The sequence below is a fragment of the Cupriavidus oxalaticus genome, assembly GCF_038900635.1.
Classification (GTDB): domain Bacteria; phylum Pseudomonadota; class Gammaproteobacteria; order Burkholderiales; family Burkholderiaceae; genus Cupriavidus; species Cupriavidus oxalaticus_B.
In genome coordinates, this window is record NZ_JAYMRX010000024.1 from 1 (window position 1) to 115343 (window position 115343).

The window sequence follows — 115343 nt, forward strand, 5'->3', positions numbered from 1 at the left end:
ACGCGCTTGCGCGTGCGGCGATTGCTCAGGTCCAGGCCAAGGTCAGTTTGTTTCATGCGCCCATTGTCGCTGGAAACATTCTTCATGCGTACCCGAAGTCGCATGAGTTTTGAACACCATCCTTAGCGGGAAAGGAACTGGAAAAATTCGGCTACACGCTGTCCGTGCCGACTCTTTCGAGCAGGGAATGATTCCAGTGGCAACGCAAACGCAACGACAACGCTTGCCCCGCAGCTTCTATCTCCTACTTTTAGGTCAGATGGTTTCCCGCGTCGGCGCCCAAGTGACGCTCATCGCCCTACCTCTGACCGCGATCCAACTACACCGAGCAGGATCCCTCGAGACAGGCTTCTTGCTTGCATGTGGACGTGCCCCGTACCTTCTGCTAGGCCCTCTTGCCGGCGTCATCGCCGATCGGTTTTCACATCGAATCCTTCTGATTACGGCAAATTGGATAATGGCGCTAACGTTGGCCACAGTACCGGTATCTGCTTTGCTAATCGGATACATCGGCATGCCCCATCTCTACACAGTTGCTACACTGATGGGCGGGCTTACGGTGATTGCCGACGTGGCCTTCTTGGCATGTGTGCCAACTGTCGTGCCGCCCCAACAACTTGTACAGGCTCAGAGCTGGCTAGAACTAGGACAATCGGCGGCATTGGTACTTGGTCCGCCGCTCGCAGGCTGGCTGATCTACTCGTTTTCGGCCCCTATCGCGATACTGGCAGATGCGGCGTCGTTCCTTCTGGTGACGGCGCTGCTCCCATACGTGATAATAGCGCCGACATCAAGCGCGTCGATGGCAAGTGACTACAATCCTGACGACGCTAGCAGCATCCTTGAACGCGTTCTCTCGGAAGCGGCAGAGGGCGCGCTATTCGTGTTACGTACCCCCAAACTCCGCGCAGTCACCTTTGCTACCGGTACTCTCATATTTTGGTACAGCGCCTACTCCGCCGTCTTTCTGCTGTATCTAACCGAGGGCTTAGGGCTGAACGCCACAACGATCGGGACCGTCTCAGGCATCGCTGCAATCGGTGGTGTTATTGGTACTTTGCTTGCACGTCCTTTTGCTCGAACGTTGGGCTTGGGTCGCGTGTTAATAGCAGCGCTCCTCACCAGTGCCGTTGGCGCAACGCTAACCCCGCTGCTCGAAGTGCCAGGATGGCTTTCATTGGGACTGTCGCAATTTGTATTGTGGATCGGCAAACAGGTCTACAGCGTCCATCAGGTACCAATCCGCTACGCCTTGGCTCCACCGCAACTGCACGGACGTGTAAACGCAAGCATCCGGACCATAGTGTGGGGCCTTGCTCCGGTCGGAGCCGTGTTAGGCGGCGCCTGTGGAGCATGGCTCGGCGCCCGCGCGACGCTACTGCTTAGCGGAGCCCTCATTGCCGGAGCCGCTGGGTGGATCTGGGCATCCCCTCTGCGATCCATGCGTACACCGCAGTTCGTGGAGGCAGACACTTAAGAATGGCTACCTCCATTATCTTCTCGCGGACAACACAGGCCCCATCATGAAGCTCACCGACATGCTATCGGTCATCCTATCTCCGGGCCACCTCACCGTTTGGCGGGCCAGCGCACCGCATGTGTCCGATCCCCATTGGACAGCCGACGCTCGGCGGCCTTCCTACGTTCAGGAAGCCCACATCACGTATGCACTTGAGACAGCTGGCAACGGTCCCATGCAGCCGTCTTGGCTCGCCTGCAGATTCGATCTTCCGGGTGAATTCAATGCAGTTGCTTTCACCGAAGCGTTGCGCGGCTGGGTAACCCGCCACGAAGCCCTCCGTAGCCAGTTCATCGTGGCCCCTTCCGCTCCGCCTGGCGAACGATTTCTTCGCACGACACTACCAGCCGATGCCGTGAGAATCCGCCGCAGTGCGGCTGCGGACTTCACAGATGGCCGCAAATTGGCACGATATCTGGAGAACCTGTTCGACAGAGAGGTTCTCGCTATCGGCTGGCCTGGCTATCTTTTGGCCACAGTGAGCCGCCCGCAAGCAACCACCGTATATGTCGCCGCAGATCACACCCTAATGGACTGCTACTCCATTTTCCATACTACCTATGAGATTCAACAACTGTATGCGTCAGCACACGCTTCCACACGGAGCACGGCTGCGTCCATTCTTCCCGAACAGCCGCCAAGCTACCTGGATTTCGCAGAGGCCGAGCGGACCGCCTCCGGTGCGTTGAACGCTGAACACGAATCTATAGCGCGCTGGCGGTCCTTTATCAGCGAGAGCGGCGGCCAGATGCCTCAGTTCCCTGTATCGGTAAGCGAGGCGACCGGAAGCCCCGCCGCTCAGCCAAGCGGATACACAGAACTTTTCAACGCATCTGACGCACTCTCCTTCGGTCGAGTCTGCCGCACAGTTGAGGGCAACTCGTTTGCTGGGTTGCTCGCCTGCCTTGCCAAAGTGGGCCAAGAATTCTGCAGTTCGAACGTATTCCGTACCATGGTACCCGTCAATACACAGACTGAGCGATTCCAATTTTCCATAGGATGGTATGTTGGTATGGGGCCCGTAGCCTTCCCCATCAAGCGAACGGACTCTTTCGCTGAGGTGGTGCGTTCGGCCGTTGCAGGCCTAGACGGCTTGAGGGATCTCGCGCGAATTCCGCTGCCCCGTGTGGCCGAACTCCTCGGCCAGCCCCTGCGCGACCCTTTCATGGTGTCGTACATGGACCTTCGCCATACGCCTGGTGCAAGCAATTGGAACACCTGGGGAACTACCGTATTCCGTAGCCGCTGCACTGATCCTGATGAGGTGTTCTTTTGGTTCATACGTACTCATGATGGCTTCCACGTCAGTTATCGACACCCCGCCACCGAATTGGCAGGCATTGCCGTCCCACACTACGTGGAACGCACAAAAGCAATACTTAGGTCTGTCGCGAGCAACGGCGACTGGCCCGCGCTAACATCCCTTCTCAAAAACGACAGAATTGCACATGACGGACATCAAACACATTGCGGCGACTGCATCTCGTGATCACACAAGCTTCGATGTTGTTATCGTAGGCTCAGGCGCTTCAGGCTCAATTGCTGCGCGAACACTCGCCGAAAAAGGTTTCCACGTTGCCCTACTCGAATATGGTGCCTTGGTATCCCCAGGCGCGCTATACGCCCCCAACCAAGCAACCTATAGTAAGGCACGAACATCTCCACACGGTCGCGCCGATGGAAATCCATGGACAGCATGTGCCGTGGGTGGGGGAATGCAGTTTTACAACGCGATCATGTTCAGATACCGTCAAGCAGATCTCTCGGCATCTCAATACCTGAGGACTGACATGGAGATAGATTGGCCCATTTCACTTCGGGATCTCGAACCTTTTTATTCCGAAATCGAAAGTCTCTTAGAGATTAGCGGTACGTATGGATTTCAGCCCTATCCAGCAAGCCAACGAGGTCTACTGATATCCAATGCGATGCAAGAACTTGGCATCACACCAAAGCGTGTTCCCCTAGCGATCCGGCCACCCAAAACCACCAATGGATGTATTGAATGCTCCTCTTGCAATCACGTAGTCTGCCCTACGGATGCAAAGGCCAACATCCTAGCTAGGAATGTTTTGGACGATTCCGCTCTCCCAGGATCGATTTCGGTGCTGTACGGATGCTTTGTCAATTCGATTGAGCTCCGAAGCGACTGCCACGCAGAAGCCCTTGAGTGCTATGTGCCGCTCTCCTCGCAGCGGATTCGTATCCCCGTTAAAACTGTCATTGTGTGTGCAAACGCAATTCAGTCGGCGGCTCTAATGCTTCGCTCAAAGAGCCGCCATGCACCGACAGGCATCGGAAATGATTCTGACCTCGTAGGGCGCGGTCTCTCATTCAAGATAAGCGGGTACTCCGTTGGCTACGTGAAGAATTCAGCCGCGCTTCCTGCCCATTGGGGCCCGCATGCAACCGTGTATACGGACGACTTCTACGAGCACCCTGGCGTGCCATGCAGATTTGGGGGTTTAATCTACGAGGCAAATTTGGATTCGCCAGGGGACAACATCGGTCTCGTGCGTCTACACTACATCGCTGGGGAAGAACCATGGTCACACAACCGTGTAATGCTTGACGGGGCCATCGACCCACACGGCGTTCCTTACATCCGTATAGCGTATAAAAACTCGGAAAATGATAGGGCACGAATCAGCTTTCTCGCCAACCGGGCTGAAGACACACTCCGCCGCTTAGGCGCATCCTGTATCGAACGAATGCCTTTCTCGCGAGGCAAAGGCAGTTCACATCTACACGGCACAATGCGTGCGGGTTCTTTTCCAAAGACATCAGTCGTGGATCACTACGGCAAGATTCACGGACTAACAAACATCTATGTTATGGATGGCTCCGTTATGAATTTCGCCGGAAACAGCAATCCCACGCATACTATCATGGCCAACGCAAAGCGAATGGCTTTGTCACTCGCCGAAAAGGAAAACTAAATGTCATGTTCTGGATCAACTGGTCATTTGGCTGAATGGGAGCGTGAAACCCGCTCTTCCATCATATTTAAATCCGCCTGGGGCCCGATGGCGCAGGATATCGACGGCAAGATCTATCTTGACATGTCATCCTGCAGCGGCGCCTCACCCTTGGGTAGTAATAACCCTGAATTTAAGGCGAGACTCTCTCAAGCTATGGAGAGCGATACCGACGTTCTTCCATCCCCAGTAAGCGCGCAGCGCCAGATGCTAGCTGCAAGAATCTCAAAGAGATTCGCAACTACACCTAGGGTCTTCTTCTTGAGGACCGGATCTTGTGCAACGGAGGCAGCTGTCCGCATCGCACGACGTCGAACCGGTCAACCAATTATCCTAACAGCCGGTTTTCACGGTTGGCATGACATCTTCCAACAGTACCCGTGGTCGGACGATTCTCCAGCCAAAGACCATTACATCCAGGACTTTCAGTATGACTTAGATATCTTGCAGAAGAAGTTGAGTCAGAACATAGGCAAAGTCGCCGGAATTGTGGTCACACCAGAGCCGTCAGTCTTTCCTCCGGAGTTACTCCACCAAATCGCTAGGATGGCTATACTTCATGGAGCGCTTTTGATCGTTGACGAGGTGCTTTGCGGACTTCGTTACGCCGACGGTGGTTACTGCCAAGCACACCAAGTCCCGGCCGACCTGATCACCTTGTCCAAAGGACTCGCACAGGGAATTGGCCTTTCTGCGGTTATTGGTACGGCCGATGCCATGTCCGGGGCGGATGGTGTTTATCTTGGCAACACCTACTTACGTGAAAATCGAGCCTTCGTAGCCGCTAATCTAACGCAGAAAATTTTCGAAGAAGATAATATTGTAGCTCGCTTGGCGGATAGCGGCGCAGTGCTCAAGAGATTGTTCCACGAGTCATTCGCTAGCTTCGGAATACCCGCGCGTGTCTTAGGAAGCGACGCCATGTTCGATATTGTCATGCCATCGCAAAGACATGGAAGGGCATTTGTCCGACGGTGCCTTCAATACGGTATATACACAGGCTATCCGGCAACTTACATGAGCAATGTTTCCATGGGCAACACATTCTTCAGCGCTTTACAAGAGGCGCTGAAGGGTGCGCTCGCGGACTACCGCAAAGACGAAGATATGACCGCGCAGGTAACGGACAGATCCATGATCGAATACTGTTGGCGGGCGTTTCGCGCGACAGCGAACACTTGTCTCTCCAACAAGACTTATTGGGCGCAATAATGAAAGGCTGGTACCGAGATACACACGGTCATGGATTGCCGCTCGAACTCGCCGCCAAGCGCACAATCGCCGAATAACTTGCATCGCGAGAGTTGCAGGGACGTCCTATTACTTTCACAAATGGCCGTAGCGGCCTAGCTGCGGCTATCACCGACATCACTTGAAAGGCTAAATTAGAGGCCGATTTGGTGTCCTGTTCGGTCCGAGCAGGCGCACCAAAACTAATATCATTCGGCGCAAGACCCAGTGCCCTTATATTCAAAGACTCCGCCTAAGTTTAGTCAACGACAAACTTGGTGGTCTACTTAGGAGTACCAAGTGAATTGTACTTGCAACCTCCTTCAATTCCTCCATCGTCTTATATCCGCTCACCCGAAATGCGTAATCTGTGGGAGACTCATACATTTTGCGCGTATCTGCGAATCTAGACTCGTCAGCAGTTATCGTGTTCATGAACACGGTGTAGACTGGGTACTTGGCCGCTCCCAGAAAAGCTCTCCGCGTTTCCGTTGTGGGACAAACAAAATCCACAATGCAATGGTCGTTCGCACCGTAGTTTAGCGTCAGATTGGCGATTTCGGCCATACGGCGCGCGTGCTCGATTCGGTGCACCAAACTAAACGTCAAGTCGCGATTTATATTTTCCCGAACAAAATCCGCATTAACCCAACTGGCTGTCGGCATTAGATCCAAAAGCATTCGAGCAAGTGTAGTCTTGCCAGATCCCGGAAGGCCTTGAATCATGACGATAGCCCGCTCTCTTTGTTTCATGTTCCACTTGCTCATGATTGATGGCAGCGTCAACGAATGCGGCAATGAATTTCAAGCACTTCAATGAATTCTTGAACCACGGTTGATCGATCTACGTTCCCCTCTTGCTCCGTCGCATTGAGCCACAGCGCGGCTTTCTTAATTTTGCTGGAACGCGGACAACTTGTACAATTCATTGTTTCGATGCCATTTATCCAAATATCAGATGTCTTTTGCTTTCCCCGTAGCAGATTACTTGTGCGGCGTTGCGTCGTGTAAGGTAAAGTAGCAAGGCCAAACGGCACGAGGCCCGCCAAGTCCTCCGTAGATGCTTTCACTTCTGAAGTCGCCCCAAAGTGCATCTTCGCAGACGAAGGTAAATCTTTGGACGTTACCGGAAAAGATGGGTCGAATTCAACGCCCTTTGAGTTGATCAGCAAGGAACAGAAGCCTACTCGGCATCTATGATACATATTGCACAGCCGTCGGATTGAGGATCCCTGTACCGATTGCACCTGCCCTTTCGGAAAAAATACCTAAAAAGCTCTATTTGCGACAATGTGCGGTACATCAAACTGCCCCGCACTAAAAGCTCGCTGGGAAAGCCTGGCACACTCCTTGCTGCATCACATCATTTGTAAGCCTAATCTCGCGTGCGCCGCTGCGTTGTCACCCGTTGCCAACCTGAGTCCAAAAGCAGGGGTCTGAAGGACAGACTTCTGCACAATGGGGTCGGCGTAGAGGTTCTTTCTGATGGCACTAACTCAAAGCGCTATATCTATGACCCTACGAATCTCCAAGACACTGATGGTCGTTGCCATCGCCCTCTTTACCTCTTTGGTCGCGTTTAACAACATAACCGACTACTTTACGAATTTGGCCTTTATTCGTCATGTCCTTTTAATGGACACGATCTTTCCAAGCAGCAGAAACATGTATCGAGCTATCAGTTCGCCAATTTTGCATCATGTTGCCTATGTGTGCATTATCACACTAGAGACTGTAACCGCGGTTCTGTGCTGGATGGGTGGCAATCGCTTGTGGTCTGCCCGACATGACTCCCACATGGCCTTTCAGCGCGCGAAAGGTTTTACCATCGCCGGGCTGACGCTGGGTTTTTTGACATGGCAGGTTGCGTTCATGTCGATCGGAGGGGAATGGTTTGGCATGTGGATGTCTAAACAGTGGAATGGGATGCCAGATGCGTTCCGATTTTTTATCACGATCCTGTCCGTGCTGATCTTTGTGAGCCAGGACAATGATGCTTTGGATAAGCACGAGAGACCCGGCCTTTAGGCAGAAGCTTATCGACATGGGCTGCACTCATGCCTGCAGCAACACTACTTGACGCTCTTAAAATCTGTTGCGAAATTAAATTTAAATGACGGGCTTTTGAACGGTTAACGAAACCGCGCCCATCATCACATGACAGTTGAGCGTTGCTTTGCGTCATGGCACGGAAGAAGGTCAACAACGAATTGTGAAAGGCGGTGTAACTGCTGCTTCCGACGGTGGAACGCTCGCCGCAAGGTGGTCGCCCGAGAGTGGATGACCGAGCAGCACTGGACGGCATCCTATGTATTGCAAAAGGGGATTGCATGGGAAAACTTGCCGCAGGAACTGGGGCCTTGGCGAAAGAACAGCGTAGGAAGGAAGCTCCCAGTCCAGCTTACGCGTCTCGCGCGCGATCAGTGCTGAGCAGTTTCGGCGGAGAATTCATAGACAGCGCTCTTGCCATTGCTACCGAGATAGACATTCCAGTGCTCCTGGACAGGGCGACGTTGTTGTAGAGCGGAATCGCGTACCCGTCACAGGGTCCAGTCGCCCGATGTCGGCTTGACGTTACCGCACCCATTCGAGTGGAGCTGGTGCCTTATATCCGGCCTGGAGCGCCACTGTTGCCTTGCGAGCCTCAATGAACGCTGCTTAGAACCAACCGTCCTCAATCTCTCGCCACGGGCTTGCAAGCCGCTTGGTTGCGGCAGGCGTAGGCTCCCACGCTCTTACCTGATTCGCCATTTCTGTTTCTTCGCTGTGCAGCCTTGAAGGGTGGATTATGAGCTGGTGAAAGGGGGCGATGCCCCCAGCTCAGGCCGGGAGCAACTCACATGCCCGGGATCGTATTGGCGCCCATGGGCCAGTAATGCCCAAGCTGTTCGGCAATCTTGTTGGCCAGTGCCACCAGCGCCGCTGCAGCATGGGCAGTGCCCATGCCGGCGGATATTTGGTGCGCGTGAGCATCGTTCGTCCTGCGTTGACCACCGGTCGTCGCAGGTAAGCGTTGCCGCACGCTTGCCGATGTGCCCAAGCCGTACATGACCGCCCGTGCCGGTCTGTGCCGGAACCAGCCCCAGGCTTGCAGCGAAGGCCCTGCCTGTGCGGGAGGCTGGGCAGAGCCCAAGGCAGTAGCGGTAATAGGCTCCACGCCGGGAATCTGGTCCACAATCTGCGCGGCCGGATCAGACCTTAGCCACTCCTGTAGGTCACGCGCAACCAGTTGGATCTTCTGTCCGTCGAATTCGCGCAGCGCACGGAGTTGCTGCTCCAGCGCCGCGTCAGCAAGGGCGGTACGACGCGAGCGAACTAGGGCCCAGCGCTCGCAAAAATCTCGGCCCGGAAGGCCAGCCGCCCCGCGCGGAAGTGCAGGCCATATTCACCCAGCAGCCCCGGCATTTGGTTGCCCTGCCGGGTACGCGTACTCTCCTCGACCTCAAGTGCTGGATCGAGTTTTCACTCTGGCACAGCGATGCCGCCGGTCAAGCGAGAGCCCCTTTTGCCTTCTAGGCTGTGGCTTGGCGGTAGATGGGCGGTGCTCATTCCAACTCCCCCTCATCCGACCCGATTTTGAAGAACCCTGCTGCGCACTATCGAAGCATCCGTCGCCTCGATATCCTTTTTTTCCTCACCGGGAAAATGAATAGCTCGAAGACAAGACTAGCTAGCCGCAACGGCTAATGTTTGTCATGATAATGAAAAATTCCTATCGGCTTGTCGCGATTGGTCTAATGACTGCTTTGGACCCGGAGAATGGAACAGGCTTACAGCTAATGTAGCACGAATGCTTAGCCGGAATATCTGGCTCGTTTTGAATAGGTCTATGCCTACCGCGCATTGGGCTTGGGCCCGTCGTGAAGCTAGTCGTGTCACCACTGATTTCCTTATACATCTGTACGCCACATCTCAAAATCCCCCTTCCCCAGCCATTGACTGATGTATCCTCCCAGTGCCTTCAGAAGGGTATCAGAGCACATGCCAGCGGAACCGGCTAATGCAGGGCAAAGCACGAGCTGCGTGCCTGTGTCGTCGTAGATATGAAGTATTCGGGCCTGGTCCGCCGGCTTCAGAGTGTGCTCTTTATATGAAAGGCCGCGCATACCGAAGGCATGCACATAATCACCTTCATGAGGATCGCCTAGACACACCACGACCTTCGGCTGCTCGCGCCGACGTAACGCCTCGATGAAGCGAAAGCGTCCTCCATCACGGCAAAGAGACATATAAGCGACTTTCGAAATGAGTTCAGGTTGCATGCCAAAGCGTCGCCTCCAGCTCTGGCCATCGTCTGTACGAATTGGAAGAGGGAATAGGCTAAGCATGAATTCCCAGCCCTGCGGTCGGTACAGAAGATCTGAAAGATATTTCTTGCAGTCACCACCATCTTCGTGGCCAAACAGCACCATTTGACGAGCGGCTGACATAATACGAGCGATGCGCTGATGTGTCTGCCACCGGACTATCTCCGTTGCATGCCGAGCTCGAAATGCGGAGTCCCAAGCTGGACATTCAAGCTTCGGCATCAGAGGCGAGACTAGCGATATGCAATTCCTGATCGGCGAATAATTGCAAAACCAAACTGCAGCGGACGGGTTTCCTCCTTCCATGCCAACAAAAGACGCAAAATAGCTGTCTAATTGCTGGCGAGTAAAAGCATTTGTGGTCATGATTGAGCTTCGTAATGGCCCTGTCAGAATCTACCATCAGCCTAAAAGTGGAAAAAGACCGTGATACCTCAGCGATCAACCAAAAAATTCGATAATTTTTTTCGTTTATCTCATCCTCATTCCCTATGTATAGGCCAATTTGCTACTGCGCGTTTGCGCTGACTGTCTTAGCCGGCGTCCCTGCCTTAGTCGAAACCCAGACACTTTTGGTCTCGAGGAACTCGCGCACAGCTTCGATACCGTTCTCACGGCCGATTCCGGATTGCTTCATGCCACCGAAAGGGAGGTTGAAGCTCATCGCGCGATAGGTGTTAATCCACACTGTGCCGACCCTGAGCGCCTTTGATACACGAAGCGCCTTGGAGATATCAGCTGTCCATACTCCTGCTGCGAGCCCGTAAATGACATCATTGGCTATCCTCACTGCGTCAGCTTCGTCATCGAAGCCCATGACCGACAGCACGGGGCCGAACACCTCTTCTTGCGCGATGCGCATGTCGCTCTTTACGTCGACAAAAACCGTGGGCTGCACAAACTGCCCACCAGAGAGATCCCCTATGGCCTCGCCCCCTATTACACAGCGAGCGCCTTCTGACTTGGCGATGTCGATGTACCGCAAAACCTTTTTATACTGCTCCGGTGTTGCGAGAGGACCGATGCTATTCTCCGGTGCGTTTGGATCACCGACTCGCGCCAATGCAACCATTCTGACAAGTTGATCGACGAAAAGGTCCTTGATGCTATTCTGCACCAGCAAGCGGGACCCTGCCACACACGCTTGACCGGTCGCTGCAAAGATCCCCGACACAGCTCCACTTACTGCCTGTGCGAAGTCGCAGTCCTCGAACACAATATTGGGCGACTTACCACCTAATTCCATTGAAACCCGTTTCATAGATTTTGCAGCAGCCGCGTAGACCTTTGCCCCGGTGGCATCCGATCCAGTAAAACTCACCTTAGCGACGTCAGGGTGTTCCACCAACGCAGCCCCAGTCTCCGGACCAAAGCCAGTGACAACGTTAAATACTCCACTCGGGAAGCCGGCGTGCTGGGTCAACTCCATGAACTCCAGTGTGCTCGCCGAAGCGAACTCTGATGGCTTCAGGACCACGGTGCAGCCTGCTGCCAAGGCGGGCGCGCATTTCATCGCTACGAAAAGCAAAGGTGAGTTCCAGGCCGTCAAGGCAGCGACTACGCCAACTGGCTCGTGGGTGGTAAAAGCAAAGGCATCGGACCTGTCCAAAGGAACGACAGTGCCTTCTATCTTGTCAGCTAGGCCGCTGAAGTACCACCACCACTCCGACTGCGAGCGAAGCTGGTTGAGCACCTCAGTCATCACCTTGCCATTGTCCCGTACCTCAGTTTCTGCCAGGCGCTGGGCTTTATCAAGGACCAGATCACCCAGACGTCGCATTAGTTTGCCGCGCGCCGTGGCTGTCATCATCGCCCAAGGTCCCGCCTTCAGGGCACGCGAAGCTGCCGCCACCGCGATATCAACATCTTCCTTTGTACCTCTAGGGATGCGTGCCCAAGCCTCGCCGGTGTACGGGTTGACCGTATCGAACCACTCCAGTCTTACTGGATCGACATAACGGCCGTCAATGAACAACTTATAGCGTTTCATTTGAATCTGAATTCCCCTTATCTAATGAGCATTGATTCGGTATTGCATTTCATTCATTTGCCAGCGCCTTGCTATGGTCCCCAGCACCGCAAGTGCGTCGACTCAATCCTTGCACTTGCTCGCTTACATGCGTCAAGCACATCACCCCGACGCGGAGGATCGGCATCGATTGTCGCTTATAACCTCGCTTCCATCCTTAATGGTGTTCTGGTCGGTCCCGGCAGGAACGTGTTAAACAATGCCCCCTCCTGTCTGCAAAGGCTTTAGGAATCAACACCTCCAACGCCGAACGGCTTGGCAAAGCATGGGGCAATCTTAACCCTTTGAGGTAGCTACGTGAAATCACCGTGTGATCCGAAGGATCGTTCCAGTTCCCGACTCAGTCACAAAAGATTGACGGCGCCTCCGCCACCGCTGTCGGAAAAAATGTGACATTTGTCGTGGTCGCTCCAGTTCAAGGACCCGCTGATCGCGGTCGAGCGAGCCAAGACCCAGATTCGAGCGCGGGTCGAGCATCCGTTCCATGTCGTTAGAACTTGTTTGGACATCGCAAGGTTCGCTACATGGGTCTGGTCAAGAACACGACGCAGTTGTTCAGCCTGTTTGGTCTGGCGAATCTGGTGTACGCCAGGAAACTGTTAGTGGCCTCAGAGGGCAGCAATCCGTCTTGAGCAAGAAAAGCCACGGCTTGTACAACATCAACCGCAAACCTCATTGATCAGCGATTCCCTTGCAAGATGGTTGCTCCAATTTTTACGTAGGTTGCTTTGCTACCTCGCTCCATAGCTTAGTTTCTTCGCTCATGAAGGTGAGCACGAAATTTGCGATAGATAGCCTCCAGCCATCGCGCCACCATCTTCCTACCTAAAAAAAAGCGTCATTTTGTTGACACGGCAAGCTCTTTCCGCATGTAATGGCGACAATTTTATTCAGTTTAGGGTACCGCCTTTACGAGGTCAACAGCTGCATCTCTCTTTAGCCAACGATGCCACGCAAGCCACAAACCACATCAATTTCTGACGAAAATTCGGCGCCCGGAGGTGCCTCAAGTGTGGACCGTGCTTTGTCCTTGCTTGACGTGTTCACACCAGAATCTGCTTCGCTTTCACTGACTGAGATAGCGAAACAGACAAGGCTTTATAAAAGCACTGTACTGAGGTTGCTAGCATCCTTGCAACACAAGGGCTATGTTCAACGTAAAACAGATGGCAGCTACTGCCTCGGCCCACAGATCGCGCGTAATTATGCAATTTACGCGGCGTCATTTTCGCTCGAAGAAATCGTTATGCCGGCGTTGCGTGAACTCACAGAACAAACCAAGGAGAGCGCTGCATTTTATGTACGACAAAAGGAGTTCCGTCTCTGCCTCTATCGCGTTGACTCCCCACAGCTGGTTCGAGATCACATACGGGCGGGTGAGATCCTCCCTATTGATCGCGGAGCTGGCGGCCGCATACTGCTGGCCTATTCCGGTGAGCAAGGGGAAATCTACGATCAGATTCGTAAAGATGGCATTGCTATGCTAGTCGGAGATCGCGTACCGGAGCTCAGCGGCATATCAGCTCCTGTTTTCAATGCTGAAAAGGAACTCGCTGGCGCCGTCACACTTACAATGCCCACATCTCGCTATTCGGAAATCTTTGCGAAACCTGTACGCGATGCGGCAATGAGAATCTCATCGAGATTGGGCGTCACCGGATTTAACGAATGATGGCGCTGAGGCCTCACATTTTTTGAGCAAATGCACGGGCATGCGAAGCAACCCGTAACCTCTGGGTGTAGCCGATCAGACGCTTCGGCCCCAATACTGAACGTGACCATCACCCATGGAACTGTAGGATCATTGTACTGTCATTCGTGCGGAAGCACGCGCGAGATCCAGGCGTTCCTGGACGAAAGCTACGGAACCGATATCTCCCCGGAGTTCAGAACTCGGTCACGGGTATTGTCATGGCCTTTGCAATCGCGTGGCGGAGCCGCCCCCGCTCGACGCCGCATACCCGGTCGGTTCTTCGGCGTGTTGCTCGCGCTATGTATGTTTCAAGCATTCCGTTCTTGCGGGGCGATCTGAGCAACTGCCCTCGGGCACGATTGACGTTGCCTTGACGACCAATGCTCAACGCCTCGCTCTGGACATTTCGCCCAGGGATTTGGAAAGCGCGCTGAGCGAGAAGCGTGAAAATAAAATTGGCCACGTCAGCGATAATGAAGGCAAGTCATCGACTCGGATTCGATAGATGTATCGGCGTACAACTTTCCAACAATAGATCTAACGTGAAGGGATCTTGGCAACCGGTATTGCCAATCGCGTAACGCATCTCGTCTTCAATGGGAAGTCATACCTTTCGGGCGCCACGGAGACTGCAGTATTTGAGAAGGCAATCATTCAAGCCGCTGAAGACGGCCCCGACACGGAGGAAGCTCTCATGCAGGGGCATGCGGCATCGATGGAATGCCGCCGTATGCTACGGGTCACTTCGTCAGCCCAAGCGCAGTGGCTTTACTGAAGATCGGGATTCGCGAGCTGCTTAGATTTCGCCACTCAGCCATAGGGACGCCCCGAAGAGCGTCGATCTCTTACGACTGCGGCGCCGTCCGTGCAACGGAGACGCATAGCGACGTATCGAGCTGTAAGCGCAACTCAGTACCGGAGGCCCCCGAAATGACATGGCGGTAAAAGTCATACGATGGGTGCTGAAATCCACAATAGTTACTTTGTCGGGCGGCGCAGGACATACGTGAAACCAAAGTCTTCCGACATTCGGCGGCGCGTTGGTATTTGTGCAATGTTCAAGGATTTGTTGCAGAACCGATGACCGAATCTGGGGAGGAACCCTCGCTTGACAGAAGCCGAGCCAGCTTGTGCAGGGAAAGCCGAATAGGTTTACTATAGAGGACGATAGAAGACCAAATAGCCCCAGTGTTGGACCGCCAAACTTGGCGAGACCGATTTGCAACGTAGGGCAGAAGGACGCGATCCCTAGGTCCGTATAATGACGGCCATGATTGATACCTCCTCCTCTTCCACCCGGTCGCCTGTGGACCCTACAGGCGCGATTTCAGCGCGCGTGCGCATCGAGCGCGAATCGCGAGGCTGGTCAATGGGCGAGCTCGCTGAGCGCGCCGGCGTGTCAAAGGCCATGATCAGCAAGATCGAGCGTGGTGAAGCGAGTCCGACCGCAACAGTCCTAGGTCGGCTTTCCGGAGCCTTTGGCCTGCAGCTCTCGATGTTGCTGGCACTGGCCGAACAGTCTGGCGATCGCCTTTGCCGTGCCGCCGATCAGCCAGTCTGGACCGATCCCGAGACTGGCTATACCCGACGCGCGGTGTCGCCGCGCAATGGTGGCATGCTGGAACTCGTGGAAATCATGCTCCCAGCCAATGTTCGGATTTCTTACCCGTCATCGGCCTTCATCTTCCAGCACCAACAGATCTGGGTACAGCGAGGGACCCTAGTGTTTCAGGAAGGTGAACTGGTACATGAGCTAGAAGTCGGCGACTGTCTGCAACTCGGCCCTCCCGCACCATGCACCTTCATCAATCCTAGCAACGACCCCTGCATCTATCTCGTTGCGTTGGTCAAGCGCTAGGGTAGCCGGTTGAAAGGACGCATGCTTCCACTGCAGCGCTCATCGCAGCTCGGGCATAGCGCCGTGTGTGCACGCCTGCGATCTCCAATGTTTACGCTCGACAACAAGACAGCCGTTCCAATATGAGATCCCAATGCTGGCGCTTGTTGGCAATGAGCGGAAGTGTCAAATGGCGTCGCAAGCCAACGGGCGTAAAGAAGACTTCCGAGGCTTCGGGTCAATGCGCCCAGAACCCCCGTGAAATGCCCCATGGGTACCGGCCGCTCAAGTGGCACGGCCCTCTGAGCCCATCAAGGGATATCGAGGTCGCTGAAATTCCTTCCAGCATCTCGAACTTCAGATCGCTGACCACGCGGTAACTATATTGATCGGGCGTTAAGGAGCGATTCACAAAGGTTTACACATATCCGAGCCGCGCGTTCGAAGGGTTTCCCACGGGGCTGCTGCCGCAGCCCCTGTCAGCGGGAACTGCGGCCCAACGACAGGAAGCCTATGATTCCCAAAAATGGCCCTGGCAAAAGCATCCAGGACGTTTTCATGCCCAGGTCCCCTTGTAACGTGGATACGAGGGTAATGGAAGCCACCGTCAGCGTAAATCCAATCGAGTTCTGAATGGCGAGTGCACCGCCGACCAAGGGCAGAGGGCATGTCCTGGCAGCTAGCGCTGAAAACTGCGGGGAATCCGCGACGACTGCCGCTCCCCAGATCAAGAAAAAGACCAACAGCCAACCCCGTGACAGCGCGTCTGCCGCGAACGGCAAGAGGAAGCAGCACACTCCTGAAATCGCGAGAGCGCTGAGCGCGACGCGGGCACTATCTACCCAACGGGTCAGCACGCCGCCGAACACGCATCCAATGGCGCCAACCCCAATGATGGCGAAGGCCAGCGCTGAGATTCCCTGTGTTTCGAAAAGCGACGGCAGGGACGAGCGTGCAACGAGCATGGGTAGTATTGTCCAGAACGCATAAAGCTCCCACATGTGCCCGAAATAGCCTAACGAAATCGCTCGGAACTGGGGATCGCGAAACGCGTGCAATGGATTGCCCGGATTCGGTCCGCCCGGGCGGCGCATAGGCAAGTGCGGTCCGTTGCCCAAGTAGATAACCATGACTGCCGCAATGCCTGCCAACACCGAAGAGCCAACCATGACGTACTGCCACGGCCATTGTGCCGCCACAATGCGCAAGCCATGCGGCAGCGCGGCCCCTAAGGTCAGCATGCCCACCAGCAATGCAAGCGCTGCCCCTGCTCTATCGGGGGCCCAGCTAATAATCAGCTTCATCCCAATCGGATAGACGCCAGCGAGACATACGCCCACAGCAAACCTAAGTGCGATTGCCGCGGAGAAATCCCCTGACAAACACGAGAACCACGCGTTGAAAGCAGCACCAAGCAGTGCCGAAAGGCAAAAAATTCTGCTCGCGGAGAACCGGTCCGCGAGTCCGAATACGGCGAATACCAGGGTGCCCAGTATGAAGCCGCTCTGAACTGCCGCCGTGAGCATGCCAATGTTTGCAGCCGTCAGACCCCACGTTCTGGCAAGAACGTCGGCCGCGCTGTTGGCGCTGAACCAAAGCGAGGTTCCAAACAATTGCGCGGTGGCTATTGTCAATACAGGGTCGAGACGAAGCCATCCCGACTTCAAAGCAACATTTGAAGATTGAGCCATATTCTGGGAATGCATTCTGCTGCTGGCAGCGGACTTCATTCGCGGAATCAGCCAGCGCAGCACCTTTGATCGGCGAGCGGAAACGACGGAGCATCGCGTATGCGCTACTGTTTCCATGCACCATCCGGGTCAGCACGATGGTCGATGTTGAGCTGCATGAAGACCAGATCCAGCCACTTGCCGAACTTCGTGCCAACCTCCTTCATCAAGCCGACCTGCTCGAAGCCCAGTTTCTCATGCAGACGGATCGAGCTCGCGTTACCTGCTTCGATCGCGCCAACCATGATGTGTTTGCCGAGTTCGCCCGCACGCTCGATAAGAGCTTTCATCAGCGAGCCGGCAATACCCTTGCCACGCTGGTCGTTTCGCACGTACACCGAGTGCTCCACGGTATGGCGGTAGCCATCAAATGCCCGCCAATCCCCAAATGACGCATAGCCGACCACAACGCTAGTTGTGTCCAGCGCCACCAGAACCGGGAAGCCGACCTGGCGCCGTGCGGACAGCCAGTCCAAGCGATTGGCCACATCGACAAGGACTTCATTCCAGATTGCCGTCGTGTTCTCCACAGCATCGTTGTAGATTGCACATACCGCTTCCATGTCTTCCGACGTGGCATCTCGAATCGTTACTTCGATCATCATGTCCCTCTTCAATATGGTCAAAACTCTCCACGCTGCCTGATTGGCGGCGGCATTGGATCCCTATGCGGTGGCCGAAGTCAGGCGCTCGCCTGCTCTTCCAGCAGCCAGATGCCGTGCTGCTCTACAGACATGCATCCACCCACGCGCTCTAGGCAGCCGACTGCCCGAACACACGCGTCTGCCACCTCTTCGCCCTTCTCTATCAAGTGTTTAGCGAAGAGCCTGTGTAAGGGCTCTTCGGCGCGAAAATTGTGCGGCGTCAACACCATTGAAAACACCGGCGTGTCTGTTTCGAATTGCACGCGCATCAGCGCCTCCACGACGGCTTGCGCCACGAACTCATGCCGATAGATACCCCCGTCAACAACGAGCGCACTTCCGATAACCGCCACATAGCCCCCCGCGCCGCAAACCGTTTGGCGAACAACGGAATTTCGAATGGCCCGGGTACTTCGAAGAAGTCTACGGCATTGGTGTCCACGCCGAGTTCTACCATGCGGCGCAGGAATCCCTCGCGTGCATGCTCCAGCAGGGTTTTGTGCCACTCCGTCTGAATGAACGCCACACGGGTCGTGGGGGAAAAAATGTCTGTCTTCATAACAATCTCCTGGCGGAGGGATCGCCTCCGCCCATATCACCCCGGTGTTATTGGGAAAGCGGAGCCGTCAGACCCGGGCGCTCGCTTCGCCGCGTCAGCAAGGTTACGATGATCAATGTCGCGATGTTCAGTACCAGTGCGACAACGCCCGACATTCACGTCCTTCAGAGCATCCGGCAGAAATGGGAAGAGCGAAGCCACCGACTGCTTAGTCAGAGACACCCACGCAACCGTCGCCTCTCCCACGGCAATGCTAGTCATTGCCGCGACCGGCGTCACCGGATTATTCCGTTGCAAACTCATCACAAGGACCGGGAACAATTGGGTGACGAACGCGTAAGCCATCAGCAGGAGTGCGACGATTGTCTTCCCGCCCTGGAGCGCGAAGAAGAGCCCGACTGCCATGATGCACGGTGCCATGCACTTACTCAGCTTTACGATCTCGGCGCTGCTGGCAGACGGGCGCAACGGACGATAGACGTTATTGGCCAGCATGGTTGACGACGTCATCAGAATCATGGACCCCGGCACTAGCGCTGTCAGAACGCCTGCCGCCCCGATGACACCGACAAACCATGGGTCGAAGGTTTGCAGAGAAATCTTCAATAGTGCGAGATCGATGTCGCTTCCTTTGAGCCCGGGAATCTGCAGAACTGCAGTAAATCCGACGAAGAAGATAACAGGAGCATCAACTGATAGATCGGCAGAACGTAGGCATTCTTGCGTAACACGACGTCGCTATTTGCTGTGTAGGTCGCCATGAACATGTGTGGCCACATGTAGAAGCCCAGCGCCGAAAGCAGAACGGTCGAAACCAGCCACACTGGGCTCTCACCGGACTCGCGCAGGGCAAGAAAACCTGGCTTTGCTGCCTCGATGTCCGCAAACATCTGCCCCACGCCGCCGTGGTAGTGGAACGGCAGATAGAGGCCGAGGAACACGGCGACAAACATGACCAGCATGTCCTTGACCACCGACGTCCACGCGGACCCGTGTACGCCGGAGATTGCCACGTACAAGGCCACCACAAAGGCACCGATCCACATGCCGTGGCTGGAGTCGATGGCGCCATACGATGCAACGCTCACGATAATGCCAAGCCCCTTGAACTGCAACACCAGGTATGGCATCAGTGCCACAATGCCGACAACGGCGATCAGGATGCCCAGCGGCCGGCTGTCATATTTCGACGCGAAGAAGTCGGATTGAGAGATCAGGTTCTTCGCTTTGGCATAGCGCCAGATCGGCGGTAACAGCCAGTACGACAGGACAAAGCAAAGGCTTCCATAGCCCAGCATGTAGTAGGCCGGGCCACCGTGGCCATACGCGTATCCACTCGCCCCAAGAAAGACGAACGTCGTGTAGATTTCGCCGGCCATCAACAGGAACACGATTGCCGTGCCGAAACCCCGGCCGCCCACCGCCCATTCCTCCAGGCTCATGTTTTTTCCTCGCCTGGCCAGCAGACCGAGCGCGAGTGCCAGGGCAATGGCCCCAAAAATGAAGATCAGGGCGCTATTCATACATGCTCCTCAGCCGCGGTCCCGCGATCGTCGTGTGCCATACTATCGCGGTGAAAGATGATTGCCATCACAACTGACGTGAGTACGAGATTGAGGGACAGCCAGCCCAGCAGAAAGGGCATACCGAGAATCTGGGGGTAACGCGGTTCAGAAAGAATGGGCCTGTCAGCACGCCTGCGGCGGGTAGCAAGGCTAGTAAATGGATGGGGCGCATCTCCATCTCCTTTGGTGGCAATAAACTTCCTACCCCGCTCAAGTTGGTGACCGACGGTACCAACTTGAACGGACCGGATTGAGCGGGACGTTGTCGTGCTTTTTGGAGTTGGCGAGCTCCTTGATGGATCGCATCTTTCACCATCTCGTCAAGGCAGGCAAGTCGCCGCTCATTTGCGACAGGTCCGATATCGCTGCTCGGCTCCAGCGCATGCCCCACCCGTATTGGCACCGTACCGAGCGAATGCTTCGACAAACTTGTCGTAGTCCTTGCGATGAACGAAGATGCGCGTAGGAGCAACGCATATCTGGCCGGCGTTGTTCAATTTCCCCTTTACGCAGGCGAGGGCTGCCGAGTCGGGATCCACATCATCGCAAACGATGACCGGCGCGTGACCGCCCAACTCCAGAATCGCCGGCTTCATGTGTTGGGCTGTCAGGCCGGCCAGGTGTTTGCCGACAGGCGTGGAGCCAGTAAACGTAACGGCACGGACGACCTGGCTTGCGATCAGGTACGACGAGATCATTCCCGGATCTCCAAATACGAGGTTCAGCACACCATCAGGAAGTTTGGCATCGTGGTAGGCCTGGGCCAACATCACGGCTCCCGCAGGCGTTTCCTCAGCGGCCTTGAGAATGATCGAACATCCGGCAGCGAGTGCACCACGCACCTTGCGTGAGGGAGAACTCATTGGGAAATTCCACGGCGTGAATGCAGCAATCACGCCGATGGGTTCGCGGATCACTGTATGCCGCATGGGCGGCTCTGCGGGGATCACACGTCCGTAGAGCCGCTTGCCTTCGTTCGCATCCCATGTCATCAAGTCACAACCACGCAGCACCTCGGCGCGCGCCTGCGCCAGGGTCTTGCCTTGCTCCAGGGCAATCGCGGTCGCAATGGTCTTCGACTTGTTCGCGAATCAAGGCAATCGCCTTCAGCATAATCTTTTTGGCGCGCCGTGCGTGCGACGTGCGACGTGCGACGTGCGAAGCCAGATCTTCAGACCATCAGCCGCGGCCGATAAGGCATCGTCAAGGTCTGCAGTAGTAGCGCTTGGCACCGTGCCGATGGTGGTTTCGTGCGATGGGTTGATAACGGGCCGACCAGGTGCGCTGCGCCACTTGTCGCCGATCAGCATTCGAATTTCCGGATAGGAAGTCATGTGCATTGCCTGCTGGAGATAAGGGAAAGATCGAAGTCATTCAGTCGCCTGCGATGGGTACCCCCGTGAAACCTGGAGCGCACACGGCGCATCGCGAGGGACGAGCGCGTCCGACACAGGCGCGTAGCGCCCATGTGCGACCTGACGTCTCGGGGTTTTGGAGCTGGACCTAGGCGGCTACGGCGACTTTCACAGCCGGCGCTTCGACACTATGGAAGTTGCGCCCAAAGTAGATCAAGGCGTCGCGGTCATTGCGCGTCCGCACGGCTTTGATCTCGCAGAGAAACATGGTGTGCGTGCCAACGTCCATCATGGATGCGACTTCGCAGTCCAGAGCACTGACGGTGCCGGCAATCACGGGGGCACCGGTCACCAGCAGATCCCATTCCACATCGGCAAAACGCTCCTCGACTGAGACGCTCTTGCTCGAGAACCGGATGGCCGCGTCTTGCTGATCCGCTGCGAGAACATTGACGCAAAGGCAGCCGTTCTCACGCACTACATCGTTGTTCTTGCTTCCACGATTGATACAGACAAGCAGAGTCGGGGGCTCGTCCGTGACGCCGCACACTGCCGATACTGTGCAGCCGGCCAGTCCGCCTTCGCCGTTACTCGTGATGATGTTGACCGCAGCCCCCAGCCCGGCCATGGCTTCTCGGAACGATGTTTTGTCTACCATAATGTTCCCCTTAGCTTGGGCCTCATAGTTTGTGAAGGACGTGCTGCGCGGATTACCGTACAGCGGCGCGTGCCTTGGCTGCGGCATGGGTAGCCGGCAGGCGCGCATGACCGAACAGCTTTTCGCGATACGTACCCTCGCGATAGGCGGTCTTGTATACGCCGCGCCCCTGCAGGATCGGTACCAGCAGATCGATGACGTCGTCGAGGCATTCCGGAGCCACCGTGCGCGACAGGTTGAAGCCTGCTACACCGGTTTCGGTGGCCCACTCGACCATCAGGTCTGCGATCTGTTCGGCAGAACCGACCCACGGTGCCTGGCGGCTGCCCAGCGGCATCTGTTCGAGCAGCTTGCGCAACGTCCATTGCGCCCCTGCGCTACGAGTCACGGCTTCCACGTTGGAAACGATCGCCTGGCTCTTGGTTACATCGATGGGCTCGTCGAGGTCGTGGCGCGAAAAATCGATGCCAAGCGAACTGGCTGCGTGTGCGAGTGCGCCTTCCGAACTGGCATATCGCTTGTATTCCTCGTACTTCTCCTGCGCTTCCTTTTCGGTGCGACCAATGATCACCGTCGCTCCCAGGAATGCCTTGACATCGTCCGCGCTGCGGCCAAAGGCCACAGCCTTCGCGCGGATGTCGTCGACGATAGATTTGACGCCCTCCTTCTTCTGGCCATTCACGAAGACACATTCGGCGTGCGTCGCTGCAAACTGCCTGCCGCGCGTCGAGGAGCCCGCCTGGTAGAGCACCGGTGTCCGTTGCGGCGACGGAGCGCACAGGTGCATTGCGTTCACCTTGTATTGACGACCGTGATGGTGGATCACGCGGACCTTTGACGGGTCCGCATAGATGTCTTTGGCCTTGTCGTTGATGACCGCGTCGTCGTCCCAGCTTCCTTCCCAGAGCTTGTACACCAACTCCAGGTACTCGTCGGCCAGGTCGTAACGGCCATCGTGTGCTACCTGCCCGTCGAGGCCTATGGCTCGCGCCGCGCTGTCCAGATAACCAGTCACGATGTTCCAACCGATGCGCCCACCTGTCAGATGGTCAAGCGTCGACATGCGGCGAGCAAACAGGAATGGCTGCTCGTACGTGAGGTTGGCCGTTACGCCGAACCCGAGATTGCGGGTGACCGCGGCCATTGCCGGAATCACCAACATCGGGTCGTTCACCGGCACCTGTACGGCATTTCGAACAGCCGCGTCCGGGTTACCACCAAACACGTCATAGACGCCAACAACATCGGCGAAGAAGATGCCATCGAACAGCCCACGCTCGAGTTTTTTCGCGTAGTCCACCCAGTATTGCACTTCGCTGTACCGGCTCGATTCATCGCGGGGATGGGTCCACAGTCCCTGCTGGATATGACCCACGCAGTTCATGTCAAATGCGTTCAGGCGGATTTCACGACTCATTTTTACTCCTAGTTGTCGAGAGAGGGTCCGAAGGAAGCTACCCATCCATTCTGTTTACTATAGTCGACAGATGAACACGAAAGAAGACCTTTTGGGTTGAGGTAAACCCCTAGATGGCTTGTGTAACCCTCGGTTCTAGCTTTGCGCGCAATGACGAGATTAGCTAGGTAGGCATATACCGTTTTGGTGCAAATGGTCACGAAGAATGCCGGATTTCTTTTGCTAGCCCCGGTGTGTGTCAAGGTAGTTGTCGCGTCCGCCGTTATGCTGCTTTCCGGTGCTCGCTAGCTTCCTGCTCAGTTCGTTCGGGGTTCAAGAAGACCACTGGATCCAGCTTCCAATTGCGGATCCCTCGCGACCAGCGCTGCGGATGTCGGGCGCGAGCTGCCTGATATAGCATCGTGCGTCGCGCCAGTAGGGGCGGCGCTTCGCCGCTGTGCCGCTGGTGCGTGACGTACTTCAGGCCACTGTGGCGATGCTCCTCGTTGTACCAGCACACAAACCGGCACACCCAATCGCGCGCCTGCTGCAGCGTGTCGAACGGCCGATCCGGCCACAGCGGGCAGTATTCGGCTGTGCGGAACAGCGCTTCCGCGCAAGCGTTGTCATTGCTCACACGTGGACGACTGTATGAGGGCTGCACGCCCAGGTAACCCATCATCGCCAGCATCGTCCCTCCTTTCATGACGCTGCCGTTGTCCGAATGCAGCACCAGCACCAGCGGCCGGCCGGCGGTCCTCTCGCGCAAACAGCCCAGCGACAGCAGTTCGCTGGCATGGTTGGCCGATTCGCTCTCGTGCACCTCGTTGACTACCAGCTTGCGGCTGTAGATGTCCTGGATCATGTACCAGTAGAAGAACCGACCTTTCACCGTCGTGGGCATCCACGTGATATCCCAGCACCACACCTGGTTGGGGCCACGCGAGGGCCTGGCGCGCGCCGCTCTTTACCGCTTCATCGATCAACGCAATGGCTTCGCGCGATCCGAGACGTTGATCAGTCCTCCTCGTCCCTTCCCCAGATCGCCTCGGCTTCTTTTCTTAGCATCAGCAGCGCTGCAGTTTCCGCCAGCGCGGCGTCCGGGGCACATTCAGCACCACTCGGTTCGAACAACGGAAGATCGCGCACGCGCCGCCCCGCGGTCTCATGGACCTGCCGGCACTTCAAGCCGCATTCCTCGCAGTACATGACCTCGTTAACCGGCTTCAGGTACAGCGCCAGCGTACGGCTTTCCCCTTCAGGCCAAACTTACCCGAACCAGCATCCTGCCCCTCATGTACCCTCTTAACGGCCATTAGGATACGGCATGTGGCAATTCAGCCCCCCGGAATTCTTCGAAGAACCCAAAGAAAAGCGCCCGACGAGACGTCGGGCGCTATAAGGGACGCATTGTCGGAGGATACATACAACCGACTCGGGTGCACCAAACTAGGCGCAACCCCGATGAACATACTAATCGCAGCCCACAAAAAGTATTATCAGATCTTCTCGAATTTCCCCTAAGGATTTTCTGATATGTCACGAGCCCGCAAGTCAACAATATGAGTGCGAACCTATCTAGTCCATCCAGCTCTACTTGTCACAGGTGGAAACACATACCAGGCACCGTCGCAGTGCCGGAAGAACATGATCGACAGCGTACCAGTAGCGCGGTTGCACTCCACACAAACAAAACGGCTGCGGCAGTCTCGCAGGCGGCCCGTACCGATAACGCGGGGCGGGTCCCCTACGGACGGTGCAAGCCATTTGTCAACCATTGAACGTAACGACTTCTCTGCTCCCATGCTTCCTCCATTGACGGATAGTTGATGGAAATCTCGAACGCATTCTGTGCTTTCGTAACGCCACTACAGGCGAGAGCACGATCCAACCGCCGACCTTTGGAGCGATGAATTGCCCCAGGTTCGTCCGATTGCATTTAACGGACGTCCCTAATATCCACGACGACATACTCCGACCGACATTTCCCACATGAATTAGGCAGCACACTGAGATCCATCGTGACAAACGGCAAAATTTCCGAGTTAACCTATTGATGCATCCCATGGATTGAACGCATGACCTCAAGAGGCAAACGGGCACACAACCGTTTCCTAGTTCGGCGTTTGCAGAGAAATCACTCCGCGAAATCCACCCCATTGCGCCACATGCGTTAACCTAGACATAAGGTCGCGCGTTAGCCGCGCCGCACTTTGCCATGATTTCTGTATAACCCGGGCAGCTACCGGTCGGACTATTCATTTTCGAACTGCCAGCCCCAATAGAGACACATCAAGCCGATCAATATGAGAGCACCTCCGCCGGCCATGGGCGAGAATCGCGGACAGGAAAAACGCCCGACGTGAACCCCAGCCGCACCAAGCGAAGCGTTGGTGGGAAAAAAAACGATTTGGAGTGAATTGTGCGATCTCAATTAGCATAATATCCGCTACCCGCAGCCACAGGCATCAGAACTTATCGAATTTTAAGTAAGGATTTCCTTATATTCCATCCACTACAAGATGAAAATATTATCGATATTACGGTAATTTCCCAGGCAACCGAGCCGGCGGATCCCAGCTAAGGTCATTCACTCCCTCTAGTGGCGAGCACACCTAAACAACAGATGTGCATCAGGCGCCCAGTTGTTTGAGACGGAATCACGCATCAGATGGGTCCGGTGACTCGTGACACTGGATTAACAGCCCGGCATATCCGCGCCACGGACACGAGGGACAACTTTATCGCTGGTATGGTCTGATGGTGGATACTACGGATCGAAGCAGTCTCCGGGCACAATTCGTTGTCCCAAGGAAAATTTCATCGCTTTTGCGGACCGCGACTCAGCGTGATACTGACCGTCTCGTCAAGCATTGATGATCGATGTCCCCATACACTCGCCGACCTCATCTTCAACGGACTGTAAGGAAAACCAAGTACCAAGCATCGCGCGCCTCAATCTGTACCTGTACAGGTACTGCCGTCTTCAAAATCAACTCGACCGCCGCGAGAAGTTCACCCATACTGGCAACGCATACTACGTTGGACAAGCGAGGTCGTATCACTCACCCGACTGCTGCTAGTAAGACCCAAGACCTAAAGATACCGATGGTTGGCACTAACGCAGCCTTGCGCTCGAGCGATAAAACAAAGCGCTACCGGGGCATTACGATACAACCCCTCTAGCTGATGCAGTCGCTGAAAGGCAATCGATGCCAGGGATAACCTGTCCTCCGCAGCAGCTCTCCGAATCGGCGCCCAGAAGCAACGCTGCGTCGGGTGGAGATACTCCCCCTCCGAATAGCCGTCCCTGTCCAAAGTTACAACCAAGTCCCCTCAGGAATATCGGCTTGCATTTGATTCTCCACCCCTTTCGCTACTACATCGACTCCGAGGCTTTTTCCCCACGCCGGCAATGGACGATACGAGTGAGGTTCCCTCTGTTTTCGCGTTCCATAGGTCACGGGTTATGCAGCCGTATCTTTCGCCGGCTGAGCAGTGAGCCAGTCCTGCAGGAGCTGGGCCTGCGATTACGTAGCCGAGCGACGAATGACGACCACTGCGGTTATAGAACACTTCGATGTATTCGAACAAGTCCGCAGCGGCCTCACGCTGCATCCGGTACCGCGTGGAATGAACTCGTTCGTTCTTCAAACGCTGGAATTCCTGGCTCGCGTACTGGCTGCCACGGTACCCGTGATACAGCGCGCCGGGAGCAGGCCTGCGGCGGAACCACGCCAACGCCAACGCATCCGTCACAAGGTTCGCCGCCATGGGCGGCTTGATGGACCAGCCTACGACTTCCCGATTGAACAGATCCAGCACGACCGCCAGATACAGCCATCCCTCTTCGGTCCAGATGTAGTGATGTCCGAGCTGAACACCTGGTTCGGCGCGGCCGGTGGCCGTGCAAACCTGTCCACCTCCAATACCTTCAGAAATAGCCACAGCTTCGCGATGCAGGTACACCCCCAGTCCAGCGTCGAGGCCGAACATCAATGGTCTCCACTCAGCGCTTCGATCATTGCCTTTACGAGCCCAACGTCTCGCTCGCTGCATTCGAACTCGAGCGATTCACCGTTGGACAGCTTTACGCTCACATAGCGCCAGCGGTTGCGCTTGCTGCGGTGTCGGGATAGCCAGTCGTTGAGGCCGCTTTGTGGCAAGGCACCACAAGTGTCTGGATTGAACGGGAGTCCATAACCCGCTGGACAACCGGCACGAATGTCTACAACGGACCTTGCGGCTACGCTGAATCTCGGTACTCCCGAGTCCATTTGCGCAACTGGTTAGCGTTGATGCGGGCCCTTGAGCGCGGTGCCAGAAACTGATGCTCCCAATTAAAGACTAAACTCAATTAGACGCCGCTTGGCCGCTGCCTCGTAGTCACGGGTCCCATTGGACCGCCCCCCTGCAGCGGAATTGGTCCATCTCCTCTTGGATCATGTTGCGTTCGCAATATCTTTGCGGACGAAAGCCTGCCAACGTTCAAGCCTCAATACCAGATGTCGTCAATTGAGCGTTTACAAAATCTCTGACAGCGAGCGTGGCGGGTCTCGTTTTTCTACCGCGACCAGCATGCGGAAATCTTTTCGTGTAGTTCTTATGCCAAGAACCCTGCGCCTTGATTTCCATTCCTTGTGTTGTCCGCATTCTCAACTGGCGCGCGTGGGCACGAATCGGTGCAAATCAACAGGGAATAGGTTGCCGTACTTTAGAGCCTCATGAATGAACGGTGTTGGGACAGCGCTTACAGAAGCCTCAGCTTCCGGCGGATGATCCAGCCGCTGCTTTTACGCAAGCGTATAGGGCCAAGTCGATCCTGATGGCTGACAGCTCTTGATTCCTATTCCGGACAAGCGGCGCAAGAGTTACGTGCTAAGCTAAGCAACGGTGGCCGCCTTGCCCCCCTTGTAGACCCGCCCAGCAGCGTATGACGACCTCTTGAAGCCAACACAGGGCGAGCCCTGAGTTTTAGCTTAGCGCAAGCGCTGACCCGAGCATCGCCGAGCAGTCGGACCTGATGACACCGCGCGTCGCAATACTAACGAGACGGCGGCGCGGCGAAAATCAGTAACCTTTGATGAATATCAATTCCTTTTTAACCTCGCCCGGTAATACTTGGCAACGCCGATTTTTCTTGATACTTTCCCGACATATATTTAACTTTTCGTGTGCTTTGTAATAACGAGAAGGATGCATTATGAGAAATTTCGCGTTGCTCATCTTTTCTTTTCTAATCGGGGGCTGCGCCACCGTTCCGAGCCTGCGCGTTTTCAGTGCGCCCGAACATGCCTGTAACAACGACCCCGCGCTATGTCGGATGGTAGTGACGGCGGAGCAGGTTTGCGCTCTGGGCGAGAACAACATGGATTCGCGCAAGCCGGATTCGATCGTAATGCGCTTCGACCTGACCGCGGACCCGGCGATGGACAATGCCGTGTCGTCGTGGTACCGGGGTACGGACAACTTCACTTATAAAACCGCATACGACATGACCCAAGCCCGGGGGCCGCTGGGCAGCCAGGGGCCGCTAGGAGCTTTTGGACCACTCAGTTATATCGGACCATTGAGGCTGCGCGGACAAAGCACCCAACCAACCGCTCCTGACAAATCCTACTACAACAACTGGTGCCCTGTACCCGACTCCGAAGATGACGACAAGTGCGTCTATGGTTCACATGGTCCCTTGGGTTCATCTTATTCCGCTGGCTTAGGTTGTCCCCTAGGATTTGGTTGCTCCATAGACTTAGATTTTCCGGCAGATGTGCGAGCACCACTAAACCCTACGGGATACTTCAAGGATATGTATCATCTTCAGGAAAAGAACACTTGGTGGGGCAACTATACGCACAACCTGGATTCGGCCGGCGTCTGGGGCATTCAAGGGCCACTCGGGCCCACGGGGGCACTCGGCGCCCTCGGGCCCTTGGGGCCGCTTGGCATCTCGGTACAAGCCGGCATGACCACGACCTCTGACGGCGTGTACAAAGTAGGTTCTGAAACCGTCCGGCAAACTCAGCCAGTGCGCTACAGCCATGACGCCACCGTCTTCAGGACATACGAGCTGTTCGAGATGTATTCCAAATCGTATGCGCAGACTATGGGCACCAGCTGTCCCGTCTGCGAAGTTAATGACACCTCTTTTGGCGTTGACTCGAGCAAACAGGGGGTGGCGGTCAGCGGGGACGAGTATCTTTTTACCGCCAACCACGACCAGTTCGTGTCGATCAACGTTGTGCCGATCAACGCCTTTAACGATTATGGTCTGGAGCTTTACCTGTTCAAGGACGGGGGCGAAAACTATACCTTGCTGGCAAGCTCGAAGTCAAACGGGGGTATCAATTTATCATTCTGGTGGCCATACTGGAAGATTGGCGATGGCCTGATGGACTTTATCGTGATGCGCGTCAAACCGGGGGAAATGTTCAGGATCAGGGTTATTCAGCAGCAATTGCAGGAGCCATCTTTCCCTGGTTACTATTTGTTCACGACCGGTTCCGGGCTGGCCGAGACAACCAACGGCTTGACCAACATGAACCCGGATATCTGGGGTCCAAGACTCCAACAGGATGGGACCAAGCGCTTCAACATCAGCGGCGCACATCAGCAGTGGGAGGCGTGGGAAGGTGTGGGAGAAGGCCGTTGAAGGAATGACAGCAACCAGATCCCGCTGACGTCGCCAAATCCTTTCGCCGCCCGAGGAAAGGCGTAAAAACAGAAATCGTGAGACTGCATTGCGCTGACATGAAGGTCGGCGCGCGTTCCGCCATCGCCGGATCCGACAAAGCTACCAAGCCTGTCAGACATTTTTGTGTTTAGGGCATATCATGCCACGCAAAACTAAGACGAGCCAAGCCGCAGACCGTGAGCCCCCGACCATCTCCGATGACCTGATTGCCCATTCGTCAAGGGTCCGATGACCGCCGAGGCGGTGCAGGACGCCTCCTCGGCGTTCAGGACGGCCCTGATCGATCGGGCCCCTCGGCGCCGAGCTCGGTCATCACCTGGGCTACCCAGCTGGTGCCGAGCGCCGGTGCATCTCGGCCAAGCAGCGCAAGGCAAGGGCGCCAAGACGGTTCTGACCGAAGATGGCCACTGCGGGTCGACATCCCACGCGACCGCGGACGCCAGCTTCGCTTCGCTCCGATCCTGATCCCCAAGCACGAGCGGCACTTCACCGGGTTCGACAACAAGATCATCGCCATATACGTCCGGGGCATGACAGTGCGCTAGATCCAGACGTTGCTGGCCGAGCAGTACGGCACCGAGGTCTCGCCCTAGTTCATCAACTCGGTGACCGATGCGGCCATGAAGGCATGTACCCGGTGGTGTTCTTCGACGCGCTGCGGGTAATGTCCGCACCGTTCGATGAGATGGGCGGCAAGCACAGCGTGAATCTCGTTCTTGAGCCGCGTCCGCTGCCGCACGGTGGCCTTAAGGGCATGAAACAGGCCTTGAATGCGGTGTTTCCGAATACGACGCTGCAGACCTGCATCGTGCATCTGGATCCGGAACAGCCTGGAGTACGCCGGCTGGAAGGAGCGCCGGGCCGTAGCAGCGGCTCAAGCCTGTGTACACCGCACCCACCGTCGAAGCCGCGCCCTTCGAGCAAGGGAAATGGGGTATGGACTATCCTCCGATCGCCGCGTCGTTGCGTCGCGCCTGAGATCAGGAGATCCCGTTCTTTACGTTCCCGTCGGCGATCCGCCGGATCATCTACACAACAAACGAAAGTATCCAACGCAGCGCAGTTGCGCAAGATCGTCAAGACACTGGGCCACTTCCCCAGCCATAACGCGGCCACCAAGCTGCTATGGCTGGCCCTGCGCAACATCATCAGGAAGTGCGGCAGTTCAACGCACGACTGGAAGGCTGCCATGAACCAGTCTGCGATCCTCTACGAAGAACGCTTCACTCATACGCATCGTTGAGATAATGCCGGCTCACCGGTCAAGCTGACGGTGAGCCTTTAACTGCCCTGCACATAAAACGACTGCCAGCCCCGAAGATCTCCCCTATCCGGTTCTCGGACAGACGATGGTGCGCCCGGAACGTGGATTGCTCACTTGACACCGCCCCGCTATGGGGGTCAAACATCGCCCATCGGAGAACCATAATATGGCGCTGGGACACCACGGCTCATCAAAAGTCATTCAGATTCAACCACTAGTGAACGCCGTGTCCCCTCATCTGAATATGCGAACTGCGCAGAGCAAAGATGCTGACACCCTTCAGGGATTCCCAAAGATTGAGCAGAAGACAGCACTAAACACGTCGAACGGTATGCACGCATGTTCCGACGGGGCGGCAGCATTTGCCACCACCCCGATTAGCATAGCTATCACCACACCGTTACACAGTACCCACTTCATTTTGGACATTATCGCTCCTTTCCGAAAAGTTACCAGGTTTTAAGTCCTGCGACGCACTGCACAGTCGGCAGGCAAGCATGGACCGCACGCTCTGTGCGCGACTTGTGTCCAAGCATCTACCAGGCCATGTGGGCCTCAACCGCTCTCCGCCCCAAAGGGCACAGGCAATAACGCATTAGCGGGAAATTGCATCGCGCACCTGCGTCAGCTATCCAACAATGAACGTTTGATTTCTTTCACTCTGACAACATCGAAGCGCTCAAGGCCCCGCTGCTGGAGCGCGATGCCCGCATCGGGCATCTGCAGTACATGGTCGAACCGCAGAAGGCAGCGACGGCAACGGACAAGGCGGAGATCGAGCATCTCAAGTTGCTGATTGCAAAGCTGCGCCGCATGCAGTTCAGCCGTCGCTCGGAGGAGCCGGACCGCCAGATTGAACAGCTCGAACTGCGCCTGGAAGAACTCAGGGCCGACGAAGGTTGCGCCAACGCTTTGTGACCGAATCGGCCAGCATCCCAACGGCACGCCCCTCTCGCAGTATGGCTGGATTGAAGCCGGCGCCACGGTCAGCGAGACTTACCGGGTCGCATCGAGATTGCCCGCAAGGCCCAGGGTGTGGCGCTCTGTGACGCACCGGGCGGACCAAAGCCTCTGCGCCTGCTATTTCTCCAGAGACCACGCCTTTTGCAGCATATTGCCGACATGCTCGACGGCAGCTATCCGCGGTACGCCCGGACCCGCGCAAGGCTCGCGGAACGGCGCAACCGATATGGCCGGGCACGGTACTGACCCCCGCCTGCTGGCAGTGTCCGCCTCAGTGAGGCGGCAGGGGTGTGGGTGATGCCAAATCCAGTATATAACAGCGAGCATGGAACAAATGGACTCACTCTGGCTCACGAATCCCACCTTGGCCTACCGAGACTGGCAAGCGCGGGAGGCCACCGGCGTGGATCGCCGGCCATTCTCGGCGCGCTCGATTGTCCAGCACCAGGCGATGTTCGAGCACTTTCGCAGGCACCTGTTGGCGCGCGGCGCCAGCATCCTCTCGTTCGGCGCCGATGATATCGACGCGTTCTGGCAAACGACCGATGCGCGGTCCTACGCCCAGGCTACCCGGGTGCGGTACGTCAAGCTGCTGGACCGCCTGTGCCGGCATCTGGTCTTCTCCGGTGTCCGACACGACAACCCGGCGGCCGCGCTGCTTGCTGCCGAGCGATGGCCCGATCGCGAGCCGACGCCGCAGTACCTGGACGCGGCCCAGGATGCGCGCCTGCAGGCCTTCCTGCAGGCGCCTGGCGTGGATCTAGCCAGTCAGCGCGGCCGCGCGATCGTAGCAATCTTCCTGGCCACCGGCATCACAGCGTCAGAAGCCCGTGCCGCACGACTGGTAGATCTGCAACTCGACGCGAGCCCGCCCTATCTGTTCGTGCCGGCGCATGGACCTCGGGAGGCCCGCACCGTGCACCTGCAGGAATTCGCCGTGCCGCTCCTGCGCGTCTGGCTCGCCCGGCGTACGACACAGCCCATCGACAGCGACCTGCTTTTCACACTGACGCCGGAAGGCCGACCCATCACGGATATGAGCTTTGGGCGGATCGTGTCCGCTGCGCTGGAAGCAATCGGATTTGCTGGCGCTGAGCCGAGCCCGCGCACGCTGCGCAATACGTTCTGCCGGCGCCTGCTGCTCGCAGGCCTGCCGCGCGAGATCGTCAGTCGCATGCTGGGGCTGGCCAGCCACCGCACGTGCGACCGCATTGCGGCAACCATAGAATCCGAAGACGGAGACCAACCATGACCATCCCGCTGGAAGCCGCTAAAGCCATCTATAGGCACGCAGTCGACCCCAGAGCCAGCGACGGCGAAGGGGAGGCGTGGTGGGTGCCGTCGCTGACGAGGCAAATCAGGTCGTCAGCGCCAAGGACGCCGCCACGGCAGCGGCCGTTATTGCCTGGTGGCATCACGATTGGAGCCAGGTGGCAGACAGCCCAAGGGCCCCTCGTTAGACAGGGGCACGCCCCAATGGGGGCTGTGCCCCCATGGGTTGGTAGAAAAAACGATTAGAGTTCGACGAGATGCGCCACGAAGCTGCAGTCCTCCTGCGACCCGGCAATGCGCTGCCCTTCCGGGCAAGTCGCAAAGTCCGCGACATGGGCCTCGATTTCGTCGGCGATCTGGCGAAGCCGGTGCGTCGCCACGGCCGGACCATGGGCACCGCGGAATTCCGGCGCCTGAAGCGAAATGCTAACGAGCATTTCCATTCGCACTCCCGGATATGGCCAGTTGCGGGCACTGCTTGCGCAATGCCTTCTGGTTGGTGTCGATATACGTGCGCACGCCGTCCATCATGATGGCCAACTGGTGGTTCAAACAGGCCGCGTCCTTTGACACCTCGACCTCTTTCGCAGACTCGAAGGCCGCCAGTACCTTCTCCCGCGCAACATCAGCGCCCATCCAGGCCATCACGCGGATAAACGTGTGCACCTTCTTGCCGCGCGGTAGCAACTTGGCGGCTTCGGCCGCCGGAATCATGATCTTTTCCATCGTCTGCTGAATTCCAAAAGAAATGCCCTCCGAAGAGGGCGATGCATGGGGCGGTACCGCTCAGAGCCAGGCCGAACGGACGAGATTCATGACGCTGCGTGTCCTGCGAAGCTTGCGCACATGGGAGGCAAGCCACAGCATCGAGATCAGGGTAATCGCAAGACCACATCCAAGCAACTGCGGTCGCAGAAGACCGCTATCCGAAGCGGTGACGACAAAGAAGAGCGCGACGAACAACACGGCAACGATCGCGAGGACCGCACCGCCAGACGCGCGAGACTGAACAACCATGGCAAGACTCCTGTTGAACGGAAGCCTTGCCCATAGGGACAAGGCCCCTATGGGTGAAGAAAAAGCTGTGCCGGCAGAGCCGGCAAGGTCGATGCGTCAAAGACGCGGTAAGCACGGCAATTCTAGCGCCCAAACTCCCGCGCTTCAAAAGAAAAATGCCCGCCCCCTTTTCGGGGAGCGGGCATAGGCAAAGATGGAACGTGGGCGCGACTACTGGGCAGCCAGCGCAACGACATCGATGACACCATCTGCGTCGTCGACGAGGTCTGGCGTCTGGGAAATGAAGAACTCGCGCTCGTAACCCCCGACCCGCAGCACTTCGCGCTTCATCTTCATGAAGGCGCGCTTACGCTCCGGATCCAGCGGCCCGTCTGCCTCGTCGGTGAAAAGCGTCTGGAAGGCATGCTGCGCGTGCTGCGCCCGGTAAAGCGCAATACCCCGGGTCAGGCATTCGTTGATCCACACCTTCTGCCCTCCACTGATCACGCCAAACTCCTTCGAGCTGTCGTTCTCAGCGTCGAGCACGGCGATGGAGAACCCCTCCCTGGCTTCGCCGCTGGCAAGCAGCGTCTGCGTCTGGATCGCGATGGTGAATCGCGGTCCGTAGCAGGCGAGCAGCAGATCGTTGACGATGCGGGTAATGGCTGGTCCGGCGTCATCGATCGACAGCGCGATCACGCCGTCGTTGCCAAGGCCCTTGCCGAGGAGCTTCCACAGCGCAATCTCGTCGGACAGGCGTTGAACCTGCGCTTCAAGATTGGGCAGACCAGCGAGCTCGCGCTCGATGCGGTCGCGATCGGTGGCCAGGGCACTCTGACGACGGATCAGTGTTTCGATCCTGCCGTCGGCTGCACTCACCGCCTCGCGAACACCCACGATGCGCCGATCCAAGTCAGCGATCAAGGCCGTCACGTCCGTGATAGCCAACGCATCCACCTCCCGCTGCACTGCGGCGAGTTGGGATTCAACATCCTGGATATCCCGGGCATGCCGGCTGCTCCGTTCAGTCTCCTCCCTCGTCACCGCGGCCAGATCGCAGCGGGCCTTCTCAAGAGCGGCCGTAGCACTGTCAAGCAAAGGGCGCTGAGCCGCCAGAGCGGTCAGGCGCTGCAGTTCCTGGTTGTCCCGCGTGATATCGCGCTGCAGCACCGCCACCGCTTCCCGTGCCGCCGGCAACCGCTGCAAGCTGACCTCCATCGGCTTCAGGGCTTCCTGCTTCTCCCTGTAGCTGGTGCGCAGCTTTGTCACGACGACGGCCTGTTCCTCGTACTGTCCCTTGGCCTCGCGGGCCTGGGCCAGCAACGGGCATTGGCTGTGCATCGCATGGCCGGTGCAAGGAACCGTATCCATAACATCGGTCTGGGCCTTGAGCGTTCGCGCCAGCTTCGCTGCCACCGAGCCTCGCTGTTCCATCTCGCGAAGCTCTGCTGCCAGTGTCGCATGCCGCGTCGCCACGGCTTCGACCTCGGCAAGCTCCCGCTGCCTGTCGGCAAGCTGTGCGTAGCGCTGGCCAAGGTCCAGCTGGACCGTATCACGTCGTGCAGCCGCTGCGGTGATCGCCTCGGATTGGGAAAGGGTTGCCTCACTGGCGGTGGCGGCCTGCTCAAGTTCCCGCCGGCGCGCGGCAGCCTTGGCCGCCGCCGCACGATCATCCGCAGCCAGCTGCTGGCTACGTGCCCCGAGTTCCCGCTTGCGCTGATGCAACTCGCGCAACCGGGCCTCGGTACCGGCTGAGGCTGCCTGCTTGGCCGCCAGCGTGGCACGCTCCTGCTCCAGCTTACTGCCGCAGCTCAACTGCTCCGCGCGCAGCGCCCGGGCCGATTCGAGAGCCTGGTCAAGCTCGCGAACCTCAGCAGTCATCGACACTGCGGTGTCGCGCTTGCCGGACAGCACAAGCACGTCCCGCTGCAGGGTATCGAGCGACCGGCTCAACGCCTTCGCCACATCGCCCGCCTTCGCCGACAACTCGCGCAGGTGATCGATGCCGAGCAACTCCGCTAGCAACCGCTTGATCTCGGTCGGCTGGTAGCTCGCCAAAGGACGTCGGTTCTGTGGAGAAAAGACGCTGGTGAAGAAGGCTTCGGCGGAGCCGAGCACCGAGTCAAGGCACCGGCCGTAGGTGTCGGCCTTGCCGTCGGATACGGTTCCGTCTGGCAGCTGCACGGGATTCCAGGCGCCGACGGCATCCTTCTCGAACAAGTAGTACTCCGCCTTACGGCTCTTGCCCGGGTTGCGGAATGCAAACGCCGACCGATAGACCTTGCCACCATGCTCCCACTCTAGATCCTTCTCAGCGCGGGGGGCGCAAAGGTGGTCCCAGTACGAGAATGCATCGGCCGACATCTTGCTGGCATGGCTTGGCATGATGGGATAGGGATGCAGGTTGTCCATGATCGTCGTCTTGCCGGCGCCGTTCGGGCCAACAATCGCGATCAGGCCGCCAGGCAGATCCGTCAGATCCACCGTCACGCTATCGCGATGCATGCCATCGCGGATGCCGTGAAAGCCCGCAAGGGTCAGTTTGAGTGGGCGCATTCGGCCACCTCCGCACCAGTAAAGGAATGCAGGTAGTCGGCCGGCACTTCCATCGCTTCGCCCTCGAACACGGGCAGCTCAGGAACTTCCGGCATGTCCTGCTCCGGCTGGCCAGCAATGGCGCGTTCGACAGAACGCACCGCGGCAGAGAACTGGCTTGCGGCCATCTCGAGCAGCGCCTTCCAGTCATCCAGGCCGGTAATGGCCTTCAGCTCCAGGGCGCTCCACTGCCCGGCAAAGCCGTTCGAGAACGACCAGATCAGGTCCTGCATCTCCTTGGACGGTGCAACGGAAAACCAGGTGTTTCCACCATCGGTGGCAATCGCCATCACGAGCATGTGTCCGCGCTTGGCGATCACCGCTCCGCGATCGCGGCCAAAGGGCTCGTACAGCATGCACTGCGTGAAGCCGTGCTGGTCACACAGGCGTTTCGCCAGTTCGGTGCGTGCCAGGGCAGCCTCGGCGACATGGACCCACGAAGGGCCAGCGTGGTAAAGAATCATCTTGCACTCCAGTGTGGGCGGAGCGCGCCCCTGACGGGTAGCACCCGCCAGGGTAAGAAGGAATTGGATACTGCTGGGTCGATGCGTCAATGACGCGGGTGAAACCGGGTTTCGACAGCCCATGCGGCTGTCGGAACATGGCTTGCGCATGCTCTAAGGGTTAGGCGGGTTGCCCCGCGAACAGGTCATCGGTAAGCCAATCCGTGCTGGGCGGCTCGGGCGACGGCGCCTGGGCGACCGGCGTCAGGCTGTCAGGCTCGCCGCGGTCGACAACGACAGGGGTCTCGAGGACGCCTTGCGTTGCCTCGGCCGGGACAGCCCGCAGCTGCGCCAGCACGCCGTCTGCGATCGCTTGCGCATCGAGCGTCTCCAGCATAGCCAGGCGGTCTGCCAACGGGCCCGTATCAATGCCGGTGAGCTCACCCCACCGGGCCAGCTTACCGGGCAGGCTCGCGGCGCGGCTGATGCCTTCGGCACGGCTGCGCACTGCCGGCAGTACCCGCGCCTCGACCTTGAGCTGAGCGCTTCGGGCAAAGAGTGCCTGGATAGCATCGCGGTCGACCAGCTGGCGATGCTCTTCGTTGACGGTCCAACGAACCCGCACGAACTTGTCAGCAGCTTGCGCAGCAACTTCGGCAAGCTTGGCCATGTCCGGCGGGCCGTCGAAGTCCACGCACAGCGTCTCGCGTGCCGGCGTGGCCACCAACGACGCGCTGGCGCGGCCCGGAGAGACCTGCCATTGCAGATAGCCCTTCTCACCGATCTCGCCATAGTGGAATCGCCCGATGGAGCCAGGATACGCCACTACCCTGCCCTCCCGCGCCCATTGCTGGGCACGGTGGATATGGCCGAGCATAAAAGCATCACATTCGGCGTCGAACAGCGCGCCGATGGTGAACTCGTGGTCAAAGCCGGCCATCGGCACGCCGTGCTCCGTCTGGCAGCCATTGACCGTGCCGTGCGACACACCGACCGTCGGCACGCCATGGGAGCGCCACTGTCGATTGACGGCGCCCGCGGCGGCCAGGTAGTCAGCCAGATAGTCACCAACCGCCGTCGCCGCACCGGCAACGCCCACCGCTGCAGCCAGGACCGCCTTGTTGACGGTCGGCACGCAGGTGAACACCACGGCCGGCTTGCCATACTGCACCATGACCGCTTCAATCTCAGCGCCGTTAAAGACCGGGCCTTCCGACGGTACGAATTGGCCTGCGCAGAGCGCGACTTGATGAATGCGATCGGCAACATAGACCGGATGCTGCGCCCCAATCAGGCGGAACAGATCCAGCGTGCCTTGCGGTTCATGGCTGAATGTGCCCTGGAGCATCAAGACCGGCATATGGGCCGAGAGATGATGGATCCGCCGCGCGAGAGCCGAGAGGGCCGGCGTATGCGCGTCCAGGCGGTGATCGGTAGAGTCTCCCGACACCACCCCCACCTGACAGCGCGATGCAATCGCATCGTCGACCGCAAAGCCGAAGCAGCGGTCCGCCTCGGCCAGGTGGCTGGGCGAGTAATGCAGATCTGAGAAGTGTCCCAGACGCAGGCAATCGCCTTCGTTGAGCATGCTACCTCCTGAGAGAATTGGCTGTGCCGGCAAGGCCTCAGCGCGTGGAAAAGAAAAAGGACGCCACAAGGGCGTCCGTAAGGTGAGCCAGTCGGGGGGCTGGCTCAGGGGGCAATCTCAGCCGCAATGGCTTTAACCTGCTCTCGATATGCAACCGGGTTGTTCTCCAGCGCAACGCGCATGTCGTGAATAACCTGCCGGACTGCGGCGGGCCGCTTGGTCCAGCCAACGCCAAAGCTCGCCTGCAGAAATTCGCGCAGGTCCTTGCGATCGGGTTCCTTATCGAAGCCCAACCGCGTGGCCAACTCGTTGAACGCTGCGGCCAGGTCCTCGGCATCCGATGTCTCGGCACCTTGCACCGGCTGCACGCCCGACAGCGATTTTTCGGCATCCAAAGGAGGGAAACCGGGCGACTGATCCAGCAGCGTCTGCGGCGTGTTCTCGAGCGCCGTGACCGCCTGCTGCGCGGCTTCGACGTGCGAGAGCCGCGGGCGATCCGAGCCGTCAAGGAGACCGGCCAGGTCCAGATCGGCATCGAGCGTGATGAGCCATTGCATCTGGCGCACCGGCTTGCCGAGCTCAGGATCGATCCGGCTGATCTCGACCTCCTGCTTGCTTACGAAGAACTCGACGCCGACCAGACGTCCGCGCGCCAGCGCAACCGTCTGCATGGCAGCGTGGGCCTTCTGGAGCACGTAAATTGAGGTGGTCGGCATCTGGATCAAACCAAGACCCCGGGTCGCCGGCACCGCAAAGTAGAACGCCGCGGACAGGTTGCAAACGCCCTGCTGATACTGTGGGCAGCTGTGCGGGTCGCAGCGCCCGTCGGGGATGGCATCGTCCTGCCGGAGAATGATCGGGCGGCCGCCCCACACGCGTTTCGCGCGGCTTGCGCGCGCCTCGCGCTGCACCGGCGCATACGTCTTGCAGTAGCGCAAACCGTCCGGGCCGTACTCCGAAAAGAACTGCTTGCCGCTGGCGGTGTAAGTCACCAGCTCGTTGGGCATGTTGCGCAGCCAGTCGTCGAAGGCGAACACCACCGGGAAGCGCCACAGCTTGCGGCCATTGCCGTCGCCGCGGTCTTCGCCGTAGCGCTGCAGGATGTCGTCGGCCACTGCCGGGTTGGTGAAGTCCGACCCACGGCAGGTAAACCACGGTACGTTCTTCGGCACAAGCGCATTGCGCAACTGGGTTCTGCGCTCGATCTCCAGCCCGATGGCTTCATAGGAGTGGCCCTGCGCCACCATGGCGTCATGGATGCGCACGGCTTCGGGATTCTCCCGGGCCTTGCGGGTCAGGACCTTGATGCCCGGCCGGATCTTGCCGATGATCGGCGGGCGCATCGGCCGCTCTTCTAGCAGGCTTCTGGGTCCGTCGAAGCCACCGTAGGTGATGGGTGCATGCATACGTTCAATCTCCTTTCAGAGAGAAAGCGAACGACGCTCGCCCGGATGGACGCAGCATGCTCCCGAAGGCGCAAGGCTGTGTCTGCCCCGCGCTGGGTCGTTACGGTGTTGAGGAAGGCCGCTCGCGCGGCTTCCGGAAGACTGGCGACATGTGCCGCCTCACAGAGGTTGCGCCAGGCCGCCGGCATGTCCTTGTACATCGGACGGCGGCGCTCCAGCGTCGCCGCGATCACGGCGCAAATCTCGGAATCCTGATGCATGGCAGACTCTCCCGAAACGGTCTCTCACAAACGACAAAAGCCCGCGTCCCGGGTACGCCGGAAAGCGAGCTTTGCTAGAGAGACCTGGATGCCACGCCCCTTCCGGGGGCGTGGCACTCAGGGAGCAACGCACAAAGGCGCGCCGCTCATGCGGAGGACGTAAAGTCGTCCTCGTGCAGCATGGTCACGCTGCACAACAACCCATTTCGCGAACCCACAGGTTCGGCCGCAGGTTCACGGATCGGCTCGACGTCAGCCGTTCTGCCTAGGAGGGGCCTGGAGAGAGACGCCACATGGTCCCAGGCTCGAACGGTGTCCAGCGTGCGCTCATGAAGAGGCACAGCCAAAGGCGCGTATTACGAGCTGATGAGGGAAGTGCTCGGCGAAAACACTTATCACAAGGAATATCCACACCGGTAGCCAACCGGTCGGCGCGTGCGCAAATTGCACGACTTGAAGCAGAAGATGGACTCTCAGGGAGTCAGGGTCGATGCGTCAGTGACGCGAGGTGTGAGTGAATTGTGGCACATCACAGGCCGCGGTAAAGGTAGAAAGCTCGCGAATTTGGTGTCTCTTTCTCCGAGCGTGCCAAGCGCAATGTATCTCAAAATTCCAGCTGAGAGAGATTCCACAGCATGGACCATGGCCGAACTTTTCCGTCCTCTTCCCGATGGCGACTCGCGACCCATACCGCCAGTTCCATCATTAGATCCGCCTCCAGACAGCGCGGCTTCGAACACAGGCCCAAAGCCAATTCGGCGCATGCTAAGCGAGGGACGCGTTGCAAAGATTGTTCCGCAAACGGACAGCGGCACGGAGGTGTCGTATTGCACCGACTTCGTGCGTAACTTCCTCCGCAGCGACTACAACTTTTGCACCGCCAAGTTCTCGGTGGCCAGCAAAGGAAAGATCCTCGCGCTCGACGACGCCTTTCGGCAGGCGCAGGAATGGATGGATGCGAGGCTGCAGTGGATCGAATCCAAGCCCCGGCGCCATCTCAGCTTGAAATTCCACCATCGGCAGATCGTTGTAACGCACTCCCTGGCAGGCCGGCTCATTCGCCTGCTGAACCAGCACGACAGGCTCCTCCATCGCACGCTCGGCGCATACATCGCGCAATCCATCTCCGATGCGGAAAAAGATGCTGCAGTCGTCGGCGCGGCCAAGCACATTCGTGCGATTCATCACCTCTGCATTCCTGACAACGATCAGTTCGGACCAGACGGCCGACTGATCGAGAAAGCCTGAAACCCGCTCCAGAGACCGATATGGACATCAAGGAAATCGAGCGTCTGCACGCACAGTACGCAGCCCCTCCCGTCACCATTGAGATGGAAGCCTCTGGGACAACCAGGCTTGACGCACTGTCTGCAGCGCAACCGAGCCAGCCGCCGTCCCAAGGCGGTCACTCAATCGTGGCGCGCATCAGGCCCATCCACTGGCAATGTCTGGGGATTCTGGCCATTGCCGTGCTGGCATTCGGCGGAGGTCGCTGGCTCGCGTCCAATGAAGCGCACAAGGCTCCGGCGAAGACTGCCGCTGCACAACCAGAAGCCACCGGCTCGCCGCCCATGGACGGCGGCCACGAATGGCCCGCGTCACAGCCGTCCGTGTCGCAGCCACTGGTTGCGCTCGGGCCTGCAACGATTGCACCGCCCGCAGCGCCCGAGACCCACTCCGGCGCATCCGCGAGCACGCCAGCTCCGGCGCAGAGCCATGCCAAACCTCAATCGCCCAAGGTCCAGGCGCCGAAGCAGCCTGCCTCCGTCCCGACGCCCGCACGTCAGCCGGTAGCCAGCCCCGCCCCCAGTAACCCGGCGCCGCCCGTGGCCGGCCGTGGCAACGAAATCAAACTGTTCTGATCCCGTCATGAATGCCCAGCGAAACTTCAGTTTGATCCAGGCTGGTCTCAGCATCCACGGACACGTCAGCTCCGATCACGGCGTCAGTTGTTTCGGTCTGGTCGATGGCGATCTCCGTTCGTCCCGAGGCCTCGTCCATATCGGCGCAGAAGGGTTGGTCCGCGGAACCGTCGAAGGCGACCATGTGCTCATCGACGGCACCGTAGAGGGCGACGTTGCTGCCCGGGTGTCGCTCCATATCAATGGCCGCGTGAAGGGCCGGATCGCCTATGCCGGCACGATCCGGCTTGGAAGCTCCGCGGCTCTGGAAGGCACAATCGTGCGAATTCCCGCCCTCACCTTCGGCGACAGCACCGGACCGACGATCGAAGAGGCCGTCTCGCCGGCAACCGAAGGTGACACCACGGCGAAAGCGTGAGCATGCTCAAGGCATTTTTCCGGAAAGCTAGCATATAGACATCGTCTTTCTGCCAAAGCAGAAGAAAAAAAGGGCCCGGCGCTGGATAGCGTCGGGCCCTTTCTTATGCCTGGTCTGGCGATTCTCGCATGCTCACCATCTCTTCTATGGTGAAAAGGTTTCTTACGGTAATCCACGCTCCACGGTAGCCACGCTCATCAATGAAAGCGACGAGCGGCACGCGGCCATCGATGATGCACCGAAACTGCCTCGCTCCGCGCACGGCATCTTCGATCGAATATCTTCGACCGTGTCGCAGTTCAAGCTCGACATTGCCCTGCGACAACCGGATGCCCGGCGCAATGGCTGGTTCGGGCGATGCGACAATCGCAAGCCAGTCATCAAAGGACTGCTGCGTGTTCTCATTGCGGACATCAGCAAACCACTGGTCCACACGCTTCGCGATTCCCTGCCGCGGCAGGTGGTCGACGTCCATCACAAGAAGTTGGGGTTCCAAAGCTCGCTCCTCTGGAGCCCCATGCCGGCAGCACCTGCTCTGCCTCTGGCAACGGCCTGGCCAATGGCCATCCATTTCTGCCAAGTGAGTGATCCGGCGCATTGTTGCGGATCGAGCAAAGTTTTCTGACATGGGGATCCAAAAAGAAAAAGCCCCGGGCACGCCGGGGCTTGAGCCTGCTACGAGCACTTCAGCACCTACCATCGGCACTTATATGGTTCGCTTGAGGCTAGATTTAGAAATGGACAGCGATTGACGGTCACAAGGCTGTCGGGAAAATGACGGAGGACGAAGTGAGCTGCCGATCTAAGTAATCACCTCGACACACTCGCCGAACCGCGGTGGAGCAATGCGATCCAAGGGCGTGACCGATGCCCAAAGGACGGGATATGCCGGGGCCGCGAGCGGGAATTCGCCGTCAAGGTCCGTCAGGTAGACAAGGAATGCCGGTGCAATGCCTTCCTGCTCGAGCCATGCGAATGGCGGCCGGAAACTGGTGCCCCCGCCGCCCTTCAGCGGAGCAAGGTCGACCACATCGTCTCGATCAAACACCTGGACCTGGGTGACCCGGGTATCGCAGTCGATCACGATGAGCCGGGCCGGCTGCAGTTGCTGGTGCACCGCAGTAATTTCCGTCGCGAACTGCCGCTGCGTTTCGTCGAAGACGGAGCCGCTGGAGTCGCGCACGAACACCGCGTCTCCCACCACCTCGGAATGCAAGGAGGGCAGGTAGAGGCCCAGGTGCGCATAGCGGCGATTGGGCACCTTCCAGGTGTAGTCAGCATGGGCAGCCTCGGCGGCGAAACGGTGCAGCACAGCCCGCCAGTCCACCGACGGCCGCAGCGCGGCTTCCACCAGGTGCAGGAGATCGCCAGGCAAGGCGCCGCGCATCTTGGCCGCTTTCGCGGCCTGACTCACGGCGACCCGCCATTCGCTTTCGACGGCCGGCTTGTCGATGCCCGTGTACTGGCGGACCTCGCCGCATCCGTTCGGCTCTGGCGGCGACGGCTCGCCGTCGGACGGCTGCGGCGCCGCGCCTGCTGCACCGCCGGCGGATGGCTCCGGCTGCTGCGAGGATTCCTCCTGTCGCAGCATCGCGTAGATTTCCTCCGCCGACTTGCCAAGGTAGCGGCCATCGAGCAGGACCCCTTGTGGCAGTTTGAACTGCGCATTGAGGACCAGCGGATTGACCGCATAGTCGCAGGCCTGGTTCCACCGATGCTGCTCACGTGCACCCATGCGCCAGCAGTGCCCGTTGGCCACATGCAGTACCTCATGGGCCAGGACGCCGCGAAGCTCCAGGTCATCCAGCTTGTCGAGATATGCAGGGTTGTAGCCCAGGCTCACGCCGTCGACCCACATCGACTCGCAGGTCGGGTCTTCGACGATCGCCAAACGCAGGGCAAGCGCGCCGAAGAACGGCTGCGACAGCACCAGCGCCGCACGCTGCTTCACGATTCGATCATGCATGGCAACCTCAAGCGGCTAGCAGATGCAGCATCGGCATGTCGCCACCCTCGCGCGTCAGCGTGGGCGGCGGCCCGCCCATGAAAGCAGCCATCTGCGCCTCGATCTCCATCGCGCGCTCGGCCACGTTCAGGCGCAGCAGCGGGTCATCCTTGAGCTGCGCCCCGGTATAGCAGGCCAGCTGTTCCTGGGTCTTGGCGAGGATCTCCGTCAGGACCGGATCGTCGGAGAAGTTCAGTCGCGGCAATAGCGCACTGAGCTCGCGCACCTTGTCGGCAACGTCAAGCCGCACGTTGCCTTCCCCATACAGGCGGTTGGCAAAGTGCTGCACCGCTTCGTAAAGACGGCTGACCAGGTCGTTGTTCGCGGTTTTCACCGCACCCAAGACTTTGGCATCCATCTCTTCGCGAATGCCGTGCAGGACGTCCGGGGGCAAATCTATGCCGAACTGACTGGCATCGGGGAACGGCAGCACGGAGAAGCGCACGCCGAACTTGCGGCGCAGCTCGGCCTCGGTCGGATAATCCGCCTCGTCAAAGAGCCCATTGAGCGCAACACGGGCTTCGTCCTTGAGCCGCGGATAGTCGGCAAGAAACTGAGCCGTCGCCGCGTCGAACTGATCGCCCAGGGCCCGCAGCTTCTCGGCGACGTCCATGTAGACGGCCGTGGGAAGCAGGCGCACGCCGAGCTGATCATAATCCAGCGAATGGCTATCGAAGAGCGCGCGGGCGCGGTTGCCGATGGCGCATACTTCCTTGTACGACGTCGCGCCATCGGTCAGCAGCCGCTTGTTGAAGCGGCCAATGTCCTTGGCTTCGTGCTTGGCCTCGACCTCTTGCGTTGCACGGGTGTCGAACCGGCGCGCGCGCCAGACCGAGATATTGAGCGTCGCGAGCATGACGCGGGACGTCAGGTTGGTAATGTTCATGATGGATTCCTCAGAGGGAGTCACCGCGCGAAGGCGGCAGGAAATGAAAACGGCCGGCCCGGGGGAACCCGGGGCCGGCCAGCAGATGTGTTGAAGCAGGAAAGCGACCTACTGGCCGCGGATGTGGGCGCCAATGGGGCCGCCCTGCGCCACGATGAACGCTGGGGTACTGGCGATCGATGCATCGCGCTCCACGGCGTCACGGACCAGCAGCACGGCAAATTCACCGAGCCCGGCTTCGTGCAGCCGATTCGCGTAAACCATCACGCGATCGAAATTGTTGGCATTGGCCAGGCGCGCCAGCGCCGTGACAATGCCATATTGCACAGCCACGTCCGTCGGAATCGGCGCCGTTGACGGCGCAGCGAGGACGCCGTCTGGCGAAGGCATCTGGCGAAAGAGACGCTTGAACGCCACAAACTCTGTCGCAGCGCCCTGCCCCACCGCGCCGGCGAAGGTGACGTGCTCCAGTTCGGCGGGCACCACCTGCGACAGCTTGCCCACCATTCCCCAGGACCGCGGGCTCGGCAGGTTCTCAATCTCGCGGGTGCGATTCGCCGACAGCAGCAAGTCCGGCCGGAAGCGCAGGAATGCAATCAGCTCCGGCGGCTGGCCCGTCGCAACGGCCCAGCGCGTCCAGTCCTCGATCGACGTGGTCAGCTCCACGATGGTCGCGAAGCGGGACTTCAGCGGATCGAGAATGTTGGAGACGCCCGCGTTGTCGATGCGGCGATTGGTCGCGGCAACGAAGGTGACATGTGGCGGCAGCACGTGCTCACCGATTTTCCGGGCGAGCAGCAGCTGCATCTTGGCGGCCTGGACCGCGGGTGTGGCCTGGCCCAGGTCGTCGATGAACCAGACCAATGGGCGGCGAGCGCTGAGCGCGCGTTCGAGATCGCCGAAAGGCAGAAAGCGTGCATGCGCACCGTCGGCCGACGGAAAGGGCAAGCCTTTCGAATCGGTCGGGTCTTCGACCACCGGGTGCGAAATCAGCAGGTCGGATCCGGCGTCCGAAGCAGCCCGGGCGACGATGTCGCTCTTGCCGATGCCGGGCGCTCCCGCCACAAGGACCGGCAGCATGGCCGGGATGCAGGCGGCGAGCAGTTTTTGCAGTTGGGAGGGGTTTAGTTCCATGGGATTCCTCAGGGGAAGTCCCACAGGCCGTCCCCACAGGGAGCGGTCCCTGTGGGAAGGTTCAAGAGATGGCCTGCTTGCCGGCGTTGGGGTCGATGCGTCAACGACGCTGGTAAAACTGTGTTTGGACTGATCCGTACCAGTGCAAACACCGCTTTGATGACGAAAGGCTAACGCTTCCGGCCTCTGCCGGTAACGACGAAAGCTCAGGCAAACAGTACGTGATTCAAGGAAGCTTCCCCGGCCCGGAAGGGCCAGGGAAGTGCATCAAGCCGCGATGGCAGCGGGAACGGCTGCTTGCGCGAGCCGGGCCCGTGCATAGGAAAGGGTCCCATCCTTGGCGCGCAGCGGTCGCGACATGCCGCGTCGCGGATTGCAGATGCGATAGGCGCGCGCGCGGCCGCGTGGCATGTCGATGATTTCCGAGAAGCCCTCGGCAATACAGAAATCGACGTACTCGCGACCGTTCAGCACCTTGCCGCCTTCCAGGCGCCAATTGGAAGCCTCCGCGCGCTTGCGGGCGTCCTCGAACTCGCGCGCGGCCGCACGGTCGGCTTTCGCTGCTGCCGCCTCGGTCTCCCAACGCTCCTGCTCCGCTGGCGAGAACCCACACAGCTCAAAAATCCGCCGGCGGCGCAGCGCCGCGGTGCACTGCAGGAGATCGACACCGGTCACTTCACGCAAGGCGCGCTTGCTATCGGTGTTCCAGTCCTTGGGGCTATCGAAGACCTCCAGCACCGCGGCAACGTCACGCTGCAGGACCGCCAGCGCAACCATGTTGGCCCAGTCGTAGCCAGCGCAGGTGCGATCGGCAACGGCGCGCCGCGCGAGATCATCGAAGTGCCGCTGGCTGATTTCCAGGGCTTCGCGCTGGGCCTTGGCGCGCTCCATCGTGGCGTCGAATCGCCGCTGTGTGGTGAGCGCGTGGATGCGTTGCGCCAGCGGCGACACCGGTGTCGCGGCCGGCCCTTTCGGCCCTTTCGCAGCGTCAAGAGCCACAGCCGTACGCGGCTGCAGCATGCCAGCTGAGAACAAGGCGTCGTCGACCTGCACGACCCCACAGCCCACTGGCAGCCTTCGCACGATGGCGAGCAGCTTCCCCGCGTTGTCCGCTGTGATCTTCAGCCCATCGTGCCGCATGACGTGGCAGAGGCCCTGCAACTGCGCAGGCGATAGCGCGCCACGCAGTGCCGGCACCTCGATCAGCGGCCGCAACCAGGTCAGGTCGTGCTTGCCGATCTCAGGATCGTCGCGGTAGGCGCTCAGTACGCATTCGCGCACCTTCTCGCCGCGCAGCAAGACATAGGCAACATGCAGCTCGTGGCGCGCGTTTGGGCTCGCGCCTGGTGCGTATGCGGGGCCCTGCCGACCGTAGCCGAAGCGGCGACGGAACTCATTGTCGACGAAGGCCGCGATGTCAAAAGGCCCCTCGGCTTCAAACAAATCCCGGGTGTGAAGCAGCGGCCCGGTTTCGGCGGCAGCCAGATCGATCGCCTCTTCAGGGAAGAACGCCAGGCGGCCCGCGGCAACGACCGCGCCCCAAGAGGCGCGGCTCATCTCATGCGGGCGCAGGACCTTGCCGTCCACCCGGACAATGTACCGCTCAACCTCATCGAGGATCTGGACCAGGATTGAACGAGCCGTACCGCGCGGGCACACTGCCATCCGGCCCGACTTCAGTTGATGCACGGCGATATCACCGCGCTCGACATGGCGCACGGTGACGTCTGCCGGCCGCGGTGCGGCCATGCCTCGTCGGTCCTGGTTGAGGTATTCCAGCACGCCGGCGAGCGTCGTGCGCATTTCGGATCGGGCCGATCCTATGGAAATTACGTACATGATGTGCTCCGGAGACGGAACACGCCCTCTCGGGGCGTGCCCCGAGAGGGTTGGAAAATGCCGTGGTGCTACACCAGGGCGGCAATGCGATGCGCAGGCGTGCGACAGGCGACCACCCGAGCCGCGGCGAACTGCGACAGCAGTTCGGGACAATCGATGCGCCAGATTGCGCCGCCTTGAATGGGCCCAGGCGACACGCGGCCCGCGTCCGTGAACTTGCCGCTGGCCAGCAGCGCCGCTTTGAGATCCGCCGGAAGGTTCCAGTCGGCGGCCACGCAGAATTCACCGTCGAGCAATGGCGTGCCCGGCAAGTTGACGCTGAGCGAGGCATACGGCATGCCGTCGTCTGCGCAGATCAGCTGGATGGCCGGGCGCAGGTTGGCGTCGTAGAGACCGACGCGCAGCTGCACGCCGGCGGGATAGCTGGCCACGCCAGCGCCAAAAACAATTGCGTCCATCGAGGGGTTTCCCGAGATTAGGGAGCCGCCCCGACGGGACGACGCCCGTGTGGGGTGAGAAAGAAAAAGCGCTTCCAGAGGGAAGCGCTTGGGGACTTGCTGATCGCCGACGCATGCGCGCCAGCGTCACGGCGAGTTGGCCTAGTCGTTGCGGTCAAGATGCTCGCGCATGCGCTCGCGATCCGCGTTGCGCAATACCCAGAGCCCAAAGCCGGCGATGCACAGAGTGAGGCCGAGAACAAATGGACCAAACATCACTTATCTCCTTTTGCGAGAACAGCGCCTATGGCAAATAGTACCGCAGCGCCGGCCAGCAAGCATGCTGCGTTGATAGCGGTCGCTACCGTCCAGGCTTGAATTCCGGCCGCATAACCCACGAAGCCGACAGCGCAGGCTGCCGAAAGCGTGTGGTAGTAGCGGCCATAGGCCTGCATCTGGTCTTTGCTCGGTTTGCGAAACGCGTCAATCAGCCGGGTCAGCCAGGCGTCGCTCGTGGCGTGCCTGACATCCAGCTTATAGCGCGCATCTTCGAGTAGAAGCAGCGGGATTGCATATCCCCCCTGATGAGCGACGATGGCATAGCCTTCACCCGCTTCCAGCGCTGCGCGCACGCGCAGCAGCATGCGCTTGGGTAATTCAACAACATCGTTGGCGTGCAACGATGCAAAGCCCGTCGTTTCCTCGCCTGACGTTGCTGTGAACGTGACTTTGATGAGCCTCATGCCGTGGCCCTCAACCGCGCCGCCCGGCCACCACGCGAAGCGTGGAAACCAGTTCGGCATAGCCACGTTGCGTAGCCAGCGACTCCACGCTGACTGTATTGTCGCGGCCACCGGCCATGTCATTGCGACCGCGGCACGTCCGATAGGACATGCGAATGCCCTCGGCGCCAGGCGGATGCTGAATTTCTACCAGCAACGAGTCGGTCTGCAACGCAAACACGTTGACGTCGCGCCGGCGCTGGCGATGCTCGCGGATCGTGTAATCGCGCGGGCGCAAAGCCATGTCGCCAGCAAATCGACGCAGCACGCGGCATGCGTCACGGCGCAGGTCCTGGCATGCCGCCGGATTGTCTGGAAAAGGTGCGAAGAAGGACTTGGGAAGTTTCATGGATATCCTCTGAATAGCTGGGGACATCCCTTCCCTGCCGGGACGAGTGTCCCGCAAGGGTTGGCCCGGCGATGCCGGACATTGGGTCGATGCGTCTATGACGCGGGTAAAAGCGGCTTGCCGAACCCCGAAGGGTTGGGCAAGCCCTCTCGGGCTTGCGAATGGGATGAGCTGGACTCAGGCGACATCGAACATCTTGCTGATCGCACGAACGCTGTCCCAAGCTTGACGCTCGGTCAACGACTTGCCGACCAACAGCTTCTGCGCGGTGGTGGACACGCCCGCTGCATCACCCTGAAGGCCGATGCGATCGACGTGGATGGCCCAGCCTTCGGACCAGCCGCGATGCACGGAGATGGCGATGCGTTCACGAGCGCCAAACTGGGGCCACTGGCGTGACGACTTCGGGCCGTACAGCGCCTCGTTGTCGTCATCCATAAAGTTGCTCGCGTTGAGCCATTCCGGATCGAGTCCGGCGCTGCGCAACTGACGACGGATGTCGTCGGCGACTTCAAAAATGTATCTCCCCTTCGTTTCGATGGGGGCGATGGAGATGGGGGTTGCTTCTGCGACGTCGAACATGTGAATTGCTCCTGTTCGCGACAGAGCCCCCACGCGGGAGGCCCGCGCGGGGGAAAGAGAAGGGATGGGGCTCCGACTGGAGCCAGGTCAGCGAGTGAGGCGGGAACCGCCAGCACCCGAGACGAGGTACAGCCGCTCGCCAGTGACGAACTGCTGATCCGCGTCTTGCGTGACAACAATCTGGCGGCCGCTGTCCGTACGGACAATGACCTCCACGCCGCTGCGACGGCTCAGGTGATTGGCGGCCGTCTGAGCGATGACCGCAGAAACGGTGCCCGAGAGCGCGCCGGCTAGGTAACGGCCATTGCCGTTGCCGATGACGCGCGCACCCAGTACCGCGCCAACAACAGCACCCAGAACACCCGGCACGCCGGTGTTCGCAGACATCAAGCCGTCGGTATCAGCAATCGTTACTGGGCGGACCCGGACGACTGTGACAGCTTCAGCGGTACCTGGCCTCAGCGCTTCGGAACCCCGATAGGTATTCGGCGAAGTCGGCTGGGCGGCGCAGCCAGCAAAGACGGCGCAGCAAAGGAAAAGCAGGAAGAAACGCTTGATCATGTTGGCCTCAATGAAGAACGGGCCAACATGCCCACGGGCATGAGGCCCGTAGGGGGAAGGGAGATGTCCGGCTATACAACCGGAAGGGTCGATGCGTCTGAGACGCGGTAGGTGCAGCAATGTTAGCAGGGTCAGCCGCGATTGTGGAGAGGGCTGATGGGGTAGCCACCTGCTACCACCGTGGCGCGGGCCGGTGCATCCACGAGTTGCCAGCACCAGCTTTCGCCAAGCGAATAGAGCTGCAAATGTTCGCCGTCCACGATTTGCGGTCCCGCATGGAACCATTCTGCCTCGCCGTTCTCGTCGAACAGGAAGGCATGGCGCGCCTCAACGTACACGAGGCCTGGCATCACTCCACAGAGACTGATCACGTCCTGGCGGGTAAACAGCGGGACGGCAAAGCCGTTCCACATTGAGCCGTTCCAGTACGCCCACACGAAGGCATTGTCTGGCAGCCAGCTGCCCGTCACGCGAACGCGGCGCCATGCACGGCTCGTACCGCTTTGATTGGGGGAGTCGTTCATGATGTGCTCCGAAGAAGGAAAGGAGCACACCGCCAGGGCAGGTGCCCCAACGGGTTGAAAATTCAAAGTGGCGAAGTGCCACGAGGTCGATGCGTCCTGGACGCGAGGTGTGACGCGATCCTAGCAGCGCGGGACGAGCTCATCAAGTCGGCTGCCACAAAAGAAAAAAGCCATCCCCAAACGTCGGGGATGGCGGGCTCAGTCGGCTTGGCGAGGCGCGCGCGTCGCGCGCTTCGGCTCAGGTAGGTGATACCCGAATCTCGCCCAAGCCTGGGGGTCGATCGGCAGCGGGTTGGTGCGACCGGCTGCCAGATTCACAAACGCGCCGCAGTACTGCAGGGTGCCCGTGCGGAACAGCGTCCACAGCAAATTGTACGCCTGCACCGCGATCGCCTGGTTGATCACCAGCGATTGCCTGCTGAGCGCATCGGCCATCGAACAGGACGGCGCGGTGTCCTTCTTGTCCCCTTTCGGGTCCAGCAGTTCAGGGAACAAGTCGCCCACATGGGGCAGCCGTTCCGCCGCCTTGCCGCGGACCTGCCCAAGAATGATCTGGCCGCTGTCCGACTCGTTGCCGCAGTCGAGGTAATAGCCGCCACCGCCACGCGTCATCGCGCCCAGGATCGCCTTGCGCGCGCGACGCGTATCGACGCAGCCGATCACCATGTCACAGCGAAAGCGGTCGCGACTGTCAACGCGACTGACCCGCGCTTCCCAGCGCGTGCCCATTAGGTTGTTCAGGCGATTCACCAGCAAAGTTGCCTTCGGCTGGCCAACATCGACCGGATAGAATCCCTGTCGGCCAACATTGGTCTCGCTGACGAGGTCATCATCGTAGACGGTGCAGGCGATACCGCCGGGGTGGCCCAATTCCAGCATCGCGTGGTGCAAACGTGCCAGATTGGGAAGCAGCGCACTACCCGTACCGCCGGCACCGACCACGATGACGTTCCAGGCGCGCCTGGTCATGGCCGTAGGAATGCGATGCTCAATCATGCCATCGCCTCCTCACAGGCGGCATACCACTCCGCCGGCACCTTTTCCACCTTCTCGAAAATGCCCTTGGCACACAGCCGCAGCGCCATGGAAGGCACCGCGGATGCGCAATTGCCAATCACGAACGCGAACTTCACGTCGTGCCGGTCGTCACCATCGTCGGTGGCGGAGAAAAACGCCGGTGAACGGCCATGAGAATGGCAATCGACCACCAGCACATCGTCTGTGCCGAGCTCGGGCCGCTGATACTTCAGGTGGCCAGCGCTGTGCTCGAGGATGCCAACCGGGACGAGACGGAACGCCGCGGTCGTGGCGTTCCAAACGATCCAGGCACCCGTTTCCTTCGGATGGGCCTCGCGCGCCATGGCGGCGAACTCTCCGATCAGCTTCGCCGGGATGCGGCCGCAGACCAGGTCCGTTTCCTCCCGGGCGTCGCCGTACGGTACAGCGGTGCGATGCTGAAACTGCCCGAGGCAGCGCACCAGCCGGATCCAGGGGCGTGAAACTTCGAGAAATACACCGTTCGCGGCAATGAGAAGCCGCTCGCCGGCCCGGGACATGGGTTCGAGCTTGGAGAAGCGCGGCACCATGACCGACGGGAACGACTGTTGCAGGGTGACATCAGCAGGATGCATGATCATTTATCCAGTTTGCCGGCGATCAGATCGGCCAGCGTGCGTTTCATGGGGATGAGGACTTGCTTCGGGTAGTCGGTGAACCGGCCGTCGAGCATGTCCTTCCAAAAGGCATAGGGACCGCGCTCGAAGTTGACGCGCGGATTCCCATGGTTGGGATGGGTGAAGGCCGAATCGAAGAACCCCGATTCCCAGCCGGCAATCGAGACGACGTCGATCTGCTTGGGCACATGTGCGCTGCCAATGCAGATCTTCCCGTTGTCCCAGGTGTTGAAGTACGGCGGCTCGTGCAGCAGCGCGGCCGGTATCGGCCGGTCCTCGCCAGACAGCGCGAACACGCGGAATCCCGCGTGCGAGGCTTGGAAGACCAAGCCCGGATGCGGCACCACTGCGCTGCGTTCTCCAAATTCGTTGCACTGGAAGAACACGCGGCGTTGGCATGGCGGGCACCACCACGTCACCGCGGTCGGACTGATTGACAGGACATTCGGCGTGAGGAACTCGCCTTTTGGCAGCGATGCTTCTGCAACCTGGCGCACGGCCTGAATCAGCGCCTGTCGATTGAGCGGCGTGCCGGCCCCGATGACGGGACGGCCAGTGCTTGCGTCAGGTTCGATCCGATGCGCGGTGGCATACGAGAACTCGGCGACAGAGCGGCCGTACAGCAAAATGGCGCCTTGCAGCGCCACGTCATGCGACCGCGTGGCGGTCAGGATCTCGGCCATGAGGCTCTCCTATGAAGAGATGAAAGTCAAGACACGGTCTAGCGCACCGATGATCTGCAGCATGCTGGCCAGATCACCGAACTGCTGGCGGATAGCCTGGCGCTGCGTCGCGATGGGAATGAAGCACTGGAACATCGTGGCCTCGCCACTGTTGCTCGCGCACTCGAAATGGTTGTCGAGCACTTCCGATACGTAGTTGCTCTCGCAATACGCGATCGTGGCTGCGGAGTAGGCTGGCTCAGCCCATTGGGCGCCGGCGATTGCTGATCGATCGCGCGCTCTCGCCAACGTCAGCCGCAGATCGGCCAAAGCCGCGCAGGTTTCACCCAGCCACGCATCGTCCGAGCGTGCCAAAGCACGCAAGGTGCGTTGCGAAAGGACCCTAAGGCTGGACGAGCCGGCCTGGACATGCGAATGCCGTGGCAGGGTGTCATCGGGCGCAAGCTCCGGCCGTACGACCGAAGGCAGATAGCGCTCGATGTCCGCGTCATCTCCGCCCCAGTTTTCCTTCAGGAATTCCCGCGCACTGTCGTCATCCGCCAAGGTCGCGTCGTAGTCCCAATGCCACCGGGCAAATTCGTCCAGCAACACATCGGGCGTTCGCACGAAGAGTGACCTCGAGCAGGCGGCGTCGACGAGACTCATGGCTGTGAAAAGCAACGAGGGGTCCGCCGCGCGCAGCGCCTGTGCCCTGGCAGTGCCGATTGAAAACACTTGCTCCCCGGGCAGCTCAATCGCCAGGTAAAGCGGCGAATTGAGCGCGTCTTCCCAACCGAACTGGGTCAGCTGGTCCGCCGCGGCGGCCTGGTCGATCAACGCGAAGCCAAACTGCAGGCGCTGACAGTGCGGGATGCGCGGGTTCAACCACGCGAACATCGCTTGCGCGAAGGCGTCGCCGGCCCCGGTGGGATCGGACACGTCGCTCGCTCGCAGCACACCTGCGTCGAACTGGGCGATCACCAGGTCGGTGATCTCGACCTCATCGCAGAAGGTCACGCGCGCCGCGGCTGGCACTGAGCGAGCGACCGCTGGCAGTGTCAGAAAACCATGGGCAGGTCCACGTCCGGCAGCGGGATGCTGTCGGTGAGACGTCCATGCGGGTTGGTGTCCTGCAGGGAAATCAGGAACAGTCGACCGAGGATCGAACAGCATTGTTGGGTCTCCTCAGAATGAAAAAAAACCGCCCTTTCGGGCGGCTCCTGTTTGATGGCGGCAAACTGCCCGGTGGACAGTGCCTTCATGAGGTCAGACTTGCGCATCAGCGCCCTTCGCGCCGGCGGCGCGCACGAACGTGTAGCGAGCGACTTCGCCCTTGTGCTCCGGGCCATCCACCGCGGCGGTGGTGAGCTCCGGATACTGAGCCGCATAGACGTCCTTGACCTGTTCCGGCGTGAACTGCTGACCAGGGTCCATCAACGTCATGCCGTTGTAGGCAAACTCGCGCGTGAGCTTCGTGACTTCGATTGCCATGTCAGCCTCCTTCAGAGCAACGATGCTAGATCCGTACCGCCCGAGGTGGCAGCGCTGCCTTCGGCTTTCGCCGAGGCATCGCCGCCAGCAGCCTCTTGCGGCTTGCTATCGCCTTCCTCGGCATCGGACGAGTCTGACGCATCCGACGGTGCCGCAGCCTTGACCAGTGCCTTGGTGGCCTTGCTCGACTGCGAGGACTTGGCCGCTTCGAGAATGGATTTGGTGGCCTCGGCCTGCTCTGCGAGCGACTGGCGGGCTGCGGTGACGCTGGCCAGGGCCTGCGCGAAGCCTTCGTCCAGTTCGGCGGGCGTGGCCGACAGCGCCAGCGGCGTGGTCAGCGCAGCATCCGCCGCATTCTTGATGACGGGAACAACGACAACAGACATCAGGTCGCCCTGCATGGTGAGCGTGACGACCACTTTCTCACTCGCGCGCACGAGCGCAGCCAGTTCAGTGAACATAGGTGAATCCTTTTGGGGAAAATGGAATGACGGGCAGCGCGCCGGTAGCGCGCCCCCCAGTGAATGAATCAATAGCCGAGGACCTTGGGGACCTTGCCGTTGTAGTCGAAGCCATTGACGGCCAGGAGGCCAGCAACCACTTCTGCTTTCGATTTGCCGAACAGCTTGGCAAAGCCATCGCCCAGCACCTTGCGGATGCCGAGCTCGTCTGCCAGAACCTTCATTTCGGACTTGGTCAGCATCTCAAGGAAGTCCTGCGATTTCTGCAGGTTCCAGTGATGGCGCAGATCAAGCTTGTGGTACCGGCACAACTCACGGAGGTTGCTCACCTCCATGCCGTCGATGGCCGCTACCGTCATGCCGATCGTCAGCTGCTGGCGCCGTCCGACGCCCATGCCGTGGACCGCCGTGAGGCAGCCCTGCAGGGTCGAGGATGGTTTCTGTTCGGTGAGCTTCTCAAAGAACTTGCCCATCACGTCGCCGCTGATGTTGCGCGACAGCCCGTGCATGGCGATTGACAGGAGATAGGCATTGGCCTGCTCGGCGTTCTGCGCGACCTCCTTGCGCAGGGCCTTGCGCCAGAGTTCGGTGCGGTACTGCTTCACCTTCTCCGACTCGCTGATCACCGTGACAGGCTTCTCTGCGGCCGCGGAGGATTTATCGCCCTTCGTTGCCGCCGCCGGCTTGCCAGCGCCCTGCTTCCCAGCAGGTGCCTTGGCGGCGTCACGTTCTGCCTTGATTCGGGCTGCCACCTTCTGCTGGTTGCAGGCCGTATCGAAGCATTGACCGCTGAACACCTTGCCCATGGAATCCGGCAGGCCGCTCACCGCGGCACCGAAATTCTGGCAGGCATGGCACGCCTTGGCTTGTTCCTCGCCTACGCCGGTCGGGCCATCCACTTTCAGCTGAATGCGGGTATGGTTGTCGCCGGTGCGAACGATGCGCACGATCGGGAACTCTTCCTTGAGCCCGTAGGCAATGCCTTCGAGCTTGCGGTCGTTCTTTTCGTTGTAGCAGGCCCTGTTGGTGCAGTTGCCGGTGGCGATTGCCTCACCGAACATCTCCGTCTGCAACGAGGAGTTATGCGGGCAGGCGGCACAGTCGGACTTGTCGAAGATGGCCGATTCCAGGCTGCACGCGGCCGCCTCGATAGTCTTCTTCAACTCCACCACCGACTTCTTTTCGCTGACGATGACCGGCAGGAGCTTGTCCTGCTTGTCCTTGGCAAGCGTAGCCAGCAGTTCGGCATGGCCGAGCTGGATGACACGCGTGTTCAGTGCCTCCAGGACGGATTCGCTGCAATTCAGCAGCGCAAGGCGCTTGTCGAGCGTTGAGCGCGACCAGCCAAGGACGCGGGCCGCCTCGTCACGGTTTCCCTTCAACAGGCCAACGATGTGCGACGCCGCCACGGCCTCCTCGGAGGGCGCCATGTCGGCACGCTGCACGTTCTCGATCAACGCCAGGCGGTCTGCATCGGCGTCAGTCAGCACCTTCAGGGTGACGGGGATCTGGTATTCCTCGCCATGGGCTGCCAGTGCGGCGCGGTAGCGGCGTTCACCTGCCACCACTTCGTACTCATGCCCATTCTCATCGTCCTCAATGGGACGGATCAGAATCGGCTGGACGACACCATCCAGGCGGATGGATTCGGTCAGCTCAGCCATCTGGACAGGATCGAAGTACTTGCGCGGATTACGGCCAGGACGGATCTTGCCAATGACAACAGTGGGGTTTTGCATCTTTTGGGTTCTCCGGGACGGAATGGGGAACCCGTTGCCGCACCGGGAACAGGTTCCCGGTGGGATGGAAAGGTGGGCTGGCCCGGCAAAGCGGGAGGCCACCAAACTGCAGAAGCTGGCCCCAAAAGGGGCGAAGGTCGATGCGTCTTGGACGCGGAAAGCGTTGAAAGGATAGCCGAACTCACCCTCCCCGATCAATAGCCGCGCGCCGGCCCGCCGTTCTGGCGTTGGGACAGGCAAAAAAAAAAGCCCTCACGTGGAGGGCTGAGTGCATCTGAGAGGGTTTCCGTAGCGGGGGCTACGGAAACCATCATAAGGGCCATGCCGTACCGGCTGACACCCAAAAGCTCGCCAATTTCGACGTGCTTTCTTCAGAACAGCGCAAGCTGATCGTCAGGAACGAAGATTCGCGGGACGGACCTGGCCGCTGCCCGTTGCATCAGAGATGCGTCGAGTTCCAGCGCCCCTGACTCAACATCCTGCGATTGGGACTTGCTCAATGCTTCAGAGGAGTTTTCATGATCCCGTTCGGGCATGGTCGAGACCTCCGCCCGCGCCTGGGATGCCCGCTTTCGACGTAGCTTCGCGCCCCATCCCCCGAGGATGTGGGCTGGCGTAAACCAGCTCGACCACGCTTCCACGCTCAGCGCATTGCCATGGATGACAATGGCCGGGATGTGGAGCAGCGACAGCTGCAGATACGTCATGTGAACGCACCGTGCATCGATATCGATGCACGTAGCATGCATCGTTTGCTGGTAATTGCGGCCGGCGTCATGCAGCGCATCAGCACAGGCAATGACCATGCCGCCGGCACCGCATGCCGGCTCCTCGATCGTGACAAATCCGTCTCGATCGACGTACGGGTTGCCGTCGCGAACGTTGATACCCGCCATCAGCCGCGAAACGGTGTATGGCGTGAAGAACTGGCCCGCGCGCTCATTGCCAAGGTCGAGCATCATGTAGGTCTGCCCGAGGATATCGGCTAAGCCATCCCCGTTCGGAACCAGGCGCTGAACCCGATCCTCAAACGTCATGGTGAGCGCACCTAGCATCTCGGAAAACTTGCTCAGTTCGGCGCGATCGTACTTCTTCGCGATCTCAAGATAGCGCTTCTCACGCGGGTCATAGTGGTGTCGGTCAACAGCGTTGCTAATCGCCAGGGCCGACATCTCCACAAAATCTGAGAAGACATCGTTGGTGCTATGCCGATAGCCGAACGACTTGATGAGCGATAACAGCTCTTGATGAGGATCGGTCGCGTTGACCTCGAACTTGCGTTTGGCGGCGCGACTCATCCCTGCACCTCACGCAGAAATGGGTACGCAGAGCGATTCGATCTACTGGGTTGGGGAGGCAGGTGGGGAAACATGTTCCGAAAGGCCGGGAAAGTACTTCCCGGCGGGTAGGAGCTGGCCGGTGACCTGGTAAGGTCAGGCGGCGGTGGCAGGCTTGGGATCCAGATTCAGCAGCTTCGCGAGAAGCCAGCTGATCAGAACCAGAAACTCGATTTCGGCAACGATGTGCAATTGCATTGCGGCAAGACGATCGTCACCAGTGGTCACAACGAAATACAGCGCCGCGAACAGGTTCAGAACCGTCGCGAGGACGGCCAGCGTGCTGGTACGGGAGGAGATAAGCATGGACAGGCTCCGGAAATGGAGCCTTCCCCATTGGGAAAAGCCCCAATGGGTGGAAAAGCAGATGGCCGGTACGCCGGCAAGGTCGATGCGCTGAAAGCGCGGAGAATCGGGCGGATATTACAGCGAATTGACGCCGATGGACAAGACCCGGGGCGCGGTCAACCTTCAGCGCGCCGCCGTCGGCTCGCTTCTCGCAGGCGATTGATGACATCCCAGCGGCGCAGGTCAACCTCTTCCGGGTTCTCCAGGTTCGAGTGATCCAGTATCGGACCGTCATCGCCAAACGGCGTGTAGTCTTCGGGCAGTTTGCCCTCCTCCTTCAGCCGCGCGGCCTGCAGTTTTGACAGCCCGTGGCTGGTTTCGCTGATCGCAACGTAGTCCCAGCGCTGCGGCACCGCGGCTTCGGAGAACCAGTCGTCGCCCTCCCCCGTCGCAACGAGAGCGACGACGTCATAGACACTGCCTGTCGACGAGGGCAGCGCCCTGACCTCGAAGCGAACGACCTCCGGCCGTGGATGCCAGAACACCCGATCCAGATAGCGTTTGAACGTGAAGGCATCCAGGCGCGCGATCTCCCCGTATTGCGGGTCCCCCGGAGGGATGAACTCGCGCTCGCCGGCAGGCCGGGTGCCGAGGGACACTTCGCGAAAGCTGGTGGTGGGGGACGCCATGACGTTTTCCGTAAAAGATGGCCCCAATTCTATAGCTTTCACCGACAACTACTGCCGGCCGGGCCGGGAGAATAGCGTTTGGCAAACCTCGTCCGTCGGGCGCCTTGACTTCGGTGCGGGGCCGGTATCTTGGTCTTAGACCATCCAACTTCTTGCCGCCCATGCGATTCACCCGACTCGGACGCCACGACCCCATCGACTTTAACGCCCGCCGCGTGGCCGCCTTCGCGCGCAAACAGCAGCGCGAGCGCGACCGATACCCGCTCTTCACGGAACACGTGGCCGCCGAACAGCACTCCGCCGACGAGGAACTGGCCCGCCGCCAACGGCGCTCCGACAGGCTCGAAACGGCGATGCGCACACTACACGCCCGCGTCTGGCGCGAGAAGCGCGCTGTCTACTTCTCGCTGACGGCCGAGCAGCGGACGGATATTCGCACCAAGTGGCTGGCGTGGACCGGCCCCACCACCGCCCTCTACTTCGCCTACATCGTGGACACCGTCAGTGGCGAGGCTGCGCAACGCGCCGCAGCCTCCCGCGAACACGCGCTGACCATCAGGCGACGGGTCCTTGCGAGCCTGCCAGAACAACTGGAGATGGCATGACGCCTACCGACGAACAAGAGCGTGTCGTCGAGGCGGTACGCGCCGGTGGTGCCCTCAAGGTAAAGGCGTACGCCGGCGCCGGCAAGACTTCCACGTTGCGCATGGCCGCAGAGGCTCGCGGCCGCGCCCGGGGCCTCTATCTCGCATTCAACAAGGACATTGCGACCGAAGCCGCCAGCAAGTTCCCGTCCAACACCCGCTGCCGGACCGTACATTCGATCGCCTACGGTGCCACCCGTCCCGAAATCACCCGCAAGCTCAAGAATCCGGTCGAGCCACCCCATCAGCTGGCCTTGCGCTACAGCCTGGGCCCGATTCGCCTGCCCACCACCATCGGCAAGGATCTGGAGCTGAGCGCCAGCAAGGTCGCTCGGATGGTGATGGACGGCGCGGCGCGCTTCTGCCGCTCCGCGCAGGGCGAGCCGCTCGCCTGGCATATCCCCGTCGAGCCCATCATCCGGGAAGAGGAAGCCGAGCACCTGCGCGAATCCCTGCTCCCGCACGTCCATCGGCTGTGGCAGGAATACTGCGATCCCGCGACGCCATCGGCCATCACCCACGACGTGTATGTGAAGCTTTGGGAGCGAAGCCGCCCGACGATTGGTGCGGACTTCATCCTGTTCGACGAGGCGCAGGATGCCGACGGCCTGATACTGTCGGTGCTGCGCGCCCAGCAGGCGCAAGTGGTCTATGTGGGGGACCCCTACCAACAGATCTATGAGTGGCGCGGCGCAGTCAATGCGATGGACCACATTCGGGCGCCCGAGCGTTCGCTCACCGAATCTTTCCGGTTTGGACCGGCGATCGCCCAGCTGGCAAGCCGGGTGCTCAAGCTGATGGACGAAGACGTGCCGGTCCGGGGCCAGGATCACATCGAGTCCCGGATTCTGCAGGACTCCACGCCGGGACATGACCGCTTCGACGCCATCCTGTGCCGCAAGAACGCCACGGTGCTGACCCACCTCGCCCAAGGTATTGCCCGCGGCGACAAAGTCGCCGTGCGCGCCAATGTCGAGGAACTCAAGGCCTTCGCCGACGGCGCCGAATTGCTGATGCGCGGCCAGCGCATTGGTTACCCCGCCACGCTGGCACTCTTCGAGTCCTGGGAGGAGGTCCAGGAGCACGCCGAATCGTTCGCCGGGCGGGACCTGCAGCCGCTGGTGAAGCTGATCGACAACGAGGGAGTGGACTACCTGCGCCTGATCCTCACTCGGGTGTTCCCCGAAGCCGACGCCGACTACATCGTCAGCACCGTGCACCGGGCCAAGGGCCTGGAGTGGGATCGGGTTCACCTCGCCGGCGACTTCAAGTTCAAGAGCAACGACGAAGGCGACTTGAGCATGTCGCCGGAAGAAATGCGGCTGCTGTATGTCGCGATGACCCGGGCCAAGCAGCTGCTGGACATCAGCGAGATTCGCCGCGACCTGTACACCATGTTCCGTGACGCCGGAGTTTAGGAGGAGCCCATGATCACCGTGCGGGTTGGCAACAGCGAGTTGCCACTTGAAGATGTGTTGGAAAACCCCGGTCGGCATTCCCGCCTGCTGGAACGCGCGAAGACCACACAAGGCTTTGCCGAGTGCGGTTGCACGGCCGGGCGCCCACGACCCAAGCTGGTCATCCGGCGCCACCGCGAGATCTTCCTGCTCGCGCGCTGGCCCGAACAGGCTCAGCTGCACGGCGATAGCTGCCCCTTCCAACGCCGCAACACCGGCAAAGGCGGTACCGGCACCGAACTGGACCCATTCCCCTTCCGCAACGGCGCGCTGGATATCCGCCTTGAAGCGAGTCAGCGGATCAGCAGCCGCACGCCGGCGAAACCGGTGCAATCCAACCCCGAGGGCGAATCGAGGAAGCCGCAGCGGCGCACCGCAGGCCTGCTTGCCTTCCTTGAGTTCGCGTGGGAGCAGGCCGGGCTGAACCTCTGGCCCGGCACGGGCGGACGGGGGTGGAGCGCTTGCTGGTCCCACCTGAGCGCCGAGCTGGCGGATTGCCGCATCAATAGCCAGCCCGCCGACAAGACGCTCCATATCCTCGAGCGCTGGGACCCCGCGCGCAAAGCAGAGATCCTGGCGGAACTGGATGCGTGGCTGGCCAGGCTCACACCATCCGCCTCTGGTAGCCGGCGAGGCCTGCTGATCGCCGAGGTTGCGTCGCACGAGCCGTCGCAGTTCGGAGCAAAGTTCGTTCTCCGGCAAACGCAGCTGCGGTGCTTCATGAGCAGCGCGCTGTACGAGCGCCTGCAGCGCTCTTACGGACCGGCGTTGGCCGGGGCTGGCCAGCCGAATCTGCGATGTGTAGCCGTGTTCCTGGTCGAAAAGCCGGTTGACAGGAACTATCTCACGATCGTGGACGGCGCCGCGTTGCTGACGAACGCGCAATTCCTGCCCTGCGACTCCACCTACGAAGTGGCGATGGCCGATCACCTGATCGGGCTACGCCGCGCTTTCCGCAAGCCGCTGCGCCACCTCGGCAACGCGCCCGTCCACCCGGATTTTGTCCTCACCGATACGGCTGCCGAGGTCATCATCGAAGTCCTTGGGCTCACCGGCAACCCGGAGTACGACGCCAGAACGGCGTCCAAGCGTGAGCACTACCGAAGCGCCGGCATGTCCGTGGTCGAATGGGAGGCGCCCACGCAGGCGCTGGATTCGGTCCAGCTGCCGCCGGCGGCGAAGTGATCGGGGGCAGCCCATGAAGCGTGACGACGCATCCCTCAACGACGAGTTGTTCCACCAGGCCGTCGAGCTGGTCCACCAGCACCGCGCGGCGTCGACTGCGCTCATCCAGCGCCATCTGCGGGTCGGCTGGCGAGCTGCAGAAGCACTGCTGCAACGTATGGCCACCGAGACGATGGCCGTGCGCAAGATGCAGAACGGCCTGTACCTCTACATCCACGGCCCCATTGGCGAGGAACTGGCGCGACTCACCGGCTTCGCCCAGGAGGTGTTGAGCGCGCTGACCACGGATCGGATCGACGCGGACCAACTGCGCGCGGCCGCGCTCCGGCACGGGCTTGCTGAAGAGGCGACAGTCTCCGCGCGTTGTGGCGACGGGTGCGCTTGCGCGACGCTGTTCGAGTTCCCCGTCGTGTGCTTCCGGCCCAGTGCTGACCTGGCCGGGCGCTGAGGGACCACCGGGATGGCGAGCCGGTATCCCTTTCCTTGACTTGCCTGTACGCGCTACGCTGGATCGCATCCAGTTCAAGCAACCCAACCGCGCCTTCCCCGTCCATGAAGGCATTGCGAGGCGAGGAGATTCGATAATGCCCCTCTTCAACATAGAACTTGTTTACCGCGCCGTCATCCAAGGCGACGACGCCGAGGCAGCGTTGGCGACCGCCAGGCGCGAGCGCCGGGACATCGAGGGCGATTGCGCCGAGCCGCGCTACGACCTGGCGGGCCAAGTGCGCGCGCCTGCCGACCTCAAGGACGGCTGGACCGAATCCGATACCCCGTACGGCGGCGACGGAGCGACTTCCATCGGCCACCTGTTGCTCGCCGCGGAGTGGCAACCAGACCGCGACACCCGTACGATCGACATGTTCGAGGGCATGCCGGCATGAGCGATTACACCCGCATCGAGTGGGCAGACCACACATGGAATCCGTGGGAAGGCTGCCAGAAGGTCGGCCCGGGCTGCGACCACTGCTATGCCGAGGCCCGCAACGCCAGGTTTGCCGGAGGCATCGCCATCAACTGGGGCCCGGGCGCGCCGCGCCGGCGCACCTCGGCAGCCAACTGGCGCAAGCCGCTGCTTTGGGATGCCCGACATGCGGCGTTTGCCGCCGTCCATGGCCGCCGGCAACGCGTCTTCTGTGCGAGCCTGGCGGACATGTTCGACAACGCGGTGCCGCTGGAATGGTTCATTGACGTGCTGGAAGTCTGGCGCCGAACCCCGAACCTCGACAAGCTGGTCCTGTCGAAGCGGATTGGTAACGCTACGCGTCGGCTCGAGGCAGCCCTGGAGCACCTCCTGGCAAGGGGCGACAGCGGCTCGACGGCGCAGTGGCTGGACAGCTGGCTGGAAGGTAACGCTCCCGCCGATATCTGGCTCGGCGCCACGGTGGTCAATCAGTGCGAGGCCGACCGGGATATCCCGAAGCTGATGCGCGTCCCGGCCAGCATGCGGTTCCTATCGATGGAGCCGTTGCTGGGCCACGTCGATGTCTTCTCCGTCGCCGGCGCGCCGACCATGATCGACTGGGTCATTGCTGGGGGCGAGAGCGGTCCTGGTGCACGGCCGATGCATCCGGACTGGCCCCGCTCGTTGCGCGACCAGTGCGCCGCAGCTGGCGTTCCGTTCCTGTTCAAGCAGCATGGCGAATGGGCACCAGGGTCGGGCGATTTTGGGGCAGGTCGTTACGAGACTGCGGCGGTGGCGCGCGACGGGCGCGCGGTGCATGGTGGATTTGAAGCCGCCGGCTACCCTGCCGGCGCGTCCAGCGCTGATGGCTGGTCCATGGTCCACCGCGCAGGAAAGCGCCATGCCGGCCGTCTGCTCGATGGCGAACAACACGACGAATTTCCGATCAGCAGTGCGGATATCGCACAAGCCTGTCGCCAAGCCCTCTACAAGGAGACCGCCTGACGTGGCGGGCTCGAAGAATCAGTGCACTCAACCAAGGAAGCAATGCAGCATTTTGACAACGACCCATCCGAGTATCCCGAGCCCGAGACCGTTCTCGCGATCCGCGGCGCGATCGCCACCGGCAGGATGGGGGGACCTATGGGCGAGCCGGGTCACTGGCTCAATGAATTCTGGCAAATCGGCCGGGCCCTTCGCGAGCACAGCGAAATGCTCCAGGGTTTCCAGGGCACGGCCCGCCGCGGCTTGCTCAGCACCTCAACACGCTACCTGGCCATCAACGAGCCGATGTTCGAACAGCCCGACGACCAATCCTGATTGCCGGCCGGCGGCGCAGGGCATAATTCCGGCTTTCTCCATCCCGGATCCCGCCATGCCAACCGGCCTGCTAAACTGCGCCCACTGCGATGGCGCCCCCCTATTCATCGCCGGCCGTCTCCAGGCCGTCGTTGTCTGCGAGGAATGCGGTGTCTCGACGCCACCGGTCCGCCTCGAATCCACCGACAGCGACACGGCCTTCGCACAACTGCAGGCCATCTGGAACACGCGGGTGGAACACCGGCCAGCCGATGAGCAGACGATCTCCATGCTTGCCCGGCGGGAACTGACCGCCTCCGATATTCCCTATTTCCTGAACCTGCTCGCCTCCACCGCGGGAGACTGGACCTCGAACGGCCCAAAATTCGCGGCCATGGCCGCGGCGCTGGCACGGCCAGGCGTCGACTTCAGGGACGTCTCCCCGCCCGAAACGGTGCTCGAGGATGCGGGACGGTACCGCAAGCTGGTGCGCCGCTCCAAGGTCATCTATATAGATGGCGCTCCCATGGTCAGGTTCGACCACGTCCCGGCCATGGCTGCGGCGATCGCCGAGGAAGCCAAGGAAGACGATCCATGGCCATTCCCGATCCTCGAGGAGTTTGTCGCGCGCGCCGTGGACAGTCTGCCGGATAGCGCCCAGCCTTGACTTCCCGCCGGCCGCGGCAAGCTGGAAGCTCTACCTGCTTGAGAACATTCCATGCTGCGCACCATAGCCGCTTCCACCCTTGCTTTCGTCCTGTGCTTCTCAGCCGGCGAGGCGAGCGCCAGGGACTCACTGCAATCCGCATGCCCCCAGGTCTTCGCCGATGGCCGGCCACCTGCCATCGGCAGGCATGCCGAGAACCGTCTCCTCTGCTTTCGTGCCTATGCGCTCATGCATTCCGCGCGAACGCGCACGGCTGTCTGGTCGGCCGAGCATTTGACACGCGCGGCGGTCGACGCAGCCCGTGACCTGCCGCGCGACAGCGACTTCTACGAGGAACCGAGGCTCGCGCGCAACGAGCGGGCCAGCCTGAACGACTACGGGCGCGGCGCCGGGTTCGACCGGGGGCACCTGGCGCCCAGCGCGATTTTGGCGACAAGGCATCCCAGGCGGAGAGCTTCAGCCTGGCGAACGTCATCCCACAGCACCCGTTCTCCAACCGGCGCACATGGAGCCACCTCGAGACATCGACCCGGCGCCTGGTGCGCAAGGTCGGCACCGCCTACGTGGTCACCGGCCCTGCGTTTATCCGGGACGCCGGCACGCTGCGAGGCCGTATTCAGATCCCGGACTTCGTGTGGAAGGCCATCTACGTGCCCGGGATGGGCGCCGCGGCCTACATCGCGCGCAATGACGCGACCCCGGCTTACAGCGTCGCGAGCATCGCGGAGCTGGCTCACTTCGTCGGCGTGGACCCGTTTCCGTCGCTGCCGGCGCCCATGCGCATGACAGCGTTGGATTTGCCGCCGCCTACGCCGCACCCGGGCGAGCGTGAGCCAGGAAGGTCTCATTCGCGTGGCTGGTCGGCGCCGAGTCTGCCACAGCTGTGCCGGCGGCAGATCCGCTGCACAAGCTTGCTCGCACGGCGAGCACCATGCTGGCGCTCGCGGCGGCTTACGCACGATAGCCTCTCCACGCCCGCACGCGAAGCATCGGTTCGCTGGGCTGGCATGCAAGGCACAATCAGGAATTCAACGCCTCCTTGAACTTCTGGCCCGCCTTGAACTTCACGGTCTTGGCAGCCCCGACTTCGATTTCCTCACCTGTACGCGGATTGCGCGCGATGCGCTCGCCACGCTCGCCCTTGCTGAAAGAGCCGAAGCCAACAAGGCTCAGCGTATCGCCCCGGGCCACTGCTTCCATGATCGAGTTCAGTGTCACGTTCAGGGCCTGCTCGGCTTTGGTCTTCGTGAGGCCTTCCACGCCCGCCGCGATCGCGTCGATCAGTTCAGATTTCGTCATGCACTTCTCCTAAGGATGCGTTACGTTGGATTGAAGGGGCAACTTATCATCTTGCGACATGCAGTTTCCCGGCAAGAGTGTCGCAAATGCAGCAAGCTTTTGGGAAAACTGAGTTGAGCTCCTCTCAACCTAGGCTGGCAAGTAGCCGATAGAGCTTCGCACGCGAGATCCCGAGACGCCGTGCTGCCATCGCCTTGTTGCCATCTGCCGCGACAATCGCGGCTTTGATCTCGTCCAGCGTCGGGTCCTTCTGGCCCAAGTTCAACTGTGTCGAGTAGGTTGAGAGGTAGGCATTCGCCTTTGTCGCCCGACTATGGCCTGCTGCCTCAACGACCTTTTGCATCGCTTCCCTGTGAGCCGCCACATCGACTACCCGACCGCCGCCCTTCACAGCGGCCGCCTGGCCACTTTCTCGCTCGTACATCTGTTGCAGGAATTGGTGGCGCAGGCCATGTGCCGTCACACCAGCACCGCTCTTGGTGACGCCATGCTTCTCCAGAACGGTATAGAAGCGCCTGCGCCAGCGATTCTGCGTAAACGACGCTGGGATCAGCGTGCCCCGCTCCGGGTTGGTCGCATGAGCCAGCGTTGCGGCCTGGCCCAGGACTTCATACTGCCAACCAAACTCGATCGGAACACGCCGCGGCCTACCGCCCTTTGTGCCGTCATGGACATGCAGGGTCCCTGTGGGCAGTACATCGTGAGCCGGGCGCAGGCGCCAGCTTTCCTTGGCTCGGAGCCCGAAGGCGGCTTCCAGCTTGAGTTGCAAAGCGACATGCGCATCAGTCCGCGCGATATCCGCGATCAGTGCCGCCGCGTCGATTCCCTTCCCCTCCCAAGACCGGTCTTCCGTTGCCACGTAGCCGCGCACGTAACCGTCGGGCCTGACGATGTAATCGTCGATCCTGCCAACCATACCAGCCTTGCCCATCCAGGATGCGAAGGCCCGCAGATGAGTCAGGCGCAGTTCCACGGTCCCCACGTTCAGCTTGCGCGCCTCGACCCAATGCCGCACGAGCCAGGCGATGTGCTTCTGCCTGATGCTGTAGGGCGATGTGACGGCCATGCCGCCGACCCGTCGCAATTCCACAAACATGGCCAGGAGCGACTGAATCCGCTGGCGCTGCGACATCTGCGACAGGAACCGTCCGCTCACGCGCGTACCGCTGTGCGGCAAATGGAGATTGTCCGCGGCAAGAACGGCGAACTCGTCCTTGAACCGCTCCGGTAGCTCGTATTGGCTAATGACAGCGCGGAGGTTGATCGTCTTTCTCATTCTGAGCCCCAAGGCGCCACACAGTGCACGGCGCAGTTTCCCGGGCAATCACCGACCCCGATTCGGACATGCCCCTCGAGTGCGCCGGGATACCACCCCCGGCTTTCCGGCCCACCCTGGCCGGCCTTACCCACCACCTTCCTGTCCTTTAGCGATGCCAAACCGATCAGCCCTGAGCATGGAAGCAATGCGTCGTGACTGTCCGCTGCACGAAGCGCGTCGGCTTTCGCCCACACGCCGCTGCGCGGCCACCCTATCCGGATGCATCTCTCGATGCAGGGCCCTGCCGCGCCAGGATTGCGTCCTGATGCTGGCGGGCCCGCCGTGATGGGTGATTACCTGATGCGCTGTTCTGGTTCCGGTAGCGCCCTCCGGTTCGAAATTGCTCAGAAGCCTGCTATCCACCTTCTTGCGGTGCGCACATGGCTCCCCGCCCCAAAGCCAGATCATCCCCGCCGCAGTGTGTCGGGCTTCGTGATCCGCACCCAGCCAAGCGGCTGAACGGGCGTCGTGCATTCGCGTCGATTCCACAGAGCACCTGTCCGGTGTCCGGCTTCGGAATTGTCCGCACTACGGTCTATTTTCACGAACAGACCGCCAATCGGCTTGGTATCGCGGTGTCCGGTGTCCTCACTATCCGACACGGTCCACTTGATTTGATTGAAAAAAATGCCGGGAAAATTTCCGGCTTGGTCAACTGGTGTCCGCAAGCCCTCGCCAAGGAGGTTTTGGGACTTTCATTGCCGCGCAACTGGCGGCGAGGTCGATGCGTCGGGGACGCGGTAGGTGCTCGAAGCATAAACCAGCGACCCACAGCGTTGCAATGTTTGAGGGTCAAATTCGGGAGATTTTGGCGACTTGACTTTGACTTGGCCAAGGTAGAGTCAGCTATGTCGATGTGCCACGACGTCCGACTGAGTTGACCCGGGACCGAGTAAGTGCCACCAAGTGCCAAATGATTCCAGCGCCTTGCAGCGAGTCATTGGCACATGGCGCGCCCAAGACCGACTGTCTCCCAGAATCAGGTACCAAGTGCCACTTACTGGGACATTGGACGTCGCAGCACATCGTAGCCACCCATCACCCATTTCCTCTAGGAGAAGAGCAATGAAGATCTCGACCGTCGCTATCGACGTTGGCTATGGCAACACGAAGTCCGCCTTCCCCCTCGGTTCGGAGATCGCAACCAATATGTTTCCCTCGCTGGCTCCGGTTGCGGCCACGTCCTCTCTCACCGCGCACGCCGGCGGCATGTTTCGGGCGCGCAATGTCGTCAACGTCGAGATCGACGGCGCGCGGTACGAGGTCGGCCCCGATGTTTCGCTAAGCGCCGCGCACGTCAATACTGGTCGCTCGCTGTCCGAAGACTATGTGACGACGCCCAACTATGCCGCCCTGCTCGCCGGCTCGCTGCATTACGCCAACGCCTCCGAAGTGGACCGCCTTGTCCTCGGCCTGCCGGTGCACAACACGCACAAGTACGCTGCGTTCCTCAAGGACCGCTTCACGGGCACTCACAATTTTGGTTGGGGGAACGTTCAGATCAACAGCGTGCTGCCGCTGCCGCAGCCGCTGGGCACGCTGATCACCTACATCCAGCAAAGCGGCAACAAGTACGATCCGGACAACGCCTACCTGGTCATCGATGTCGGCTACTTTACGACCGACTGGGTGGTGGCCCGCGGGTACACCATGGACGACACCCGCAGCGGCGGCGCGCCTGGCGGTGCGGCCCGCATTTACCAGCAGGTGGCCAGCCTGATCTCTGCCGACCGTGGCCAGCCCACGGACAGCATCGAACGCATCGACAAGGCCATCCGGGACGCAAAGCCGATGGTGTTCTATGGCCAGGATCTCGACGTGTCGCCCTATCTCGCGGAGGCGATGGCCGTCACCCATCAGCCGGTCAAGGAAATCCAGGCGCGCGTCGGCCGCACCGAGGATATCCGGGCCATCATCCTGACTGGTGGTGGTGCCCAGCTCCACGCACCGACAATCCGCGCTGCATTCCCGCTGAATGTCATCCACATCATGGACGCCCCTTGCTTCGCCAACGTCCGCGGCTTCTTCTCCATCGGTTCCGCCAAGCAAGTTGCCAAGGCGGCCTGAGGACAGCGGCCATGGACAAGCTACAGATGACCGTGACGCTGTCCGCCGACTCAGCACCGGATCTGCTTGCATACCTGCGGCAGTACACGGGAGCGAGGGAGCGGTCGTTCATGCTCAGGCTGCTCGCACAACGAGGACTGCAGCAGGTGCTCAGCGCTGGCCCGGATGCGCTGCTGCGTCCGCTATCGCCAGCGCCCGCGTCTACCGGTACTCCGGCCGCGCCGCCGGGCGGCTGGAGACCGGATCAACCTGACCGGGTGCCGGCGACTCGGATGGAGACGCCGCCGGAAAGGCCTATTGGGTTGCGAGCCCCTGTGGGAGCGCCAGCTGCTGAACCGCCACCGCCGGCGCCCGCATCACTGGCACCTGCGGTGGGATCGGTGGCCGCGCCCGTGGCGGCCCCCACAACGGGTAGCCCGGATCCGCTTGCGGGTCTCGATCTTGGCGCCCTCAATGAGGCTATGGCACGATTCGAGTAATCGATATCCCCTTTGCGCAAGCTTGACAAGCGTCCTTCCGATGGCAAGCTTGTCTCGTCGGCAACAACAACTGAGGAACCGAACCATGTTCGAATACCTTTCCACCAATCACGATATCAACCGCTTCGTCTTCACGGTCCTCATCGGCTGGTGCGTGTGGGAAGCCCTTCTGGTGGTCTTCAAGGGCGTCAAGTCCCGCAAGCGAGGTTGACTCGCTGATCCACGCGGACAAAAAAAAAAGCCCAGCAATCGCTGGGCTTCTTGTTAAGGGTTGGCGCGCTCAATGCAGCGTCGGCGCAAGGCAGTAGTCGAGGGCGGAATCGAAAGACAGCAGCCGATCGAGGAACGTCATGCTTCCCGACGGATCACGGCGATACACATCAAAGAACTGCGCTTCCGACTGGCCGGCCGTGACGTCAGTCGCGGCCGAGCTGCGCATCGCGTGGATATGCAGCTTGTTGACGATGGCGGTGAATCCCTTCTGTGGCATTGTCAATCTCCTGAGAGAGCCTGCCACGGGGGTGCTCCCCCTGTGGGAAGGACCCACAGGGCAGAGGTTAAGTACGGCGCCACGAGAGGTGGCGATTAAGTCAGGCTGCGATCGCCTGGCAAGACATACGGCGCAACTGGTATTCGGTGCGCCATTGATCGCAGAAGTCAGTGCCCCGGACTTTGGGGCGATGCATTACGGTACGCAGCCCGGCAGCGCGCAAGCGCTTGTCCAGCTTCAATGCGTCAGCCATGCCTGGCGATTTTCCAGTCGCTGGGTCAATCTGGTCGAAATCCGCAAAGATGTGGACCGTGTGAATGCCCAGGCCTGGGGGTATCTCGAACTGGCTAAGCAACACGCGATTCAGACAATTCCAGGTCGGCACGCCAAAAAGCATGTAGGCTGCATATGCATTCTCCAGACCTTCGGCCACGCCCACTTCGCCGGCGCGTGGCGACATTAGCCGCACCGCACCACCGGAAACCGGCAAGGCCGACACATCGTTGCGCTTGGAAGGCAGGATTTCTCCATCCTCCGCGACAATCAATGCCTTGGCAGGGGCCGAAGGGTCCAACGAGGTACGATGCACCGTTGCCATGCGCCCATCCGGTAGCGTGAACTTCGCAAGGATTGTTGGATAGCGGCCGATGATCTGACCGTCATGCCAGTAATCCTGCATCGCAAGACGCAGCGCGCTTGGCTTTGGTGCCCGCAGGCCTGGCACGCGTGCAGCGAGATACCGCATGGCGTGATCCCCAGGCGACAGCTCCGTTGCGGCGTTCCACTTCCTGGCGATGCGGCGCAGCTTTGCTGCCGAGTCATTGATCTTGTGACGAGGCGCTGGACCTCGCATTGCGCTAGCCTCGATCGGAAGGGCTGGCCCACCATTCAGTTCCAGCAGCAGCTGTCGATACGACAAGCCGGTGAAGCAGCGTACGAGCTCCAGGCCGTCGCCAGCTTTCGGACTTCCTGCATTGCACTTGCGGCACACCCAGTCGCCGCGGCCGCGCTTGTTGTCATACGTGAAACGGTCGTGGCCACCGCAGAGGGGGCAGGGACCGGGGCGGCCCTGCCAGAAGCTGTCCGTCAGGACTTCCGCTGGCAGATAACGCCTGAGCAGACCTTCCCATTGAGCGGGCGTCCAGCTTCCAACAATGTCACTCAGATATTTCATGGGATGGCTCCGTAATGGGAGGATGGGTCGATGCCTGAGACAGGCGTGAAGACGCTTGCTCAAAGGACATCCCGGCGTTGGCCAGAAGGTCGTTTCAGCATGGCGAGGGGAGAATGTCGGCGGGATCGCCGCGGAAGGAGAACTGCGACCGCCGAAGCGATCGCAGTTGTGAAGGCAGAGTTCAGCTGGCTGATGCGGGTAGGAGATCAGCAGCCGTTACACCAGAACGGGATGCCGTCCAGTGCTTACTCAAGATTAGAACGGAATATCGTCGTCCATATCCTCGAAGCCGTTCGACGCCGGCTGCTGCGGACGGCGCGCGGCGCCACCCTGCTGGCCGCCACCGCCCTGCGCGCCACGGCCGCTGCCATAGCCGCCGCCCGAAGATTCACGCTGATAACCGCCGCCCCCGTGGCCGCCTTCATCGCCGCCGCTGTCGCCGCCGCCCTGGCGCGAACCCAGCATCTGCATCTGGTCGGCGACGATCTCGGTGGAGTACTTGTCCTGGCCGGACTGATCCTGCCACTTTCGGGTGCGGATGCGGCCTTCGATATAGACCGATGAGCCCTTGCGCAGGTACTGGGCGGCGATCTCGGCCACCTTGCCGAACATCGCTACACGATGCCACTCGGTGGCTTCCTTCATCTCGCCGGACGGCTTGTCCTTGTAGCGATCAGTGGTGGCAATGCGAATGTTGGTGACCGCATCGCCGCTGGGCATGTATCGGGTTTCCGGGTCTGCACCCAGGTTGCCCACGAGGATGACCTTGTTTACGGATGCCATGATCCTTCCAATTCAATGTACGAGGTTAATTGACCAGACCCAACGATCCCAGAGCTTTTGCACTCCGGTCGCGCGGTCCATGATGGGTGCACCGCTCTTCTTGTCGAAGGCAGGCACTTTTTCCCGATGCAGTCTCCTGACGGCAATCCGGTCCCCCAGCTTGCAACGAGCGTCGGCCAGCGCATCCTTAAGGCCTTCGCCTTGAAGGATCTTCTCGCCGGTGGCCGTTGAAAGCTTCAGCGCGAACGACGTGTAGGAACGAGGCCCGCCCGCCTTTCGGTTAGGGAATGTCATTTCGCCCCACTCGAGCAGCTCACCCACGGTGTAGGTTTGAGAGGAGGCCTGCGCCGGCGCAGCACTTCCGGAGCCGCTGCTGGCCACCTCCTGTCGACCACCACCCTCCGCACTCGGCGCGGAACGAGTCGGCCGCTCGCGGAGGCGGAGCTCCGGCTCCACAGCAGCTTGCGAAGGCCCCTGGGAATCAGGCGGGTTGCCGTCCTGAATGACGCTCGCAGCAACGTGTTCCAGCGACATGTCCACATGCTCGCTGACCTTTTTCCACCGGGGGAAGACTTCAGGCAGCAGCTTATCGCCATACGGGGTGCGTTGGAGCCGGTGTTCGAACACACCAACGAAGTGAACCACGCGATCACATTCCTTCCGAAGCAGATGCGGGACACCGTGAACATAGAACTGCCGTTCGTTCGGGTCCCCTCTCCCAACGGGAATCGGATCGGTGCTGTCCCCTCGTTGCTCAGGGTTCAGGACTGCGGCAACGCGCTTGATGAGGTTGAGCCAGGACATGATCAGAGAAGTGAGCCGCAGCACAAGCGACGGACCGCTTCAAGGTCCTCGCGCAGGCGGCGGTGGTTCAGAATCACGTCTTGCAGCGTCTCGGGGTCGACCCCCGATACCGCGCAGACGTACGTGTAGGGCAGTGCGCCGTTCCAGTATCCAAAGATCCAGCCCAGCGTCATGGAGTACTCCTCCCGGTCGAGCGTGCGATTGCGCATGCGGGCACGCAGCATCTCGGCGCAATCGATCAGGGACTCGGGCATGTTGTCGCCGCGCCTGCTGTCGCAGGCCAGGCTGATCAGGGCGTCGACCATTTTCTCCCGCACCGACTCGCTCCAGAGGGACGGGTCAGGCAAGGGGTCGAGCTTGGGGGGCGGCACCTCGATAGCGGCTGCTTCACCGAAGAAGTCCAGCTGCCATCCGGCGGTTGTGGTTTCCATGATGGTCTCCGGGTAGGCACCCGACAGACCCACCTGGCGGCGGGTATCGGATACCCGCGACAGGTGAAAAGCGCCGCCCAGAGGGGCGGCATGGGAATTAGGAGCGGTCGTGCGTTCCTGTCCGGCGAATAGGCGTTACCACAGCCGAGCGCTCGTACTGGCGCTCGGGCTCCGGCATCTCCTCAGCTTCGGGCTTCAACTTGGACAGGTTGTCCGGCATCGAAACCTTCGGTGCAGCGGGAATTGCTTTGGACCAGGCCACACCCCTGTGATACAGGAACGAGAGCCCGACGACGGTCACAAAAGCACCGACGATGAACGACTGCGAGGCCACATACAGCACCATGCAGAACATAAAGAGTTGGAACGGACGCTTGATGAGGTTCGTGACAAAGGATTCCACGGTTTCTCTCCAGAAACAAAAAAAGGGAATTCCTGGCGGATGCCAGGCGATTATTCGATGCTCGGGCGAGCAAGGAATCTCTGGAGGGAAGCTGCAGCGCTTCAACGTACTTGCGTCATGCGGTAGTGCATGGCGAAAGCACGCTGGCGGGGATGAGGGGCTGCTGCAATGGAGCGCTAGGTAACCCTAGGCTCATGTCGATGCGTGGTGAACGCTGAAGTCCATCCGATCCTAATTGGACTCTGCTGTCGACAAGCGGCAGAAAGCTCACCAAAAACACCCCGCTTTCCGAAAACTTGGCCTGAGCATGCTCATCGTTCGACCTGGCCACCGTACCCGGCGCTCCAGAACCAGCGCGACACAAACGCACCATGAGGCACCGATATTCGTCTCTTTTATCTCTGATGTAAGCGTTGTTTAATTCGACCCCTCACCTTAGGGGTAAACCTCTACATTTGATCGCCGGCGACGCCGATATGGGCTGCATAAGCAACCAGCTTTCTGCCATCACCGACGAAAGCCACCCCTAAAAGAAGCGCTTTCTCCGGACAACGCGGCTGTCTCGTTTCGTAAGCTCCTCGAGTTCACTTGACAACGTTTTTGGGTCGTTACGCTGGTTGTCAGGGTCCATTTCCGAGAGCAAAGAATGCCGCAAAGCCAAGACAAGCCCAAAGAGAATCCGGCCGTACAGGCAGACATCGTCAATTTCCCGTTGCAACCCGAAGCTTCACGTGCCGAGTTCGCACTGCGTAGAGCGCTTGGTGGCGTAGCGGTGAACGAGGATTCGTTCAGCCGGCTACTCCAATGCGTGCGAAACCTGCAGCGGACGAGGGACAAGATTGAGCGGCTACTGCAAGACCAGGGGGCCGATCTCCAAGTCATGCACGACCATACGACCGAAATTGCAGTCGGTCTGTATGGCGACACCAGAGCCGCACACACACGTGCATGGGAGATGTTCTATACGATCGCCGAGGAGGTCTTGGGCCTGACACGCAGCCAGGCCCATTTACAGCTGAACCTGTACAGGCGCTTTCTGCAACACAACGGCGCGCTCACGAAACTGAACATCGGTGAGCTGATGATTCTTCGCCGTAGTGACTACACCGCGGAGGAAATCGACGCCGTGATCGAATTCAAAGAGAACGATCCGGCGTATCGACGTAAGGATATTCGCGAGTTCGTTGAGCGACTGCGCCGCAAACAGGAGGAAGTCCTCGATGTGCAGTCCAAGCTCGACGTCGCCACAGCCGAACTGGCGACCACGATCTCGGAGAATGCCGACAAGGACCACGAAATCCGACGTCTCAACACCGAGCTGTCCCGCTTGACGGCCGAGCGCGACACCGACCGTCTGACGCTTACCCAATTGCGGGAGGAGATGACCAGACAAAACTCCAGTTACAGTGCGCTCGGAATGCAGGTCGCAGACCTGGAGCGGGAGAAGCGCGAGCTTCAGGAGCGCATCGCATTTGCGAAGGGAAACGTCCGCCCTGAATCAATCGAAGTGCCCATCGTTCCCCCAGGCTATGCCACGTTGGAAGATGCATTGGCAGCCAAGAACGACGAGCTTACGACCGCCAAGGCCGAGCTGAACAACGTCATTGCTCACCGGCACAGGATTGAAGAAGAGCTAGCCGAACGGACCGCGGTCCTGGACAAGCGAGCCCGAGCCCATGACGAGCTGGCAAAGCTAGTGGATGCGTTCCGGCAGGCGGTCTCGAGCTTTGCGTCGGCCCAGTTGACGGTGCAGATGGCCGGCGACATCTCCGAATTCCGCCCGACCCTGACAGTCCTCGACGGCATCGTCGGACGTCTTCAATCCGAGATTCGCTCTGCGATCAAAGCAAAATAGGAGCAACGACCCATGCAATCGCTTTCCCCAACCGCTGAGTTCGAGCGCCTGCAACTTACCCGGATGACGTGTGATCGTATTCGCTCGGCTAACTATCACCTCACCGACCACCTGGCCGAACTTCTGGGGGCACATCCCGAGCTTGAGCAACCCCTGCACATCAGCAAAGCCGCCGTCGATCGGGTGCGCAAAGCTGAGGCGACACAGCGAGACTTGATGGGCACGCCGTTCCTCGTTGTCGTGCCCACGCTGTCCGAAGTACAGGATTGGCGGTGCCTGGCCGAAAATACTACAACGACCCTGGCCGTCGACGCATTGCGCTCGCAGATGCCCATCTGGAGCAACGACGACAAGCTCCGGTTGTTCTACAACAATCGCCATTACATCTGGCTGATCGTTGAACTGCTGCACGTCAGCATTCTGGCCGCGCCGCTTCTCGGAATCACCAAGGAGCTGGCAGATTACCTGCGATCTCTCCCGCAGCATGTGCTCGACATGGCCATCGCACGGGTCGACTTTCCGATCTTCCGCTGGCGCTTGCATAGCAAGACCTTCTGGGTCGACTTCGACTCGAAACGGCTGGGACCGGATTCCAATGGCCATCACTTCCTCGCCTCTACGCCGATGCGCGCCGACCGTATGGCAACGAAGCATAGCTGGACCAATCTCAGGTTGGAGCCGTTTCAAAAGAAGGTGTACAGCGAGATGATGGTTCGTAGTCACTGCCGAGCTTCCACAATCACGTCCCTGCTGGGGATTACCTCCACGCGCACGCGAACGCTCTTTCAACAGATCCATGGGAGGTCCTCGCCATCGGGGCAGCTGCCTACCTCGACCGCATGGTACTTCGAGCATCCGACGCATCGGCTCCAGGCGACCATCATGGTTTCGCTATACCGCATCGCATTGGCCTTCGGAGCCAACGTCCCCGAGGCCTTCATCTCAGCCTATAACCTCTTCGACAAGTTCTTCGGAACTACCTCGAAAATCTCAGCGGACCGTGCGTGCCACATTTGCCGGACCATGTCCACCGACGCACAGCTGGAACTCGCACCCTGCAGGGTCTGCAGGACCCCCTATCTCATTGCGAATACTGCGCCGCGCATTGAACTAAGCCATGCGTTCTCCTGCCCAGGCTGTAGCGGAACGTTGGGTGGTCACGGTGGATCTCTTCGTCGTCGCAAGTAAGCGAAGGAAATTTGGAATGCACACCTTCATCCTTTTCGTCTTGCTCTTTGTGGTACCCCCGATTCTGGCCTACCGACTGGCTCGTCGTTGGGGCAGGAGCGGCTTCAAATGGGCGGTGATTTGCTTTTGCACGCACTACTTCGGCCTGCTCCTACTCATTCTTCTGCCGTCAAAGGCGACGCCGACGCTTCAGAACTATCGGCTTGCAAATCCTCAATGCGCAACGAAGCACGGGATGTGCTGCAACTCATGCGGTTCCCGCAGCATTCGCATCTGGCGCAAGCAATGGATGCTTACGGTGAAGCAGTACCACGTCTGCAATCACTGCGGTCAGACGCTCTACACCACCTGATCAGATACCCCCCAACCAGGGGGGTCAAGTTCTCGCTAAGCTTGCCGTCCTATCTCCTGTCCGATCGTGTATTCTCACGCCCGGCTGGGGATTGGCGGCACTTGACTTCTTGCGCAGGCCGGTAAGCTAAGAGTAACGGTCGATCCCCGGCCGGTCCAAAGTCAGAGGAAGAAAAGAACATGCAACAATCCAAACTCGCTCTCTCGGCCCTGGTCACGGCCATGACGCTCGCTCTCGCCGCGTGTGGCGGTGGTGGCGGAGGTGATGACGGCGGTTCCAAGCAAGAGCCTAGCACCCCGACCGCGCCGACGACGCCGCAAGGCCCGACTTCGGTGCCGCCTTCGACCACCGTCACTCCACCGACGTATGCAACGACTGACGCGCGGTTGGCAACCTTTAACGAAGTGAACGACTACCGCCTCAAGATGGGTGTAGGCGCGTTACGTCAAGATGACGCATTGGATAAGGCAGCAGACAGCCATCTTTCTTACCAGAAGGTGAATTCAGATTTCGGGCACGACGAGATTGCTGGAAAGCCGGGATACACAGGGGTCACTCCTTACGACCAGGCAGTTGCTGCTGGAGCTATGTCGAACCAGTGGATTGCGCAGGTATCTGATCGGTCCGCCTTCTGCGTTGATAGCTTCAAGAATTCGATCTATCACTTGCAAGCTCTCACCAGCAATCAGGAGACTATCGGTATTGCGAACCGCGATAGCCTCTGTGTCATTAATTTCGGTGTAGTCACCGGAGCCAACGGAAGCGGTTATGGGCTTCCCACATGGGGCGGTCAACAATTGACCGAGACGGCCTTCGCTTATTCCCCTATCGATGGGGAGAATGTTTGGGGATCGTTTATTCCTGCGGCAGAGTCGCCGAATCCTGCGCCGGACCTCTCCACCGCAGGTCATCCCATCATGTTCAGGGTCCCGTCTGCGAAGGCGTCCGATGTGCTGACCGTATCCAGCTTCTCGCTCGCGGGTCCCGGTGGAGTCGCTATTCCGGTGCGCATCCTGGTTCCGACGAACGCGAAACCCGGCTCCGTAAGTAGCGCCATCGAAGACGCCCGTCTCTATTCGGGTGTCGCATTCATGCTCCCGACGCAGCCGCTTCCGGCTGGAACCTATACTGCTACCTTTAGCGGCGCTCGAAACGGCGTAGCCGTCAGCAAGACTTGGAGCTTTACAGCGTTCTAGGCTGACAACCACTGAGAACAGACTAAGCGTCTGCAAGACACGAGCCCGCGATTGCGGGCTCTTTCACGTGGTGCGGTCCCTCGGGTGTTAGTTGCAGACTTCGTAGAACGCAGTATCGCCGTAGTTTCCGTTGCCGAGCTCCGACCTCTTCCAGGCACCCAAGCGGTATTGGGTCGCTGCAAGAGCGGCCATCGCCTTATTGTAAAGATCCTGTTGATCGGCGATTTCCCAGTGCGACCAAATTCTGGACCACACCGGTGTATAGCCCCCATCGTAGACGGCAATTCCCTGGCCAGCGCAGCCACCATCGGCCGAGCAGTCTCCCATAGACCCGATCGCGATAGCGACTGTTGGGTGCTGAAACCGGCACGCTGGAGGGGGAGGAGGCGGAGGGGGCGGCGTCGGCGCGGGTTCTGGTACGCCACAGTATGGCAAACCGTTTCCCCGCCGCAACCACTGCTGACCGGGCAGACAATCGGCAACGGTCATTGGCGGTGCGGGGAACGAATACAGTTGCGCGCTCGTTCCGGGAATACATGCGATGAGACTGCACGCCAGGATGAAGCGTTTCATTAGTTTTTCCTTGCTAGTACATGCAGCCAGTCGTAACGGTTCCTACCAACTGCCCACCCAGCGCGCCGACATCGTTCCCGCTATACCAAGCCGCCGGCGAGATTGCATTCGCCTGCGCATACCAATAGGTGCCATAGTCGTTCATCGAGAAGTACGTGCCTTGAATCGGGGGCATGACGTTCCCTGTAATGTTCACCATCTGCTGCTTCGGCGTGTAGAGCGCCCATGCGGTGCCGCCCGGACAGTAGTCCTTGCCGAACGTCATCCCGTCGGTCACGTTGTCGTACTTTCGCGTAACGGACATATTGCCGAGCGCATTGTTCAGCGTCACATAGCGATTGCCCTTGCAGATGTAGCCGACATTGGTCGCACCCGTCGCCAGCTGGCCGCTGTTGGTGCACGCCATCCCTTCGTAGATGTTCGCCACCGCGGTGCCGATAGGCTGCCAGACGCCACCGAAGCAGATCACGAAGCCCGTGCCGGTGTTGCTCCTGCGCGTGGATGGTTCCACGTTACAGGCCGAGCCGGTCACGGCGGTGTTCGTGATGTAGGTCTCGCCATTGCTCGTCAGCGCCGTTGTGGTAGTCACGCGCCTTGCGTTGTTCACGTCGTTGCCCCCCATGTCGAGGGAGGTCTGCATCCGGTTCAGTTCGGGATGACCTGGCACCTGAACCCGATAGAGGTAGCCGCTGTTGGCCTGCGTGCCGGTAAAGGCGAGCAACGAAGCCAGCCGACCGCTTCCGGGGTTGGTGTAGTTGGCCAGCGGCACCTGCCAGGCGCCGTAGGCGCCATAGGCATTGCTTGCCACCATCGTCGGGTCCCCGTTCTGCCCCGGATACGGCACGAACCCACCCTGCGCGCCGGCCTGGGCCGCGATCTGCACCAGCTGGCGCGTGTCCGAGATCGGCCTTCCGCCCTGCGACGTCACCAGTGCCTGCAGCGTGTTCGGCGTGGGCTGAAGGACCTGGAGCAGCCAGGTCTGCCCGAATACGTTCGTCGCGGAGAACCCGGCTGGCAGGTACCCGCCGTTGATGAGCATCGCCGGGGTGACCGAGACCGGTACGCTGGCAGTGGCCTGCGCGGCAAGTGTGGCGGCTTCGTCCTGCACGAACTGCAATGCCGCCTTGTCGAAGACCAGCATTTGGCTGGCCGCGGCCGCCGTCTGCACGTTGGTGACACCGGCTTTTGCCCACGTCGCAAAGCCGGCGATGCTCAGCATCGACAGCATCAGCGCGACGAGATAACCCAGTATGGCTTCCATTCGAGTCTCAGGTATTCAGCTGGACCCAGTGGACCAGCGTCCCAACAGGAATTGACGCCGGCACGCTGTAGGCCGTGCCGGTCGCAAGATTGACGGCGGTGCCCTGACTGCGGACACGGAACCACGCCACGCTGCCTTCGGTGCTGTTCAGCAGCACCGCGCCTGCGCCCGGAGCGACGCGCACGAATCCATAGACGTCCCTGCCGCCCGCCGGGTTGGCCACTGCCATGCAGCCGGCACCGGCAGGTGCGACCATCCCGGCCGGCAGCATGGGAGCCACGCTCGCCCCGACGAGACCGGGCGTGGCGCCGGCGGTCGAGACGCACGCGGCGCCATAGGCCTGTGCCTGCTGCGCGGTCACTGCGGCAACGGACTCCATGCGCCCGGGCACGCCAGCGCCGGGGACAGCCTGCGACAGCTGTCGGCTCTGCGCCACGATGCCCATGCAGAACAGCACCGTGGCTAACGGCAGGATGAGGTATCCCATGCTCGTCTCCAAGATCCCGGCGTCACGCCGCGAACATCACTGGAAGGTCAGCGCAAAGGCCGCGGTGGCACTGCAGGCTGCTCCAGCGGTAACCTGGTCCGGCAGGTTGCCCTGGTCGAACGTCGTCGTGCCAACCGTCAACGTCACGTAATCCTTCAGGCCAAGTGCCGCGCTCACGCACTGCTTTGCCGTCTGTGCGTTGCCGCCACCGAAGGAAATCACGCCCCGCGAGCCATTGTTTGCCGAAGCGAGCGTGACCGCATTTCCCCAGGGATCGACCAGCGCATTGCCGCGGACCATGTCGGTGGGAAACATGCCGCCGGTGATCATCGCTGCGATGTTTGCCGTCGTGAAGTTGGTATAGCCGTTGTTGCCTTGGGAGAACCCGGCACGGGCGTTAGTAATCAGCTGCGTGATATTGGTTGCCACCACGCTCGCCTTGTGGTTCTGGAACCCGTTGTAGCCGGCATAAGCGATGCCTACCAGTGCAAGCAGGCCCAAGACAATGGCGACGACGCGCCCGAGAATGCCATCCATGTGAAACTCCTATGCTGTTGAACACGCCAAGATTTAGAACTTGCCCATCGACGACGTGAGGATCGATGAGAGAGAGTTGGAGCCCAGTTGCAGCACTACGAAGGCGAGGAACATCAGACCGGTGAAGGCCGCCGACATGACCATGCCTTTGGCGAGCAATTGCCGCTCGATGACCTCCGCGTTCTGCCGCACGGCGACCGTGATCTTTTCGGTGAAGTCATCGAACCCAGCATACGCACCGATTTCGTCAATCAAGTCCATCGACGGGAAGCCATACCCGGTCTGCCGCATCGCCTCCGCCAGGTCCAGGCCGTCGGTAAGTCCGAGGCGGATGGGCTTGAGTCGTGACGCCATCCATGGCGAAGCGGTCTGGATCTGCCCCTCCAAGGCGACCACGTCAGGCACGTTCGCCCGCAAGAGCGCTACAAACGACCTGAGCCAGGTGAATCCGTTGATCTCGCGATACACCGTAAAGGGAAAGACATGCTGGTCAAGGAAGCGCCTGCCCGAGCCGTTCCATCGGGGTAGCGCCCACCAGCTCCATATCGCATAGGCACCCAGGCTCCCGAACAGGACCGGCGCAGGCCACCCCACCGCCAGTTGACCCATCCAGTACATGGCATAGGCCCAGTCCGTCCACTGGTCCAGCGGCACGAAGTCCAGAAACTGCGGCACGATCTGGGCACCGATCAAGAGCAGCACCGCGTATAGCGTCAGCAGGTACACCGTTGGGGCAAAGAAGCTGGCCTGCAACTTCTGACGCAGCCGGGTTGTCTGCTCGCGCACGTCAAGGACCAGACGCATGGCCTCCGGCAACTGCCCGGCACGTTCGCCCGCATCCAGCACGCTGCGCTCCAGATCGCTGAGCCCCGCCCCCATCGCCGCCATCAGGGTCATGCCGTCCCGGACCTTTCGGGCGACGTCATGCGCGGCCTCTGCCGCTCGCTCACGCCCCCGTCGGGCCAGCCGCTCGCGGAAGTCCTCCAGAATCTGTGCGAGGCCGAGTCCGTTTTCAAGCTGGCTCGATGCCTGCTGGTACAGGCGTCGGCGCATGCTCCAGGATAGTCCGCTCATAGCTCGTCCCTGTTTGGTATCGCGTCAACACTGCGTTCGGCATCGACCGGCGAGAGGCGGCCCGCCAGTACGAGATCCATCGCATGTGAGATCATGGGCTTGTCGGCGCCGGCGCGCTTGCGATGCTTTCGTCGGGCTACCAGCACCCCCTCCTTGATGCAGTCCTGCATCAGGTCCTCGCTTGTCACCACGACTTCGGCCACGGCTTGCTGGCCGACGATGGCATCGCCATGGCAATGGTCGCAACCTGCGCCGCGCACGCGCACTTCCGACAGATCGCCCCATGTGCGCATGGCACGCAGCATGTATTCCGGCAAGCGTTCCGGCGCATGCTCCAACTTCACGCTGCATTTCGGACAAAGCAACGGAACCACGCGCTGTGCAATCAGCCCGATGATCTGGTTGTGGTTGCAGATCACCTCCATGGCCAGACGGACGTGGTCCAGCATCACCAGACGGGAGAACGTTTCGAAGGGATCGGTCACGTGCAGGGTGGTCAGCACCAGGTGACCGGTCGCCGCGGCTTGCAGCGTGGCCACCGCTTCCTCGACACCACGGATTTCGCCGAGCAGGATGGCATCCGGGTCCATTCGCAGCGTCATGCGCAGCATCTCGGGGAAGCGTTCGCTCTCCGTGGTCAGCTGAATCGCCCAGTCCATCGGATACTCGGTCGGGTTCTCGATCGTGACGAGACGCTTCTCGGGGAACATCCTGGCCTGGTGCCGCGTGCACTCGAAAAGCGTTGTCGTCTTGCCGCTGCCCGTCGGGCCTGTCACAACCACCACGCCCATCGGCCGGCGCAGCAATTGCGAGATCAGTTCCACCTGGAGCGGCGTATATCCCATCTGGCCGAGCATGAAATCGCCCGAAGGGCTATTCGGCGTGCTCAGGTCCAGTCGCTTCGCCGCCTCGATGGCGTCAGCCTTGCGTGCGCCTTGGTGGTGCTCGCGGTACTGCAGCCGCGCCACGAGGAAGCCGCCGCCGCTCTCCACTGGATAGGCGGGCCCTCGGACAATCCGCACGCTCGAGAGCCCGGTGCCAGGCAGTGCATCGCCCGCAATCTGTGCGTCCTGCACGTCCAGAGGGTTGTAGGTCGCGGCTTTCACGGTCGCCAGGCCGGTATACATGGCACGCACCAGCCGTTCCCCCTCCTCCCGTCTCATGGAAAGCGCGCCGACCGTACGCAGGTCGCCCTGCACGCGTACCTGAATCTCGGTATGGTGCTCACGCACCAGGACGTGGATATCCGAGGCAATCAGTGCGGCGCAGTCGGCCACCAGCCGGCGCGCGAGGCTCAGCGTCTGGAGGTCGGCGTCCAGCTGCTGGCCAGAGCCGCGCTGCTGGCGCAGAACCGCCAACTCCTGGGCGGAGACTTTGCGCACCTGAGGCGCTGCACCGCTGCGCCGCACCTTGGCTTCCCACGTCAGAAAACGTGGGGTGCCGAAGTGGCGCGCATCCACGTATATGTCACATGCGTGCACGGCAAGGGCCTTCTGGACGGTCTCACTGGTGAGCCCATGGTCTAGGGCGAGGTCTTCCACGTAGAGGCCCGTTTCCGCTACGCGTTGGCGCAGCGCTGCAGCCTCGTCCGGCGCAAGCAGGTTCAACGTGCATGCGACCTTGTCGAAGCTGCCCACGAGCGTGCGGGGGTAGAGGATATGCGGCGCCAGCACCTCGGGCGGGGGCGGCAGCGTCAGCATGTCGGACTTGACCGATGGCTCCGATCGCGTAGCGACGGTCGCGGCGCGGTCCCCCTTGCGAGCGGCACCGCCCCACAGGCGCGAAAGTGTCCCGATCATCATGGCTTTCCTTGGTGTTGAGCCTGGGGAGCGGGGGCGGCAATTCCGTTCCGTTGGGCGTACAGCTTCCCCACCCCTTTCCATGTCTGGGTCGCCGCTTCATAACTGACTTCGGTCAGCCGCAAGCCAGCCACGTTGTCGAGACCAGCGCCCATGCCCAGCCACGGCGGCGTGCCGAAATTGATGTCCGCGGTCATCACAAGCCATGGATCGACAGGCGTCTTGCCATCCGACGGAAGCAACGCCGGCGGCATCGTGACCTGCAGCGCCATGCCGCGCGCCTGCGCATAGGTCCAAATCGCGCGCTGGGCCTCGCCAACGGCGGCGATCTCGGACGGGGACGGCAGGAAAGCCGCCCGGGCAACGGCGGTTGCGTTCGCCTGGTTGCCGTCCGCCGACAACGAGCCGGGCGCGTTGGCAGCCACGCCCCCTTCTCGCTTCCAGCTTGTCTCGATATGCAGCGTGGTCGCCGTCGCCGGCTTGCAGCGCCAGGCAGCCATCGTCCAGCCACTCTCGGCAAGCAGCTGCCCATCCCATGCCCGCCGGCATGCCTGCAGGAAAGCCGACGGGGATGCTTCCTCCACCCACGGCAGTGTTCGCGGGCGAGCGGCTTCGTTCAGGCGCTGCGCAGCGGCGATGGCGCGATGGCGCGCCCGCTGGGCCTCGCGCTCGGCTTCCTGCTGCATGTCATACCAATACCAGCCACCGCCGGCAATCGCACCGACCGCGCTCACCGCGGCCAATGCATAGGCGGTTGACCGCCAGGGCCCCGTCAGCACATCGTGCATTGCGGAAACGCCCTTGCTCGCGCGCGCCATCGCGGCGAGGTCGCGCAGGGTGCCCTCGACCTCGGTCCAATCGCCCAGTGCACGATGGCGGGCGCGGATTGTGTCCAGCTCCTCGATGGTGCCTACCCGATCACCACCCGAGATGATGGCGTGGCCCTGTCGAACTGCGACATACCAGTAGAGGCTGTCCTGCAGGTGAAAAAGGCCCATCCATGGCTGCTGATGCTGGCCGGCCACGATAGCGGCGAGCGGCTTGACAGCGGAAACCTTGACACCCGCCATGGGTTCGCAAAAACCACTCTGCACGGCGCCTTCGGCGCTCTGGTGCACGATCCCCCAGCGGAAGTGGCGGCCGAGTGCCATCGCGCTCGCGCGCACGGCGCTCTTGCTCGGCTGGACCTCCTCGTGCTGCCAGGTCAGCCCAATGGCGAAGGCACCTTTCAGCCCAGGAAACGACAGGATCTGCGCCATGACTCAGGGCCTCAGCGTACGCACGCGCTTGCCGTTGGCGATCTTGACGCCCCCATCGTCGATGCTGACCACCTTCCAGCCACCATCGAGCGCGTCCCCGGCCACAACCGGCACAGTGCGCCCGTTGACATCGACCACCGCGTTGAACTGGCCGTCGAACGCGCGCAACGACACTAGCCTGTGTGCGTCGCCCGCCTGGCGCGGCATCCGTTCTGCAACACCTGCAGTCGGCACCGGCCCGGAGAGGGAGATAGCCGGCGCTGCTCCGGCAGGTGCCGCGCCCTGGGAAGCCGACAACAGCGATTCTTCCGCCCGTTTCACTTCCGCCTTGTATTTCGCAATCTCGGCCCGGGCCTTCCACAACGCAATCTGCGACTGCAACGCCGCGAGTTCCGATGCCTCGGTATGCCGGAGCGACGCGGCCGCGTCGACAGCCGCCGCCGCAGTGGCGGACGCCGCAGCACTCACTGCTGCCGGCGCTACAGCGCTGGCGCCGGACGGCTGCGCAGCCGGCGTGGACGCGGGCGGCGCGGCCTCCTGCTGCGATGTCGCCGGCCGCGCTGTTGGCTGCGCCGCCGGCTGTGATGCCGGCTGCTTACGACCGGCCGCTGCGATCGCAGCGGAGATGGGGTCGGACATGGAAGACGCCGCGTTGGCCGAACAAGCCACCGATTGCAGCAACACTGCTGCGATGGCCACCCCGAACTGAGTGCAACGAAGGTTGAATGGGCGATTCTGCATGGGAATGTCCGAAGTCTTACAGCAAGCGGGCTGAGATCATGATCGCGATGACGGTGTCGCCCCGCGTCGCACCGACGCCGCCCCCGAGCGCCGCCATCCACGGCTCACCCACGCCGTTGTTGGTGGTCGCCGCCTTCTGGTTGCGCAGGCCGGTGAGCACCAGGGATTCACCAGGCTTCAGCGTGATGGACTGCGTGAAGCGGTTGGTCGGCATCGTCCGCAGCTGCACGCTGGTCTGGTTGGCAGAGCCGCCCGAGTTGAACGGCTGCAGTGGCAGGAGGTCCGAGAGCGTCATGTCGAAGTTCATCAGGATCCGGCCATCGACGACCTTGGGCAGGAAGTTGACGGTGAAGCCATAGGTGACGGTCCCGGTCTGAATCGAACTGGTCGAGCCGACATTCGCGGCCAGCGTGGTTTGCGCCTGTGCAACATAGTCCTGCAGCGTTGCGGTCTGCAGCGCCAGGACCTTCCCGTTCTGCGTGACGCCCGAGCGCGACACCACCTGCGACACGTTGCCCAGCGTCGAGAGCGCCTGGACGACGGCCTTGCTGCCGGCAAACGGCCCGCTCATGATGGTCACGCCAAGGTTCATCGGCGACGCGCCGCCGGCGACGTTTGGCATGCTGGCGGAATTGAACGTGACACCGGGTTGCCCGCTCGAGCTCCGGTACGCGAGGGACAGGTTCAGGCCATAGTTGTCCTCGCGCGTCACGCGAACCTCATAGACCTGCACGTCGATGGCCACCTGCTTGCCATACATGGCGGCCAGGCTCTTGACGAACTGTTCGATACGATCGCACTGGGCCGGATCGCCGGTTACCGTGAGAGTGCCCAGGTGCTTGTCCACGACAACCTCGGCGCCGGCGCCAGCAACGGCCTTCGCGGTGACATGAAGGGTCTCCCACGGCTTCATTTCGACCGACATGCTCATCGACTGGCCGCTGCGCCCCGCCCCGCTCCCGCCATTGCCTGCCCCGGTAGCGCCGGCCCCTGCCATGCCGCTCGAGCTGCTGTCCGTCGTGGTGATCGATCCGTTCATCGAGGACGAATCCGCGAGGCTCGGCAGCATGAAGGTGCGGGTTTCCGTCTTGAAGAACGTCACCGTGCCGTCGTTGTAGCGAGACCAGACCCCGAAATGCGCTTCGACGGCTTCCAGGAAGCCCTTGAAGCTGCCCTCGTACCGCAGGGTCAGCGGCACCGCCGCGGCCGCGGGGCTGGCCGAGCCCGCAGCGACACTGAGCGGAGCGCCCAGGTCCACGCGTGCGGTGCCGCCCATCGGAATCGGCCCACCCGGGCGACCAGCCCCTGCGGGCTGCACCACCGGGGCCGCACTGGACGCCACCGAGGCGACGGCCGAAGGATCGACGGTCGAGCGTACGCCGACACTTTGCGCAATCCAGTTGGCGGCTTCGTTCAAGGAACCCAGAGTCCCCTTGAACACTACGTGCTTGCCGTAGATATCCGGCTGCGGCTTGCTGGCGCGGATCTTCTCACCCAACAGCCAGGCGCCTTCATGCACCCGGAACACCGGCCGACTGCGCGGGGCGTCGGCGTAGCGCGCATGCGCCTCGCTATTGATGGTGTTTTGAATCTGGCGCGTGTCCATCACGCCGCAGCCAGAGAGCAGTGTGGCCGCCGCCACGGCCGCCGCGGTATAGCGTTTGCTTTGCATCTTCATTGTACGACCCCGTTTTGGCTGATAATCACGGTGCGGTTGCCGCGCCAGCTGTCGCCCACCACGTCGGCGCCGTTGTTGGCCAGCTCTTCAACCACACGCTTGACGGCGAGCTCGAAGTCACCCCCATAGTCCTTGTCGCCCGGCACGATCCAGCCATCGGGGACATTCCAGACCACCGTCCAACCCGCGCGGGCAGCCCATTTCTGCAGCTGCTGTTGCAGGGGCTCGCCTTTGACGAGGCGGTAGAGTTCACCGATCACCGGGGGTGCACTTGCTGCCGCTGCCGTCGACGGGCCGGCACCGGCCGTTGGCGAGGCGCTGTTCGCCGCCACCAGCGTGCGGTCGGCCGCCGCTGGATTCGCGCGAGCGGGTTGCAGCGACTGCCAGCCGTCGTTCAGCAGCTGGGCGGCGTGCAAGGCCGGCGCGATGAACAGACCGCTCAGAAGCGAGGCCGCAGTCAGGACTATGCGGACGGTGCGTTTGGGGTGGGACATAGCTATGGTCTCGATTGGACGGATAGGACTAGCGCAGGGCCGCGCGCTGCAGCGCTTGCCACCGGGCATGAATCTGATTGGCGTACCGCAGCTGCTTGTCAGGCGACGAAGCGTTGTAGGCGCCAACCGCTTTCCACGTCGGTCCGAAGCGCTGAATGTTCTCGCGCAGAATCCACGCGCCGACGTACGCATTGGTGCATCCATCAAACAGGTGCGCCCGCGTGATGCCATATCGCCCCAGCCGCGGCAGATGGATGGAGTTGATCTGCATGAGCCCGATATCTTCCGAGCCGTTGGCATTGCGGTTGGTGACCCAGGGCCGCATTCCGGACTCCTGCCAGGCAATGCTGCGCAGCAAGGTCGAGCTCACGCCATGGAAAGCCGCAGCATCGTCCAGGCAGTCCGCGCGGGCGCTGCCGCCTATGAGCAACATCAGACAGCACGCTGTGGCCACTGCACGGATCTTCATAGCGCGACCTGCCCAGGTTGCTCCTTGAACCGCACCTGCGGCACACGGTCCACGTAGACCACGTTCCCGTCGGCGATCACCGTCAACCGCGCGGCAATCCCATCGAACTTGTAGTAGCGGTCCTTCTGCTCGCCGTGGTGCTGGTGATCGTCGCCGAACACCGAGACGCTCACCATCGATTTGGCAAAGCTCAGATAGGTGGCGCCGTCTTTCTCGAACACCATTTCCAGCCCTGCAGCGTTTTCGCGCGGGAACACATACTCGATCGCGGGGGCGCGATCGACCTGCACCGACTTCCCGTCCGCGGTCGCGGTGAAGCGGTCGACCGTCGAGAACGACAGCACCCGCTGCGCCTCATCCCACTTCGTCCAGATCTTGCTGCCAGCAGCGTCGCGTAGCACCAGGTCCTTCGGTTCCTTGTCGAATCGGATTTCGATGCGGCCTTGCTTGTTGTCGCGGATCGCCACCGCGCCGAACGCCGACGCCAGCGTCGGCCCTTCAGGCAGCGGCGTGCCAGCAACCGGCAGGGTCGCCGCCTGCAGCGGACCGTCCTGCCGCGCCGGCTCGGCAACCACGGAGAAGCCCTTCGGCGGCGCGGCCCGCAGCGCGATGTTGCGTCGGATAAAGTCCACTTCCGCATACAGGTTGCGGCGCTCCAGCACGCGGGCGAGCGCCTGCAGCCAGTTCTCCCCATCGCCAAGCTCCACGGCGACATCCTCGGTCAGCGGAATGTCCTTCTGCGCGGTTCCCGTCCAGCCAGCCGGCGCGATGGACTTGATCATTTGCGCCAGCGGCAGAGACGAGCGCCCAGGACGCACCACCGGAAGCGTGGTGTAGCTGCCGATCAGCGCCAGACGCCCGGAAATCCCGGCCAGGCTGCGCGGCAGGTCGCCCGCTGGATTGGCGGGCTCCGAGGTGAAGCCGTTCGCGCGCTTCCATCGCGCCAGCACTGGCTGCCCGTTCACGGTATAGCGGACGACATCGGGCACACCATCAACCACCCAGTATGGGCCGGTCTGCAAGGCGCCGTCGGCGTGAACAGCCTGGCCGGGCCGAGGCTGAATATACGTAGAAAGCCCGTCGTTGAAGATGAGCGCGGGACGATCGATGGCCCGGGCAACGATGTGGTAATCGAAATCGAGCGGATCGGTGTCGGCCGCCAGGGCGCTAGCACTCGCCGTCAATACCAAAGCGCAAAGAAGGAGCGGCCTGATCATCGGAATTGTGCGACGTGATTCATGAAGCGGGCGAAGTACGGACCACCCCGCTCGGGATTGGCGCTGTGGTACCAGGCAACAGCCTTCATCGTGGAGCCGCTGCGCCGGAGGTTTTCGGTCAGGATGTCTTCCGCCACCCGGATATTGGTTGCCGGCGCCAGCGCTTCCCACGGGGAAGGGAAGCGCTTGCCGTGGTAGCACCAGTTCACCTGCATCAGGCCAACGTCGAAATCGCACCGCTGGCTGGCCAGCAGGCGATTGATCGCCATGTAGGCTTCCTCCCGCGTGGCAAAGAACATGCCGCGGCCAGCCACGTTCAAAGTCCAGGGCCAGGGCCGCCCGCGATAGGCCGATTCGTTCATCGCGATGCCGGCGGTGATCTTCGGGTCCACGCGCTGACCCATCTGCGCGAACGGCTCGGTCTTCGGCGCGCATGCCCATCCACCACGGCGCTCGGCGAGCGCTTCCTGGGCGGCCTCGGTCAGTACGGGCGGGCGCAGCCAACCCTCGCGGGCTAACAGCACCGAGATCGGCAGCGCCTTCTCGCCGATTTGGACCACAGGCCCCGCCTCCGCTCCCGCTTCGATCGGTGCTCCGATCAGGCGGGCGGACCACGCAAGGAACGCATCGAGCCCGCAATAGAGCACCGGTTTTCCTGCGATCGTGTGCAACAAGTCCTTGCCGTCGGCGTGCACGACCACCGCGGTGGGGCTAATGACCGCCTGGATCGTGGCGGCGGCTGCGTGGCTCGCTGCCAGACACGCAACGAGGGCTACCAGCGTCTTAATCACGGTAGGCCTCCAGCACCATGTCGTGCTTAACCTGCACCACCATCTTCTGGCCCGGTTCGGTCGTAATCGTCGGCCGGATGCCTTGGTTGCGGCTCAGGATCGTGGATGCGGTCTGGGCAGCGATCTGACCGGCAGCATTGCCGTAGGTGGTCAGTCCGTTCGCGCCGACCGTGGTCGCCGTGTTGTTATCCTTAAAGGCGTGCTCGAGCAAGCCGATAACCAAGGCAGAGCCGAAGATTCTCAGGAAATGATTGTTGACATCGCCGCTGATGCCGGAATAACCGTTCGGATCGGCACCCTGCATGCCCATGAGCGGAACGGTCTTGCCGTTCGGCAGTTGCATGCGCACAAAGGCCGCAAGGATGCGCTCCTGGCCCACTGCAATATCCGCGTTGTAGGCACCCACCAGCGTGCTGCCCGCAGGGATGACTTTGCACCGGCCCGTCACCGTGTCATACACGTCCTGCGACACGGTCGCGCGAAATTCACCCGGCTTGTCCGAATTCAGGCCACCGGCAAAGGTGGCGGGGATGACGAAGCCTCGACTGACCGTGCATTTCGGTAGTTTTCCGTCGAAGCCGGTGCGCAACGTCCTCGCGGCAGTCGCATCGCGCAGGAACTGCTTGTCGGACGAAACCGACGCTTCAGGCGGCTCCGGGAGGCCGTTGCTTGCACTGGCGCGCGCGACCGCCACCTGCTGCAAGGCGCGCATCTGTGCCGGGTCGGCCAGGTCCGCCATGCCAGCCGGCATCTTCGTGCCGCCCATCTGCGACTTGCGCATGCCCTTCTTGTAGATCGAGGCGGTGAAAATGTCGTCTTCCTCGTTCTTCTTGGCGGCAGCCGTGCTGGGCTTGGACGAGGCAACCAGATCGCCGGCCGTCATGACCGGCGCCGCGCCGCTGTCAGGCTTTTTTTCCGCGAGGGCGCGTTGGCGCTCGGCCTCTTCCCGAGCCCTGGCGGCCTGTTCCCGAATCGTGGCCTCGAGCGTCTGCCCGTTGTCGCCGCTACTGGCACGCTGGCGCAGCTGTTCCGCGCGGTCCTGCTCCGCCTTGGCATCGGACTGCTCCTCGCTGACAGACTGGAAGTAGTAGCCGAGCCCGCCGACGAGAAAGGCCGCAACGACGCCAAGCACCATCACGATGTTGCGCGGCAACTTCCCCTTGACGGTGCGCTCCTGCGCATCCGTCACGTCGGAGACGTTGTTGGACGACTTCCGATCGCGCATCAGAACAACCCCAGAATGCGCCGGCGGCCGCGCTCGACCTTCACTTCCTCCGAACCCGAGCGCAGCGCCACCGTCTCGGCCAGACGCTGGACGACAAGGAATTCGCCTCGCCGAATGAAGTTCACCACCACGAAATCGCTGCCATCCTTGACCAGGGCAACGGGCCAGTCGGCCCCCTTCGGGATGCGCAGCCAGATCGCCTTGCCGTCGTCAAAGGCCGTGTCCGGCCGGAAGCTCGCGCTCCCGGAGATGGAATAGTCGAAATTGAGCTGCTCCGGTGCGACCGCGACGGTATCCGCGCTGCGACCCCCGGCATCGACGGACAGCCCATCGGCGCTTTCGGCACGCGATTCATTGCGCGCCTTCGCCTTCGCAGCGAACGACGTCGGGATGCGAAACCGCACCTTCTGGTAGAAGATCCCGCCCAGGGGAGAAGACACCAGCGTGAACTCGTAGCTGCGCTTGTTCGTGTTGACCGAGAGCGTGTTCACGAGGCCTGCCGCCTGCGGCTTCACGTACAGGTGATTCTGGCCATCGGCCTCGTAATCCCAACGCACGCTCTCACCCCACGCGGGTTCGCCGACGATCTGCTCGTCGTCGGGAAACTCGATGGTGGTCATCTTCAGCGGTGCCGAAAGGACACGGAAGATCTGGTCGCGACTGTAGGTAAAGACAACCAGCCGGGAATCGCCGGGCAGCGCTATGGGATCCACGCCACCGTTGAACGGGTTGGCCGGGTTCATCGCATCGCTGAGGTCCCCAATGCCCAGTCCTGCCACGCCCGCGCCCGCGCCCGGCCGGCGCTGGGGCTTGTCAGCGGCATGTGCGTGCGGCACGGCCAGGCAAAGCGCCACCAAGGCGGCAGCCAATGCACTCAGCGGGGATGACTTGCGAATGTCCATGAGCGTAGTCGCGGCCTCAGGCCGGCGATTTCTGAAGGCTGAAGAAGACGGGATGGACGCCGAACGGATTGGTGCCCAGCACGGCATCACTGGTCGGTGGCTTCACCTGGTAACGGAAGGTCATCGCGTAGCGCATGCTGCGCGGCTTGTAGCCGTCCTCCGTCGTGGTGGTGATGAACTCCACCGCAACCGTGCTGTCGGGCAGCACAGCGATATTGGTAACCTTGACCTCCCGCACCAACGTGGCAGAGGCGCCAACCTGGCGGAACGGCTCGTCCTCGGTCACCCAGTCCTCGAACTGCTTGCGCGACGATCCGATCATCTGTTCACGCACCGACCGCAGGTTCCGAGCCATCCGAGAATCCTCGACCTGCGTGGTCAGAATCGGCTCGATCGTGAACCAGCGCGTGACAAGATCCTTGAATGCCCACTGCAACTGGATCCCCTCCGGCTGGAAGGCCTCCAGCTCGCGCACGATAGGCTTGCCGCTCGCGTCGGCTGACACGCCAACCGCCTTCACCACCGAGGGCGGCGGCTCGCGCGTCATGATCGCCGCCAGCGCAATGCAACCCAAACCGAGCGTGGCCACCTTCCAGTGATTCCGCTCGATGGCGATCCTGGTGGTACGGTCGAAGATCACCTGTTCAGGGCTCTCATTGCCGTACATCCCCGGGGCTACCGCCAGGGTCTTGGCATTGCTGGAATTCTTGCGGAAGAGGGGCATGCTGCGGCAGTCCATTGGGATGCCGCTAATTGAAGCAGTGAACCGTCACGCGAGGACCGAAGAAAGCGGCGCGATTTTGCGCGGCTTTCTGAGATTTTCCCTGTGCCCGGTGCACATCCGTGTTGGATCGCCACGAACCGGAGCTGCAACGAGCCCCAGGTTGCCAACCGCTCGCGCGGTACCGCTACTGCCTTCAATCGGAGACCTGTCCGGCAACAATAGGGCGGAAAGCTCTCAGTTTTGACATAGCTTTCCGGGAAACCAGCCTGAGCATGCTCAGGCTTCGAGCACGGTATGCGCCGCATAAGATCGCTTCGGCAGGCTGTTGCTCGCGCGAGTTTTCGGGAAAGCTCACAAAAATCGCTCGTCTTTCGACGCCCAATTGCATTCGCGGCCCGCCAACAATAGCGGGCATGCAATCCACCGATCCGTCCCATCCCGTCCTGCAGCTCAGCCAGCTCGAAGCCAGCGCCGTTGCGATGTTCTTTGAGTCGCTGTCGCCGATCCGCGCATACGTCGAGGCGTCGGATGTGGCCGAAGTCATGGTGAACCGCCATGACAGCATCTGGGTGGAGCGCCGCGGCGAAATGACGCGCCTGGACGTCCGGCTCGAGCCCGCGAAACTCGAAGGTGCGGTCCGATCCCTGGCCTCATCGGTGCAGAAGTCGGCCGTGCGCGGCACATCACAGGGCATCATCAACGCCGGCCATAAGGGGCTGCGCATCGCTGCAGTGATGCAACCCACCGCCATCGACGGCCACGCCCTCAGCATCCGCCGGCATCGTGAGACGAACCTGTCCCTGACCGACTATGTCAAGGCCGGCGCCTTCTCGTCCCGGCATGCCCGTAGCAAGCACACGGATCAGCCCATCTTCAAAGGTGCGGTCGAAGACGACGCGCTCAAGGATGCCCTCATCGAGTTGGTCCGCCAGCGCAAGAACATTCTCGTCGCCGGCGGCACCTCCTCCGGCAAGACCACGTTCCTGAATGCGCTCGTGGAGAACATCCCCGACGGCGAGCGCGTCCTGACCATTGAAGACACGATGGAGCTCAAGACGCGAGTGCCGAATGCGGTGCGCCTGCTCTCCAACACCGACAAGAACGTGACCACCCAGCAACTGGTGGCGCTGGCGCTGCGATTCCGCCCGGACCGCATTCTCGTTGGCGAGGTGCGCGGTGGCGAGGCCTTCGACTTGCTCCAGGCGCTCAACACCGGCCACGACGGCGGCATGGCCTCGCTCCACGCCAATAACGCCCGTTCCGCGCTGTCTCGCATGGAGAGCCTTGCGATGCTCGGCATCCCACAGGGCTCGCGCTGGGAGCTTGACGACATGCGCAAGCTGATCGCGGAGTGCTTCAACTACGTCGTCCACATGCGCCGCACCGGCGAGATGCGCCACATCTCGGAAATTATCGAGATCAAGGGCTTTCGCAACAACGACTACGACATCGAACGCGTTTTCTAACCACACCAGGAGCCTCTCCCATGTCCCACCCCTTCATCCAACGTGCTGCCATCACGGCGCGCAAATCCCTCCCCTCGATGCTTGTCATGGTCGGCCTGATGGGCGTCGCCACCTCGGCCGCGGCTGCCGATTTCGGCTTCCTCGGCAACCTCGGGGAGTTCATCTGCGGCATCGCCACCTTCATCAACACCAAGTACCTGTTCGTGGCTGGCCTGATCCTCATCGTGCTGGGCGCCATCGGTATCGCCAACTCCGAGTCGACCATCATGAAGTTCGTCTCGGTGATCTGTATCGGCATCGGCCTGGCCGCTGCGGCGCCGGCGATCATGAAAACGCTGGGCGTCGCGGCTCAGTGCACCGGCTTCTGATCATGCGCGAACACCACGTCAGCATCGGTCTTTCCCGGCCGCGCCAGATCGGCGGGGCCGTGCGCGGGCTGGCCATCGCCAATGGCACCGTTGTCGCCCTGCTGGTGTACGTGACCTTCCGCAGTGGATGGAAGATCCCGGTGGCCGTGGTGGTGATGGGCATGGCCTTTCACGCGCTTCTGCGCTGGCTCACCAGTCGGGATCCCTGGTGGAACCAGATCCTGAACGTCTACAACCACTACGGCGACGTGTACGAATCGATTCCCTGGCACGGCAAGCTGGGCACGTTATTCCGCCGCCCCTACGGATTCGACAGCGACCTGCCATGCTGAATCTGAAACGCCGCCCGCTCTACGAGATCGCGCCGTGGCTGACCTCGATCACCCCGGAATTGATCCTCAACAAGGACGGGTCGCTGCTTGCGACCTACGAGTTCCTCGGTGTCGATGCCGACAGCCCCGACAGCAACGACACCACGTCGGCCCGGAACCAGCTGGACCAGGCCTGCCGATCGTTCGATAACCGCATCACCGCATGGTGGAAGGTGAGGCATCGGCGCGCGCGCAACTATATCGAAGGCGAGTTCGCCGCGCCGGCGGACGCCCGGCTGGATGCGCTGAACCGGGCGCACATCACGACCGGTAAGTACTTCCACAATACCCACTCCCTGGCGCTTGCCTATACCCCGGAGAGCGGCATTGCGAAGTTCTTCGACAAGACTGGCTACCATATGACAGTGGGTGGCAAGTCGGTCATCGCCGCCATCTTCGAAGCGACGAAAGACACCCTCTTCGCACGCAGCGCGTTCGCCTTCGACATGGAGAAGCTGACGACGGACGCGCGCCGGTTCGAATCCATGCTCGATGCGTTCGCGGGGGGCGTGCCGCGCCTGCGTACGCGCCGGTTGGTCATGCAGGACAGCTACGCCGTCCTGCACCAGGCTGCCAACCCAAGCGTTCCGCCCCGCCGCATCCGATACCCGGTCACCCTTCTCGATACGCATCTGACGGAATCCGAAGTCACTGTCGGTTCCGAGCGGCTCCTGTTCGAATCCGCCCATGGAAAGCGCTACGCCGCAATCGTTGCCGTCAAGGAATGGATGAGTTTCCAGGAAGCGGCGTTGGATAGCCTCATGCAGATCGACGCCGAGCTCGACGTCTGCATCATGTACCGGTTCCTCGATACGGCACGGGCGGCGGCCTACATCGAGAAGGTCCGGCGCTTCTACAAGATGGCAGCGCTCAATGTGCGAGCGATCCTGAAGCAGTACTTTGCCAAGGAAGAAGCCGAGAACGACGAAGGGCGCGAAGAGCTCGCCAAGGAAGCGGGCAAAGCACTTAAGCGCCTGACCGCCGAAGGCACCCAACACGGATTCGCGAACATCTCCATTGTGGTCTACGGCGATACCGAAGCGGCCCTGGAAGACTCGATCAGCGAGGTGGTCGGCGCGCTCACCAACGCCGGCTTTGGCGCAATCCGTGAGAAGGCGAACCTGATGCCCGCGTGGAACAGCACCCTGCCCGGCCGATGGGACAAGCAGCGTCGACTTCAGTTCGTCGAGACACCCGCGGTGTCCGATCTGGCGCCCGTGCGATCCGTCATGCCTGGCCCTACCCGCAATGCGTGGCTGTCCGACAAGGCCGGCAAGGAAGTGCCTCCCCTCACCTGTCTGCCCACGCGCCATCGCACCGCGCAGCGCGTTGACCTGCACCAGCCGGGTGGCAACGGACACCTGCTCATCATCGGCCCTATCGGCGCGGGCAAGTCGGTGTTCCTCAACTTCCTGGTCTCTCAGGCAGGGCGTCACGACGCGCGCCGCATCCGCTTCGACAAGGACCGCTCGACCCGCATTCCGACCCTACTCAGCGGCGGCGCGTTCGTCGACGTTACCGGAAAGTTCCAGGCGGCGACACACGTGAACCCGCTTTCGCTACTCAACAGCCCCGCGAACTTCACTTACGTCACCGAATGGGTGACGCTGGCCCTCGAGGACGAGGACTTCTCGCTCAGCCCCCAGCAGTCGCAAGACATCTTCGAAGCCGTGAAGATTCTGGCGGAGTACCCGCGTGAGCATTGGACCCTTGGGCGGCTGGCCACGCTGCTGCACGACAGCCTGCGTGAACGGCTGCAGATTTGGCTGCGCGGCGGGCAGTATGGGCATTTCTTTGACCACGCGGAAGACGCGTTCGACGTCAGCGACAACCTGTCGATCGAGATGGGCGACCTCTTCGAAAAGTATCCACGTGCGGCCGTGCTGTTCTCCGACTATGCCTTCTATCGGATCAGCCAGTCGATGGACGGCCTGAGGTACACGATCATCGAAGTCGAAGAGGCTGGATTCTTCTTCCAGCACCCCCGCTTCTACAAGCGGCTGGAAACCTGGATTACCACCATCCGGAAGCTCAACGGCGCCGTCTGGATGGCCACGCAGTCGCTGCGGCAGCTCGAGCGTGTACCGGACTTCGAAATTCTCAAGGACAACGTCGGCAATCTGATCTACCTGCCGAACAGCCAGGCCAATACCAGCAAGGACCTCTACAAGGACAAGTTTGGCCTGACCGACGATCAGATCCAGATGATCAACGACGCGGTCCCCAACCGGGACTATCTGTGGATCACGCGCGCGCAGACCCGGATGCTGCAGAGCACGTTCTCCGACGAAATGGTTGCGATGCTGAGGTCCGACGGCGTCGCGCAATCGATCCTCGACCGCCATTACGCCTCTGGCGCGTCCGACTGGCAACAACACTATGTGCGCGAGATGCTCGCGCGTTCTGCATAAGGAGAGACCCGTGAAAGGTTGGATTGTCCGTGCTGCCTTGGTGGCAAGCCTCGCAATTTCCTCGAATGTTCAAGCCAGCGGGCTTCCGGTCATTGACGTCGCGAACCTGATGCAAACGACCAGGACGGCGCTGCAGTCGCTCAAGACCGAGATCTACGAAAACACCAACATCGCCTACCAGTACCGCATGATGGCCAACCAGTTGCTGCAGGCGACTGGCATGGACCCGGCCCATCTGACCGAGCAGCTCGATGCAATCAAGGACGAGATCGGCAAGTTCGATCTCTACGGCGTAACGCTGAACGACCTCTACGGGGCCGTCTCCGACAACGCGGATTATTTATCCAAGGTGCGCAGCATGGTCAAGGCTTCCGGCAAGCCCAGCGGACAGTGGCTCGAGGATCAGCGCACCCTGTTGGCAAATGGCGACAAGACCGCGAAGAACCTGTTCGACCTGGGCAACTCGGTGGTCAAGAACGTCCAGTCCCAGGCCAAGCGCCGCCAGAAGATCCAGAAGGAAATGAAGCTCACTGGCACGGCCCAGGCCGCTGCGGAAGCGACTAACGAGATGCTCGACGTCCTTGCGAACCAGAACTCCGACCTGCTGCAGATGATGAGCGCCAAGGTGCAGTCGGATGCCGACAAGGACCAGAAGGCCTTGGCGGTTGAAACCGAGTCGCTCGACACCGCCCGGCGCCTGCAAGCCGAGCGGGACCAGCAGCGTCAGAAGATCCTGAACCTCAAATGATCGGGATGTTGACCATGGGAGTCTGGGTGCGCTTGCGCTTCGTAGCGCTGCTTCTCGCCGCGCTTTGCCTGCTGCCGCAGCCAGGCAATGCCCAGGAAGCGACCGGCGGCAATCCGCCCGTGGCAGCGGCAACTGCTGGCAAACCGGGGGATATCGCCACCGGGATCATGAAGACGCTGAACAGACTGGACAGGATGCGCAGCAGCCTGATTCAGGCCGCCGCGTCGCTCAGCCAAACCACCGTGGAGGACGCCAACAAGATCGCGTTCGGGCTCGGAGTCATCACACTGGTCCTGGCCGGGCTTCGATTCGCTGCCACCTCCGATCCCGTCAGCGCCTGGACGGATCTCTTCGAGACGATTCTGGTACTCGGGATCTTTTCCGCCCTCTTTGCCAGCTACACCAGCTTCTCTGCGGGCCTGTTCCTCTGGTTTGCGCACCTTGCCGACTCTATCAACGGTGGGGTGAGCGTCTATAACCTTCCGGCATCCTTGGCGAACACCGGCGGAAAGTTTGTCGATTCGATCGTGACGAACCTGAAGGCTGGCCTGATCAATCCCCTGTCTCTGGTTGACGCGCTCGTCGCCGCAATCCTGTTTGCCTTCGCCTTCATCGCCGTCTTGATCGCCGCATTGATCTATTCATGGTTCATTCTTGTCGGGCATTTGCTGGTAGCAATCGGCATTGTTGTCGGGCCCCTTGCCGTGGCCTTCGGCATGGCTGATATCTCCCGACGGTTCTTCAACGCCTGGCTCGACTACATGGTCACCGGTTCGATGTACATGGTGGTGGCAGCCATCATCTCGCAGCTGGTGAGCAAGTCGCTGATCAGCATGGTGTCGGACGTTGGCAAGGTCGGCACGGACACGACCATCGCGGCCAGCTATGCGCTGAGCACCGCGATCATTCTGGTCTTCGTTGCCATGGAGATTCCGAAGATCGCGGGTTCCCTCTTCGGGACCGGTGGCGGCGTGGGTGCGACGGGCGGCATGAAGATGCTGGGCCGCGGCGCCTGGAACCTCGGCAACAAGCTCGCTGGAAGATGATGAACACACACGTCCACCTGCCGACAGATTCGCTGCTGGCGTCGTTCTCCGATCGTGTCGCGCTCATCCGCCAGTATGCCAATGAGGCGGAAAGCGACGACTTCGCCAGCAAGTGGCTCGATGTGCTGGAACGCTGTGCTACGTGGTTCTCCAGTATGCCGCTGCGGCCCGGGGAGCACGCTGAGGCCGGCGGCGCGTTCCGCGCCACCGTGGAAGCGGCCTACTTCGCCATGCGCCTGTCCGGTGCACAGAAGTTCGCCGCCGACCAGACGTCGGAACGCCGCAGGCAGCTGGAACCCCAGTACCTGTATGCCCTGTTCCTCGCCGCCTGCTGCTCTCGGCTGGATGAGCCATGCCGGCACTTCCAGTTTCATCGGGATCGTGATGGCATGGAATGGATTCCGGCCATTCACGGCGCTTTTGGTCCATGGCTCGGTGGCGGTACGTATGGTGTCACGCGCCGCGAGACCGCGCTTCCCGTCGAGCGCATGCGCACCGCGCTGCTCGCACGCGAGATCCTCGGCGCTGAGCGCCTGGCAGGATTCGATGGCCAGGTGCTCGCCGACCTGTTCGGCGCCATCAATCCGGAGCAACGACCCAGCGGACTCGAAACACTCCTGCACAAGGTTGTTCGGCAGGCTATCGACACGGTCACGCAGTTCGAAGTCAAGGCGCGGCGCGCTGCCTTCGCTCCGGATACGACGCCGGCCCCGAAGGCAGATTTGCTGAGTGCCGCCGCGGCCGATGCCACGGCACAAGCGAAGCCGCCTGTCACCATTGCGACAGTGCCGGCCGCGGTGGCGCCGACCGAAACCCTGGCACCGGTCCCGCCCCCCTCTCCCCCGCAACCAGCAGCGCCAGCGACGGCACAGGCGCCGCGCGACGCCGCGCCGAGCGCCGTCCAGCTCGACGGCTCGCGATCGCTCCGGCCGGAACAGGCCACAGACCCGTTCAAGGAGGCACTGGCGGGCGCATCGAACCTGATGCGTGAGTTCTTCCGTGCCTTGGTCCAGGACGTGGCGGCCGGGAAGGTGAAGGTGTCCTGGGTCGACGACCGACTCGCCATCAGCAAGCGCATGTTGAGCAACTACGGCATCGCCTCGGAAACGCTCATCGAAAACCTGCGCAAGTTCCAGCTGCTCTACAAGATCGTCGGACAGGACATCCTGCTGGTCGACAAGGTAGCCAACCTGATCGCAACGCGGCCGCAATCCGCCGGCAACGAAGTGGACGCCTGATGCACCACTACATCAATCATTTCCGCCCCATCTACGAGTTCCGCGCGGCGGCCGGATGGTTGCTTGCTGCGGTGCTCATGCTTGCCAGTGGCATGCCGGGGGCGGGGTATTTCTCCCTTTTCTGCCTGGCCATGCTCCTGTTCCGCTCGGTGCAGGTCTGGCGGGCGCTCAAGTTCCGGCTTGCCATCTCGACCAAGTGGCTCGCCGTGATCCCTGTTAACAAGCTGCTGGCACTCAGCGTGCAAATGCGGAAAACGGAGAACGCCATGTATCTCGGCACGGGCTTCGAGTGGACACAGAAGCATTGCCAGATCGCACACGACATCCTGCGCATGCCCTCGAGCGACATTCCGGGGCTGCCGCGGTGGCTGCCGCAGCCTGTGGTGGGGCGAGTGGAGTCGCTGTTTGCCCCGCCTGGAAGCATTCCCGACCAGTCTCCGCAGGGAAAATCATGGATTCACGGCATGGAGCCACGGAAGATAGCGATCCCTTTCCATTACAAGGCGATGCCCGGCCACACTTCGGTGAGCGGCACGACGGGCGCCGGCAAGACCCGCACCTATGAGGTCATCTCGACCCAGGTGATCCACAACCCCAATGACGTGCTGATCGTGGTGGACCCGAAGAACGACGCCGAGTGGGCCGCTCGGGTGAAGCGGGAGTGCGAGCGGGCGGGACGCAAGTTCCTCTATTGGAAGCAGGCGGCGCCATCGCAATCAATCCGCCTGAATCCGCTGGAAAACTGGTCGCAGCCGTCGGAGATTCCCACCCGCATTGCGCAACTGATGGAGGAAGGCCCGTTCCGGCAGTTCGCGTTCCTGTTCATCGACCGCGCGGTGAAGGGCGAGCTGTACGTCGGGGACAAGCCGAACCTCCGCTCGATCCTGCAGTACGCCCAAAACGGCATCAACAATCTGCTGGACCGCGCCCTCCAGCGCTTCTTTCCCGAGGCCGGCAAGCCGGACTGGGAGGAAGAGGTCACGGGTTACATGCAGCAGGTAGGACAGCGTGCCGGCGGCACGAAGCTTGATGCGATGGTCCGCCTCTACATCGAGCGCTTCTCGAACAAGGGCCAAGGCCATGAGGCCATCGACGGCCTGATCGCCACGTTCCAGCACGACCGGGATCACTACGGTCGGATCATCGCCTCCGCCCTGCCCTTGCTGCAGATGCTGGCCACCGGCGAGACAGGCCTGATGCTCGCCCCGAAGGCCGATGACTTCGACGACAACCGCGAGATCTGGGACATCGACAAGGTCATCAAGCAGAAGGCTGTGCTCTATGTTGGCGCGGACTCGCTGTCGAATTCCCTGGTGGCTCAGGCGGTCATGTCGATGCTGCTGGCGGACATCGCTTCCGTGGCCGGCGCCATTTACAACTTCTACGCCAAGCCGCCCGAGGTTGTGCTGATCATTGACGAGGCGGCCGAAGCGATCAACGAGCAGATGCTGCAGATCCTAAACAAGGGGCGCGGAGCAGGCTTCAAGGCGTTTGTCGCCTACCAGACACGCTCCGATATGACGGCGAAGCTCGGAAACGTTGCCAAGATGCAGCAGGTTTTGGGCAATTTGAACAACCAGATCGTCTTACGATTGGAAGATATCGACACGGCACAGTGGTTCTCCGAGAAGGCCGGCACGACCGCGATTCGAAACATCGTCGTGTCGAGCAGCACCAGCACCGGGACCGAGGCTCATGTCGGCGAGTTCAGCGGTTCGGTCTCGCGCTCGATGCAGCTCGAGAAGGCGCCGCTCATTCCGCATGAGCTGATCATGCAATTGCCCAACCTGCAGTACTTCCTGCGCATCTCTGGTGGCTCCGTCTACCAGGGTCGAATTCCAATTATCCAGGACTAATACGGTCAATGCCCTCCACCCTGTTCCGACAAATCGTCAAGGAATACAAGCTCTCGGCGAAGCTCTCACCGATGTTCATCGTGTCTCCCGACCTGGATGACATCTGCACCCGTGTGGTCGATTACATCGGCGTGAATTTCCGGGTGCGCGACGAACCGCTGGTCAAGGAGATGCTGACGGACGCCATCGCTGCGTGGCGCGCGGCGCGCAAGCACGGCGATGCAAACGTCGCCTTCATGCAGGGTCTGTTCGCGCGCGCCCATGATCTTTACGCGAAGCGCTACGCCGCCTTCAAGGGCGAAAGATACAACGTCTGGTATCCGTACCACGAATCCATCCCCGCGTTCGAGCAACGCCAGCCCGCTGGCTATGTCTGCCAGGTCGTCGACGAACCCGTGCCGGGAAACATCTCGCAACGGTGCGCCGCATTCCAACTTGCCGCTCGCGTCCTGACTGGCTACAGCTTCACCCGCTACTTTGAGACCTACGATGTCGCTCGAGACTATTCACACTAAGGCCGCGCGGTCCTTGGCAAGCCTGCGCGAGGCCCCGGTCCGGTGGACGGCGCGGATGTTCCGCGTCGATCTCGCGCTCGCACGTGAGATGCAGGCGTGGCTCAGTCAACCCGTATCCGGGCCGATGCCCGAACACTTCAGGCATGGCAATGCTGCAGCTTGCTTCGCCCTGATCAGCATTGCCGCGCGCAAGCCGGGGATCTTCTGGGGCGCGCTTATCGCCATCACGGCACTCCCGCTGCTGCTTCTGCTGCGTTGGGCCTGAACCATGGCCAGCTCCCGATTCGTCTCCCACGTCCGCGTATGGCTGCTGGTGTCGCCACTGATGCTCTGCGCGCTGATTCCGTTCATCCAGAACGATGCTGCCTTCGAAGTCAGCGATGCCGAACAGGCCTCGGTTTCGCACTGGATCGGCCCGGCCAGCGCGCGCGACGCTGCGTCCTTGGCGAATGACCGGTTCGATCGCTGGTTTGTCCAATCCGGCGCCCTGCAGGCATCGTTCGCCGGTTCCGATGCGGACACAGCACTGCCGGATGCCGGTGCATCCGAGTTCGGCCGTGGCTGGATGCGTCGATTCTGGTTGACCGTCTACCGGGCTGTCTATCGCGCGACCGTCGCCCATCACTGGCTTCTGGGCGGGTTCATCCTCTTCGCTGCCCTGCTTAATGATGGGGCGGTGTCGCGCAAGATTCGCGCCGCGGGCGCCGGATTCGCCAACCCCGTCACGTTCCACGTGGCGGCCCACGGCTTGCTGCTCTGCTTGGGCCTTGGCGCCACAGCCCTGCTCTTACCGGTTTCCCTGTTGGCCCATTGGTGGACGCTGGCCGTCTGCCTCGTGGGCCTCTTCAGTTGGCGCCTTGCGGCGTCTTTCCATGTCGGCAAATAACCGACACCCAGTCTCTATGACCCTCAATGGCCTCGAATGCTGGCCACTCCAGGAGAAATGAATGACCACCACGGAACTGTCCATTGCCGAGTCGCCTGCTGCTGCGGCCGATATCCCCACTCTTTCGACGGATATCCCGTCCGTTGCACCAATGCATTCTGACGTGGGCACCGCGGGCGCTGCGGACCGAGACGACGTCGAAACCGAGCTGATCGAGATGGAGGCGTCGGCCAACGCGCTGCGCAAGGAAGGTCTGATCTCGACCGCTGACCTCGAGAAGAAGAAGGCTGAAGTCGAGCGCACGCGCAAGCTCTTCCGCGAACTGCCGCCGGAAGACCGCCAGGCCATCGTGCGTCGCCGGCGCGAACTCGGTCGGCAGATCCTCGATCGCGAACTCGCCGGCGCGGCGGTGGTTGCGGTGAGTCTGAAGCTCAACCATACCCGCCTGCGTCCGCTTTTCGAGCAGTGGTGGCCATATATGAACCGCATGTCGCTCAACCTGCAGCGCTTTGGGCAGTCGACTTTTTCCCGGAGCGAACTGACGACGATTGAGACCTTCCTGGAGCGAGAACTCGCCAAGCTGGAAGACTATGTCGATGAACAACTGCGCGTAGCCACCGCCTACCGTGAGCAGCGGGAAAGCGAGATGCGGGCCAAGGACGACGTCATCTTCCAGCCGACCATCACCCGACCTTCCGTCGATATCGAAGTCCAGGCCTTCTCGCGATTCGCTGTTCGCGCGCTACAGGTGCTGATCAAGTTCGACAGGGCCATGGACCAGTTCGATTTCATGGTCTGGAACGGCATTCGCGATATGACCGACGTGAACGATGAAGTGACGCGCTTTCTCCGCAAGTTCCAGCCGCTGGGGCTGCGAAGCTACACGACGCACCTTAAGCTCATGACGACCGTGCGCGGGGTGTGACTGTCACGCAAGCCTGCATGGTGGTAGCGGGTTGCCAAGCGCACCATGCGCTTGGCATTTGGCTCCATGTGACACATTGAAGTCCATTGGACGGGCAAGCGCCACGTTCTAGCACTGTGTCGGCGCATCTGCCCCATCATGCCACTTGGGGTCAGCGTCATTGACTTCATTGGTGCCAAGCCCGGCCAACTGGAGCTTGCTCCCAGTTTCGAAGGCCTCCTTAGTCGCCGGCATCTGCCTCGACGTACCACTTCCGCGAACTTGCTATCTCGAACCGGCACCATGTGCCACGTACTCCCACATTGCACTCGCCATGTCGCTCGACAAGGTATTGGATGGACTGAACTCGGCCCAGCGCGAAGTTGTTGATCTCCGCCAGCACTGTGTTGCCGTCGCCGTCCCAGGCGCCGGGAAGACGGCCACAATTGCGGCGAAGGCAGCTGTGCTTCTCGCTGACCCTGGCATAACCGTTGGTGCTGTAACCTTCAGCAAGGACGCCGCTATTGAACTACGTGAGCGCATTCTGGCTCTCGCAGGCAAGGCGGCAAAGCCTCGGCTGCTCGCTGGCACATTTCATTCTCTCGCCTATCGCCAACTGGCGACACCTACTGGCAAGCGCCCCGACATTGCATCGGAAGGGCACCGGGCCGCGATGGTCAGCCAGGTACTCCACGACCTCGGATTGGAGATGAAGCTCGAAGAGGCTATCGCCATTATCGATCGCCTTAAAATGAGCCTGCATGAGCCAGCGGACGGAGGTACTGAGAGCCGTCTGTACCATGTGTATCAGAAGGTGCTGGGGCGCACCAAGCGCCTAGATTTTCAAGATTTGATGCGTCTTTCCGTCCAAGGGATGGAGGGCGGCACCATTGCACCCTATCGCCTCGATTACCTGCTTGTCGACGAGTTTCAGGATTGCGATGAGCTTCAGTGCCTTTGGACGGCGATTCACACCCGAAACGGTGCCGTCACTTGCATTGTAGGCGACGACGATCAGTGTATTTTCGCGTGGCGTTCGGCGCTGGGCTATCGTGGCATGAGCGCGTTCGCTAGCGAATTTGGGGCACGCCAGGTGATTCTTGGAAAGAACTACCGATCGACATCCGAGATCCTGAGCTTAGCGGACCGCGTCATCCGGAATAACAACGACCGGATCGACAAGGAACTTGTGTCACATCGCGGGCCGGGCGGGTCCGTTGAGTTTCTCCGTTACGACGACGAGTACAAGGAGGCTGTAGCTGCGGTAGAGTTTCTGGCCCCGCTACTGCGCGGCGGTCACACCGCGGCAATCCTTGCTCGGACCAATCGGATACTAGATCCGGTAGAAGCAATATGCCGCTCCCATGGGGTCAAGTACTACCGTGCAGCTGGCAAGTCGATTCTGGATCAGCCTGAAGCCGCGCTGTTTGCAGGCCTGCTGCGTATGCTTGAACGGCCAGCAGATGCGAGCCTGGAAAGCCTTCTCGCGTTTGCTGGACTAGATGAATCGGAACGGCAGCTGTTGCATGATTCGCTTCATATGGACAAGACACGCCTAGAGGTGAAGAAGAAAGACCTAATAGCCTTGGGTCTTTCGGAGCGCTCCGCCGACAAATACCGGGATTTCCTTAAGCGACTTTCCGAGTGGGGTTCGCTCACTGCGCGGGGCTTTCACTCGCTCGTGTTGGACGGTGTCCGTGAGTGGATGCTTGGCCTGGCCACTGTTGACCGTGCAAAGCGTGCGATCAACACCACGTATGATGTCGTGTCCAACCTAAGGGGCGCCTTTGAAGAGCGCCTGAGCTTCCTGGAGCGCCGAAATAACGAACCAGCAGCGGATGCAATCGTTTTGACGACAATGCACGCGTCCAAAGGGCTGCAGTGGTATGCGACGGTGCTAATCCGGTGCGAGGAAACCATCATCCCCGACGACGGGAGCGTCGAGTCTGAGGAGCGCAGGCTGTTCTACGTCGGTATGACCAGAGCACAGAATTTCTTGCGCATGTCGACGGCAAAGAAGAACCCGACGTCTCGCTTCGTTGTTGAGGCAGGGTTGGCATAGCTTGAGGGCCCGCCGGGGGCGAGTCCAGTCAACGCGCGGCAAGCCCCTGATGTCAGCAACTAATCAGCGTCGTCGATAGCTAGGCCACTTGGGCCTTGAGCCTGCCGAACACAAACTGTCCGAGGTACCAAGCCAGATCCGGCGTCGTAAGGATGATGTCTTCGGTGATAGAGGATGCCTCCAGCTTCATTCGCCTCAGCACCAGCTTGGCTTCCCTCGAGGCAAGCCAAGCTCGAATATGCTCGCGCTTCGCTTTTGCGTCAGAGGCCACGAATTGTTCCTTCCCTTGGCGCGACTCTTCGTTCATGCGCGCGCGAGTTTCATCGTCTCGTGATGCCACGCTGCGCTCGACAGATGTCTGCACTGCAACCTTCGCGGCCGCCTTCTCCGTTTCGTCGGTGAGCAGCTTCGTCTGGACCTGGACCATGGTTCGTTCGGCTTCGGACATGCGCCAGTTGTCACGCAGGGCTTTCATCAGATAGCCAGACGGACTCTTTTTCACCTGCCCACGATTGAGCTTGAAACGCGTGTATTCAATGGCTTGGAGGATCCGGTCATCGTTCCATGTGTCCCGGTTATCGGAGATCTCAGTGAACTGCCGCGTGGAGAGATTGAACTCGTCCTTCAGGATCTTGTAGATCTGGCTCGCGTCCGACAGGCTGGCCATCACTGCATCGGCGGTATCTTTACGCTTGAGGAGGAACCGGATACGGTCCACCTTCTTCGATGACGTCGATTCGGTCCGGGTCTCATAGGACAGTTCGATGTCGGAGATCTCATTGATTTCCCTGACTGCCGGCTCGAGCCAGTCGCGCTTGAAGTATTTGAAGATGCTGGCATTCGCGCCCATCTTCCCGGGCCAGGTTCGCATCTCGTCAAGCTTGATCCAGTCGGTGCGCCCTGCAGGAACGCTGGGTAAGACCTTGTCGTAGATGGCGCGCGCCAAGCTGCGGGTAAAAGCGGTCGAGATCCGCAAGCTTAGCCAGTGCGACTTGCGTGGGTCCCGTATATGCGGGATGAGGCTGTGGTGAACATCGAACCGGATACGACCACGATGCATCGCAACCATGCCGATCAACTGCACTTGCACCCAGATGTCATCCTCGGCCGGCTCACGGTCCGACGGCGTGTTGGTCACGCGGATTTTCGCGTTCTGGGCTTCATCGGCGATGGTGCGCAGATGTTTCAGATTACGGCTGTCATACCGCATCAGCCATTTGAAATAGTTCAGTTCAACGTCGTACTGGTCAACGGCTTCGGGTTCTTGCGCAACGATGAAATAGGCGGCATCCAGGAAACGTCGCGCCGCGAGGCCCATGTTGACAATTTCCGTGAAGAAATTGTTGCGCTGATATCCGATTTCGCGGTTCGCCTCGCTAATGGACGTGCCGAGGTCAAACATATCTTCGAACAAAGCGAGCGCCATTTGCCTAGGCGTGGTCCTCGCTTTCATTTCGGTCGGATTCTCGGCCGCCATACTTGTGGTTCCACTTGTTTTAGGCTGGTCAGACTCTATCACGTCATGGTGAGGTGGCTCAACACAATGAACCTCACCATGGCCGTCCACTAGCGGGACCGTTACGCACTAACACAAGGGACCTCACCTTACGCACAATGAATCTCACCATGGCGCGTCGGGATTGGTTGTGGCGCTAGCTTGAAGCCTAGGGCCGGCAGACATATCCACAGGCCCCGCACAACTCACCTCACCTTCGCCCAGCCCGCACAAAGAACCGCACCTTGGACAACAATGCATCTCACCATCGCCGCACAACGAACTGCACGTTTGCGGCACAACAAGCCTCACCTTTGGCACATTGCACCTCACCTTGATCATGTCAAGCGATTGATTTATAAGGAGATTTATTTTCTCTGTTTGTTGGTTAGGTTGTTTACTTCAAAAAAACATACAAACACTGAGCATCCAGCCTCCCGAAACCGAAAGCCGAAGCCGAGGCACATGAAGCAACAGGAGCCTCCGCATCCATGCCGGGGATTTCGTTCCCTTCCCAGATGTATATGCGTGGACTTGAGCCCAGTTTAGATGTAGCCGGTTGGTGCCCATTCCCGCTTGCAGCGATGCGAACCTCCACACCGTACTTGAAGGTGAGGTTGTATGTGCGTAGGCATAGGTGAGGTTTATTGTGCAAGAGCTGATTAGGTGAGGTTGATTGTGCGTGCATATTTCGCGAGCACAAAGCATCGGGCTGTTCACTGTATTGCTTTTTCCGGCACGGCTGTCGCCCTGCGAGGGATCACGGCTCGAACTCCACAGACCGCTCTCGCCCGGACGCACCGCCGATGTTGCCGATAAGGTGAGGTTGCTTGTGCACAATCCTGCAATTTTTGCGGTACACGGAACGGGGCGGCGGGTCTTCGCGCCTTGGATGGTGAGGTCATTTGTGCAAAGATCCCGAGGCGCAATGGAGAAATATCCACGTACCTGAAGCTTCTGTAATCGCCTATGGAGGGCAAGGCGCCTCTTTACCGCCTCAAAGTTCAGCAAAGCTGTAGCTTTTTGGGAAAATTGGCTTAAAAAACAGCGCTATATGAGGCGTTACTTAGCCGTTTCCTGTATTCTGAGGTTTCCGGAATTTTGTGAAGAAACCTCAGAATGGTGAAAACAAGCCAACTTCCTGCCGTTGACCGAACTGTCCCGCTCGAGCAGATCTCCCAGTTCGCGGAAAAGGTCACGATTTTCACGGATGAGCTTCGCGAGACGATACTCGCGCCCCGCCCAAGAAAAACCGCTCCAGTCTATAAAACGGGGGAGATTGCCGAGATGTGCAACATCTCGCATTCCCAGGTCCAGTATCTCGCCACCAAGGGGGATGGCGATCTGCCGCCAGGTACTGCCGCCGGAACCGGTCGCACGCGAACTTTCACGCTCGAAGAAGCGCGCATTTGGGTGCAGAAAGTCTCAGACGTGTATCAGACGCCTTTGGTCACCGGGACAAGGGAGCCTCAGGGCAAGATTATTATCACGGCCCAGCTGAAGGGTGGGTCGGCCAAAACCACGACCACGATGTGCCTCGCTCAAGGGCTGACGCTGCGCGGCCGGAAAGTGCTGGTGGTGGACCTGGATCCGCAGGCTTCGCTCTCGGAGTTGTGTGGGTTGTACGCAGAGAAGGACGTTTCGCCGGACGACTCCGTGCTGCCTTTTATCTATGATCAGCAGATTGAGGGGGGCTTGCTGGGCCAAGTGCAATCGACCTATTGGGACGGCCTGGACCTGATTCCCGCGCACACCGAGCTGATCGGGGCTGAGTTCCATTTGCCTGCCATGCAAAAGGTGAAGCCGGGTTTCCGTTTCTGGACTGTGCTGAGGGAAGGGCTAGAGCCGTTACGAAGGCACTATGACTATATCCTGATGGACACGTCGCCTTCGCTGTCGTATCTGAACTTGAATGCGCTTATGGCGGCCGACGCGATGGTGATGCCGATGGTTCCGGAGAACCTCGACTTCATCAGCTCGCTGTCGTTCTGGCGATTGTTCTCGGATGTTTCCAAGAGCTTTATCAAATACGAAGCAGACAAGAAGTACGACTTCGTATCGCTGCTGCTGTCCAAGGTCGACTATGGGCGCACGTCGTCTGCGCCCATAGTGCGGGCGTGGGCCCAGAGCGCTTACGAAAGCTGGCTGCATTCGATTGAAGTGCCCGCCAGCTCCGTGATGAGCACCGGGGCTTTGGCCTTCTCGACCGTATTTGATGTGAGCAGTACTCATAGCGCAGCGAAATCGCTGCAGCGGGTGCGCCAGCCGATTGTGGACTATTGCCGATGGCTGGATGAAATCTATGCAGAAAAATGGAGGAACGCGCAATGAGCAATATGCGAGAGCAGCTATTGGCAAAGACGGCTGGTATCCGTAAGACGTCGGCGATTCAGAAGGACGAGATTAAGCGCAACGATCGCACCCAAACGGCGCCGGGACTGGCAGGTGCCTTGGCTGTCGCACAGATGCGGGTACAGGAGCTCGAGGCCGCCGGGGTCGCTTCGCAAATTGCAGTTTCGGAGATCGGCCCGAACCCCTGGCAACCACGGCGTGTCTTCAACGATTCGAAGCTCTCCGACCTGGCGGAATCAATCCGTGAAGTGGGATTGATGCAGCCCATCGTTGTGCGCCGCGCCGAATCAGGCTATCAGATCGTGGCCGGTGAACGGCGGTGGCGGGCCCACAAGATGCTCGGCGCGGATACCATCAAGGCGGTAGTCGCCGAGCCTTCTGACGCAGATATGGCGGTACTTGCGCTCGTTGAAAACGTGAGCCGGGATGACCTGTCTGACTATGAGATTGCGCTCTCCATTCGGCAAACGGAGAAGGAGTTTCCGTCCCGCGCCCGTCTGGCGGAAGCCCTGGGGCTTTCGCGAAGTGGCCTCTATCGTTTCCTCAGCTTTGCCCAGCTGCCTGACTATGTCATTCGGGATCTGGATCTTCAGCCGAACCTGCTCGGCGGGACGGCTGCCGAGGCCATCGTCATGACGATCCGCAAGTACGGTGAGGCCGGCGATGCTGCGGCAAGGGAAATCTGGCCGCTAGTGGCGTCGGGCAAGATGGATCAAGGCAAGGCGGCAGGTGCGATCAAGGCGCTAGCGACTCGCCGGGCTGAGGCCGCCAGTTCAGCAAGCGAGCGTAGCATCGACAAGTTTTTTTCCGGTAAGGAACATGCGGGCTCGATCACGAAGGACGTCAATGGCTTCACTGTGAAGATCAAGGGCAATGTTCTTAGCGAAGCCCTCGAGACCCAGATTCGCCAACTGATCAGCGAGACGTTTCATCACCAGCCGAAGTAGGTGGGTGAGCATGGCAAGAAAACCCGCCGATGGCGGGTTTTTTGTTGAGCGTCTTATTTTGATAGGATTTCAGCGGCCTCGAGCGCGGCTTTTCCGGCGTGACTCTGCAATGTGTTGGGCCTACAGAGTGTCCCAAGTCGCGACAGTTGCATGTACCACGGCTCCCTAAGCAAAAAGCAAAAGAGGTTGTTCACCTGCATTCGAGAGGAACGCAGCGGTGTCGGCATGCATAGTTGATGCTGTCCCAAGTTGGGACACAAATGCCAAGCCGATGCACAGGAACATGCCAGTGACATTGCCTAATTCCAATATGGCTGCGCTCGGATTGCTTCGTCCGTCTCGGGCTTCAGACAAGCAGCTGGGCATGTGATAGGACAATTCATACGAGAAGTTATCGGCAGGCCCGTGTCCCAAGTTGGGACAGCTCCGTGCGGTACGATGCGCCAAGGAATTCTTGGTGGCCACGCGTGGGACGGCGCGGCCTTCGAGGTGATCACATGAATGATATTGCGTCTCGCAAGCCTTCTGTTGCCAGGGATTCCAGAAGGCAGCCCACTACTAGCGCCGGTTCTTAGGCAGTGAAGGCACTTCAGTACCAATGCGTCGCCTAGGCTGTCCCAAGTAGCGGCCTTGCATAACTTTAAGGTGACGGTCCCAAGCTGGACCGTGTGAAGCCCCGAACCCTATATTGGCCCCTGCAGGGATCGCCCACATCCACGCCTTGAGTGGACTGGGCCCCACCGACATCGCCTGGT

104 protein-coding genes and 11 pseudogenes are annotated in these 115343 nt (G+C 60.6%); 47 read left to right on the top strand and 68 right to left on the bottom strand.

What is annotated here, in order from left to right; translation table 11 throughout:
- Positions 1–259: 259 nt before the first annotated feature.
- Genes VSR71_RS27955 through VSR71_RS27970 form a run of 4 tightly spaced genes read left to right on the top strand, consistent with a single transcriptional unit; the run spans position 260 to position 5709 of the window.
- A complete protein-coding gene (locus VSR71_RS27955) occupies positions 260–1477 on the top strand; it encodes an MFS transporter (protein WP_231942369.1) in 1218 nt (405 codons plus the stop codon).
- Between the two features lie 46 nt (positions 1478–1523).
- Positions 1524–3008, top strand: a complete 1485-nt coding sequence (locus VSR71_RS27960) for a condensation domain-containing protein (protein WP_115683911.1) — start codon at positions 1524–1526, stop codon at positions 3006–3008.
- Positions 2968–4458 (top strand): GMC oxidoreductase, encoded by a 1491-nt coding sequence (locus VSR71_RS27965; RefSeq protein WP_115683912.1) that lies wholly within the window; start codon positions 2968–2970, stop codon positions 4456–4458. Before VSR71_RS27960 ends, VSR71_RS27965 begins: the two co-directional genes overlap by 41 nt.
- Positions 4459–5709, top strand: coding sequence for an aminotransferase class III-fold pyridoxal phosphate-dependent enzyme (locus tag VSR71_RS27970; protein ID WP_115683913.1), 1251 nt, complete (start codon positions 4459–4461; stop codon positions 5707–5709).
- A gap of 258 nt (positions 5710–5967) precedes the next feature.
- Here VSR71_RS27970 and VSR71_RS27975 read toward each other — a convergent pair whose 3' ends face one another.
- Together VSR71_RS27975 and VSR71_RS27980 are read right to left on the bottom strand one after the other, a co-directional pair.
- The gene (locus tag VSR71_RS27975) at positions 5968–6495 is read right to left on the bottom strand and encodes an adenylyl-sulfate kinase (RefSeq protein ID WP_306437266.1); all 528 of its coding nucleotides are present in this window, start codon (positions 6493–6495) and stop codon (positions 5968–5970) included.
- Positions 6496–6509: 14 nt separating this feature from the next.
- The gene (locus VSR71_RS27980) at positions 6510–6899 is read right to left on the bottom strand and encodes a hypothetical protein (RefSeq protein ID WP_147298469.1); all 390 of its coding nucleotides are present in this window, start codon (positions 6897–6899) and stop codon (positions 6510–6512) included.
- 340 nt (positions 6900–7239) lie between these two features.
- Here VSR71_RS27980 and VSR71_RS27985 point away from each other — a divergent pair, with 340 nt between their 5' ends.
- Positions 7240–7755, top strand: coding sequence for a DUF2165 family protein (locus tag VSR71_RS27985; protein WP_115683914.1), 516 nt, complete (start codon positions 7240–7242; stop codon positions 7753–7755).
- A 194-nt stretch (positions 7756–7949) separates the two neighbouring features.
- A pseudogene (locus VSR71_RS27990) lies at positions 7950–8085 on the top strand (transposase); the annotation flags it as partial.
- A gap of 1532 nt (positions 8086–9617) precedes the next feature.
- On the opposite strand, the gene VSR71_RS27995 reads toward VSR71_RS27990, so the two are convergent.
- Both VSR71_RS27995 and VSR71_RS28000 read right to left on the bottom strand, forming a co-directional pair.
- Positions 9618–10400: a transcriptional regulator gene (locus tag VSR71_RS27995; protein ID WP_115683915.1), complete on the bottom strand. Its 783-nt coding sequence runs from the start codon at positions 10398–10400 to the stop codon at positions 9618–9620.
- 142 nt (positions 10401–10542) lie between these two features.
- A complete protein-coding gene (locus VSR71_RS28000; RefSeq protein WP_115683916.1) occupies positions 10543–12024 on the bottom strand; it encodes an aldehyde dehydrogenase in 1482 nt (493 codons plus the stop codon).
- A gap of 456 nt (positions 12025–12480) precedes the next feature.
- Between VSR71_RS28000 and VSR71_RS28005 the strand changes: the two are divergent.
- From VSR71_RS28005 to VSR71_RS28015, 4 genes and pseudogenes are all read left to right on the top strand, one after another.
- Positions 12481–12695 (top strand): annotated as a pseudogene (locus VSR71_RS28005) (transposase); the annotation flags it as partial.
- A 314-nt stretch (positions 12696–13009) separates the two neighbouring features.
- Positions 13010–13735 carry an IclR family transcriptional regulator gene (locus tag VSR71_RS28010; protein ID WP_115683917.1) on the top strand — a complete coding sequence of 242 codons (726 nt, stop codon included), beginning with the start codon at positions 13010–13012 and terminating at the stop codon, positions 13733–13735.
- A 153-nt stretch (positions 13736–13888) separates the two neighbouring features.
- Positions 13889–14016 (top strand): annotated as a pseudogene (locus tag VSR71_RS35350) (IS256 family transposase); the annotation flags it as partial.
- Between the two features lie 1010 nt (positions 14017–15026).
- Positions 15027–15614, top strand: coding sequence for a helix-turn-helix domain-containing protein (locus VSR71_RS28015; protein WP_115684035.1), 588 nt, complete (start codon positions 15027–15029; stop codon positions 15612–15614).
- Positions 15615–16072: 458 nt separating this feature from the next.
- On the opposite strand, the gene VSR71_RS28020 is transcribed toward VSR71_RS28015, so the two are convergent.
- The 10 genes and pseudogenes from VSR71_RS28020 to VSR71_RS28075 all read right to left on the bottom strand — a co-directional run.
- Entirely contained in the window at positions 16073–17284 is a 1212-nt protein-coding gene (locus VSR71_RS28020) for an MFS transporter (protein ID WP_231942371.1), read from the bottom strand.
- Positions 17285–17388: 104 nt separating this feature from the next.
- Positions 17389–17928 carry a GNAT family N-acetyltransferase gene (locus tag VSR71_RS28025; protein ID WP_269462462.1) on the bottom strand — a complete coding sequence of 180 codons (540 nt, stop codon included), beginning with the start codon at positions 17926–17928 and terminating at the stop codon, positions 17389–17391.
- A 77-nt stretch (positions 17929–18005) separates the two neighbouring features.
- Positions 18006–18526, bottom strand: a pseudogene (locus VSR71_RS35355) (6,7-dimethyl-8-ribityllumazine synthase).
- A 47-nt stretch (positions 18527–18573) separates the two neighbouring features.
- Positions 18574–20049 (bottom strand): annotated as a pseudogene (locus VSR71_RS28040) (sodium:solute symporter family protein).
- A 383-nt stretch (positions 20050–20432) separates the two neighbouring features.
- A pseudogene (locus VSR71_RS28050) lies at positions 20433–21431 on the bottom strand (aldehyde dehydrogenase family protein).
- A gap of 163 nt (positions 21432–21594) precedes the next feature.
- Positions 21595–22104: a flavin reductase gene (locus VSR71_RS28055; RefSeq protein WP_115683918.1), complete on the bottom strand. Its 510-nt coding sequence runs from the start codon at positions 22102–22104 to the stop codon at positions 21595–21597.
- A gap of 52 nt (positions 22105–22156) precedes the next feature.
- On the bottom strand, positions 22157–23521 hold the full coding sequence (locus VSR71_RS28060) for an LLM class flavin-dependent oxidoreductase (RefSeq protein ID WP_115683919.1): 1365 nt from the start codon (positions 23519–23521) through the stop codon (positions 22157–22159).
- Between the two features lie 262 nt (positions 23522–23783).
- Positions 23784–24428: an integrase core domain-containing protein gene (locus VSR71_RS28065; RefSeq protein WP_116335516.1), complete on the bottom strand. Its 645-nt coding sequence runs from the start codon at positions 24426–24428 to the stop codon at positions 23784–23786.
- 160 nt (positions 24429–24588) lie between these two features.
- A pseudogene (locus tag VSR71_RS28070) lies at positions 24589–24766 on the bottom strand (transposase family protein); the annotation flags it as partial.
- 2201 nt (positions 24767–26967) lie between these two features.
- A pseudogene (locus VSR71_RS28075) lies at positions 26968–27402 on the bottom strand (DDE-type integrase/transposase/recombinase); the annotation flags it as partial.
- A gap of 1466 nt (positions 27403–28868) precedes the next feature.
- On the opposite strand from VSR71_RS28075, the gene VSR71_RS28080 reads away from it, so the two are divergent.
- The 4 genes and pseudogenes from VSR71_RS28080 (at position 28869) to VSR71_RS28095 (ending at position 33670) form a co-directional block, all read left to right on the top strand.
- Complete coding sequence (locus tag VSR71_RS28080) at positions 28869–30149, top strand: hypothetical protein (protein ID WP_147298470.1); 1281 nt, start codon at positions 28869–28871, stop codon at positions 30147–30149.
- 181 nt (positions 30150–30330) lie between these two features.
- Positions 30331–31434, top strand: a pseudogene (locus tag VSR71_RS28085) (transposase).
- 690 nt (positions 31435–32124) lie between these two features.
- Positions 32125–32361, top strand: a pseudogene (locus VSR71_RS28090) (IS66 family transposase); the annotation flags it as partial.
- A gap of 382 nt (positions 32362–32743) precedes the next feature.
- Positions 32744–33670: a tyrosine-type recombinase/integrase gene (locus VSR71_RS28095; protein WP_373424425.1), complete on the top strand. Its 927-nt coding sequence runs from the start codon at positions 32744–32746 to the stop codon at positions 33668–33670.
- A gap of 262 nt (positions 33671–33932) precedes the next feature.
- Here VSR71_RS28095 and VSR71_RS28100 read toward each other — a convergent pair whose 3' ends face one another.
- From VSR71_RS28100 to VSR71_RS35360, 8 genes are all read right to left on the bottom strand, one after another.
- A complete protein-coding gene (locus tag VSR71_RS28100; protein WP_115683924.1) occupies positions 33933–34133 on the bottom strand; it encodes a cell division protein ZapA in 201 nt (66 codons plus the stop codon).
- Positions 34117–34416: a hypothetical protein gene (locus VSR71_RS28105; RefSeq protein ID WP_115683925.1), complete on the bottom strand. Its 300-nt coding sequence runs from the start codon at positions 34414–34416 to the stop codon at positions 34117–34119. Before VSR71_RS28105 ends, VSR71_RS28100 begins: the two co-directional genes overlap by 17 nt.
- Before the next feature lie 60 nt (positions 34417–34476).
- Positions 34477–34707, bottom strand: a complete 231-nt coding sequence (locus VSR71_RS28110) for a hypothetical protein (protein WP_115683926.1) — start codon at positions 34705–34707, stop codon at positions 34477–34479.
- 210 nt (positions 34708–34917) lie between these two features.
- Positions 34918–37242, bottom strand: a complete 2325-nt coding sequence (locus VSR71_RS28115; RefSeq protein WP_115683927.1) for an AAA family ATPase — start codon at positions 37240–37242, stop codon at positions 34918–34920.
- Complete coding sequence (locus tag VSR71_RS28120; RefSeq protein WP_115683928.1) at positions 37224–37745, bottom strand: hypothetical protein; 522 nt, start codon at positions 37743–37745, stop codon at positions 37224–37226. Before VSR71_RS28120 ends, VSR71_RS28115 begins: the two co-directional genes overlap by 19 nt.
- A 160-nt stretch (positions 37746–37905) precedes the next feature.
- Entirely contained in the window at positions 37906–39312 is a 1407-nt protein-coding gene (locus VSR71_RS28125) for a metallophosphoesterase family protein (protein ID WP_115683929.1), read from the bottom strand.
- 104 nt (positions 39313–39416) lie between these two features.
- Positions 39417–40718, bottom strand: a complete 1302-nt coding sequence (locus tag VSR71_RS28130; protein ID WP_115683930.1) for a hypothetical protein — start codon at positions 40716–40718, stop codon at positions 39417–39419.
- Complete coding sequence (locus tag VSR71_RS35360) at positions 40667–40978, bottom strand: DUF7696 family protein (RefSeq protein ID WP_115666878.1); 312 nt, start codon at positions 40976–40978, stop codon at positions 40667–40669. Before VSR71_RS35360 ends, VSR71_RS28130 begins: the two co-directional genes overlap by 52 nt.
- Positions 40979–41620: 642 nt before the next feature.
- Between VSR71_RS35360 and VSR71_RS28135 the strand changes: the two genes are divergently transcribed.
- The 3 genes from VSR71_RS28135 to VSR71_RS28145 are packed head-to-tail and all read left to right on the top strand — an operon-like array spanning position 41621 to position 43258.
- Positions 41621–42226 (top strand): hypothetical protein, encoded by a 606-nt coding sequence (locus VSR71_RS28135; RefSeq protein WP_147298471.1) that lies wholly within the window; start codon positions 41621–41623, stop codon positions 42224–42226.
- Positions 42227–42246: 20 nt separating this feature from the next.
- Positions 42247–42840 (top strand): hypothetical protein, encoded by a 594-nt coding sequence (locus tag VSR71_RS28140; RefSeq protein WP_147298472.1) that lies wholly within the window; start codon positions 42247–42249, stop codon positions 42838–42840.
- Positions 42841–42847: 7 nt separating this feature from the next.
- A complete protein-coding gene (locus VSR71_RS28145) occupies positions 42848–43258 on the top strand; it encodes a bactofilin family protein (protein ID WP_115683932.1) in 411 nt (136 codons plus the stop codon).
- Positions 43259–43361: 103 nt separating this feature from the next.
- Here the strand turns inward: VSR71_RS28145 and VSR71_RS28150 are convergent, their stop codons facing one another.
- From VSR71_RS28150 to VSR71_RS28255, 22 genes are all read right to left on the bottom strand, one after another.
- A complete protein-coding gene (locus VSR71_RS28150) occupies positions 43362–43754 on the bottom strand; it encodes a hypothetical protein (RefSeq protein ID WP_147298473.1) in 393 nt (130 codons plus the stop codon).
- A gap of 306 nt (positions 43755–44060) precedes the next feature.
- Positions 44061–45224, bottom strand: a complete 1164-nt coding sequence (locus VSR71_RS28155) for a vWA domain-containing protein (RefSeq protein ID WP_115683934.1) — start codon at positions 45222–45224, stop codon at positions 44061–44063.
- A gap of 7 nt (positions 45225–45231) precedes the next feature.
- Positions 45232–46149, bottom strand: coding sequence for a hypothetical protein (locus VSR71_RS28160; RefSeq protein ID WP_115683935.1), 918 nt, complete (start codon positions 46147–46149; stop codon positions 45232–45234).
- A 108-nt stretch (positions 46150–46257) separates the two neighbouring features.
- Positions 46258–47283, bottom strand: coding sequence for an ATP-binding protein (locus VSR71_RS28165; protein WP_115683936.1), 1026 nt, complete (start codon positions 47281–47283; stop codon positions 46258–46260).
- Between the two features lie 267 nt (positions 47284–47550).
- A complete protein-coding gene (locus tag VSR71_RS28170) occupies positions 47551–49122 on the bottom strand; it encodes a hypothetical protein (RefSeq protein ID WP_115683937.1) in 1572 nt (523 codons plus the stop codon).
- A gap of 68 nt (positions 49123–49190) precedes the next feature.
- Positions 49191–49580, bottom strand: coding sequence for a hypothetical protein (locus VSR71_RS28175; RefSeq protein WP_115683938.1), 390 nt, complete (start codon positions 49578–49580; stop codon positions 49191–49193).
- Between the two features lie 254 nt (positions 49581–49834).
- Positions 49835–50302: a hypothetical protein gene (locus VSR71_RS28180; protein WP_231942357.1), complete on the bottom strand. Its 468-nt coding sequence runs from the start codon at positions 50300–50302 to the stop codon at positions 49835–49837.
- A 10-nt stretch (positions 50303–50312) separates the two neighbouring features.
- Positions 50313–50690: a hypothetical protein gene (locus tag VSR71_RS28185; RefSeq protein ID WP_115683939.1), complete on the bottom strand. Its 378-nt coding sequence runs from the start codon at positions 50688–50690 to the stop codon at positions 50313–50315.
- Between the two features lie 177 nt (positions 50691–50867).
- A complete protein-coding gene (locus tag VSR71_RS28190; protein ID WP_115683940.1) occupies positions 50868–51272 on the bottom strand; it encodes a hypothetical protein in 405 nt (134 codons plus the stop codon).
- Between the two features lie 87 nt (positions 51273–51359).
- Positions 51360–51833, bottom strand: coding sequence for a glycine zipper 2TM domain-containing protein (locus VSR71_RS28195; protein WP_115683941.1), 474 nt, complete (start codon positions 51831–51833; stop codon positions 51360–51362).
- Between the two features lie 131 nt (positions 51834–51964).
- Positions 51965–52357, bottom strand: a complete 393-nt coding sequence (locus tag VSR71_RS28200) for a hypothetical protein (RefSeq protein ID WP_197717980.1) — start codon at positions 52355–52357, stop codon at positions 51965–51967.
- 198 nt (positions 52358–52555) lie between these two features.
- Complete coding sequence (locus VSR71_RS28205) at positions 52556–53353, bottom strand: PRTRC system ThiF family protein (protein ID WP_115683942.1); 798 nt, start codon at positions 53351–53353, stop codon at positions 52556–52558.
- Complete coding sequence (locus VSR71_RS28210) at positions 53350–53988, bottom strand: PRTRC system protein A (RefSeq protein ID WP_115684039.1); 639 nt, start codon at positions 53986–53988, stop codon at positions 53350–53352. Before VSR71_RS28210 ends, VSR71_RS28205 begins: the two co-directional genes overlap by 4 nt.
- Before the next feature lie 2 nt (positions 53989–53990).
- Positions 53991–54713, bottom strand: coding sequence for a PRTRC system protein B (locus VSR71_RS28215; RefSeq protein WP_115683943.1), 723 nt, complete (start codon positions 54711–54713; stop codon positions 53991–53993).
- A 9-nt stretch (positions 54714–54722) separates the two neighbouring features.
- Positions 54723–55709, bottom strand: a complete 987-nt coding sequence (locus VSR71_RS28220) for a PRTRC system protein F (protein WP_231942358.1) — start codon at positions 55707–55709, stop codon at positions 54723–54725.
- A gap of 41 nt (positions 55710–55750) precedes the next feature.
- Positions 55751–55972 (bottom strand): hypothetical protein, encoded by a 222-nt coding sequence (locus VSR71_RS28225; RefSeq protein WP_231942359.1) that lies wholly within the window; start codon positions 55970–55972, stop codon positions 55751–55753.
- On the bottom strand, positions 55959–56183 hold the full coding sequence (locus tag VSR71_RS28230) for a PRTRC system protein C (protein ID WP_115683945.1): 225 nt from the start codon (positions 56181–56183) through the stop codon (positions 55959–55961). Before VSR71_RS28230 ends, VSR71_RS28225 begins: the two co-directional genes overlap by 14 nt.
- 11 nt (positions 56184–56194) lie before the next feature.
- Complete coding sequence (locus VSR71_RS28235) at positions 56195–56644, bottom strand: PRTRC system protein E (protein ID WP_115683946.1); 450 nt, start codon at positions 56642–56644, stop codon at positions 56195–56197.
- Positions 56645–56712: 68 nt separating this feature from the next.
- Complete coding sequence (locus tag VSR71_RS28240; RefSeq protein WP_115683947.1) at positions 56713–58383, bottom strand: PRTRC system ParB family protein; 1671 nt, start codon at positions 58381–58383, stop codon at positions 56713–56715.
- A 371-nt stretch (positions 58384–58754) separates the two neighbouring features.
- Positions 58755–59681: an N-6 DNA methylase gene (locus tag VSR71_RS28245; RefSeq protein WP_115683948.1), complete on the bottom strand. Its 927-nt coding sequence runs from the start codon at positions 59679–59681 to the stop codon at positions 58755–58757.
- Positions 59682–59816: 135 nt separating this feature from the next.
- Entirely contained in the window at positions 59817–60026 is a 210-nt protein-coding gene (locus VSR71_RS28250) for a hypothetical protein (RefSeq protein WP_115683949.1), read from the bottom strand.
- A gap of 158 nt (positions 60027–60184) precedes the next feature.
- Entirely contained in the window at positions 60185–60697 is a 513-nt protein-coding gene (locus VSR71_RS28255; protein WP_115683950.1) for a hypothetical protein, read from the bottom strand.
- Positions 60698–60858: 161 nt separating this feature from the next.
- Between VSR71_RS28255 and VSR71_RS28260 the strand changes: the two genes are divergently transcribed.
- From VSR71_RS28260 to VSR71_RS28300, 9 genes and pseudogenes are all read left to right on the top strand, one after another.
- Positions 60859–61302: a hypothetical protein gene (locus VSR71_RS28260; protein ID WP_115683951.1), complete on the top strand. Its 444-nt coding sequence runs from the start codon at positions 60859–60861 to the stop codon at positions 61300–61302.
- Positions 61299–62759, top strand: coding sequence for a 3'-5' exonuclease (locus tag VSR71_RS28265; RefSeq protein WP_115683952.1), 1461 nt, complete (start codon positions 61299–61301; stop codon positions 62757–62759). The genes VSR71_RS28260 and VSR71_RS28265 overlap by 4 nt, the downstream gene beginning before the upstream one ends.
- Before the next feature lie 9 nt (positions 62760–62768).
- Entirely contained in the window at positions 62769–63983 is a 1215-nt protein-coding gene (locus tag VSR71_RS28270) for a DUF1173 family protein (RefSeq protein WP_115683953.1), read from the top strand.
- 13 nt (positions 63984–63996) lie between these two features.
- Complete coding sequence (locus tag VSR71_RS28275; RefSeq protein ID WP_115683954.1) at positions 63997–64431, top strand: DNA translocase FtsK; 435 nt, start codon at positions 63997–63999, stop codon at positions 64429–64431.
- Between the two features lie 136 nt (positions 64432–64567).
- Positions 64568–64867, top strand: coding sequence for a hypothetical protein (locus tag VSR71_RS28280; protein ID WP_115683955.1), 300 nt, complete (start codon positions 64568–64570; stop codon positions 64865–64867).
- Positions 64864–65892, top strand: a complete 1029-nt coding sequence (locus VSR71_RS28285; protein ID WP_115683956.1) for a phage Gp37/Gp68 family protein — start codon at positions 64864–64866, stop codon at positions 65890–65892. Before VSR71_RS28280 ends, VSR71_RS28285 begins: the two co-directional genes overlap by 4 nt.
- 42 nt (positions 65893–65934) lie before the next feature.
- Positions 65935–66207 carry a hypothetical protein gene (locus tag VSR71_RS28290; RefSeq protein ID WP_115683957.1) on the top strand — a complete coding sequence of 91 codons (273 nt, stop codon included), beginning with the start codon at positions 65935–65937 and terminating at the stop codon, positions 66205–66207.
- 55 nt (positions 66208–66262) lie between these two features.
- Positions 66263–66853, top strand: a complete 591-nt coding sequence (locus VSR71_RS28295; RefSeq protein WP_115683958.1) for a hypothetical protein — start codon at positions 66263–66265, stop codon at positions 66851–66853.
- Between the two features lie 228 nt (positions 66854–67081).
- Positions 67082–67896: pseudogene (locus tag VSR71_RS28300) on the top strand (DNA/RNA non-specific endonuclease).
- Here VSR71_RS28300 and VSR71_RS28305 read toward each other — a convergent pair.
- Both VSR71_RS28305 and VSR71_RS28310 read right to left on the bottom strand, forming a co-directional pair.
- Positions 67874–68152, bottom strand: a complete 279-nt coding sequence (locus tag VSR71_RS28305; RefSeq protein WP_115683959.1) for an HU family DNA-binding protein — start codon at positions 68150–68152, stop codon at positions 67874–67876. The pseudogene VSR71_RS28300 and the gene VSR71_RS28305 overlap by 23 nt on opposite strands.
- A gap of 124 nt (positions 68153–68276) precedes the next feature.
- Positions 68277–69428, bottom strand: coding sequence for an integrase domain-containing protein (locus VSR71_RS28310; protein ID WP_115683960.1), 1152 nt, complete (start codon positions 69426–69428; stop codon positions 68277–68279).
- 1107 nt (positions 69429–70535) lie between these two features.
- Here VSR71_RS28310 and VSR71_RS28315 point away from each other — a divergent pair.
- Together VSR71_RS28315 and VSR71_RS28320 are read left to right on the top strand one after the other, a co-directional pair.
- A complete protein-coding gene (locus VSR71_RS28315) occupies positions 70536–71537 on the top strand; it encodes a PRTRC system protein D (protein ID WP_115683961.1) in 1002 nt (333 codons plus the stop codon).
- Positions 71538–72101: 564 nt separating this feature from the next.
- Positions 72102–72227, top strand: coding sequence for a hypothetical protein (locus VSR71_RS28320; RefSeq protein ID WP_269462463.1), 126 nt, complete (start codon positions 72102–72104; stop codon positions 72225–72227).
- Positions 72228–72296: 69 nt separating this feature from the next.
- On the opposite strand, the gene VSR71_RS28325 is transcribed toward VSR71_RS28320, so the two are convergent.
- The 6 genes from VSR71_RS28325 to VSR71_RS28350 form a co-directional block, all read right to left on the bottom strand.
- The gene (locus tag VSR71_RS28325) at positions 72297–72506 is read right to left on the bottom strand and encodes a hypothetical protein (protein WP_115683962.1); all 210 of its coding nucleotides are present in this window, start codon (positions 72504–72506) and stop codon (positions 72297–72299) included.
- 100 nt (positions 72507–72606) lie between these two features.
- Complete coding sequence (locus tag VSR71_RS28330; RefSeq protein WP_115683963.1) at positions 72607–73680, bottom strand: primase-helicase zinc-binding domain-containing protein; 1074 nt, start codon at positions 73678–73680, stop codon at positions 72607–72609.
- 255 nt (positions 73681–73935) lie between these two features.
- On the bottom strand, positions 73936–74463 hold the full coding sequence (locus VSR71_RS28335; protein ID WP_115683964.1) for a single-stranded DNA-binding protein: 528 nt from the start codon (positions 74461–74463) through the stop codon (positions 73936–73938).
- A 12-nt stretch (positions 74464–74475) separates the two neighbouring features.
- Positions 74476–75267, bottom strand: a complete 792-nt coding sequence (locus VSR71_RS28340; RefSeq protein WP_172583727.1) for a hypothetical protein — start codon at positions 75265–75267, stop codon at positions 74476–74478.
- Positions 75268–75269: 2 nt separating this feature from the next.
- Positions 75270–75698 (bottom strand): hypothetical protein, encoded by a 429-nt coding sequence (locus VSR71_RS28345; protein ID WP_115683965.1) that lies wholly within the window; start codon positions 75696–75698, stop codon positions 75270–75272.
- A gap of 97 nt (positions 75699–75795) precedes the next feature.
- Positions 75796–76101: a hypothetical protein gene (locus VSR71_RS28350; RefSeq protein WP_115683966.1), complete on the bottom strand. Its 306-nt coding sequence runs from the start codon at positions 76099–76101 to the stop codon at positions 75796–75798.
- A 646-nt stretch (positions 76102–76747) separates the two neighbouring features.
- Here VSR71_RS28350 and VSR71_RS28355 point away from each other — a divergent pair.
- The 4 genes from VSR71_RS28355 to VSR71_RS28370 all read left to right on the top strand — a co-directional run bounded on the left by VSR71_RS28355 (position 76748) and on the right by VSR71_RS28370 (position 80692).
- Positions 76748–77956, top strand: coding sequence for a hypothetical protein (locus VSR71_RS28355; RefSeq protein ID WP_115683967.1), 1209 nt, complete (start codon positions 76748–76750; stop codon positions 77954–77956).
- 12 nt (positions 77957–77968) lie between these two features.
- Positions 77969–79144, top strand: coding sequence for a FlhC family transcriptional regulator (locus VSR71_RS28360; protein ID WP_115683968.1), 1176 nt, complete (start codon positions 77969–77971; stop codon positions 79142–79144).
- A gap of 16 nt (positions 79145–79160) precedes the next feature.
- Positions 79161–79496: a hypothetical protein gene (locus tag VSR71_RS28365; RefSeq protein ID WP_115683969.1), complete on the top strand. Its 336-nt coding sequence runs from the start codon at positions 79161–79163 to the stop codon at positions 79494–79496.
- Positions 79497–79675: 179 nt separating this feature from the next.
- A complete protein-coding gene (locus VSR71_RS28370) occupies positions 79676–80692 on the top strand; it encodes a CAP domain-containing protein (RefSeq protein WP_115683970.1) in 1017 nt (338 codons plus the stop codon).
- A 586-nt stretch (positions 80693–81278) separates the two neighbouring features.
- Here the strand turns inward: VSR71_RS28370 and pilV are convergent.
- From pilV to VSR71_RS28445, 15 genes are read right to left on the bottom strand one after another with little or no spacing between them, the layout of a single operon-like run.
- On the bottom strand, positions 81279–82526 hold the full coding sequence (gene pilV / locus VSR71_RS28375) for a shufflon system plasmid conjugative transfer pilus tip adhesin PilV (RefSeq protein WP_115683972.1): 1248 nt from the start codon (positions 82524–82526) through the stop codon (positions 81279–81281).
- Between the two features lie 7 nt (positions 82527–82533).
- Positions 82534–83013, bottom strand: coding sequence for a hypothetical protein (locus VSR71_RS28380; protein WP_115683973.1), 480 nt, complete (start codon positions 83011–83013; stop codon positions 82534–82536).
- A 36-nt stretch (positions 83014–83049) separates the two neighbouring features.
- Positions 83050–83550, bottom strand: a complete 501-nt coding sequence (locus tag VSR71_RS28385; RefSeq protein WP_115683974.1) for a type 4 pilus major pilin — start codon at positions 83548–83550, stop codon at positions 83050–83052.
- Positions 83551–83583: 33 nt separating this feature from the next.
- Entirely contained in the window at positions 83584–84603 is a 1020-nt protein-coding gene (locus VSR71_RS28390) for a type II secretion system F family protein (protein WP_231942360.1), read from the bottom strand.
- Positions 84604–84620: 17 nt separating this feature from the next.
- On the bottom strand, positions 84621–86426 hold the full coding sequence (locus VSR71_RS28395) for an ATPase, T2SS/T4P/T4SS family (protein WP_115683976.1): 1806 nt from the start codon (positions 86424–86426) through the stop codon (positions 84621–84623).
- Positions 86423–87682 (bottom strand): type 4b pilus protein PilO2, encoded by a 1260-nt coding sequence (pilO2, locus tag VSR71_RS28400; protein ID WP_115683977.1) that lies wholly within the window; start codon positions 87680–87682, stop codon positions 86423–86425. Before pilO2 ends, VSR71_RS28395 begins: the two co-directional genes overlap by 4 nt.
- Positions 87683–87685: 3 nt before the next feature.
- The gene (gene pilP / locus VSR71_RS28405; RefSeq protein WP_115683978.1) at positions 87686–88423 is read right to left on the bottom strand and encodes a type IV pilus biogenesis protein PilP; all 738 of its coding nucleotides are present in this window, start codon (positions 88421–88423) and stop codon (positions 87686–87688) included.
- Between the two features lie 16 nt (positions 88424–88439).
- Positions 88440–90101: a type II secretion system protein GspD gene (locus VSR71_RS28410; RefSeq protein WP_115683979.1), complete on the bottom strand. Its 1662-nt coding sequence runs from the start codon at positions 90099–90101 to the stop codon at positions 88440–88442.
- Positions 90098–90595, bottom strand: coding sequence for a toxin co-regulated pilus biosynthesis Q family protein (locus tag VSR71_RS28415; protein WP_115683980.1), 498 nt, complete (start codon positions 90593–90595; stop codon positions 90098–90100). Before VSR71_RS28415 ends, VSR71_RS28410 begins: the two co-directional genes overlap by 4 nt.
- A 28-nt stretch (positions 90596–90623) precedes the next feature.
- Positions 90624–91064: a lytic transglycosylase domain-containing protein gene (locus VSR71_RS28420; protein ID WP_172583728.1), complete on the bottom strand. Its 441-nt coding sequence runs from the start codon at positions 91062–91064 to the stop codon at positions 90624–90626.
- A complete protein-coding gene (locus VSR71_RS28425) occupies positions 91061–92281 on the bottom strand; it encodes a pilus assembly protein PilL (protein ID WP_115683982.1) in 1221 nt (406 codons plus the stop codon). The genes VSR71_RS28420 and VSR71_RS28425 overlap by 4 nt, the downstream gene beginning before the upstream one ends.
- The gene (locus VSR71_RS28430; protein WP_115683983.1) at positions 92278–93072 is read right to left on the bottom strand and encodes a transglycosylase SLT domain-containing protein; all 795 of its coding nucleotides are present in this window, start codon (positions 93070–93072) and stop codon (positions 92278–92280) included. Before VSR71_RS28430 ends, VSR71_RS28425 begins: the two co-directional genes overlap by 4 nt.
- On the bottom strand, positions 93065–94297 hold the full coding sequence (locus VSR71_RS28435; protein WP_115683984.1) for a TrbI/VirB10 family protein: 1233 nt from the start codon (positions 94295–94297) through the stop codon (positions 93065–93067). The genes VSR71_RS28430 and VSR71_RS28435 overlap by 8 nt, the downstream gene beginning before the upstream one ends.
- A complete protein-coding gene (locus VSR71_RS28440) occupies positions 94297–95199 on the bottom strand; it encodes a TrbG/VirB9 family P-type conjugative transfer protein (RefSeq protein WP_115683985.1) in 903 nt (300 codons plus the stop codon). The genes VSR71_RS28435 and VSR71_RS28440 overlap by 1 nt, the downstream gene beginning before the upstream one ends.
- Before the next feature lie 16 nt (positions 95200–95215).
- On the bottom strand, positions 95216–95923 hold the full coding sequence (locus tag VSR71_RS28445; protein ID WP_115666974.1) for a VirB8/TrbF family protein: 708 nt from the start codon (positions 95921–95923) through the stop codon (positions 95216–95218).
- A 413-nt stretch (positions 95924–96336) separates the two neighbouring features.
- Here VSR71_RS28445 and VSR71_RS28450 point away from each other — a divergent pair, with 413 nt between their 5' ends.
- The 13 genes from VSR71_RS28450 to VSR71_RS28510 all read left to right on the top strand — a co-directional run bounded on the left by VSR71_RS28450 (position 96337) and on the right by VSR71_RS28510 (position 109794).
- The gene (locus tag VSR71_RS28450) at positions 96337–97389 is read left to right on the top strand and encodes a CpaF family protein (protein ID WP_115683986.1); all 1053 of its coding nucleotides are present in this window, start codon (positions 96337–96339) and stop codon (positions 97387–97389) included.
- A 20-nt stretch (positions 97390–97409) separates the two neighbouring features.
- Complete coding sequence (locus tag VSR71_RS28455) at positions 97410–97757, top strand: TrbC/VirB2 family protein (protein ID WP_115683987.1); 348 nt, start codon at positions 97410–97412, stop codon at positions 97755–97757.
- A 2-nt stretch (positions 97758–97759) separates the two neighbouring features.
- A complete protein-coding gene (locus VSR71_RS28460; RefSeq protein WP_115666829.1) occupies positions 97760–98089 on the top strand; it encodes a VirB3 family type IV secretion system protein in 330 nt (109 codons plus the stop codon).
- Positions 98083–100539: a VirB4 family type IV secretion system protein gene (locus VSR71_RS28465; RefSeq protein WP_115683988.1), complete on the top strand. Its 2457-nt coding sequence runs from the start codon at positions 98083–98085 to the stop codon at positions 100537–100539. The genes VSR71_RS28460 and VSR71_RS28465 overlap by 7 nt, the downstream gene beginning before the upstream one ends.
- A 10-nt stretch (positions 100540–100549) precedes the next feature.
- Positions 100550–101287 carry a conjugal transfer protein TrbJ gene (locus tag VSR71_RS28470; RefSeq protein ID WP_115683989.1) on the top strand — a complete coding sequence of 246 codons (738 nt, stop codon included), beginning with the start codon at positions 100550–100552 and terminating at the stop codon, positions 101285–101287.
- Positions 101284–102333, top strand: coding sequence for a type IV secretion system protein (locus VSR71_RS28475; protein WP_115683990.1), 1050 nt, complete (start codon positions 101284–101286; stop codon positions 102331–102333). Before VSR71_RS28470 ends, VSR71_RS28475 begins: the two co-directional genes overlap by 4 nt.
- On the top strand, positions 102333–103571 hold the full coding sequence (locus tag VSR71_RS28480; RefSeq protein WP_115683991.1) for a TraI domain-containing protein: 1239 nt from the start codon (positions 102333–102335) through the stop codon (positions 103569–103571). Before VSR71_RS28475 ends, VSR71_RS28480 begins: the two co-directional genes overlap by 1 nt.
- Positions 103571–105427 carry a conjugative transfer system coupling protein TraD gene (gene traD, locus VSR71_RS28485; RefSeq protein WP_115683992.1) on the top strand — a complete coding sequence of 619 codons (1857 nt, stop codon included), beginning with the start codon at positions 103571–103573 and terminating at the stop codon, positions 105425–105427. Before VSR71_RS28480 ends, traD begins: the two co-directional genes overlap by 1 nt.
- Before the next feature lie 8 nt (positions 105428–105435).
- Positions 105436–105942 (top strand): hypothetical protein, encoded by a 507-nt coding sequence (locus VSR71_RS28490; RefSeq protein WP_115683993.1) that lies wholly within the window; start codon positions 105436–105438, stop codon positions 105940–105942.
- Positions 105917–106207: a hypothetical protein gene (locus tag VSR71_RS28495; RefSeq protein ID WP_231942361.1), complete on the top strand. Its 291-nt coding sequence runs from the start codon at positions 105917–105919 to the stop codon at positions 106205–106207. The genes VSR71_RS28490 and VSR71_RS28495 overlap by 26 nt, the downstream gene beginning before the upstream one ends.
- A gap of 3 nt (positions 106208–106210) precedes the next feature.
- Positions 106211–106828, top strand: a complete 618-nt coding sequence (locus VSR71_RS28500) for a DUF4400 domain-containing protein (RefSeq protein WP_115683994.1) — start codon at positions 106211–106213, stop codon at positions 106826–106828.
- A gap of 151 nt (positions 106829–106979) precedes the next feature.
- Positions 106980–107753, top strand: coding sequence for an ATPase (locus VSR71_RS28505; RefSeq protein WP_373424426.1), 774 nt, complete (start codon positions 106980–106982; stop codon positions 107751–107753).
- A gap of 313 nt (positions 107754–108066) precedes the next feature.
- Positions 108067–109794: an ATP-dependent helicase gene (locus VSR71_RS28510; protein ID WP_115683996.1), complete on the top strand. Its 1728-nt coding sequence runs from the start codon at positions 108067–108069 to the stop codon at positions 109792–109794.
- A 79-nt stretch (positions 109795–109873) separates the two neighbouring features.
- Here VSR71_RS28510 and VSR71_RS28515 read toward each other — a convergent pair whose 3' ends face one another.
- Complete coding sequence (locus tag VSR71_RS28515) at positions 109874–111271, bottom strand: replication initiation protein (RefSeq protein ID WP_115683997.1); 1398 nt, start codon at positions 111269–111271, stop codon at positions 109874–109876.
- 1137 nt (positions 111272–112408) lie between these two features.
- Here VSR71_RS28515 and VSR71_RS28520 point away from each other — a divergent pair.
- Both VSR71_RS28520 and VSR71_RS28525 read left to right on the top strand, forming a co-directional pair.
- Complete coding sequence (locus VSR71_RS28520) at positions 112409–113620, top strand: ParA family protein (RefSeq protein WP_172583729.1); 1212 nt, start codon at positions 112409–112411, stop codon at positions 113618–113620.
- Positions 113617–114588, top strand: coding sequence for a ParB/RepB/Spo0J family partition protein (locus tag VSR71_RS28525; protein ID WP_115683998.1), 972 nt, complete (start codon positions 113617–113619; stop codon positions 114586–114588). Before VSR71_RS28520 ends, VSR71_RS28525 begins: the two co-directional genes overlap by 4 nt.
- Positions 114589–115343: the final 755 nt, after the last annotated feature.

Excerpts from the sequence above, each read along its gene's own strand:
- VSR71_RS27955 (WP_231942369.1), top strand. The coding sequence starts at position 260 with ATGGTTTCCCGCGTCGGCGCCCAAGTGACGCTCATCGCCCTACCTCTG.
- VSR71_RS27960 (WP_115683911.1), top strand. The coding sequence starts at position 1,524 with ATGAAGCTCACCGACATGCTATCGGTCATCCTATCTCCGGGCCACCTC.
- VSR71_RS27965 (WP_115683912.1), top strand. The coding sequence starts at position 2,968 with ATGACGGACATCAAACACATTGCGGCGACTGCATCTCGTGATCACACA.
- VSR71_RS27970 (WP_115683913.1), top strand. The coding sequence starts at position 4,459 with ATGTCATGTTCTGGATCAACTGGTCATTTGGCTGAATGGGAGCGTGAA.
- VSR71_RS27975 (WP_306437266.1), bottom strand. The coding sequence starts at position 6,495 with ATGAGCAAGTGGAACATGAAACAAAGAGAGCGGGCTATCGTCATGATT.
- VSR71_RS27985 (WP_115683914.1), top strand. The coding sequence starts at position 7,240 with ATGACCCTACGAATCTCCAAGACACTGATGGTCGTTGCCATCGCCCTC.
- VSR71_RS27995 (WP_115683915.1), bottom strand. The coding sequence starts at position 10,400 with ATGACCACAAATGCTTTTACTCGCCAGCAATTAGACAGCTATTTTGCG.
- VSR71_RS28000 (WP_115683916.1), bottom strand. The coding sequence starts at position 12,024 with ATGAAACGCTATAAGTTGTTCATTGACGGCCGTTATGTCGATCCAGTA.
- VSR71_RS28010 (WP_115683917.1), top strand. The coding sequence starts at position 13,010 with ATGCCACGCAAGCCACAAACCACATCAATTTCTGACGAAAATTCGGCG.
- VSR71_RS28015 (WP_115684035.1), top strand. The coding sequence starts at position 15,027 with ATGATTGATACCTCCTCCTCTTCCACCCGGTCGCCTGTGGACCCTACA.
- VSR71_RS28020 (WP_231942371.1), bottom strand. The coding sequence starts at position 17,284 with ATGGCTCAATCTTCAAATGTTGCTTTGAAGTCGGGATGGCTTCGTCTC.
- VSR71_RS28025 (WP_269462462.1), bottom strand. The coding sequence starts at position 17,928 with ATGATGATCGAAGTAACGATTCGAGATGCCACGTCGGAAGACATGGAA.
- VSR71_RS28055 (WP_115683918.1), bottom strand. The coding sequence starts at position 22,104 with ATGGTAGACAAAACATCGTTCCGAGAAGCCATGGCCGGGCTGGGGGCT.
- VSR71_RS28060 (WP_115683919.1), bottom strand. The coding sequence starts at position 23,521 with ATGAGTCGTGAAATCCGCCTGAACGCATTTGACATGAACTGCGTGGGT.
- VSR71_RS28080 (WP_147298470.1), top strand. The coding sequence starts at position 28,869 with ATGGATTCGCGCAAGCCGGATTCGATCGTAATGCGCTTCGACCTGACC.
- VSR71_RS28095 (WP_373424425.1), top strand. The coding sequence starts at position 32,744 with ATGGAACAAATGGACTCACTCTGGCTCACGAATCCCACCTTGGCCTAC.
- VSR71_RS28100 (WP_115683924.1), bottom strand. The coding sequence starts at position 34,133 with ATGGAAATGCTCGTTAGCATTTCGCTTCAGGCGCCGGAATTCCGCGGT.
- VSR71_RS28105 (WP_115683925.1), bottom strand. The coding sequence starts at position 34,416 with ATGGAAAAGATCATGATTCCGGCGGCCGAAGCCGCCAAGTTGCTACCG.
- VSR71_RS28110 (WP_115683926.1), bottom strand. The coding sequence starts at position 34,707 with ATGGTTGTTCAGTCTCGCGCGTCTGGCGGTGCGGTCCTCGCGATCGTT.
- VSR71_RS28115 (WP_115683927.1), bottom strand. The coding sequence starts at position 37,242 with ATGCGCCCACTCAAACTGACCCTTGCGGGCTTTCACGGCATCCGCGAT.
- VSR71_RS28120 (WP_115683928.1), bottom strand. The coding sequence starts at position 37,745 with ATGATTCTTTACCACGCTGGCCCTTCGTGGGTCCATGTCGCCGAGGCT.
- VSR71_RS28125 (WP_115683929.1), bottom strand. The coding sequence starts at position 39,312 with ATGCTCAACGAAGGCGATTGCCTGCGTCTGGGACACTTCTCAGATCTG.
- VSR71_RS28130 (WP_115683930.1), bottom strand. The coding sequence starts at position 40,718 with ATGCATGCACCCATCACCTACGGTGGCTTCGACGGACCCAGAAGCCTG.
- VSR71_RS35360 (WP_115666878.1), bottom strand. The coding sequence starts at position 40,978 with ATGCATCAGGATTCCGAGATTTGCGCCGTGATCGCGGCGACGCTGGAG.
- VSR71_RS28135 (WP_147298471.1), top strand. The coding sequence starts at position 41,621 with ATGGCCGAACTTTTCCGTCCTCTTCCCGATGGCGACTCGCGACCCATA.
- VSR71_RS28140 (WP_147298472.1), top strand. The coding sequence starts at position 42,247 with ATGGACATCAAGGAAATCGAGCGTCTGCACGCACAGTACGCAGCCCCT.
- VSR71_RS28145 (WP_115683932.1), top strand. The coding sequence starts at position 42,848 with ATGAATGCCCAGCGAAACTTCAGTTTGATCCAGGCTGGTCTCAGCATC.
- VSR71_RS28155 (WP_115683934.1), bottom strand. The coding sequence starts at position 45,224 with ATGCATGATCGAATCGTGAAGCAGCGTGCGGCGCTGGTGCTGTCGCAG.
- VSR71_RS28160 (WP_115683935.1), bottom strand. The coding sequence starts at position 46,149 with ATGAACATTACCAACCTGACGTCCCGCGTCATGCTCGCGACGCTCAAT.
- VSR71_RS28165 (WP_115683936.1), bottom strand. The coding sequence starts at position 47,283 with ATGGAACTAAACCCCTCCCAACTGCAAAAACTGCTCGCCGCCTGCATC.
- VSR71_RS28170 (WP_115683937.1), bottom strand. The coding sequence starts at position 49,122 with ATGTACGTAATTTCCATAGGATCGGCCCGATCCGAAATGCGCACGACG.
- VSR71_RS28175 (WP_115683938.1), bottom strand. The coding sequence starts at position 49,580 with ATGGACGCAATTGTTTTTGGCGCTGGCGTGGCCAGCTATCCCGCCGGC.
- VSR71_RS28180 (WP_231942357.1), bottom strand. The coding sequence starts at position 50,302 with ATGAGGCTCATCAAAGTCACGTTCACAGCAACGTCAGGCGAGGAAACG.
- VSR71_RS28185 (WP_115683939.1), bottom strand. The coding sequence starts at position 50,690 with ATGAAACTTCCCAAGTCCTTCTTCGCACCTTTTCCAGACAATCCGGCG.
- VSR71_RS28190 (WP_115683940.1), bottom strand. The coding sequence starts at position 51,272 with ATGTTCGACGTCGCAGAAGCAACCCCCATCTCCATCGCCCCCATCGAA.
- VSR71_RS28195 (WP_115683941.1), bottom strand. The coding sequence starts at position 51,833 with ATGATCAAGCGTTTCTTCCTGCTTTTCCTTTGCTGCGCCGTCTTTGCT.
- VSR71_RS28200 (WP_197717980.1), bottom strand. The coding sequence starts at position 52,357 with ATGAACGACTCCCCCAATCAAAGCGGTACGAGCCGTGCATGGCGCCGC.
- VSR71_RS28205 (WP_115683942.1), bottom strand. The coding sequence starts at position 53,353 with ATGATTGAGCATCGCATTCCTACGGCCATGACCAGGCGCGCCTGGAAC.
- VSR71_RS28210 (WP_115684039.1), bottom strand. The coding sequence starts at position 53,988 with ATGCATCCTGCTGATGTCACCCTGCAACAGTCGTTCCCGTCGGTCATG.
- VSR71_RS28215 (WP_115683943.1), bottom strand. The coding sequence starts at position 54,713 with ATGGCCGAGATCCTGACCGCCACGCGGTCGCATGACGTGGCGCTGCAA.
- VSR71_RS28225 (WP_231942359.1), bottom strand. The coding sequence starts at position 55,972 with ATGCGCAAGTCTGACCTCATGAAGGCACTGTCCACCGGGCAGTTTGCC.
- VSR71_RS28230 (WP_115683945.1), bottom strand. The coding sequence starts at position 56,183 with ATGGCAATCGAAGTCACGAAGCTCACGCGCGAGTTTGCCTACAACGGC.
- VSR71_RS28235 (WP_115683946.1), bottom strand. The coding sequence starts at position 56,644 with ATGTTCACTGAACTGGCTGCGCTCGTGCGCGCGAGTGAGAAAGTGGTC.
- VSR71_RS28240 (WP_115683947.1), bottom strand. The coding sequence starts at position 58,383 with ATGCAAAACCCCACTGTTGTCATTGGCAAGATCCGTCCTGGCCGTAAT.
- VSR71_RS28245 (WP_115683948.1), bottom strand. The coding sequence starts at position 59,681 with ATGAGTCGCGCCGCCAAACGCAAGTTCGAGGTCAACGCGACCGATCCT.
- VSR71_RS28250 (WP_115683949.1), bottom strand. The coding sequence starts at position 60,026 with ATGCTTATCTCCTCCCGTACCAGCACGCTGGCCGTCCTCGCGACGGTT.
- VSR71_RS28255 (WP_115683950.1), bottom strand. The coding sequence starts at position 60,697 with ATGGCGTCCCCCACCACCAGCTTTCGCGAAGTGTCCCTCGGCACCCGG.
- VSR71_RS28260 (WP_115683951.1), top strand. The coding sequence starts at position 60,859 with ATGCGATTCACCCGACTCGGACGCCACGACCCCATCGACTTTAACGCC.
- VSR71_RS28265 (WP_115683952.1), top strand. The coding sequence starts at position 61,299 with ATGACGCCTACCGACGAACAAGAGCGTGTCGTCGAGGCGGTACGCGCC.
- VSR71_RS28270 (WP_115683953.1), top strand. The coding sequence starts at position 62,769 with ATGATCACCGTGCGGGTTGGCAACAGCGAGTTGCCACTTGAAGATGTG.
- VSR71_RS28275 (WP_115683954.1), top strand. The coding sequence starts at position 63,997 with ATGAAGCGTGACGACGCATCCCTCAACGACGAGTTGTTCCACCAGGCC.
- VSR71_RS28280 (WP_115683955.1), top strand. The coding sequence starts at position 64,568 with ATGCCCCTCTTCAACATAGAACTTGTTTACCGCGCCGTCATCCAAGGC.
- VSR71_RS28285 (WP_115683956.1), top strand. The coding sequence starts at position 64,864 with ATGAGCGATTACACCCGCATCGAGTGGGCAGACCACACATGGAATCCG.
- VSR71_RS28290 (WP_115683957.1), top strand. The coding sequence starts at position 65,935 with ATGCAGCATTTTGACAACGACCCATCCGAGTATCCCGAGCCCGAGACC.
- VSR71_RS28295 (WP_115683958.1), top strand. The coding sequence starts at position 66,263 with ATGCCAACCGGCCTGCTAAACTGCGCCCACTGCGATGGCGCCCCCCTA.
- VSR71_RS28305 (WP_115683959.1), bottom strand. The coding sequence starts at position 68,152 with ATGACGAAATCTGAACTGATCGACGCGATCGCGGCGGGCGTGGAAGGC.
- VSR71_RS28310 (WP_115683960.1), bottom strand. The coding sequence starts at position 69,428 with ATGAGAAAGACGATCAACCTCCGCGCTGTCATTAGCCAATACGAGCTA.
- VSR71_RS28315 (WP_115683961.1), top strand. The coding sequence starts at position 70,536 with ATGAAGATCTCGACCGTCGCTATCGACGTTGGCTATGGCAACACGAAG.
- VSR71_RS28320 (WP_269462463.1), top strand. The coding sequence starts at position 72,102 with ATGTTCGAATACCTTTCCACCAATCACGATATCAACCGCTTCGTCTTC.
- VSR71_RS28325 (WP_115683962.1), bottom strand. The coding sequence starts at position 72,506 with ATGCCACAGAAGGGATTCACCGCCATCGTCAACAAGCTGCATATCCAC.
- VSR71_RS28330 (WP_115683963.1), bottom strand. The coding sequence starts at position 73,680 with ATGAAATATCTGAGTGACATTGTTGGAAGCTGGACGCCCGCTCAATGG.
- VSR71_RS28335 (WP_115683964.1), bottom strand. The coding sequence starts at position 74,463 with ATGGCATCCGTAAACAAGGTCATCCTCGTGGGCAACCTGGGTGCAGAC.
- VSR71_RS28340 (WP_172583727.1), bottom strand. The coding sequence starts at position 75,267 with ATGTCCTGGCTCAACCTCATCAAGCGCGTTGCCGCAGTCCTGAACCCT.
- VSR71_RS28345 (WP_115683965.1), bottom strand. The coding sequence starts at position 75,698 with ATGGAAACCACAACCGCCGGATGGCAGCTGGACTTCTTCGGTGAAGCA.
- VSR71_RS28355 (WP_115683967.1), top strand. The coding sequence starts at position 76,748 with ATGCCGCAAAGCCAAGACAAGCCCAAAGAGAATCCGGCCGTACAGGCA.
- VSR71_RS28360 (WP_115683968.1), top strand. The coding sequence starts at position 77,969 with ATGCAATCGCTTTCCCCAACCGCTGAGTTCGAGCGCCTGCAACTTACC.
- VSR71_RS28365 (WP_115683969.1), top strand. The coding sequence starts at position 79,161 with ATGCACACCTTCATCCTTTTCGTCTTGCTCTTTGTGGTACCCCCGATT.
- VSR71_RS28370 (WP_115683970.1), top strand. The coding sequence starts at position 79,676 with ATGCAACAATCCAAACTCGCTCTCTCGGCCCTGGTCACGGCCATGACG.
- pilV (WP_115683972.1), bottom strand. The coding sequence starts at position 82,526 with ATGGAAGCCATACTGGGTTATCTCGTCGCGCTGATGCTGTCGATGCTG.
- VSR71_RS28380 (WP_115683973.1), bottom strand. The coding sequence starts at position 83,013 with ATGGGATACCTCATCCTGCCGTTAGCCACGGTGCTGTTCTGCATGGGC.
- VSR71_RS28385 (WP_115683974.1), bottom strand. The coding sequence starts at position 83,550 with ATGGATGGCATTCTCGGGCGCGTCGTCGCCATTGTCTTGGGCCTGCTT.
- VSR71_RS28390 (WP_231942360.1), bottom strand. The coding sequence starts at position 84,603 with ATGCGCCGACGCCTGTACCAGCAGGCATCGAGCCAGCTTGAAAACGGA.
- VSR71_RS28395 (WP_115683976.1), bottom strand. The coding sequence starts at position 86,426 with ATGATGATCGGGACACTTTCGCGCCTGTGGGGCGGTGCCGCTCGCAAG.
- pilO2 (WP_115683977.1), bottom strand. The coding sequence starts at position 87,682 with ATGGCGCAGATCCTGTCGTTTCCTGGGCTGAAAGGTGCCTTCGCCATT.
- pilP (WP_115683978.1), bottom strand. The coding sequence starts at position 88,423 with ATGCAGAATCGCCCATTCAACCTTCGTTGCACTCAGTTCGGGGTGGCC.
- VSR71_RS28410 (WP_115683979.1), bottom strand. The coding sequence starts at position 90,101 with ATGAAGATGCAAAGCAAACGCTATACCGCGGCGGCCGTGGCGGCGGCC.
- VSR71_RS28415 (WP_115683980.1), bottom strand. The coding sequence starts at position 90,595 with ATGTCCCACCCCAAACGCACCGTCCGCATAGTCCTGACTGCGGCCTCG.
- VSR71_RS28420 (WP_172583728.1), bottom strand. The coding sequence starts at position 91,064 with ATGAAGATCCGTGCAGTGGCCACAGCGTGCTGTCTGATGTTGCTCATA.
- VSR71_RS28425 (WP_115683982.1), bottom strand. The coding sequence starts at position 92,281 with ATGATCAGGCCGCTCCTTCTTTGCGCTTTGGTATTGACGGCGAGTGCT.
- VSR71_RS28435 (WP_115683984.1), bottom strand. The coding sequence starts at position 94,297 with ATGCGCGATCGGAAGTCGTCCAACAACGTCTCCGACGTGACGGATGCG.
- VSR71_RS28440 (WP_115683985.1), bottom strand. The coding sequence starts at position 95,199 with ATGGACATTCGCAAGTCATCCCCGCTGAGTGCATTGGCTGCCGCCTTG.
- VSR71_RS28445 (WP_115666974.1), bottom strand. The coding sequence starts at position 95,923 with ATGCCCCTCTTCCGCAAGAATTCCAGCAATGCCAAGACCCTGGCGGTA.
- VSR71_RS28450 (WP_115683986.1), top strand. The coding sequence starts at position 96,337 with ATGCAATCCACCGATCCGTCCCATCCCGTCCTGCAGCTCAGCCAGCTC.
- VSR71_RS28455 (WP_115683987.1), top strand. The coding sequence starts at position 97,410 with ATGTCCCACCCCTTCATCCAACGTGCTGCCATCACGGCGCGCAAATCC.
- VSR71_RS28460 (WP_115666829.1), top strand. The coding sequence starts at position 97,760 with ATGCGCGAACACCACGTCAGCATCGGTCTTTCCCGGCCGCGCCAGATC.
- VSR71_RS28465 (WP_115683988.1), top strand. The coding sequence starts at position 98,083 with ATGCTGAATCTGAAACGCCGCCCGCTCTACGAGATCGCGCCGTGGCTG.
- VSR71_RS28475 (WP_115683990.1), top strand. The coding sequence starts at position 101,284 with ATGATCGGGATGTTGACCATGGGAGTCTGGGTGCGCTTGCGCTTCGTA.
- VSR71_RS28480 (WP_115683991.1), top strand. The coding sequence starts at position 102,333 with ATGAACACACACGTCCACCTGCCGACAGATTCGCTGCTGGCGTCGTTC.
- traD (WP_115683992.1), top strand. The coding sequence starts at position 103,571 with ATGCACCACTACATCAATCATTTCCGCCCCATCTACGAGTTCCGCGCG.
- VSR71_RS28490 (WP_115683993.1), top strand. The coding sequence starts at position 105,436 with ATGCCCTCCACCCTGTTCCGACAAATCGTCAAGGAATACAAGCTCTCG.
- VSR71_RS28495 (WP_231942361.1), top strand. The coding sequence starts at position 105,917 with ATGTCGCTCGAGACTATTCACACTAAGGCCGCGCGGTCCTTGGCAAGC.
- VSR71_RS28500 (WP_115683994.1), top strand. The coding sequence starts at position 106,211 with ATGGCCAGCTCCCGATTCGTCTCCCACGTCCGCGTATGGCTGCTGGTG.
- VSR71_RS28505 (WP_373424426.1), top strand. The coding sequence starts at position 106,980 with ATGCATTCTGACGTGGGCACCGCGGGCGCTGCGGACCGAGACGACGTC.
- VSR71_RS28510 (WP_115683996.1), top strand. The coding sequence starts at position 108,067 with ATGTCGCTCGACAAGGTATTGGATGGACTGAACTCGGCCCAGCGCGAA.
- VSR71_RS28515 (WP_115683997.1), bottom strand. The coding sequence starts at position 111,271 with ATGGCGGCCGAGAATCCGACCGAAATGAAAGCGAGGACCACGCCTAGG.
- VSR71_RS28520 (WP_172583729.1), top strand. The coding sequence starts at position 112,409 with ATGGTGAAAACAAGCCAACTTCCTGCCGTTGACCGAACTGTCCCGCTC.
- VSR71_RS28525 (WP_115683998.1), top strand. The coding sequence starts at position 113,617 with ATGAGCAATATGCGAGAGCAGCTATTGGCAAAGACGGCTGGTATCCGT.